The organism is Mycobacterium sp. (assembly GCF_004298145.1).
GTDB lineage: Bacteria > Actinomycetota > Actinomycetes > Mycobacteriales > Mycobacteriaceae > Mycobacterium.
Genome location: NZ_SCRH01000007.1, coordinates 1 through 115,343, shown reverse-complemented (window position 1 = coordinate 115,343; position 115,343 = coordinate 1). Strand labels below are relative to the sequence as shown.

The window sequence follows — 115,343 nt, the reverse complement described above, 5'->3', positions numbered from 1 at the left end:
TGCTCGTCGAGGATCGGGTCGGCGCCGAGCAGGTTGCGATACCACGGGCCGCTGACCTGGATGTCACGCACCGTGACCGCGACGTGGTTGAGTGCTGGAAAGGCCATGGCGTTGACTCTAGCCCCTGGGCGGCCCGGCGGTCCCGGCTTGCGCAAGATCGGTTGTCCCACAAGGAGATTCGATAACCGGACAGGCCCATCGGGGATCAATCGACCGGCCGGCCCGGCGGGAACAGTCGCCGCCCGAAGCGGCGCTGCTGACCGGGGGCCGCGGCGGGCGTCCGGTGTGAGACGCTGCCGAGGTGTTTGCGACGCACACCCGAGCGGCCGGCGTGCTGATCGGCTACCTGGCCGACCGCGCACTGGGTGACCCGCGGCGGGGTCATCCGGTCGCGGCGTTCGGTCAAGCCGCCGCCGCGCTGGAGGGCCTGACCTACCGCAATACCAGGATGGCCGGCGCGGTTCACGTCGGCGTGCTGATCGGGTCGTTGGGCTTGCTCGGCTTGGCGGTGCGACGAGTCGCCGATCGTGGCCGGCTGTGCTCGATCGCGGCGACCGGCGCGGCCACCTGGGTCTCGCTGGGGGGAACGTCGTTGGCGCGCACCGGCCTGGCCATGTCAGAGCTGCTCGAGCGCGGTGACCTCGAGGCCGCACGCGGGCTGCTGCCGTCGCTGTGCGGGCGCGATCCCGCGCCGCTGGACGTCGCGGGCCTGGCCCGGGCGGCGCTGGAATCGGTCGCCGAGAACACCTCCGACGCCCAAGTGGCGCCGCTGCTGTACGCGGCGGCCGGCGGGGTGCCCGCGGTGTTGGCCTATCGCGGCATCAACACCCTGGACTCGATGGTCGGCTACCGCTCGCCGCGCTATCTCCGATTCGGCTGGACCGCAGCGAAATTGGATGACGTCGCCAACTACCTCGCCGCGCGGGTGACCGCGTCGCTGACGGTCGCGCTGGCGCCCCTGGTCGGCGGCTCACCGTCCGGCGCGGTGCGTGCCTGGCGCCGCGATGCCGGCCGTCATCCCAGCCCCAACGCCGGCGTCGTCGAGGCGGCGTTCGCCGGGGCGCTGGGCGTGCGCCTGGGCGGGCCCACCCAATACCGCCACGAGCTGCAGATCCGGCCCACGCTCGGCGACGGCCGGGAGCCCGCGGTGCCCGACCTGCGCCGCGCGGTCACGCTGTCGTCGCTGGTGCAAGCCGGTGCCGCGGTAGCGGCCGGGCTGTTGTCGGGTTACCGGCGGCGACCGTAACGGTCGGCGAGTTTGGCCTCCACGGTCTGCGGCGCTTCTGGTGCGGATGTCGTCTCGGCGGTGGGGAAGGGCCGCTGCTGTTTTTCCTGGCGGCGGGCGCGGACCTCGGAGTACGCGAAGTAGCCCAGCCCGATCGGGGCGAGAATGCCGAACGCGATCCACTGGATGCCGTAGGACAGGAACGGCCCGGCGTCGAGCTGCGGCACGGCCACCACCCCGAGCCCCCCGGGCTGACCGTCGACCAACTGCAAATAAGACCCGGCGAGCGGGACCTTGGTCAGCACCGCGATCTGTTCGGGGTCGATCGAATACACCTGCTGCACACCGTCTCCCACGAACGGATCCTTGCCCGCGGCGGCGGGCTCGGAATTGCGCAGCCGTGCCGTGATGGTCACCGTCTCCGCGGGCGGTCGGGGGATCGGCGGAACACGGGACCCCTCCAAGGGCCGCACGTAGCCGCGGTCGACCAACACGGTGGGTCCGCCGTCGACGACGAAGGGCGCCAGCACCTCGAACGCCGGCTTCGCGTCGACCACCCGCAACCGGGCCAGCAGCTGGACGTCGGGCAGGTAATGCCCGGTCGCGGTGACCTGGCGCCACTGATCCGCGGGGGCCGCCGAGTTCTGCTGTGGCAGCAGGGTTTTCACCGGGACGGGCGGGGTGGTCAGCGAGTGCTCGATCTGGTGGTTCTCGTGCGAGGTCCTGTTGTGCTTCCCCAGCTGCCAGGGCGCGAGCACCGTGAAGCACAGATACGCGAACGCGATCGCCACCAGTGCCAGCGCGATCCAGCCCGGACGCAGCACACACGCCAAGCCCCGCGCCAATTTGCGCATCACGGCGATCCGTTCCGCGCGAGTCGTTCATCGACCCAGCCATGCAGGCCGGGCAGCGAAGCCTCGATGACGGTGTAAACGCGTTCGAAGTCGCCCGCGTCGCCGTAGTAGGGATCGTCGACGTCGGGGGTGTGCGCGCCGCTGCGCGGATCGAAAGACCGCAGCATCCGGACGCGGTCCTCGTCGGCTCCCAGGTGCCGAAGCATCCGGGCGTGGTTGCGATCCAGGGCCACCACCAGATCGGCCGCCAGATGGTCGGCGTCGACCTGGGCGGCGCGGTGGTCGCTCGGGTAGCCGTGGGCGCGCAGCACGCCGGCGGCCCGCTCGTCGGCGCACTCGCCGACGTGCCAGTTGCCGGTGCCGGCGCTGCTCACCCGCACCGAGTCCGCCAGACCCCGGCGGCGCAGTTGGTCGGCGAACATCTTCTCGGCCATCACCGACCGGCAGATGTTGCCCGTGCACACGAACGTGACGTGCAGCGGCTCGCGCTCAGACACCCAAGGCCCTCCGCAGCTCGTCGATGGTCGCGGCGTGTGTGACGCCGTCGGCCCCGGTGGCCGTGCGCCCGGCTCCCAGGTCGGGGAAGTCGGCCTTGCCGTAACCCCAGCCGACCACCACGGTGTCGATGCCGTGTGCGGCCGCGCCGTGCACGTCGTGGCTGCGATCACCGACCATCAACACCCGCTCGGGCAGCGGCTTCAGCTGCGAAAGCGCATGGGCCAGCACCTCGACCTTGCCTTTGCGGGAACCGTCGGGGCTCGCCCCGGCGATGACCTCGAAATGCTGGTCGAGCCCGAAATGGGCGAGGATGCGCCGCGCGGTCGGTTCCAGCTTGGAGGTGGCGACCGCCAGCCGGACACCGGCGGCGCGCAGATCGACGAGCAGCGCCTCGATCCCGTCGAAGAGCGCGTTCATCGCCCAGCCCCGGGCGCCGTACTCCGCGCGGAACACCGTGATCGCCTCCTCGGCCTCGTCGCCGAGCTCCATGGACCGGAACGTGTCGTCCATCGGCGGGCCCACGATCTGGGCGACGAGGTCGCCGGGGGGCACCGGGGCGCCGATGTGGTCGAGCGCATGCAGGAAGCTCGCCACGATGCCCTCAGCGGAGTCGGTCAGCGTGCCGTCGAGATCGAAGATCACCAGCTGCGCCCCGGGAGCGGTGCGGTCAGGGGCCCGGCGATCGGCTGATGTTGTGCCTGTCACCACACCATTGTCCTCGATGCGCGCGGCCGGGTGTGACGGTGTTGCCGGTGTTCGTTCGGGCGGCCCGCGCGGCGCACTAGTGTTTCACGGATGGCGAGTCTGAACCTGAGCCCGCCTGCGGCGCGCTATCACGGTGATCAGGCCGTCGCGCCCGGGATGCTGGATTTCGCCGTCAACGTCCGTCACGGCCAACCGCCGGAGTGGCTGCTGCAACGGCTGGCCGCGCGGCTGCCCGACCTGGCGCGCTACCCGAGCATCGACGACGTGCACGCGGCGCAGGACGCGGCCGCCCGGCGGCACTGCCGCGCCCGCGACGAGGTGCTGCCGCTGGCCGGGGCGGCCGAGGGATTCGCCCTGTTGGGCAACCTGCGCCCGGCGCTGGCGGCGATCGTCGCACCGGCGTTCACCGAGCCGGCCGCGGCGCTGACCGCCGCCGGGGTGCCGGTGCACCACGTGGTGCTGCAGCCGCCCTTCGGCCTCGCGGGTGCCGCCGTCCCCGAGGAGGCCGACCTTGTCGTCGTGGGCAATCCCACCAATCCCACCTCGGTGCTGCACAGCCGCGAGCGACTGCTGGCGTTGCGCCGGCCCGGCCGGATCCTGGTGGTCGACGAGGCGTTCGCCGACGCGATTCCCGGCGAGCCGGAATCGGTGGCCGGTGACGCGCTGGCGGACGTACTGGTGCTGCGCAGCTTGACCAAGACCTGGGCGCTGGCCGGATTGCGGGTCGGCTACGCGCTGGGTTCGCCCGAGCTGTTGGCGCGGCTGACCGCTCAGCGCGCGCACTGGGCCGTCGGGACGCTGCAGCTGACGGCCATCGCGGCGTGTTGCGGTCCGCAGGCGGTTGCCGACGCGGAGGCCGGGGCGACCCGACTGGGGCGGCTGCGCGCCGAGATGGTGGCCGGGCTGGCATCGGTGGGCGCCGACGTGGTCGACGGCCGGGCCCCGTTCGTGCTCTTTCGCACACCAGAGGCGGTTCAATTGCGAAAACGACTGCATGACAGGGGAATTGCCATCCGGCGCTGTGATACGTTCGCCGGCCTGGACGAGCAGTACCTCCGGGCCGCCGTGCGCCGGGAGTGGCCGCTGCTGGCGCAAGCCATCTCGGAAACGGCGGGACACCTCGGGAGGCGGCGGTGAGCGTCAAGGTGGCCGATGTCATCGCGGTGCTCGATGAGGCCTATCCGTCGCGGCTTGCCGAATCATGGGATTCGGTGGGCCTGGTGTGCGGCGACCCCGACGATGTGCTGAAGTCGGTGACCGTCGCGGTCGACGCGACGCCCGCGGTCGTCGACGAAGTTCCCGACGCAAGCCTGCTGCTGGCCCATCACCCGCTGTTGCTGCGCGGGGTGGACACCGTGGCCGCCAGCACACCCAAGGGCGCGCTGGTGCACCGGCTGATCCGGACCGGGCGTTCGCTGTTCACCGCGCACACCAACGCCGACTCGGCCCGCCCGGGCGTGTCCGATGCGCTGGCCGCGGCGCTCGGGCTCGGCGTCGAGGCCGTGCTCGAGCCGGCAACGGGCGCGTCCGACCTCGACAAGTGGGTCATCTACGTGCCCGGGGCGAACGCGGAAGCGGTGCAGGCGGCGGTGTTTGGGGCCGGGGCCGGCCACATCGGCGACTACTCGCAGTGCAGCTGGAGCGTTACCGGAATCGGGCAGTTCCTGCCGCACGAAGGGGCCTCGCCGGCGGTGGGCAGCGTCGGGAATGTCGAGCGGGTGGCCGAAGACCGGTTCGAGGTCGTGGCGCCCGCGCGGGCGCGGGCCGCGGTGCTGGCGGCCATGCGCGCCGCCCATCCCTACGAGGAGCCCGCGTTCGACATCTTCGCGATGGTGCCCCCGCCCAGCGATACGGGGCTGGGCCGCATCGGAACGCTGCCACGCCCGGAACCGTTGCGCCGCTTCGTCTCCCGCGTCAGCGCCGCATTGCCGCGTACATCCTGGGGAGTGCGGGCGGCCGGTGACCCCGACCTGCCGGTGTCGCGGGTCGCCGTCTGCGGCGGCGCCGGGGACTCGTTGCTGGCCGCCGCGGCCGGCGCCGGAGTGCAGGCCTACGTCACCGCCGATCTGCGGCACCACCCGGCCGACGAGCATCGCCGGGCCTCTGACGTGGCCCTGATCGATGTGGCACATTGGGCGAGTGAATTCCCATGGTGTGAACAGGCCGCCGACCTGCTGCGGTCGCGTTTCGGTGCGGAGCTTGCGGTGCGGGTGAGCTCGATTCGCACCGACCCTTGGAATGTCGAGCAATTTGCCAACAAGTCCGGGGAAGAAGAGTCATGAAATCCGCAGTGGCACAGCAACGTTCGCTCCTTGAGTTGTCGAAACTGGACGCCGAGCTGTCCCGTATCGAGCACCGGGCCGCGCATCTGCCGGAGCAAGAGGCCTGCCGGCGGATACAGGAGGAATACGACGCCGCCGGCGACCGGCAGGGCGCCGTACGTATCGCCCTGGAAGACATCGACGCCCACGTCAAGCGGCTCGAATCGGAGATCGATGCGGTGCGCCAGCGCGAAGATCGCGACCGCGCGCTGCTGCAGTCGGGAACGATCGACGCCAAGCAACTGGCGGACCTTCAGCACGAGCTGGAGACCCTGCAGCGCCGTCAAACCAGCCTGGAAGATTCCCTGCTGGAGGTGATGGAACGCCGTGAGGAGCTGCAGTCGCAACTGGACGGTGAGCAGCGGGCCGTCGAGGCTCTGGGGGCCGAGCTGGTCGCCGCGCGGCAGGCCCTCGACACCGCGCTCACCGAAATCACCGAAGCCCGCGACCTTCATTCGTCACGGCGCGACTCGCTGAGCGCCGCGCTGGACCCGGCCCTGTCCGCCCTGTACGAACGACAGCGTGCCGGCGGAGGGCCCGGCGCCGGGCAGCTGCTGGGAAAGCGGTGCGGGGCCTGCCGGCTCGAGATCGACCGCGGCGAACTCTCCCGCATCTCGGCCGCCGCCGAAGACGATGTGGTGCGATGCCCGGAATGCGGTGCGATTCTGCTGCGGGTCAAGGGGTTCGATCAGTGAAAGTTGTCATCGAGGCCGACGGCGGATCACGCGGCAACCCCGGGCCGGCCGGGTACGGCGCCGTGGTGTGGACCGAGGACCGCGCGACCGTCCTGGCCGAGAACAAGCAAGCCATCGGCCGGGCAACCAACAACGTTGCCGAATACCGCGGCCTGATAGCCGGTTTGGACGACGCCGTGAAGCTGGGCGCCAGCGAGGCCGCGGTGTATCTGGATTCCAAGCTGTTGGTGGAACAGATGTCCGGCCGGTGGAAAGTCAAGCACCCCGACCTGATCGAGCTGAATACCCAGGCCCGACGCCTGGCGGCGCGGTTCGACAAGATCAGCTACTCGTGGATTCCACGGGAGCGCAATTCGCACGCCGACCGGTTGGCCAACGAGGCGATGGACGCCGCGGCCGAGGCCAACGGTGCGGCGACAAAGTCCGAGCCCTCCGGCTCCGACACCGCGAAAACCGTTGCGGCTGCGGCACCGGCACCGGCACCGGCACCGGCACCGGCACCGACGGCGCCCGGCTGGACCGGCGCACGCGGTACCCCGACCCGGCTGCTGTTGCTGCGCCACGGGCAGACGGAGTTGTCGGTGCAGCGCCGTTATTCGGGGCGCGGCAACCCCGCGCTCACCGAGGTGGGACGGCGGCAGGCCGACGCGGCGGCCCGGTATCTGGCTGCGCGCGGCGGGATTTCGGCGGTTTTCGCCTCACCGCTGCAACGGGCCTACGACACCGCGGCGGCGGCCGCCAAGGCCCTGGGCCTGGACGTGAGCGTCGACGACGACTTGATCGAGACCGATTTCGGCTCCTGGGAGGGGTTGACGTTCGCCGAGGCGACCGAACGCGACGCCGAACTGCACGGTCGCTGGCTGCGTGACACCAGTACCGCCCCGCCGGCCGGTGAGAGCTTCGACGAGGTGACCGATCGGGTGGTGCGGGCCCGGGAACGGATCGTCGCCGCACACCAGGGCACGACGGTGCTGGTGGTGTCGCACGTGACACCGATCAAGATGTTGCTACGGGAGGCGCTGGACGCCGGGCCCGGCATCTTGTACCGGTTACACCTCGACCTGGCATCGTTGAGTATCGCCGAATTCTATTCCGACGGAGCATCTTCGGTGCGGCTGGTGAACCAGACGGCGTATCTGTAGTTTCAGCGTAACAGCGTGATGGCCCTCTCCGGGCAGTTTCGCTCGGCTGTGACGGCCTGCGCCTTGAGTTCGCCGGAGACCTCGTCGACGAGCACCACGGAGTGGCCGACCTCGTCGGCGTCGAAGACGTCGGACGCCAAGGTGTAGCAGCGCCCGTGCCCGGTGCACCGGTCGGCGTCGACGGTGATGTGTGTCATTGGCGCCGCCTCCTCATCGCTTCGCTCCGCATCGTCGACGGCCGGGCGAGTCATGGCGCCGGAAAGACCAGCGGCAGCGACTCCACCGACCGCAGCGCGGCGGTATAGGTGAGTTCGGTGCCGGGCATGATTTCGTAATCCGGTATGCGCCGGTGAAATTCGCGCAAGGCCACCCGCAATTCCATGCGGGCCAGGTGCGAGCCCAGACAGCGATGCGGGCCACCGCCGAACGCCCGGTGCCGGTTGGGGTTGCGGGTGAAGTCCACCAGCTCGGGATCGGGGAACTCGGCCGGATCGGTGTTGGCAGCGCCGAGCAGCGGGCTGACCCGTTCGCCCTTACTGATGGGGCAGCCGCCGACCTCGACGTCCCGCAGGGCGACCCGGGCGACACCGGGCACCGGTGTCTCCCAACGCAACAGCTCCTCGACGGCACTGGGCAGGACGTCAGGCTGCTCGACGAGTTGATGACGGTGCTCGGGGTGACGCGCCAGGTACACGAAGAAACAGTCGAGTGAGTCGGTGACCGTGTCCAGTCCGGCGATCAGGAAAAGGAAGCAGATGTCGAGCAGCTCCTCGCGCGATAGCGGTTGACCGGCCTCGTCTTTGAAGTTCGCCGCGATCATCGCGGACAGCACATCGTCGCGTGGGCTGGCAATATGTTCGTCGATGGCGCGGTCGAAGTATGCGTAAATCTGTTGCGCCACGGCCGCGGAGCTCTCGTGACGGCGGTCGAAACCCGAGTTGCCCTCCGGGCGGATCACGCCGTCCTTCCAGACCAGGAATTGGTCGAGGTCTTCCAGCGGCAGGCCGAGCAACTGCAGGAAGACCGTGCACGGCAGTGGCACCGCGAACTCGGCGTGAAAGTCGCACTCGCCGCGGTCGGCGAAGCGATCGATCATCTCGTTCACCAGCTCGGCGACCCGGGGTTCGCGCCGGGCCATCTCCCGGGGAGTGAACAGCGGGTCGAGGATGCGGCGGTACTTCGCGTGCTCGGGCGGGTCGATTTGCAGCGGAATCAGCGGGCGGATGTTGCCCAGATCGACCGCGTCCATGTTCGACGAGAACACCTCCGTGTGCTTGAGCGCCATCTCGATGTCGGCGAGGCGACTCAGAACCACCGCCTGCGGCGACCGGAACACCGGGCTGGATTCGCGCAGTGCCTTGTACATCGGTTGCGGCTCCGCGAGCCCCGCCACCGTCTGGTCGACGAAACTTTCGGCCTCTGTCATCTGGTCAGCCTGGCACCAACGTCCCCGCTGGGCAATGGTGCATGCTGAGCGATCGCCCAATCGCATCTCCGCCCTAATTGTGCAGGTGCAGCCGCTCGCCGTGCGGACCGAAGATCACAATGGCCTCCACCGGCCCATCCACCGCACCGAACCAGTGCGGCGTCCACGTCGAGAATTCGACGGCCTGGCCCGGGTCGATGGCGAAGTCGCGGTCGCCGAGGATGAGCCGCATCCGGCCGGAGAGCACGTACATCCAGTCCTGCCCCTCGTGCACCGGCAGATCGGCGGGCGGGTTGCGGCGCCGGGCGCTGACGCGAACCTTGAACGCGTGCAGGCCACCGGCGGGACCCTGGCGGGTCAGCGGCCAATAGGTGACACCGTGGTGGGTGCGCGCCGCGCCGCGTACCCGGGGGTCGGGCGTTTGCGAGGCCTGCAACAACTCGTCAGTGCTCACCGAGAGGGCCCGGGCCAGACGCGGCAGATGATCCAGTGCCAGCCGGCGCTTTCCGGACTCGAGGCGGCTGAGCGTCGAGATGTCGATACCGGCGCGCTCGCCGACCTCCTGCAGCGTCATGCCGCGCTGTACGCGCAGTTCCCGGAGTCGCCGCCGCACCACGAGGTCAATCGAATCGTTCGCAATGTTTGCCTGCATGGCAATTCAGCTTGGCAAACCGATGCGGAATGGGCAAGCTCGCGGTGTGGACAGTTCTTGCAAACCCGAAGATGCCCAGCAGTTCTGGGAAGATCGCTACCGCTCCGCGGAGCGAGTGTGGAGTGGACGGGTCAATCCGCGGCTGGCCGAACTGGCCGCCGAGTTGCCGCCGGGCAGGGCTCTCGACCTGGGCTGCGGTGAGGGCGCCGATGCGCTGTGGCTGGCGGAACGCGGCTGGGACGTCGTGGCCGTCGACGTCTCGGCCACCGCGTTGCAGCGGGCCAGCGGGGTCGCTTCGGAGCGGAAATTGCTCGGCCACATCGACTTTCAGCGACACAACCTCAACGATACCTTCCCGCAAGGGATGTTCGACCTGATCTCGGCCCAGTATCTGCACTCGCCCGCTCACCTCGACCGGGAAACCGTGCTGCGGCGTGCGGCAGACCGGGTCAATCCCGGTGGCGTCCTGTTGATCGTCGACCATGGAGCGGCCCCGCCATGGGCGCAGCATGACGGTCACCACTTTCCCGGTGTCGCTGAGGTTCTCGCGTCGTTGCAGTTGCGCGCGCCGCAGTGGGCACCGCCGCGGACCGAGACCGTCGATCGCGAAATGGTCGGGCCGAACGGGGAAGTCGGGACGATGATCGACAATGTGATGGTTTTGCGGCGAGCGGAATAGCCGAGCTCAGGCCGCGTCGTGGAAGATCAGTCCCATGGCGTAGCGCTGTCCGGAGCGAACCACGGACACGCCGTGGCGCACCGGTGCCGCGGACCAACCGCGGGCCGACCGCACCGGCCGCTCCCGGGTGGTGAAGAGGTAGCCATACCCCTGCGGCAATTGTGTTGCGGTGCCCCGCGATTGCGCCCGCGGTCGCTGCTCGACGAGCAGGAATTCGCCGCCGGTGTAGTCGGCCTCCGGCTCGCTGAGGTTGATCACCACCTGCAGCGGGAACACCAAGTCCCCGTAGAGGTCCTGATGCAGCGCATTCCAGTCGCCCGCACCGTATTTCAGCATCAGGGCGGTGGACCGGGTCTGGCCGGCGGCGTGGCAGGTCGCCAGCCAATCGTCGAGGCGATCCGGCCAGGGTGTGTCCCGGCCGAGCCTGCCCCACCAGTCGCGGGCGATCGGCAGCAGCCGGGGATACAGCGCCTGTTTGAGTTGCTCGACCGGTTGGGGGTAGGGCGCGTGGAAGTAGCGGTACTGCCCGGCGCCATAGCGTTTGGGCGCCATGTCGATGGTGGAACGGAACAGACCGTCGTCGGCGTAGAGCTTGCGCAACCGCGCCGCTTCGGCCGGCGTGACCAGTCGCGGCAGCGGCGCCCCGCCGTATTCGTCGACCGCGGCGGCGATGGCATCCCAATCGCCCGCGTCGACACGCCTTTTCCACTGGGACATCACGGCCTCCGGGTCTTGGGTGCCACTCCACCATAGATAGCGCCGGCCGGGCCCCCGGAACACGTTGCTGGCCCCGGCCCGGCGCAGCGGGTACCGTTTATCGTCGCGGACGAGTTGGCTGGGCGGCCGCGGGCCGTCGCAAGGCGGTTCGAGGAAAGTCCGGACTTCACAGAGCGGGGTGATTGCTAACGGCAATCCGAGGTGACTCGCGGGAAAGTGCCACAGAAAACAGACCGCCACCTCGCGGTGGTAAGGGTGAAACGGTGCGGTAAGAGCGCACCAGCATCCCGGGTGACCGGGGTGGCTAGGCAAACCCCACCCGAAGCAAGGCCAAGAAGGCCGCACCGCTGGTGCGGCCGCGCAGGCGTTCGAGGGCTGCTCGCCCGAGCTTGCGGGTAGGCCGCTCGAGGCACCCGGTGACGGTGTGTCCAGATGGATGGTCGCCGCCGCACCGCCGTTGCTCAGGCGCGGCGGTGGGGAACAGAATCCGGCTTACAGGCCAACTCGTCCGCCCCGGCCCTTGGTGAGTAGACGCAAGGGGCGCCCATTTTGAGCTCAAAATGGGCGCCTTTGCGTCTGCACGGCGGCTAGTGCCCCGCCTTGCGCACCGCTTTGGCGAGTTTGCGCAGGGTGCCGTCGAGTTGCCGGCGGCACCGCTGCGCCAAGTCGGCCTCCCGCTGATACAGCAGCCCGTAGGTGAAGGTGTCTTCACCGGCGGCGTGTGCGATTTCCGCCTCCTGGCGCAGGTGTTCCCGGCTGACCACGCTGTCTTGATGATCACCGAGCAGCGACTGGACGGCCTTGGCCTGCTCGGACACCTTGGCCGCACCGGTAGCCGCCGCGGTGTATCGAAGTCGCTTGGCGCGCTTGCGGATTCGGTGTATCGATTCGTCGCGATGGTGGTCGTCGTCGGGGTACTCCCGATCGACCTGGGCGGCGGCCTTGGCGGCCTTGCGGACTTTCTTGTAGGCGGTGTCGATGGTTACCGGCGCCTGTTCCTCGGTCGAGGCGGCGCCGGGAGCTTGGGCCGCAATCACGTCAAGGGAGTCAAGCAAACGGAAGTATCGCGGCGACCGCATGGCGATCAATGACCGGCGCAGCCCGGTCTGGTAGCGACGCCGGGCGCCCCCGACCAGACGTTCGCGCACCTGACCGCGCACCAATTCCGGTGCGAGCCCGTCTAAGTCACGCTCGTATCGCTCGGCGAGCACCTCGGCGTCGCGCGCCATGCCCAAGATCCCGGCGAGTTCACGCAGCTCGTCCAGAACCCACCCCCCGGCGGGCAACCCGAACGAATCCTGGTAATCACGCAGCAGGCTGCGCAGCTTGCGGGTGGTCACCCGCATCTGGTGGATGGAGTCATAGGCGTCGGCGCGCACGGCGCGATCCCACACCAGAAGCTCGCGGGCCTGCTCGGCTATGGCGCGCTGCAACGGGTCCCCGGACGCCTGCGCGCCGTTGGGCGGTGGCGTGGTGCCGAGCACCCGCGCCAGCTTGGAGCCGTGTCCGGCCGGTACGGCGCCGGCGTCCAGCAGCCGGTTACTCAACCGGTTCAGCAGCTCGGTGTCGGCCGCGCCATTGGATTGACCGCCCGCCTCGAGCAGCTCCAATTCCCACTCCCGCCACTCCTGCTGCATGGGCGGCGCGTCGGTGTCATCGGAGGCGGCTTCGGGGCTGTCGTCGGGGCGCCGCGTCGACCACGCGGTGACGTGGTCGTTGCTGAACTCGGCCAGCGCGGTGCCCGCGGCGTCGTACAACACCTGGCTTTCGCGCTCGGTGGTGATGCGCGCGACCGGCTGCAGTGGACGGTCACGGACGATCGCCAGCACGATATCCGCCAGCTCGCTGGGCACGGTGTTGTTCCCGCCGGGTCCGGATGCGTCCAGCGGTGTGCGGACCTCGGTTCGCGCGTCGGGCCCGGCCGGCAGCTTCAGGTGCCATCCCGCATCGGAGCCGCCGGTACGGCGGCGCAGGGTGATCTTGTTGCGCGCGAGGTCATGCGCGGACGTGTCAAAGTACGTCGCATCCAGGGTTTGCGTCGGCGACTTCTCGACGTGGGCAACCGCGGCGATCCCTTCGAACGACGGCGACACGGTGGACTCGCCGACGTCGAACTTGCGCTCTACCTCCAGATGACGCGAGGTCTGCGGCGTTTTTGCAGGCATCTTCGGCTCCGTTGACGGCGCGTCGCCGCGGCCTTGAACGTGGTGGACGGTGGGGGATGAGACCCATAGCCTGCCATACCCGCGGTGACCAGGTTATGGCGGCGGCGGAGCCGACGTGTCGTCCTCCGGCAGCGGCGCATACACGGCCGGCGGCGGCGCATAGCGTGCGATGTTGTCGGCGATATTGGTGCACCCGCTCACCGAGATGCGTCGGCCCGCGCCCACGCACACCGTCGCCTCCACCCGATCGGCAGACGGCACGGCGGTGAGTATTGCGGGAACGGCGGCCACGCCCGCGAACACCAGCAATGCGGCGAGCCCGCGGCGGCGATTCATCTGCAATCCCCTTTCAGCCATCGTCATTGCATTGTGCCGTCACCGTGCGGCGGGCGGGCCGAGATCTGAATATCGACACCGCCGCCGAGGCCGGTGGACCCGGAAAGGCTAGGCGGTGTGAATGTCCGGAGTGCGTATACGTTCGGGGCGAAGGCCTCGTCCGAATGCGATCGGCGCGATGAATTGCAGCGGGCCCCGACCCACGATCGCGGGTATCCGGATGGGTGACAGGTCGCCGTTCAAGTTGGGCGCGACCACCCTGTCCTGGGCGACTATCTGAATAGCCTGGATGACCCGGGTGGGCAGCTCTCGCCGGCGCTGCACCTTGGCGAGGTCGGCGTCACGCAGGTGGCCCTTGCGCAGCGGGGCGCTGAGAATGTTGGCCGCCGCCACCGCGTCGGCGACGGCGAGGTTGATCCCGACACCGCCGACCGGTGACATGGCATGGGCCGCATCACCGATGCAGAGCACGCCGCTCCGCCACCATGTCTCGAGCCGGTCCACCCGCACGTCGAGCTGACTGGTCTGGTCCCAGGAACGAAGGTCGTCGACGTGTTCGCGCAGCTTCGGTTGCGCCGCCACGATGCGCTCTTTGAACGCCTCCAGCGATCCGTCGCGGGGGTTCGACCCCTTCGGCATCAGATACGCGATCTGCCAGTAGTCGCCCCGATAGATCAGCGCCATCATGAAGCCCCTACGGGCCACTCCGTAGAGCTCCTGCGGATCGCCGGGCCGCCAGTTCAGCCGAAACCACAGCACGTCGATCGGCGAGTGCGCCTGGGCGACCTCGAGCCCGGCGGCGGCCCGTACCGCGGATTTGCGCCCGTCCGCGCCGACCACCAGGTCGGCGCGGACCTCGAGCTCGGGCGTGCGCGCCCCGATCACCCGATCGCCCGCATAGATCAGATCTTTGACCTCGGCGTTGCGGATCAACGTGAATTCGGGGTAGGCAGAAGCCTTTTCGGCGAGAAAGTCGAGGAAGTCCCACTGCGGCATCAATGCGATATACGGCTGTTTGAAGCCCAGCCGCTTGAGCACACCGAAGGTGCCCAAGGTGCGAATGGACCCGTCGGTGTCCAACGCGACACGGTCGACTTTGGTGTGCGGCAGACGCAGCAGCTCATCGACCAACCCGAGCTCGTCCATGATCCGCAGGGTGCTCGGATGCACAGTGTCGCCGCGGAAGTCACGCAGAAAGTCGTTGTGCTTCTCCAGGACAACAACCCGAACCCCGGCGCGGGCGAGCAAGAGCGCGTGAACAAGGCCGGCGGGGCCCCCGCCGACAACACAAACCTGGGTCTGCAGCACTTCCGTCACGGCCCGACCCTACCGTGGGCCCCGCAATTCTTTACCGCCTGATTCGCACATGCGCGGGGCCGAAACCCCTTATGGTTTGCGGTACGAATACCCGCCCGCCTCGCGGATGGTCGACGAAGGAGCGTTTCCATGGTGTGTCTTGTTCGCCCGGCAGCCCGCGCCGTTGCCGGCGGAATGGCGGCCTGCGTGGCCAGTGTGGCAATGCTTTTCGCGGCGGCCGGTTCGGCGGCCGCGGACTTGCCGGTGGACGATCCGGAGCCGGCGCCCGCGTCGCTGCCCAATTGCACGGCGGCCGACCTGGCCCAGGTCTCGGCCGGCGTGGCCTGGGCCACGTCGGCGTACCTGTTCACCCACCCGGACGTCAACGCCTACTTCACCAGCTTGAAGGGCCAGCCACGCAGTGAGATGCGTGATCAGTTGAAGCAGTACATGGATGCCAATCCGCAGACCCACGCCGACCTCGAGGGCATCCGCCAGCCGCTGACCGACTTCCAGGATCGGTGCCGCTGACGCATCCGGTCAGCCGGGGGACGGCGGTGGCTGCAGATGCATCGCCAGGTCGCTCAACTCGAGGATCGTTTGAATCTCGCTGTCGCGGAACGGCCGTCCGTCGGGACCTAGCAGGTCGTGAAACCATTCCTGCGGCATCGCCGGATCCGGGTTCAGGTGGTCCCAGGAGTCCCAGGGAAAGTACGTCTGGGTTTTGCCGGCGACCAATCCCCAGTTGAACGCGCCGACGTTGGCACGCTTTGCGATGGGCAGGATGTTTTGCACCGTGCTGCCCAGCGGCCGGGCCATGTACTCGGTGCACAGGATCGGGCGCCCCAGCGGGACGAGCTCGCCGATGCGCCTCTCGAACTCCGCCGGCTCGCCGTAGGAGTGAAAGGTGATGACGTCGGAGTTGTCGAGCTGAATGCCGCTGATGACGCTGCGGCGCGCCGGGTCGGCCCACTCGCCGTGCCAGACGCCGCTCGTCAAGGGTTGGCGGGGATCGACCAGGCGCGCCCACTCGAATACCTGGGGGAGCAGGTATTCGACCAGGTCTAGCTTGTCCTTCCGCTCGACCGAGGCGTAGGTGTCCGCGGGGTTGTCCGGCTCGTTCCACAGGTCCCAGCCCAAAACGCGGTCGTCATTGCGGAATTGTGTGAGGACTCCGGTGACGTAGGCGCGCAGGGTGCGGACGTAGCCGCGGTCATCGAGGCGCGCGGCACCCGGGCTCTGCACCCAACCCGAGTTGTGGATGCCGGGCCGGGGGTCGCGCTGCGGACCCGGCCGGGGGAACGGATCCCAACACGAATCGAACAGGACGAACAGGGGTTTGATGCCGTGGTGGGCCGCGATGTCGACGAACCGCGCGAGGCGGCCCTGGAACCCTCGGTGATCCTGTACCCAGAGCAGATCGTGCAGGAAAACCCGCACCGCGTTGAACCCGTTGGTTTGGGCCCAACCCAATTCGGTGTCGATGCGCCGGGGGTCGAAGGTTTCGGGCTGGAACATCTCCAGCTGGTTGATGGCGTTGGACGTGGTGTAGTTCGCGCCCACCGGCCAACCTTGCGCTTCGTACCAGCGGTTTGCCCGCTCGGGCGACCAGCGGCTCGCCTGCGGCGAGGTGCGCGGCGGCTGCGCGGATGCGTGCGGCGTGTGGGCCAATGCGATGCCTCCCAGCACTAGCAGCGGCAACTTCAATACCGCTCGACGGCGCACGAAGCCACCAGGATCCGCCCGGTTGATGTGGTCCACCCTTGCTCTTAGAGTCCGAATCTTCTCTGTAAAGCCATCGTACATCCCTGTCACACAACGTTTTTCAACAGTTTTGTGGTGACCGGGATAACGTCGTCAACCAGGCGGGACACTCGAGTCGAGAGCGCGGCACGGCGTGCCGGCTATGTCGGGGTTGCGCGACCGATCAGAAGCAGTGTTCGTCGGCGGGGAAAACCCCTTCGGCGACCTCTTGCGCATATTGCGTTGCGGCTCGGCGTAATTCCCCGCCGATGTCAGCGAAGCGTTTGACGAAGCGGGCCGCCTTGCCGCTGCTCATGCCCGCCATGTCCTGCCAAACCAGGACCTGCCCGTCGCAGTTCGGTCCGGCCCCGATCCCGATCGTCGGGATGGTCAGCTTGCCCGTGATCTGGGTGGCCAACTCGGCCGGCACCATCTCCATGACTACGGAGAACGCTCCGGCCTCGGCGACGGCGATCGCGTCCGCGACGGTCTGTTCCGCCGCGTCGCCGCGGCCCTGGACCCGGAAGCCGCCCAGGCTGTTCACGCTCTGCGGGGTAAACCCGATATGTGCCATCACCGGGATGCCCGCGGCCGTCAGGCAGGCGATCTGCTCGGCGACCCGCTCACCACCCTCGAGCTTCACCGCGTGTGCGCCGCCCTCTTTCATGAACCGCGTGGCGGCGGCCAGCGCGGCGGCGGGCCCCGCCTCGTAGCTGCCGAACGGCAGGTCCGCGACGACCATGGCGTGCTGGGCGCCCCGCACCACGCCACGGACCAACGGAATCAATTCGTCGATCGACACCGGCACGGTGGTGTCGTAGCCGTAGACGACGTTGGCCGCCGAGTCGCCGACCAGCAGGACCGGGATGCCGGCCTCGTCGAAGATGCGGGCGGTCGAATAGTCGTACGCCGTGAGCATGGCCCACCTGTGGCCTTCGGCCTTCATCTTCTGCAGGTGGTGGGTGCGGATCTTGGTCAGCGGCTGCGCGGGCGCAGACGAGTTGGCACCGTAAACGTTGTGCTCAGACATCATTGTCCCTAGTGGGTGGTCGGGTCGATCCTCGTGGCCCTGGCGGGTCCCCGGGTTCGTCTGACGGTGTCATTCTGCCATTTCTTTTGCGCGGTCGCACCGCCGCGACAGTGTGAGACAGACCATGTTCCGCGCGCGGCGGGCGTCCGGCGGCGCCGCTCATCGGGGTCTCAGGTTTCCTCTGGCAGCATATGTTGGCATGGGTTTGTCTCGCCGCGGCACGAGCGCGCGCACGTTGCTGGTCTGGACGTCGATCGCCGCCGTTGCACTGATGCTTTCGGGCTGCGAACGCGTGGTGGTGGGGCGCGCCGTCATGTCCGAGCCGAAGCTCGGCCAGGCGGTGGAGTGGACGCCGTGCCGGGCCGCGAACCCGAAGGTCAAACTCCCGGCCGGCGCGTTGTGCGGCAAGCTGGCGGTGCCGGTCGACTACGAGAACCTCGGCGGCGACACCGCGACGCTGGCGATGATCCGGTTTCCCGCGACCGGAGACAAGATCGGTTCGTTGGTGATCAACCCGGGTGGGCCGGGGGAGTCGGGGATCGAAGCGGCGTTGGGCGTCGTCCAGTCGTTGCCGAAGCGGGTCCGCGAACGGTTCGACCTGGTCGGCTTCGACCCCCGCGGGGTGGGGGCGTCGCGTCCGGCGGTCTGGTGTAACTCCGACGCCGACAACGACCGGCTGCGCACCGAGCCGAACGTCGACTACAGCCCGGCCGGCGTCGCGCACATCGAGGACGAGACCAAGCAGTTCGTCGGCCGCTGCGTCGACAAGATGGGCAAGGGCTTCCTGGCCAACATCGGCACGGTCAACGTCGCCAGGGATCTCGACGCCATCCGGGCGGCGCTGGGCGACGACAAGCTGACCTACCTCGGCTATTCCTATGGCACCCGGATCGGTTCGGCGTATGCCGAGGCCTACCCGAACAACGTGCGGGCGATGATCCTCGACGGCGCCGTCGACCCCAACGCCGATCCCATCGAAGCCGACCTGCGTCAGGCCAAGGGATTCCAGGACGCGTTCAACAACTATGCCGCCGACTGCGCGAAGCAACCGACCTGCCCGCTGGGCACCGACCCGGCCAAGGCCGTCGACGTCTACCACAGCCTGATCGACCCGATGGTCGACCCCGACAACCCGATGGTCGGCCGGCCGGTCCCGACGAACGACCCCCGCGGCCTGAGCTACAGCGACGCCATCGTCGGCACCATCATGGCGCTGTACACACCGAACCTGTGGCATCACCTGACCGACGGGCTGTCCCAACTCGTCGACCACCACGGCGACACCCTGCTCGCCCTGGCCGATATGTACATGCGCCGCGACGTGCACGGCCACTACACCAACGCCACCGACGCGCGGGTGGCAGTCAACTGCGTGGACCAGCCACCGATCACCGACCGGGCCAAGGTGATCGACGAAGACCGCCGCTCCCGGGAGATCGCGCCGTTCATGAGTTACGGGCAGTTCACCGGGAACGCGCCGCTGGGCACCTGCGCGTTCTGGCCGGTGCCGCCGACGAGCAAGCCGCACACCATCTCCGCGCCCGGCCTGGCGCCGACGGTGGTGGTGTCGACCACCCACGATCCGGCGACTCCCTACAAGGCCGGGGTCGACCTGGCCGACCAGCTGCGCAGCTCGCTGCTGACCTACGACGGAACCCAGCACACGGTCGTCTTCCAGGGCGACGGCTGCATCGACAACTACGTGACGGCCTACCTGGTCGGCGGCACCACGCCGCCGAGCGGCGCAAAGTGCTAGCCGGTACGGCTAGCGTCGAACGTGCAGTCGCTGCGAGGTTTTGAAGAATTTCTCGCTGTGGTTACACGCTCGGTGAGGACTCGAGCCGATTGAGGGCCGAGACCAAGGCGTAACCGTTTCGCGCTGCCACGGGTACCCGGGGCTGCGACGATGACAGCCATGTCGCGCCTGAGATCCTTGAGCTCGGCGCTGCTTTCATTCGGTCTCCTGCTCGGTGGTTCCTCCGTCGCCCCGCCGCCGGTCGCCGGCGCCACCCCCGAACCCGGTGCCGGGCAGACGCCGGCCCCGAATCCGCCGGCGGCCGCGGTGCCGCAGGGCTGGGGGAGCTGCGGCCAATTCGTCACGGACACAAGCGATATCCCCGCCGCGCAGTGCACCACCGTGTCCGTCCCGATCGACTACAACAACCCCGGCGGCGCCCAGGCCAAACTGGCGGTGATCCGCGTGCCCGCGACGGGTCAACGGATGGGATCACTGCTGGTCAATCCCGGCGGTCCCGGCGGCTCGGCGGTCGACATGGTGGCCGCGATGGCGCCGGACCTTCAGAGCTCGCCGATCCGGCGCAACCTCGACCTGGTCGGCTTCGATCCGCGCGGGGTGGGCCACTCGACACCTGCGCTGCGTTGCCGCACCGACGCCGAGTTCGACGCGTACCGGCGAGATCCGATGGTCGACTACAGCCCGGCCGGCGTCGCGCATATCGAGCAGCTCTACCGGCAGCTGGCCCAGCAATGCGTCAACCGGGTGGGCACCGCGTTTTTGGCCAACGCCGGCACCGCATCCGTCGCGCGTGACATGGACGCGGTGCGCCAGTCGCTGGGCGACGATCAGATCAACTACCTCGGGTACAGCTACGGCACCGAGTTGGGCACCGCCTACCTGGAGAAGTTCAGTAACCACGTGCGGGCGATGGTGCTCGACGGCGCCATCGACCCGACCGTCGGCCCCATCGACGAGAACGTCAGCCAAATGGCGGGATTCCAAACCGCTTTCAACGACTACGCCACCGACTGCGCCCGCTCGGCGGGCTGCCCGCTGGGCACCGACCCGACCCAGTTCGTCGCCCGCTACCACGCCCTGGTCGACCCGCTGGTCCACAAGCCCGGCCGCACCTCGGACCCACGCGGGCTGAGCTACGCCGACGCGACCACCGGCACCATCAACGCGCTCTACACGCCGGCGCATTGGAAATACCTGACCAGCGGCCTACTCGGGTTGGCGCGCGGCACCGACGCCGGCGATCTGCTGGCGCTCGCCGACGACTACCAGGGACGAGACCGCGACGGGCACTACTCCAACGACCAGGACGCGTTCAACGCGATCCGGTGCGTCGATGCCCCGAACCCCACGGACCAGGCCAGCTGGGTGACCGCCGATCAGCGGATCCGGCAGGCCGCGCCGTTCCTCAACTATGGCCCGTTCACCGGAAACGCGCCCCGGGATTTGTGCGCCTTGTGGCCGGTGCCCGCGACGTCGGCGCCCCACGCCGCACCGCCCATGGCGCCCGGCAAGGTCGTCGTCGTGTCCACCACGCACGACCCGGCCACCCCCTATCAGGCCGGGGTCAACCTGGCCCGCCAGCTGGGCGGTCCGCTGATCACCTACGACGGGACGCAGCACACCGCGGTGTTCAACGGCGACCAGTGCGTGGACAACGCCGTGGTGCGTTACCTCGTCGCCGGCACGCCGCCGGTGGCCTTGAACTGCCGGTCCTGACCAGTGTGAGGCGGCCCCGCACGCAACCATCGCAACCATTCTGAGCGGGCATCGGTAACACAGAATTAACAGCCGTTGCATACTGTTCGAGTTATGGATCGCCAGAAGGAATTCGTGCTGCGCACGCTCGAGGAACGAGACATCCGCTTCGTTCGGCTGTGGTTCACCGATGTGCTCGGTTTCCTCAAGTCGGTCGCCATCGCCCCGGCCGAACTCGAAGGCGCCTTCGAGGAGGGCATCGGCTTCGACGGATCCTCGATCGAAGGCTTCTCGCGGGTCTCGGAATCCGACACCGTCGCCAACCCGGACCCGTCCACCTTCCAGGTGCTGCCGTGGGCCTCACCCAGCGGCCACCACCACTCGGCGCGGATGTTCTGCGACATCACCATGCCGGACGGATCGCCGTCGTGGGCGGACCCGCGGCACGTGCTGCGTCGCCAGCTGCAGAAGGCCAACGACCTGGGTTTTTCCTGCTACGTGCACCCCGAGATCGAATTCTTCCTGCTCGAGGCCGGCCCCGACGACGGGACGCCGCCCGTCCCGGTCGACAACGCCGGCTACTTCGACCAGGCGATCCACGACTCCGCCTCGAACTTCCGCCGCCACGCGATCGAAGCGCTGGAGTTCATGGGCATCTCGGTGGAGTTCAGCCACCACGAGGGCGCGCCCGGCCAGCAGGAGATCGACCTGCGCTTCGCCGACGCCCTGTCGATGGCCGACAACGTGATGACCTTCCGCTACGTCATCAAAGAAGTCGCGATCGAGAACGGCGCCCGCGCGTCGTTCATGCCCAAGCCGTTCGGGCAGCACCCCGGCTCCGCGATGCACACGCACATGAGCCTGTTCGAGGGTGACGTCAACGCGTTCCACGGCCCCGACGACCCGCTGCAGCTCTCCGATGTGGGCAAGTCCTTCATCGCCGGGATACTCGAGCACGCCTCGGAGATCAGCGCGGTCACCAACCAATGGGTCAACTCCTACAAGCGGCTGGTGGGGGGCGGCGAGGCGCCGACCGCCGCGTCGTGGGGGGCGGCCAACCGTTCCGCGCTGGTGCGGGTGCCCATGTACACGCCGCACAAGACGTCGTCGCGCCGCGTCGAGGTCCGCAGCCCCGACTCGGCCTGCAACCCGTACCTGACGTTCGCCGTGCTGCTGGCCGCCGGACTGCGCGGGGTGGAGAAGGGCTACGTGCTGGGGCCGCAGGCCGAGGACAACGTGTGGGACCTGACCCCCGCAGAGCGCCAGGCGATGGGATACCGCGAGCTGCCAACCAGCCTGGACAGCGCGCTTCGTGCCATGGAGTCCTCCGAGCTGGTCGCGGAAACCTTGGGGGAGCACGTCTTTGACTTCTTCCTGCGCAACAAGCGCACCGAGTGGGCGAACTACCGCAGCCACGTCACCCCGTACGAACTGCGCACCTATCTGTCCCTCTAGCGCAGTTCCCGTTTCGGGATGCGCCGACCATGACTGAAGATCGGCTGGTTGCGCTACGGTCGTGATCGTGACCAAACCCGCGACGCAGCGCCCCCGGCTGCCCAGCGTCGGCCGGCTCGGGTTGGTCGATCCGCAAGCGGCCGAACGCATAGCGCAGCTGGGCTGGCACGACCATGACGACCAGGCCCACGTCGACCTGCTGTGGTCGCTGTCGCGTGCGGCGGACCCCGACGCCGCCCTGCTCGCCCTGGTTCGGCTGGCGGAGAACCCGGACGCCGGGTGGCCGGAGCTCAACGCCGCACTACTCGCCGAACGTCCCCTGCGCGGTCGGCTGTTCGGCGTGCTCGGGTCCTCGCTGGCCCTCGGGGACCACCTGATCGCCCAGCCGCGGTCCTGGAAACTCTTGCGCGGCAACGTCACTCTGCCCACCCACGAGCAGCTGTGCACGAAGTTCACCCAGTGCGTCGACGAGGCGTTGGCGGATCCCGGTTCGGCGCTGGTGCGCTTGCGCACCCGGTATCGCGATCAACTGCTGGTGCTGGCCGGACTCGACCTGGCCGCCACCGTCGAGGACGAACCGGTGGTGCCGTTCACCGTGGTGGCGGCCCACCTGTCGGACCTGGCGGACGCGGCGCTCGCCGCCGCGTTGCGGGTGGCCGAGAGCAGCGTGTGCGGCGATAAAACGCCGCCGCGGCTGGCGGTCATCGCGATGGGCAAATGCGGTGCCCGCGAACTGAACTACGTCAGCGACGTCGACGTCATCTTCGTCGCCGAGCATGCCGACACCCTCACCACCCGGGTGGCCAGCGAGATGATGCGGCTGGCCTCCGAGGCGTTCTTTCAGGTCGATGCCGGGCTGCGACCGGAGGGCCGCAGCGGTGAGCTGGTTCGCACCGTCGAATCGCACATCGCCTACTACCAGCGGTGGGCGAAAACCTGGGAGTTCCAGGCGCTGCTGAAAGCGCGCGCGGCGGTGGGTGACGCCGAGCTCGGGGCGCGGTACCTGGCCGCGCTGATGCCGATGGTGTGGGTCGCCTGCGAGCGTGAGGACTTCGTGGTCGAGGTGCAGGCGATGCGCCGGCGCGTCGAGCAGCTGGTTCCCGCCGAAGTCCGCGGCCGCGAGATCAAGCTCGGCAGCGGCGGCTTGCGTGACGTCGAATTCGCCGTGCAGCTCCTGCAGTTGGTGCACGGGCGCGGCGATGAGTCGCTGCACGTGGCGTCGACGGTGGACGCGCTGGCCGCGCTGGGCCACGGCGGCTACATCGGACGCGAGGACGCGGCGAACCTCACCGCCTCGTATGAGTTCCTCCGCCTGCTCGAGCACCGGTTGCAGCTGCAGCGGCTCAAGCGCACCCATCTGCTGCCCGAACCCGACGACGAGGAGGCGGTGCGCTGGCTGGCGCGGGCCGCCCATATCCGGCCCGACGGTCGCCACGATGCGGCCGGGGTGCTGCGCGAGGAGCTGCGGCACCAGAACCTGCGGGTGTCGCAGCTGCACGCCAAGCTCTTCTACCAACCGCTGCTGGAATCGATCGGCCCGGCCGGCCTGGAGATCGCGCACGGCATGACCTCCGAGGCCGCCGAGCGTCAGCTGGCCGCCCTCGGGTACGAGGGCCCGCAAACCGCGCTGAAGCACATGTCGGCGCTGGTCAACCAGAGCGGCCGGCGCGGCCGGGTGCAGTCGGTGCTGCTGCCCAGGCTGCTGAACTGGATGTCGTACACGCCCGACCCCGACGCCGGGCTGCTGGCCTACCGGCGACTGTCCGAGGCGCTGTCCGGGGAAAGCTGGTATTTGGCCACGCTGCGCGACCAGCCCGCCGTGGCCCGGCGGCTCATGCACGTGCTGGGCACCTCGGCGTACGTGCCGGACCTGCTGATGCGCGCGCCGCGGGTCATCCAGGATTACGGCGACGGGCCGACCGCCCCGCGACTGCTGGAGGCCGATCCCGCCGCGGTGGCCCGCGCGCTGGTCGCCTCGGCCGCGCGCTACTCCGACCCGGTGCGGGCGATCGCCGGGGCACGCACCCTGCGGCGTCGCGAGCTGGCCCGGGTGGCGTCGGCGGACCTGCTCGGCATGCTCGAGGTGGTCGACGTCTGCAAGGCGCTGACCTCGGTGTGGGTGGCGGTGCTGCAGGCCGCGCTGGACGCGATGATGCGGGCCAACCTCCCGGGGGACGTGCCGGCGCCGGCAGCCCTGGCCGTCATCGGCATGGGCAGGCTGGGTGGCGCCGAACTCGGCTACGGATCCGACGCCGACGTGATGTTCGTCTGCGAGCCGGCGCCCGGTGTCGAGGATTCGGTGGCCGTTCGCTGGGCGACGACGGTCGCCGAGCAGGTCCGCACGCTGCTGGGGACTCCCAGCGTCGACCCGCCGCTGGAGGTCGACGCCAACCTGCGGCCCGAGGGCCGCAACGGCCCGCTGGTGCGCACCCTGGCTTCCTACGCCGCCTACTACGAGCAGTGGGCGCAGCCGTGGGAGATCCAGGCGCTGCTGCGCGCCCACGCGGTCGCCGGGGACGCCGAGCTGGGGCAGCGGTTCCTGCTGATGGCCGACAAGACGCGCTATCCACCCGGTGGGATGTCGTCGGACGCGATGCGCGAGATCCGCCGTATCAAAGCCCGCGTGGAGGCCGAGCGGTTGCCCCGCGGCGCCGACCCGAACACGCACACCAAGCTGGGCCGCGGGGGACTGGCCGACATCGAATGGACCGTGCAGCTGCTGCAGCTGCGGCACGCCCACGAGATCCCCGCGCTGCACACCACGTCGACGCTGGAATGCCTGGATGCGATCGCCGCGGCCGAGCTGGTCGCGGTGGACGAGGTGGACCTGTTGCGGCAGGCCTGGCTGACCGCCACCCGGGCCCGCAACGCGCTGGTGCTGGTCCGCGGTAAGCCCACCGACCAGCTGCCGGGTCCCGGACGCCAGCTGAACGCGGTCGCGGTGGCCGCGGGCTGGCCGACCGACGAGGGCGGCGAATTCCTGGATAACTATTTGCGGGTGACACGACGCGCAAAAGCCGTCGTGCGCAAGGTGTTTGGAAGTTGAGTCAGGAGGCCGGCGCGTTGGACGCCATATTCGAGGTGCTCAGCGCGACGGAAGCCGATCGCGTCACCGCACTCTATGCCCCGTTGGCCGATGCGGTCCGGGAGCTCGTCGATGCGACCATCCGGACCGAGGTCGACGACGACGTCGTCGCCGAAGCGCGATCGGCGATCGAGGCCGTCACCGCGTCGTTGCGGCAACGGGCCCGCCCGATCGGGGTGAGCTACCGCGTCAACGGCCGCCCGCTGCCGTTGGGCAACGCCGCGATCGGCGTGTGCAACCCCTTCGCCCCGCCGATCGTCGTGCAGCACGAGGGCGACGGGCGCTGCTGGAGCGAGTTCGTCCTCGGCTCGGCCTACGAGGGTCCGCCCAAACTGGTGCACGGCGGCGTCAGCGCCCTGGTGCTCGACCACATGCTCGGCGAGGCGGCCAGCGAGGGGTTGTCGAAGGCGCGGTTCACCGGAACCATCACCGTGAGATATCTGCGCGGCACTCCGCTGGGGCCGCTTCGCTGCGAGGCGTGGGTCGACGGCAAGGAGGGGCGCAAAGCCTTTGCGCGCGGAACCATTTCGGATTCCGAAGGCGTCACCGTCGAGGCCGACGGCGTCTTCATCGCGCCGGCCTGGGCGGCGGAGGAACAGTGAAGTTCTACATCAGCAGCGCCTTCGGAAACACCCGGGAGATCATCGAGCTCGCCAAGGCGGCCGACGAACTCGGCTACGACGGGATCGGCATCCCGGACCACGTCGTCAACCTGGAGACGCTGGACACCCCGTACCCGTACACCAAGGATGGGGAACGACGCTGGCAGCCCTTCACCGACTGGCCCGATCCCTGGGTGCTCGTCGGCGCTCTCGCCCAGGTCACCACCCGGTTGCGGTTCGTCAACACCGTCTACATTCCCGCGATGCGCAACCCCTACTCGGCGGCGAAAGCCATTGGTACCGCGGCGGTTTTGGCGGCGGGCCGGGTGGAGCTGGGCATCGGCGTGGGCTGGTGCCGCGAGGAATTCGCGTTGATGGGCGAGCGATTCGAGGCCCGCGGCAAACGCACCGACGAAATGATCGAGCTGATGCGGGGGCTGTGGTCGCCGGGCTGGACGGAGTTCGAGGGCGAGTTCTATTCCGCGCCGCGGCTGGAGATGCAGCCCACCCCGCCGCCGATCCCGGTGTACGTCGGGGGGCTCAGCGACATCGCGCTGCGCCGCGCCGCCCGCAACGACGGCTGGATCGGCGATTTGATCAACACCGAGCGGGCCCTCGACGCGGTGGGCCGGCTGCGGGAGATGCGGATTGAAAACGGTTTATCCGCAGACGATTTCACCGTTCTCACGCCGCTGACCGACGCGTTCACCACCGCCGACTATCAACGCGCCGAGGCCGGCGGCATCCACGGCGTCATCACGATGCCGTGGATGTTCTACACCGGGCCCGACGCCGGCCTGGACGACAAGATCGATGGCATGCAGCGCTTCCGTAAGGATCTCGCGCTCGACGGATAGACGCCACGGGCTTGTGGCCGGTCGGTTTTCTGACTCGGCAGAGCTAGGCTGCCGGTGTGAATCTGGAGAAGGTGGTTTTTGGTTTCTTTGTGATGCTGGCGGCGACCTTGAACTTCGGCTTCTTCGTCGGTGACGTCGGGGACCCCACGCTGCACAACTCGTGGGAGCTCTTCCTTGCTCTTGTCGTCGCTCTGATCACCACGGTCCTGAAGTTCGGTGACCGTACCCAGCTGGGTGCGGTCCACCTCTCGGCCAGCCTCGTCGCGCTGCTCCAGCTTGTTGCCGCCGCGGCGATGTGGGTGTTCGCCACCCAGGTGTCGGTCGCCGGACTGGACCGGCATGCGACCGCGAGCGTGGTGTCCCTGTCGGGCGGGGCGCTGCTCGCCAACATCGTGTCCGTCACCCTGCTGGTGATCGAGACGGCGTCATTCCGGCGCCGGTAGTCGATGTCGAACTTGCTGTACCTGTTTCCGTTCCGGAGCCGACGGCGGGTGAAACCGCGGCGCAAGCCGATCAGCGTTCCGACGGCGGTGCCGACCACCGACGTGATCTTCCTCTTCCTGCGCCGAATGCGAGCGCCGCTGATCGTCGTGATCACGATTTTCAGCATCTGTACCGCCGGGCTGATGTTCATGCCGGGTGTCGACGCGCATGGAAACCCATACCGGTTGACCGTCTTCGATGCCTTCTACCAGATGACCATCACGTTGACGACGGTTGGCTACAGCGAGCTGCCCGGCGCCTTCAGCTACCCGCAGCGGATGTGGCTGTCGCTGTCCATTTACTTGGTCGTCGTCAGCTGGGCCTACGCCATCGGGGTCTTCTTCTCCGTGATCCAGGACGTCGCTTTCCGGGACGCGATCGCGGCCCAGCGGTTCCGTCGCCGCGTCCGGCGGATGGTTGAGCCCTTCTTCGTCGTCGCCGGTTATGGGGATGCCGGCCGGGCCGTCGGCTGCGAGCTGGACGAACAGCGGCGCCGGTTCGTCGTCATCGACAAGCAGGAGGCCAGGGTCCAGTCGGTGATATCCGAGCAGCTGAGTTTTGACGTCCCCGCGGTCGAGGGTGACTGCGCCATACCGGCGATGCTGGGCGCGGCCGGGCTGGCGCATCGCGACTGCGAGGGTGTTCTCGCGCTGACCAACGACGACGACGCAAACCTCGCCGTCGTGATGACGGTATCGCTGCTGCGGCCCGAAGTGCCCGTCCTCGCCCGCTGCAACGACCACCGAATCCAGGCTCGGATGGAGCATTTCTCCCCGACCGCGGTTATCAACCCCGACGATCGGTTCGGCGACTACCTCGCGCTGTCGATCCACCGGCCGGTCAATCATCAGCTGCTGCGCTGGCTGATGGACAACGACCAAGCAGAGTTGCCACCGGTGCGCGGCGGCCTCGCCGCCGGCCGTTGGGTCGTGTGCGCCGAGGCCGATTTCGGGCACGATCTCGTCGGTGATCTCGCTGCCATCGGGGTCACCGTGGACCTCACCGACCCGGCCGACGGCGAACCGGACGTCTCCCGTGCCGCCGGTTTTGTCGCGGGCAGCCGCAACGACACCGCCAACATCGCCATGGCCGAGCGGGCTCGGGTGGCAAACCCCGACGTCTACCTCGTCGTCCGCCAGCAGACGAGCGCTAACAAGGCCCTGCTCGACGCCTTGCAGATCGACTCGGTGTACATCGCGACCGAACTCGTCGCCCGTGAGGTGCTCGCCCGGATTCTCACCCCGGTGTTTTGGAGCTTCGTTGAACATGCCTTCGGGCGCGACGAGCGGTGGGCCACCGACGTGCTTGAGCACGTGCGGGATCGCTGCGGCCGGCGCACACCCGAGCGCGCCGCCGTCGCCCTCTCCGCTGCGGAGGCCCCGGCCATCGCGGACTGGTTACGGCGCGGGCACACCCTGACAATAGGAGACCTCATGCGCCGGCCCGATGACCGCGACGCCGGGCTGCCGCTGGCCGCGCTGGTCCTCGTCCGTGATGGCGAGCCGCGGTTCATGCCGGCCTCGGACACCACCCTCGCCCTCGACGACCAGGTGCTCCTCGTCGGTAAGCCTGACGGGTTGTCCCAGGCGCAAGAAATCTGCCACTATCCGGCCACCGTGGAGTACCTGGCCACCGGCCACGACGTCGCCTTGACGTGGGTGTGGGGGTGGCTCACCTCTCGGCGTCGCACCCGCACAACCTGAGCGGGATTTCAACAGCTCACAGCCGGATCGAAGCTACGGCGTACCCACCGCGTGCCGACCGACGAGACCTGTTTAGACGTCGTAGTAGAGCGCGAATTCGTAAGGGTGCGGCCGGATCTGGACCGGCAGGATCTCGTTCTCGCGCTTGAAGCTGATCCACGTCTCGATCAGGTCCGGCGTGAAAACGCCGCCCTCGGTGAGGTATTCGTGGTCTTCTTCCAGCCGGTCGATCACCGCGGACAGCTGCGTGGGTGCCTGCGGGATGTTGGCGGCCTCCTCGGGCGGCAGCTCGTAGAGGTCCTTGTCGACGGGCGCCTGCGGCTCGATCTTGTTCTTGATGCCGTCCAGGCCGGCCATCAGCATGGCCGAGAACGCCAGGTAGGGGTTGCCCGAGGAGTCGGGGCAACGGAATTCGAGCCGCTTGGCCTTCGGGTTGGTGCCGGTGATCGGGATCCGCACACAGGCCGAGCGGTTGCGCTGGCTGTAGACCAGGTTGATCGGGGCCTCATAGCCGGGCACCAGACGCTTGTAGGAGTTCACCGTGGGGTTGGTGAACGCCAGCAGTGACGGCGCGTGGTGCAGCAGGCCGCCAATGTAGTGGCGGGCGGTGTCCGACAGGCCGGCGTAGCCCGTCTCGTCGTACATCAGCGGGGTGCCGTCCTTCCACAGCGACTGGTGGCAGTGCATGCCGGAGCCGTTGTCACCGAACAGCGGCTTGGGCATGAACGTGACGGTCTTGCCGTTGGCCCACGCGGTGTTCTTGACGATGTACTTGTAGAGCATCATGTCGTCGGCCGCGTGCAGCAGGGTGTTGAACTTGTAGTTGATCTCGGCCTGGCCGCCGGTGCCCACCTCGTGGTGGCCCTTCTCCAGGCTGAAGCCGGCCTTGATCAGGTTGGACAGCATCTGGTCGCGCAGGTCGACGTAGTGGTCGACGGGGGCGACGGGGAAGTAGCCACCCTTGGGGCGGACCTTGTAGCCCCGGTTGGGGCTGCCGTCGAGCTCGTTGGGCGAGCCGGTGTTCCACCACCCCGAAATCGCGTCGACCTCGTAGAACGAGCCGTTAGTGCGCGAATCGAAGCTCACCGAGTCGAAGATGTAGAACTCGGCCTCGGCGCCGAAGTACGCGGTGTCGGCTACCCCGGTGCTGATCAGATAGTTCTCGGCCTTACGGGCGATATTGCGCGGGTCGCGCGAGTACGGCTCGAGGGTGAAGGGGTCGTGCACGAAGAAGTTCAGGTTCAGCGTCCTGGCTTCGCGGAAAAGATCGATCTGCGCCGTCGTCGGGTCGGGCAGGAGCAACATGTCGGATTCATGAATGGACTGGAATCCGCGAATCGACGAGCCGTCGAAGGCTATGCCATCCTCAAAAATGCTCTCGTCGAAAAACGAAATCGGAATTGTGAAGTGCTGCATGATGCCGGGCAGATCACAGAACCGGACGTCGACAAATTCGACGTTTTCGTCCTTGGCGAGTTTGAAGACGTCGTCGGGCGTCGTTTCCGTCACAGAATGCTCCTTTACTTTGTGAGATCCGCGGCCTGACGCTAGGGAGCAGATGTTGCCCGTCAGTCAACCCGATGTTGCGCGCACGTTACGTGACCATGCCACACGCAAAAAGTGGCCGCTTCGGCGGCGGGTTCTATTGTGGGGCCATGGATCGCAAGATCGTATCTTTTCCGGTGACCGAGCGCACCGTTAGCCCGCCCTATCGGACCCGGCCGGCGGGGCATTCGGCGCCCGGTCCGTGGCGATGATGCCGGAATCGCGATCCGCATATCCCGGCGAAAAGCTGGGATTGCCCCAAAGCGGCCCCGGCTCGTTGGCGCCAATGGGACGCCGGCTGGGCGCGCTGATGATCGACTGGCTGATCTCCTATGGCCTGGCGGCGCTGGCCATGCGGTTCGGCCTGTACTCCCAACCGGCGTTGTCCACGGCGGTGCTGGTGATCTGGTTCGTGCTGGGCGTGGTCTCGGTGCGATTGTTCGGCTTCACGCCCGGGCAGCTGGCGCTGCGTCTGCGGGTGGTGACGGTGGACGGGCGCGGGCCGGTCGGCACGGGCCGCGCGGTGGTGCGCGGCCTGCTCGTCGGGACGGTCGTCCCGGCGTTGTTCACCGACTGGGACGGCCGCGGGCTGCAGGACCGGCTGACCGCGACGGCCGTGGTACGGCGCTGAATCCGATGCCGGCGACCCGCTGGCGCTACTTGCGGCGCACCGTGCGCTGCACACCGCGCATCTTGCCGGCGTTGGGCAGCGGCCCCTTGGGCATGACGGCGGCCCCGGCCCGCGTCCCCAGCGCGGCCAGCCGCGACTCCAGCGTGTCCATCTGCTTGACGGTGATGTTGGCCGGCAGGCGGGTGAGATGGCGCTCCAGCTTGGCCAGGGGCACCTCATCGTCGCCGTTGCCGACGATGATGTCGTAGATCGGCACTTCCCCGATCAGGCGGGCGGTGCGCTTCTTCTCCTGCGCCAGCAGCGGGCGCACCCGGGTGGCCGACCCCTCACCGACCAGGATCACGCCGGGCCGGCCGATGACCCGGTGCACGGCGTCGAAGTGGCCGGTCGCGGCCACCCCCGGCGTCACCCGCCACTTACCGCGCAGGTTGTCCAATGCCCATGCCGCCGCCCCGGTTTGGCCCTCGGCCTTGCGGTAGACGGACTTCTGGGCGCGGCGCCCGAAGACGATGAAGGCGACCAGCGCGCCCAGCACCACGCCGAGCGGGATCAAGGTGATCATCGTCAGCCCGCCGCTCCACAGGCCGACGCCCACCGAGATGCCCACGATCAGCACGAAGGCGCCGATCATGTACGGCAGCAGGCGCTTGTCCTCCTGGCGCTGGAGATTGAACGCCTGCCACAACTGGGTGCGGCGCTCCCGCGCGGCGGCCTTGCGGGCAGCCTGCGCCTGCGCTCTGGCGACCTTGTTCTCAGCGGCAGTGCGGGATTTAGCCATAGTCAAAGAATACGTAGGGCCGCGGTGACTACCGCGCCGCGGCATCCCGGGCGCGGGCAGCGGCGGCTTGCTGGTAGAGCCGTCCCGCACGATACGACGAGCGCACCAGCGGTCCGGCCATCACCCCGGAGAAGCCGAGCTGCTCGGCGTGCTGCGCGAACTCGACGAATTCCTCCGGCTTCACCCAGCGCTCGACCGGGTGGTGACGTGCCGACGGGCGCAGGTACTGCGTGATGGTGATGAGCTCGCAGCCGGCGCTACGCAGGTCCGCCAGGGCGGTGCGCACCTCGTCGGGGGTTTCGCCCAGGCCGAGGATGAGGTTGCTCTTGGTGACCAGCCCGAAGTCGCGCGCCGCGGTGAGCACGTCCAGGCTGCGCTGGTAGGTGAAGGCGGGCCGGATGCGCTTGAAGATGCGTGGCACGGTTTCGACGTTGTGCGCCAACACTTCCGGGCGTGACTCGAACACCTCGGCAAGCCGGTCGGGCTCGCCGTTGAAGTCGGGGATCAACAGCTCGACACCGGTCGACGGGTTGAGCTCCTTGATGGCGCGCACCGTCTCCGCGTACAGCCAGGCGCCGCCGTCGGGCAGGTCGTCGCGGGCCACCCCGGTGACCGTGGCGTAGCGCAGCCCCATCGTGTGCACACTGTCGGCCACCCGCCGGGGCTCGTCGCGGTCCAGCATCGTGGGCTTTCCGGTGCCGATCTGGCAGAAGTCGCACCGGCGGGTGCACTGGTCGCCGCCGATCAGGAAGGTGGCCTCGCGGTCCTCCCAGCATTCGAAGATGTTGGGGCAGCCGGCCTCCTCGCAGACCGTGTGCAGCCCCTCGCGCCGGACCAGGCTCTTGAGCTTGGTGTATTCGGGCCCCATCCGGGCCTGCACCTTGATCCACGGCGGCTTGCGCTCGATCGGGGTCTCGGCATTGCGCACTTCCACGCGCAGCAGCTTGCGTCCCTCGGGTGCGACAGTCACATCGCTGATGTTACGCGCGCGACGGGGTGCTCGGCCCGGCGACGATGCCCGCCGGAACGGCGGGATCGGGAGCCTGGCAAGTCATTCGAACCGGCAGGATCCCGTCCAAGGCATCGCAGACGGCGTCGGCGACGGTGGTCCGAATGTCGTCCGTGCTCACAGGGCGGCGCAGCTCAGCCGACAACGACGTCACCCCGGCGTCGTTGATGCCGCACGGCACGATGGCGCTGAAGGCGTTGAGATCACAATCACAGTTGAGCGCGAACCCGTGCAGGGTGGTCGCGCGCGACACCCGCACGCCGATGGCCGCGACCTTGCGGTCGGGTCGGCCGTCGGTGCCCGGGACCCACACCCCGGACCGGCCCTGGACTCGGATCGTGTCCAGGCCCAGATCGGCGCAGACCTTGATCAGCGCTTCCTCCAGCCGCCGCACGTAGTTGACCACGTCGAGCGGTTCGACCAGGCCGATGATCGGATACCCGACCAGCTGGCCGGGACCGTGCCAGGTGATCTTGCCGCCGCGGTCGGTGTCTATGACATCTGCGTCGCCCGCGCCCCTTACCGGCCGCTCGTGCGGCTCGGTGCGTCGACCCGCGGTGAACACCGCCGGGTGCTCCAGCAACAGCAACGTGTCCCTGCCCCCGGCCACCCGGGCGTCGGCCAGGTCGCGCTGCTGCTGCCAGGCCAGGCGGTAGTCGACGGTTCCGAGCTGGCGGACATCGATCAAGGACCGGCTCGACCGGATGGAATCGATCACGTTCGCGACGGTACTCGACCTGCGAGCGCCGGGCCCAATCCGGTGCTGCGGTCGCCACGGGCCCGATGGTGGCGACCCGCTGCGCCCGGCTGCGCCGCGCTGGCGATCGCCACGGGCCCGATGGTGGCGACCCGCTGCGCCCGGCTGCGCCGCGCTGGCGATCGCCACGGGCCCGATGGTGGCGACCCGCTGCGCCCGGCTGCGCCGCGCTGGCGATCGCCACAGTCCCGAGGGTGGCGATCGCCACTAGTCGTGCTCGCGCCGGGCGGTGGCGTAGCCGAGCGCCTCGCCAATGGTGTTGTGGTGGAACACAAAACCGGCCCGCTCCAGCGCCGACGGGATGGCGCGCTGCCCCGTCAGCAGTCCTTGGTCGGCGAACTCCCCCAGCGCGGCCCGGACGGCGAAAGCGGGCAGCATCAACGGCGTCGGGCGGTTGACCGCGCGCCCGAACGCGGTGGTGAATTCGGCGTTGGTCACCGGCGCGGGCCCGGTCATGTTCACCGGGCCGGACAGCGCGGGGTTCGAAATCGCGAACAGCAGCGCTCGCACTTCGTCTTCCAGCGTGATCCACGACATGTATTGCCGCCCACTGCCCAGCCGCGCCCCGAGGCCCGTCCGGAACAGCGGCCGCATCCGCCCCAAGGCACCACCCGCGGGGGAGAGCACCAGTCCGGTGCGGGCCAGCACCACCCGGGCGCCGCCGTATTGGGCCGGCAGCGTGGCGGCTTCCCAGTCTTCACACAGCCGGGCCAGGAAACCGCTTCCGGCACGGTCGTTTTCGTCGACCACGCGGTCTTTGGTGTTTCCGTAGAAGCCCACCGCGCTGGCATTGATCAGGGTTCCCACGCCGGCGTCGGCGACCGCGTGCGCCAGGACTTCGGTGGGGGCGATGCGGCTGTCCCGCAGGCACTGCTTGAAGGCGCCCGACCACCGGTGCTGGCCGATGTTGACACCGCACAGGTTGATGACGGCGTCGACGTCGTTCAGCGTGTCGGGATCGAGATCGCCGGTCTCGGGATTCCAGTGCACCTCGTCGCCGTTCGCCGGTGCCCGGCGCACAATGCGCAGCACCCGATGATCGGCGGCACGCAGAGCCGCGGCGAGGGCGGATCCGATCAGGCCGGACGACCCCGCGATCGCGACGACAGACTTCTGACCAGAGCGAGCCACCTTTGCCGTCCTTCTCAGAGCCCGAGGTCGGCCTCGAACGCTCCCTCTTCGAGCCGGTGCTTGATGGTGGTCAGGAAGCGCCCGGCGTCCGCGCCATCGATGAGCCGGTGGTCATAGGTCAGCGGGAGGTAGCAAATCGAGCGGACACCGATCGATTCGTTGCCGAACTCGTCGACGATCACCCGGGGGCGTTTGACGATCGCGCCGGTGCCCAGCATGGCGGCCTGCGGCGGAACCAGGATCGGGGTGTCAAACAGCGCGCCCTGGCTGCCGATGTTGGTGATCGTGAAGGTGCCGCCGGACAGCTCGTCGGGCCTCAGGTTGCCCGACCGGGCGCGCGCGGCGATGTCGGCGATCGCCCTGGCCAGCCCGGCCAGCGACAGGTCGCCGGCGTTATGCACGACGGGGGAGAGCAGGCCCTGTTCGGTGTCGACCGCGATGCCGAGGTGCTCTGCGTCGTAGTAGGTGATCTCCTTGGTTTCCTCGTTGTAGCTCGCGTTCACGTTCGGGTGGATCTTGAGGGCGTCGATCACCGCCCGGGCGATGAACGGCAAGAAGGTCAGGTTCACGCCTTCCCGCTCGGCGAACGCCGCCTTGGCCCTGGCCCGCAACCCGACCAGCTTCGTCATGTCGACCTCGTGGGTCTGGGTGAGTTGGGCTGTGGCCTGCAGGGATTCGCGAGTCTTGTTGGCCGTGATCTGGCGGATCCGGCTGGCCCGCTGGGTGGTGCCCCGCAGGTTCGCCAGCGCCGGCGCCGGGGTGGGCGCGGGAGCCGCCTTGCGGCCCTCGGCGGCCGCGGGGGTCGGCGCGGCCGGGGGGGCCTTGTCGGCCTGCTGCTTGCGCTCGGCGGCGGCCAGCACGTCTTGCTTGCGGATGCGACCGCCCACCCCGGTGCCGGTGACCGAGGTCAGGTCAATGTTGTTCTCGGCGGCCAGTTTTCGCACCAGCGGCGTGACATAGGGCGTCCCGTCGGTGCTCGTGTCTGCCGCCTGGGTCGGCGCCGGTTGAGGTTGCGGCTCCGGTTGAGCCTTCGGCTGCGGTGCCAGGGTCGGGGTGGGTTCGGGCTTCGGCTGCGGCGCCGGTTCGGGTTTGGGTTCGGCTTTGGGCGCCGGCGGTGGCTGGGGGGCGGCCGGGGCGGGGGCGGCAGCCTCGGAACCGCTGCCGATGCGGGCCAACTCGCCGCCGACGGGCACGGTGGCGTCTTCCTCGGCGGTGATGCTGATCAGCACACCGGCCACCGGCGACGGGATCTCGGTGTCGACCTTGTCGGTGGACACCTCGACCAGCGCGTCGTCGACCTGGACCGAATCGCCGACCTTCTTGAGCCAGCGGGTCACCGTGCCCTCGGTGACCGACTCGCCGAGTTCGGGCATCACCACCGGGGTCGCGTCACCGCCACCGGAGCTCCGCTGGGCGGGCTGCGGCGCCGGCTGGGCCGCGGCGGGGGGCTGCGGCGCCGGCTCGGGCTGCGCCTGGGGCTGGGGCTGGGCGGGGGGCGCGGCCTGTGCCTGCGGCTCGGGCTCGCTGGGCGCCTGCGATCCGCCGCCCTCCGCAGCGTCGCCGATGACGGCCAGCTCGCCGCCCACCTCGACGGTGTCATCTTCCCGGGCGACGATCTTGGTCAGCACCCCCGCGGCCGGCGACGGGATTTCGGTGTCGACCTTGTCGGTCGACACCTCGACGAGCGGCTCGTCGAGTTCAACCGTGTCACCCTCCTGCTTGAGCCAGCGGGTGACCGTCCCCTCGGTGACGCTCTCACCGAGTGCCGGCATCTGGACGGAGAAGGCCATCGTTTTTGACTCCTCGATCGCTCGTGGGTCGGGGCGGGTGGTTCAGCGCGCTTTGCGGAAGGCGAAGCAGCAATCCAAAACTATCCTGTCACTGCGGCTTCGTCGGCACACATCCAGGGCAGATACCGCGCGCTGGCCGGGTGACCCCGATCACGCTTGCTACGGTGTGGCCACTGCAGCCAGAGCGGGGAGGTCCGATGCCGCCATCACAACAGTTACCCCAGCATTTCGTCGACAGCGCGGACGGCGCGCGCATCGCGGTCTATGAGGAGGGCAACCCGGAGGGCCCCGCGGTGGTGCTGGTGCACGGCTTTCCCGACTCCCACGTGCTGTGGGACGGGGTCGTTCCGCTGCTGGCCGAGCGGTTCCGGATCATCCGCTACGACAACCGCGGCGTCGGTGAGTCCTCGGTGCCCAAGCCGGTGTCGGCCTACAGCATGGACCGCTTCGCCGACGACTTCGCCGCGGTGACCGGCGAGCTGTGCCCGGGCCGGCCCGTGCACGTGCTGGCCCACGACTGGGGCTCGGTGGGCGTGTGGCACTATCTCAAGCGCCCCGGGGCCGACGACCGGGTCGCCACGTTCACATCGGTGTCCGGACCCAGTCAAGACCAGCTGGTCGACTATATCTTCAGCGGCCTGCGGGCACCCTGGCGTCCCCGCACCTTCGTCCGGGCGATCAGCCAGGCGCTGCGGTTCACCTACATGCTGCTGTTCTCGATCCCGGTGCTCGCCCCGTTGTTCCTGCGGCTGACCCTGTCGATCCCGGCGCTGCGGCGCAACGCGGTCGACAACATTCCGGTAGAGCAGATCCATCATTCCGACAAGCTCGCGAGAGACGCCGCCCAGTCGGTGAAAACCTATCCCGCCAACTACTTTCGCTCATTCTCCGGGCGCAAGCAGGGCGTCGCGGTCATCGACGTGCCGGTGCAGCTGATCGTGAACACCAAAGACAAGTATGTGCGGCCGTACGGCTACGACCACACCCCGCGGTTCGTGCCGCGGCTGTGGCGCCGCGACATCGCGGCCGGTCATTTCTCGCCGATGTCGCACCCGCAGGTGATGGCGGCGGCGGTGCACGACTTCGCCGACCTGGCCGAGGGCAAAGCGCCCAGCCGCGCGCTGCTGCGCGCGCAAGTGGGACGCCCCCGCGGGTCGTTCGGCGACACCCTGGTGTCGGTCACCGGCGCCGGCAGTGGGATCGGCCGCGAGACCGCGTTCGCGTTCGCGCGGGAAGGCGCCGAGCTGGTCATCAGCGATATCGACGAAGCGGCCGTCAAGGCCACCGCCGCCGAGATCGCCACCCGGGGCGGCGTCGCCCACGCCTATGTGCTCGACGTGTCGGATGCGCAGGCGGTGGAGGCGTTCGCCGAGCGGGTCAGCGCCGAGCACGGCGTGCCCGACATCGTCGTCAACAACGCCGGCATCGGGCAGGCGGGGGGATTCCTGGACACCCCGGCCGAGCAGTTCGACCGGGTGCTCGACGTCAACCTGGGCGGTGTGGTGAACGGATGCCGGTCGTTCGGGCGGCGGCTGGTGGAGCGCGGGGCCGGCGGCTACATCGTCAACGTGTCGTCGATGGCCGCCTACGCCCCGCTGCAGTCGCTGAACGCCTACTGCACGTCCAAGGCGGCGAGCTACATGTTCTCGGACTGCCTGCGTGCCGAACTCGACGCCGCCGGCGTGGGGCTGACCACGATCTGCCCCGGCGTCATCGACACGAACATCATCAACACCACCAGATTCGACGTGCCCGCGGGCAAGCAAGGCGACGCCGTCGACGGCCGCCGCGGGCAGCTGGGCAAGATGTTCGCGCTCCGGCGCTACGGTCCCGACAAGGTCGCCGACGCGATCCTGTCATCGGTCAAGAAGAAGAAACCGATTCGCCCGGTCGCGCCGGAAGCCTATGCGCTGTACGGACTTTCGCGTCTGGCACCCCAGGGATTGCGTAACGCCGCGCGGATGCGGGTGATCTGAGGCGGGCTAGGCGCCCGGCGCCGCCGACCCGCGGCGCCCCGTCAGCAACGTCGCGCCGATCGCGATGATCCCGAGGACGGCCAGCGGGATGGCCCATGCCCGCCGGCCACCCACCGAGGACTGGCACAGTGCGACATAGTCGGTGTGCGGAACGATCTGGTTGAGGATCGGGATGTTCGCCACGCTGCTGTTGTTCGCGCTTCTGGCCGCGGACAGATCGGTCGCCACCGCGTTCCCGCACCCGATCGAGTGACCATTGCCGTCCGACACCGACACCGGCGCCAGCAGACCGATGACCCCGGCCAGTAACAGCACGGCGCCCACGCCGATGATCAACCGCCGTGCCGTCATGTTTTCGCCTTTCGCCGCCGGGATTTCGACCGCTAGGGAGATTAGCCGCGGCACACTGCCGGTAAACGCAGACGGATACAGCGCCCGGTTCGCGGGTATCCCGCCCCGGTAGCCGAGCGGGAAAGGACCTGTGGTGATCACTGCGACGCGCGGGCCGCCGACGGGGTCACCGGCTGGCCGCGCCGCAAGGTGCGGCAGGCCGTGTTTTCGTTGCTGACAAAGTAGTTCGCGCGCATCGTCGGACGCAGAACGTAACTAGCCTTTTTCGGCGATGTCTTCCAGCACCGCGAACATGGTGCGGGTCGGTACGCCGGTGGCGCCCTTGGGCGAGTATCCCCACGGGCTGCCGGTGTTGTAGGCCGGGCCGGCCACGTCGATGTGCGCCCAGCTCACGCCGTCCGCGACGAACTCGCGCAGGAACACCCCCGCGACCAGCATGCCGGCGAAGCGCTGCCCGCTGATGTTCGACAGGTCGGCCACCGTGGACTTCAGGTCTTCCTTGAGTTCGTCGGGTAGCGGCATCGGCCAACCGTTCTCGCCGACCCGCTGCGAGATCGCGGCGACCCGGTCGCGGAAGTCGTCGGTGCCCATCACCCCCGGAATCCGGCTGCCCAGCGCCACCGTCTGCGCGCCGGTCAGCGTGGACGTCTCGATCAGGTAATCCGGGTTGTCCTCGCACGCGCGGACGATGGCGTCGGCCAGGATGAGCCGGCCCTCGGCGTCGGTGTTCTGCACCTCGACGGTGATGCCGCCGTATTGCGTCAGCACGTCGCCGGGGCGCTGCGCCGTCGCCGACGGCATGTTCTCGGCCATCGGCACGGTGGCGATCACGTCGATCGGCAACTTCAGCTGCGCGGCCAGTGCGACGGTCGCGATCACCGCGGCGGCCCCACCCATGTCCGAGGTCATGTGATGCATGGACGCCGCCGGCTTGATCGAGATGCCGCCGGTGTCGAACGTGACGCCCTTGCCGACCAGGGCCACCCGCTTGGCCTGCTTGGATCTCTTGGCCAGCTTCGAACCCCGGTGGGTCAACCGCACCAGCCGCGGCGGACGCGACGAGCCCTGGCCGACGCCGATGATCCCGCCGTAGCCGGCCTTCTGCAGCGCCTTGTCGTCGAGCACCTCGACCTCGAGGCCCACGGACTCACCCAAAGCCCTTGCGCGCGTGGCGAATTCATTGGGGAACAGGTGGCTCGGCGGGGTGTTGACGAGGTCGCGGGCGGTGGCGACCGCGGTCGCGACGGCCGCGCCGTGCGCGGCGTCCTTCTTGGCGTCCTTCGCGGTCGCGAGGACCGTGATCTTGTCCAGCCCTTTGTCTTTGGGTGCCGTCTTGGCGCTGCGGAAGTCGGTGAAGCGGTAGCTGCCCAGGATCAGGCCCTCGACGGCCGCGGAGGCGACGTCCTCACCGGGCAGCTCGGCCAGGGAGGTGATCACGCCCTCGGTGGTGCCGAGCGAGCGCGCCGCCACCCCGGCGGCGCGACGGATCGTGTCGGCCGGCCACTCGGGTCGCGGCTTGCCCAGACCGATCGTCAGCACGCTGGACACCGGCAGCGACGGCACCACCAGCCGGTGCACCTGGTCGACGCCGCCGGTGGCCTCCAGCGCGCGCAGGCCGGCTTCGATCTCGGCGATCGCATCCGAGGACAGGAACGGTTCGGCCGACACGACGGCAGCGCCGGGCTTGTCGTCGTCGCCGGTCGAGACGACGGGCACGATCAGCACGGTGGACGCCGCGGCGCGCCGGGGCAGCGAGGAGGCGACACTGACAGCGGGGGTGGCGTAACCGGGTTGTGTGCTCATCCGCATCACCCTAACGGGCCACGGGTCGCGGCTGATTAGGGTGAAGAGCCGTGAGCAACGAAGCCGATCTTCTGCACGGACCGTTAGAAGACCGTCACCGCGACTTGGGTGCCAGTTTCGCCGAGTTCGGCGGCTGGCTGATGCCGGTGTCGTATGCGGGCACGGTCAGCGAACATAACGCGACGCGCAACGCGGTCGGCCTGTTCGACGTCAGCCACCTGGGCAAGGCGCTGGTCCGCGGGCCGGGGGCGGCGCGGTTCGTCAACTCCGCGTTCACCAACGACCTGAACCGCATCGGGCCGGGCAAGGCGCAATACACCCTGTGCTGCACCGAATCCGGTGGCGTCGTCGACGACCTGATCGCCTACTACGTCGACGACGACGAGGTCTTTCTGGTGCCCAACGCCGCCAACACCGCCGCCGTCGTCGCGGCGCTGCAGGCCTTCCAGACCAGCGATGCCCCGTCCGGGCTGAGCATCACCAACCTGCATCGCTCCTATGCGGTGCTGGCCGTGCAGGGCCCGCGATCGGCCGACGTGCTCGGCGAGCTGGGCCTGCCCACCGACATGGATTACATGGCCTACGCCGACACCGAGTTCGCGCAAGTGCCGGTGCGGGTCTGCCGCACCGGCTACACCGGCGAGCACGGCTACGAACTGCTGCCGCCGTGGGAATCCGCCGGTGTGGTGTTCGACGCCCTGGCCGCGGCGGTCAGCGCGGCCGGCGGCGAGCCGGCCGGACTGGGCGCCCGCGACACGCTGCGCACCGAGATGGGCTATCCGTTGCACGGCCACGAACTGTCGCTCGACATTTCCCCGCTGCAGGCCCGCTGCGGCTGGGCTATCGGCTGGAAGAAGGATTCGTTCTTCGGCCGCGACGCCCTGTTGGCCGAGAAGGAGGCGGGCCCGCGGCGACTGCTGCGCGGGCTGCGGATGCTCGGCCGCGGCGTGCTGCGCGCGGGGCAGACGGTGCTCGCCGGCGACACCCCGGTCGGCGTGACCACCTCGGGCACCTTCTCCCCGACGCTGCAGGCCGGCATCGCGCTGGCGCTGATCGACACCGACGCCGGAGTCGAGGACGGCCAGGAAATCACCGTCGACGTCCGCGGTCGTCCCGCCGCCTGCGAAGTCGTGCGCCCGCCCTTCGTCTCAGTGAAAACCCGCTAGCCGCGCCGCTCGCGCGGGCGAAATCCGATTCGGCAGGCGGATATACAATCAGCGCATGACCAGTGGCTCCCTCGAGTTCACGGTTTCGCGCTCGACAAATCCGGCGACCGACACCGAACGCGAAACCATCCTGGCCGAGCCGGGTTTCGGCAGATACTTCACCGACCACATGGTGTCGGTCGATTACGACGAGACCGCCGCGGGTCAGGGCTGGCACGACGCGCGCGTCATCCCGTACGGCCCGATCGAGCTCGACCCGTCGGCGATCGTGCTGCACTACGCGCAGGAAATCTTCGAAGGGCTCAAGGCTTACCGCTGGGCCGACGGCTCCATCGTGTCGTTTCGCGCCGAGGCCAATGCCGCGCGGTTGCAGTCGTCCGCGCGGCGGCTGGCGATTCCGGAACTGCCCGAAGAGCTGTTCATGGAATCGCTGCGCCAGCTCATCGCGGTCGACAACGCGTGGGTCCCGGCCGCCGGCGGGGAAGAGGCGCTGTATCTGCGCCCGTTCGTCATCGCCACCGAGCCCGGACTGGGTGTGCGGCCCTCCAAGCGGTACCGCTACCTGCTGATCGCCTCCCCGGCCGGGGCGTATTTCAAGGGCGGCATCAGCCCCGTCACGGTCTGGGTGTCGACGGAGTACGTGCGGGCCAGCCCCGGCGGCACCGGCGCGGCGAAGTTCGGCGGCAACTACGCGGCCTCGCTGTCCGCCCAGGCCGAAGCCGCGGCCAACGATTGCGACCAGGTGGTGTGGCTGGACGCCGTCGAGCGACGCTTCGTCGAAGAGATGGGCGGGATGAACATTTTCTTCGTGTTCGGCAGCGGGGGATCGGCGCGGCTGGTCACCCCGGAGCTGTCCGGCTCGCTGCTGCCCGGGATCACGCGGAATTCCTTGCTGCAGTTGGCTATTGATGCCGGGTTCTCCGTCGAGGAACGCAAGATCGACATCGGCGAGTGGCAGAAGAAGGCCGCCGCCGGCGAGATCACCGAGGTGTTCGCCTGCGGCACCGCCGCGGTCATCACGCCGGTCTCGCACGTGAAGTACGGAGACAGCGAGTTCACCATCGCCGATGGCCAACCCGGCGAAGTGACGATGGCGTTGCGCGACACGCTGACCGGGATCCAGCGGGGCACCTTCGCCGACACCCACGGCTGGATGGCCCGGCTGGGCTGAGCGCGTCTTTGTCGTCAACGTGACGCTGCAGTCACGGTGGTCGGCGAACGTGACTGCACAGTCACGTTCGAGGCGCGCTAGAACCGAATTCGAGTCACGTTCGAGGCGCGCTAGAACCGAGCCAGACCCGCGAGCGCCACCGCACACACCGTCGTCGTCAGCTCGATCGCGGCGCCCAGCACGTCGCCGGTGATGCCGCCGAACCGACGCGCACAGTGCCGCACCAGCACCGCGCCACAACCCAGTCCCAGCAGCACGGCCACCGGACCCTGCCACGGCCGCGGGCCGGCGCCCAGCGAAATGCCGAGCAACACCACGACCCAGGCCGTCACCACCGCCGTCGGCTGACTTCCGGCGACCGCGGCGCCCAGGGCGCTGCCCTCGGCCGCGGGTACCGAGCGGCGAGCGGCCAGCACCGCGGCGACCCGGCCGGCGAAGACCGCCACGGCAATCCCGACGACGCCGTGCACCGCGGACCCCGCCGCCCCCGCGCCCAGCGCCGAGAACGCCAGCGCCTGCAGCATCACCACCACGACGACGGCGGCGACCCCGAACGGCCCGGTCGATCCCTGCCGCATCACCGCCAGCGCCCGCTGCCGCGAGCCGTAGCAGCCCAGGCCGTCGGCGGTATCGGCGACACCGTCGACGTGCAGGCCGCGCGTCACCAGCAGCAGCGCCGTGACCGCGAGCAGCCCGGGCAGCGGGCTGCACCGGCCGAGGGCCAGCTCCCCACCCCAGGTCACGGCCGCGGCCAACGCCCCCAGGGCGGCGCCCACCACTGGCAGCGCCGTCATGGCGCCGCGGCCCATCGGTGCGGTCCGGGTGCCCGGGACGGGCAGTACCGTCCCGAATGCGAAAGCCGTTGCCAGCGAACGGATCACAACGGGGGAAGGGGTTGGTCGGTGCGGTGGGACACGCCGGCCTGGGTGAAGGTCGCCATCGACGACAGGGCCGCCACCGCGGCACGCAGGACCGGCAGCGCCAACGCCGCTCCGGTTCCCTCACCCAGCCGCATGCGCAGGTCGAGAATCGGCTCCAAATCCAGCGCCGTCAGCGCCAGCCCATGACCCGGCTCGGTGGACCGGTGACCCGCCTGCCACCACATCCGGGCACCGGGAGCCAGGTGCTCAGCCACCAGCGCCGCCGCCGTCACCGCCATGCCGTCGAGCAGCAGCGGCGTGCGCCGGACCGCGGACTGCGCGCAAAAACCCGCCATCGCGGCCAGATCCGCGCCGCCGGCGCAGCGAAGCAGTGCGACCGGATCGGGCAGCACCTGCCGCGCGCGAAACAGGGCGTCGCGCACCGCGGCGGTCTTGCGTCCCCACCCGGCGTCATCGATCCCGGTCCCGAAGCCCACCACCACGACCGGCTCTGCATTCGTCAACGCCGCCACCAAAACCGCTGCGGCCGTGGTATTTCCGATGCCCATGTCGCCGGCGATCAGCAGGTCGGCGCCGGCATCGACCTCCTCGTCGGCGATGGCCGCGCCGGCGGCGAGCGCCCGCGCGGTCTCCTCGTCGCTCAACGCGTCCCCCACGGTGATGTCGCCGCTCCCGCGCCGCACCTTGTGGGCGCCGATCCGGTCGGTCAGCGGGTCGGCGTCGACGGCCAGATCCGCGACGCGCACGCCCGCCCCGGCGATGCCGGCCAGCGCGTTGATCGCGGCCCCGCCGGCGGCGAAGTTGGCGACCATCTGAGCGGTCACCTCCGGCGGGTAAGCCGACACCCCCGACCGGGCGACGCCGTGGTCACCGGCGAACACCACCACCCGGGCGCGCTCGAATTGTCGCGGCGGGCATTGCCCCTGGCACGACGCGATCCACACCGACAGGTCCTCGAGGCGGCCCAGCGCGCCCCGCGGCTTGGTGAGGGTGTCCTGGCGGGCGCGGGCGGCGGCCGCGACGCCCGCATCGGGCGGGGACACGGGGGCGAAATCCATCAGGCCCCCGACGGCTTGATCGGCACCGCCTGCCCGGCCACCACCAGCACCACCCGATCACACAACCGGGCCAGGCGCTGGTTGAGGCCGCCGAGCTCGTCGGCGAACCGGCGCCCGGAGGCGGTGGCCGGCACGACGGTCAACCCGACTTCCGGGCTGACGAGCACCAGCGTCGAGGTGAAGTCACCGACCGCGGCCAGCACGTCCTCAACCGGAGCCGCCACCGAGCCGCCCTCCCACGCGTTGTCGCGGTCCATGGCGCCGGTCAGCCAGGTGCCGAGATCGTCGACCAATGTGGGGGTGTCCGGGGATCGGCGCAATTGGGTTGCGATGTCTTCGGTTTCGATCGTCGACCAGTGCGCGGGCCGACGGTGGCGATGCGCGGCGACCCGATGCGCCCAGGCCGCGTCGTCGTGACCGGCCGGCCCGGGGGCCAGGTAATGAACCGGCCGGCCCGCCGGCAAGCCCGCGGCGATGGTTTTCTCCGCCCACCGTGACTTGCCCGACCTGATCCCGCCGAGCACCAGGGTGCGCACCGGCGTCAGCGGGCTTTCAGGCGAGAGCTATTCGACACTGGCGCCATGCTTGACCTGGGGCCGCGGCGCCCGCAGCCGCCGCATCTGGGAGGCCCGGCCGGCGGCGTAAAGTCCTAGTTTCCAACGGCTTTCGGTGTTCTTCGGGAACTTCGCGTCGACCAGCTTGCTGACTTTGCGGCCCAGGATGAGGCCGTCGACGCTCATCACGGCCATCAGCGCCAGCATCGCCGGAGACACCCAGAGCTGCAGCTGGGGGACGCCGAACATGGCAAACATCAAGAACAGGGTCGACGGCATGAACAGGCCCAGCAGATTGCGCCGGGAGTCCACCACATCGCGCACGTAGCGCCGGATGGGGCCCTGGTCGCGCGGCAGCAGGTAGCCATCTTCGCCGGCCATCATGCGCGACCGGCGATCCGACATGCGCGCGCGGTTGGCGGTCTTGTCGGCGCGGCGCTCCTCGCGGCTGAGCTTGGGGCCGGCCAGCGATTTGCGCCGGGCCCGCGCCTCGGAGGAGGTCATCGGTGCGGGTGCGATGGGGCCCTTCTTCGCGGTCCGCCGGGCCTCGTTGCGTTTGGGCGTGGGGCGGCCCTTGGGTCCGGTCCGGCGCATTGTGGCGTCCGCAGCAACATCGGATGCGGCCGACGCAGCCATGCTTTCGTCGAGGTCCTGGTCCTGGCCTTTCCTACGGCCCAACAGCTTCACAGTGGCCAGGTTACTTCGCGGATGTCCCGCGCCGGAATTCGCCTGGAATGCCTTGCTATTAGACCTGCGTTAGTAGCGCACTGGCCCTAGTCTTACACGTGATGAACGGCTGCCTTTGATGGACGGACGGGTCGATGGCCTCGGATGATGCTGCCCCCGGCCTGGCACCCGGCCGCCTTCAGCTACCGGCGATGCAAGTTCTGGTGGCCCCGGACTGCTACGCCGACAGCATGTCGGCCCTCGAGGCCTCCGCCGCCATCGCGACCGGTTGGACCCGGTCGCGCCCGGGGGACCGGTTCATCGTCGCGCCCCAGTCCGACGGTGGGCCCGGCTTCGTCGAGGTGCTGGCCAGCCGGCTGGGGGAGACGCGGCGACTGCGGGTGTCGGGGCCGCTAAAAGCCATGGTGGAAGCCGAATGGGTCTTCGACCGCGGTTCGGCGACCGCGTACCTGGAGTGCGCCCAGGCCTGTGGCCTGGCCCTGATCGGCGGTCCACCCACCCCGGAGACCGCCATGGCGTCTCACAGCAAGGGCGTGGGGCAGCTGATCGCCGAGGCGCTTCGGGTGGGGGCGACGCGGATCGTCGTCGGACTGGGCGGCAGTGCGTGCACCGACGGCGGGCAGGGCATGATCGCCGAGTTGGGCGGCCTGGACACCGCGCGCCGCCAACTGGGCAACGTGGAGCTGATCGCCGCCTCCGACACCGAATACCCCCTGTTGGGTCCGTGGGGAGCGGCCCGGGTGTTCGGGCCGCAGAAGGGCGCCGACACGGCCACCGTCGCGGCACTGGAGGTTCGGCTGCAGGCGTGGGCGCTCATCTTGGAAGCGGTCGCCGGACGCGACGTGAGCGCCGAGCCGGGCGCGGGGGCCGCCGGCGGCATCGGCGCCGGGCTGCTGGCGCTGGGCGGGCGGTGTGAGTCCGGAGCAGCGATCATCGCCGAACACACCCGGCTGTCCGACGACCTTGACACGGCGGAGTTGATCGTCACCGGTGAGGGCCGGTTCGACGAGCAATCCCTGCATGGCAAGGTGGTGGGCTTTCTGGCCGACGCGGCCCGACCCCGGGGGATCCCGGTGGTGGTGCTGGCCGGACAGGTCGATTTGGACAACGCGACGGTGCGTTCGTCGGGCATCATGGCCGCGTTATCCATTGCCGAGCACGCCGGATCGGTGCGGCTGGCGCAGGCCGACGCGGCCAATCAGCTGATGGGTCTCGCATCTGTGGTGGCGGCGCGACTCGGGAATAGCGGGCCCGCAAGGTACCGTTAACAGTGTGGACTTTCCGGCAGTCCCGGCCCCTTGGCGCAAGTCGGCGGTATCGGGGCTTGATCGGGCCCACCAACAATGAGCCATGTAGGAGAAGCAATGACGGTGCAAAACGAGTCGAACACCAAGACCCACAGCGTGATGTTGACTGAGGCCGCCGCCACCAAGGCAAAGTCGCTGCTGGACCAAGAGGGACGCGACGACCTGGCCCTGCGCATCGCGGTCCAGCCGGGTGGCTGCGCTGGGCTGCGCTACAACCTCTTCTTCGACGACCGGGTCCTGGATGGTGACCTGATCGCGGAGTTCGGGGGCGTGAGCCTCAGGGTGGACCGGATGAGCGCGCCCTACGTCGAAGGCGCGTCCATCGACTTCGTGGACTCCATCGAAAAGCAGGGTTTCACCATCGACAACCCCAACGCCGGCGGGTCTTGCGCCTGCGGCGACTCGTTCAACTGATTTCACCGCGAGACGGCAACTGGCGACGCATTCCCCGAGTAGGGCCGTCGGCAGTTGCAGTCTCGCGGAACGAGAAGCTCAGTACGAGCCCCCGGTGCGCAGCACGTACGAGCACACCATGATCTGGCCGCGCTGGAAAAGCAGCTGTGCGATGCCCTGCAGCTGCCCGCGCATCGGCCCCCCGCTCACCGGCGACACCCGCATGGTGAACAACGCCTGAGCCTGGTATTGCGACAGGTACACGATCTTGTCGATCGAGGTGAGTTCGACCTCGGAGAACTGTTTGCGGAATGCGTCGCTGCTGAGCTTCGCCAACGCCTGGTCGGCTCGCTTGTCCTGGACGGCGTCATAGAGGCCGCATAGCGCGTTGCGGGCGATCTCGTTGATGTCGCGGTGCTCGAGGGCGTCCAGGTACCCCTGAATCGCCGTCTTCGCCGCGCCCTCGGAGAACGTCGTGCCGGTATTGGCCCCGTTGGTGCGCACCCCGTAGACGATGGCCACGGTCATCACCGCGACAAGCACAATGGCCAGCGCGACGCCGACGATCAGCCGCCGCTTGGATCGTGGCGGCGGGTACGGCGCCGGTGGCGGCCCGGCATAATTGGCCGAAGGGGGTCCCGCCTGGGGAGCTGGGGTGAAGCCCAGGCCGCCGGCGTTGCGGTCGTCGGGGAACTCGAGTGGCTGGGATCCGCCTGGGGGCTCATGTCCGCTCGGTCCGCCGCTGCCGACAGCGTGGTTCGGCGAGTGCGGGCCTGCCATCGTGGTTCTCCTACGGTGGTAGACGGGACTGCAAGCGGGTTGTGGCCCGAGCATTGTGATCCCGGCGGCGTGGGTGAGTTCCCTAGGGAGGCTAGCGCAGACCGTGCCGCGACCGTGCACGCAGCGATGGTCGAGACGCGTGAGTAAGCTAGACGACCTTACTAACGAAGGATGGAGATTTCGTGACGATCGCGGTGACAGGTTCGATTGCGACCGACAATCTGATGCGGTTCCCCGGCCGGTTTTCCGAGCACCTGCTGGCCGAGCACCTGCAGAAGGTGTCCCTCAGCTTTCTGGTCGACGACCTGGTGATTCACCGCGGTGGCGTGGCGGGCAACATCGCCTTTGCCATCGGTGTGCTGGGCGGCGACGTGGCGCTGGTCGGCGCGGCCGGTGACGATTTCGGCGAGTACCGCGAATGGCTGGAGCGCCACGGCGTGAACTGCGACCACGTGCTGATCTCCAAGGCCGCGCACACCGCGCGTTTCGTGTGCACCACCGACCTGGACATGGCCCAGATCGCGTCCTTCTATCCCGGCGCCATGTCCGAGGCCCGCAACATCAAGCTCGCCGACGTCGCGTCGTCCGTGGGCAGGCCGGACCTGGTGATCATCGGGGCCAACGACCCGGACGCGATGGTGGTGCACACCGAGGAGTGCCGCAAGCTCGGCCTGCCGTTTGCCGCCGACCCGTCCCAGCAGCTGCCCCGCCTGTCCGGGGAAGAGATCGACAAGCTGGTCGACGGTGCGGCCTGCTTGTTCACCAACGACTACGAGTGGGAGCTGATGCTCTCCAAGACCGGGTGGTCAGAGGTCGATGTGCAGAAGAAGGTGGACCTGCGGGTGACGACGCTCGGCGCCAAAGGCGTCGACATCGTCGAGCGCGACGGGACCACCACGCACGTCGGCGTGGTACCCGAGACCAGCCAGACCGACCCCACCGGCGTCGGCGACGCCTTCCGGGCCGGATTCCTCACCGGGCGCAGCGCCGGGCTGAACCTCGAGCGTTCGGCTCAGCTGGGCTCACTGGTCGCCGTGCTGGTGCTGGAGTCGACCGGAACCCAGGAGTGGGCGTGGGACCACGAGGTCGCCAGGACCCGGTTGGCCGGCGCCTACGGCGACGAGGCGGCCGCCGAGATCGCGGCGGTGCTCGCCTGAGGTTTTTGCCCGCGAGCGTAACGGCACGGCGAAAGTCCGGGCGGAAAATCGCAGCCACGTTACGGTCGCGAGGGAACCGCTAGAGCTGCACCGGGTACTGCGGCTCGCTGATCTGCGGCACCACGCTGTGCTCGACGAAGATCGCGTGCCAGAGCATGAAGATCAGCAGCGTCCACAGCCGGCGGCTGTGATCGCCGGCGCCGTTGCGGTGCTCGTCGAGCATCCTGCGTATCGCGTTTTTGTCGACCAGCTGATCGGCCTGCGACGACGCCACCATCGCGTAGGCCCACTCCAGCAGCTCGCCCGCGCGTAGCCAATGCCGGATCGGCACCGGGAACCCGAGCTTGGGCCGGTGCAGCACGTGTGCGGGAACGATCGGCTCCAGCGCGCGGCGCAAGGCGTATTTCGTGGTCGTACGGGTGATCTTGGCCTCGACGGGCAACCGGGACGCCACGGCGAACACCTCGGGATCCAGGAACGGCACCCGTAGCTCCAGGGAGTTGGCCATGGTCATCTTGTCGGCCTTGACCAGGATGTCGCCGCGCAACCAGGTGAACAGGTCGATGTGCTGCATGCGGGCCACCGGGTCCCAGCCCGCCGATTCGGCGTACAGCGGCGCGGTCACGTCGGTGTGGGTCCACTCCGGGCGGAAGCCGGGCAGCACGTCGCGCAGCTGGGCGTCGGAAAAACTGCGGGCGTTGCCGTAGTAGCGCTCTTCGAGCGTCAGTGACCCGCGGTGGAGCAGGCTCTTGCCCCGCATCCCGTCCGGCAGCGGCCGCGACACCTTGCCCATCGATCGCCGCAGCGGCCGCGGCAGAAAATCGAAAGGCTTCAGCGACAAGGGTTCCCGGTAAATCGTGTAGCCGCCGAACAACTCGTCGGCGCCCTCGCCGGACAGCACCACCTTGACGTGCTTGCGGGCCTCGCGGGCCACGAAGAACAGCGGCACCAGCGCGGGGTCCGCAACCGGCTCGTCGAGGTACCAGACGATCTCGGGCAGGGCGGCGACGAACTCGTCCGGCTTGACCACCTTGGCGATGTGGCGGGCGCCGATCGCCTCCGCCGAGGCCACCGCGACGTCGATCTCGGAGAATCCCTCCCGCTCGAAACCGGTGGTGAACGTGATCAGCCGCGGGTTATGCCGGATCGCCAGCGCCGCGATGGCGGTGGAGTCGATTCCCCCGGAGAGGAACGCCCCGACCGTCACGTCGGCGCGCATGTGCTTGGCCACCGAGTCCTCGAGCACCGCGGTGATCTCGTCGTAGCGGGCCTGTTCGGTGCCGCGGGTGATCGCGGTGGCGGCGAACCGCGGCACGAAGTACCGGGTCACCTCCGGCTGCAGGCGGTCGGGACGGATCCGGGCGTAGCAGCCCGATTCCAGCCGGCGCACCCCGCGGTGCAACGTCTCGGGCTCGGGCACGTACTGCAAGACGGTGTAGTGTTGCACGGCCCGGTCATCGATTCGCGTGTCGAATCCGATCAACTCGGCCAAATCGAGCAGACACTTTTTCTCGCTGGCCACGGCCGTACCACCGGTACCGGTCGCCATGAACAGTGGCTTGATACCGAAAGGGTCTCGGGCGCAAAACAATTCGCGAGTAACGGTGTCCCACAACGCGAAGGCGAACATGCCGCGCAGCCGCGTCAAGACATCGGTACCCCAGTAGTGATAGCCGGCGACGACGGCCTCGCCGTCACCGTCGGTGGCGAAGACGGCGCCATGGCCGGTGGCCAGTTCGTCGCGCAGCTCCAGGTAGTTGTAGATCTCGCCGTTGAACACCAGCACGTAGCGATCGGGCGCCTCCGGCGGCCCCCAGCGCAGCGGCTGATGCGAATGCGCGATGTCGATGATGGAGAGCCGGTTGAAGCCGAAAACGACAGACCCGTCGGTATCCGGATCCACCCATGTGCCGGGCTCGTCCGGCCCGCGGTGGCGCATCGAATGCGATGCCCGCGCGATCGCATCGTCGGCCCGGGCGGCGGCCGCCTCCTCATCCCCAGCCTCCGGGGCCGCAACAAACGCCAGCAGACCACACACGGCGCCCCAGTATGCCGCACTTCGGGGGCGCCGGTGGACGTCGCACCCGGCACGTCGCGAAAGGTTGGGCGGACTGGCGGGCCGGGGTTTCGTCGCCCGGTCCGGGCGCGTGGTCTACGCTGCGTAGTATTCGATATCCGAGCAGGAGGCGCCAACGTGACCCCTCGCGAGCAGGACCGTTCGCAACCTTTGTCGCAGGGTAGGTTTCAGCGCCGTTCTGACGCCGCTACGGGCCCCGCGGGGCTTTCCCGTCGTCTCCGGCCGCTGGCGCTGGCCGTGACGCTGGGTGTGCTGGCGATCCTCCTGAGCGGATGCAGCAGCTGGGCCGATGCGCTGGCCCTGGGCTGGCCGAGGGGCATCACGCCTGAGGCGCAGCTCAATCGGGAGCTGTGGATCGGCGCGGTGATCGCCTCCCTGATCGTCGGGGCCATCGTGTACGGCCTGATCTTCTGGTCGTCGGCGTTCCACCGCAAAAAGGCGACCGACACCGAGCTGCCCCGTCAGTTCGGCTACAACATGCCGCTGGAACTGGCGCTCACGGTGACGCCGTTCCTCATCATCTCGGTGCTGTTCTACTTCACCGTGGTGGTGCAGGAGAAGATGCTGCACATCGCCAAGGATCCCGAAGTCGTGGTCGACGTCACGGCCTTCCAGTGGAACTGGAAGTTCGGATATCAGCGCGTCGCCTTCAAAGACGGCACGCTGACCTACGAAGGCGCGGACCCGGCGCGAAAGAAATCGATGGCATCCAAGCCGGAAGGTAAGGATGCCCACGGCGAAGAGCTCGTCGGGCCCATCCGCGGGCTCAACACGGCGGACCGTACCTACCTGAACTTCGACAAGGTCGAGACCCTGGGAACCAGCGACGAGATCCCGGTGCTGGTGCTGCCCGCCGGCAAGCGCATCGAATTCGATCTGGCGTCCGCGGACGTCGTCCACTCGTTCTGGGTCCCGGAGTTCCTGTTCAAACGCGACGTCATCCCGAACGCGGACGCGAACAACTCCGTGCACGTCTTCCAGGTCGAGGAGATCAAGACGCCGGGGGCGTTCGTGGGCCACTGCGCCGAGTTCTGCGGCACCTATCACTCGATGATGAATTTCGAGGTTCGCGTGGTGTCGCCCAACGACTTCAAGGCCTACCTGCAGCAGCGGATGGGCGGAAAGAGCAACGCCGCGGCATTGCAGGCGATCGGCCAATCTCCGGCCGCGGTGACCACGCACCCCTTCGATACCCGCCGCGGTCAGTTAAGCCAGTAGGTTAGGACACCAAATGCATATCGAAGCCAGGCTATTCGAGTTCATCGCCGGGTTTTTCTTTGTGGTTGCGCTGCTCTACGGGATCTTGACCGCGCTGTTCGCCACCGGCGGTGAGGAGTGGGTGGGTACCACCGCACTGGCGCTGACGGGTGGCCTGGCGCTGATCGTGGCCACCTTCTTCCGGTTCGTCGCGCGGCGGCTCGACACCCGGCCTGAGGACTACGAAGGCGCTGAGATCAGCGACGGAGCAGGGGAATTGGGCTTCTTCAGCCCGCACAGCTGGTGGCCGATCCTGATCGCGCTGTCGGGCGCGGTGGTGGCGGTGGGCATCGGGCTGTGGCTGCCGTGGCTGATTGTCGCCGGCGTGATGTTCGTCCTGACGTCGGTGGCCGGACTGGTCTTCGAGTACTACCTGGGTCCTGAGAAGCACTGATTCGCGGCATAAAGGTCACAATCAGATCACGTGATCGCTTGCGTCGTTCGCCACGACGGCATTGCCTGTTTTGGGTTCGGTAGTGTTTCGCCCAGGCAATGAGAAGTTTCCCAGCGCGCCCGGCAACGAGGTGGCCGCGGAGTCTTACGCGCAGGTGATGCAGTCGAACAGGGTAGGCAAAGGGCAGAGATGAGCGGGCCGAAACCCCCGGGATGGGAACCTGACGAACCCGATCCTGTCGACCCGATCAGCCACCAAGCGGAAGCCGGTGGCGAGCCTGCTGACGACGTGGAGCCCGCCGGCGACGACGATGTCGAGGGCGGGCCAGAACCCTTTGACGACCGTGCCGAATCGGCCGCGGGGGACCAGACGGACGCACATTCGCGTGCCTACTCGGCTCCGGAGTCCGAACATTTCACCAGCGGCCCCTACATGCCGCCCGATCTGCGGCTCTACGACTACGAGGACTACGAGGAGTCCGAGCAGGACGACGAACACAGCACCGCGCGCTGGCCGTGGGTGGTGGGGATCGCCGCGATCGTGGCCGCGATTGCGCTCGTCGTTTCGGTGTCGTTGCTGTTCGCGCGGACCGACACCACCAAGCTGGCCAACCCCAACCCCAACACCACCACCGTCCCGTCCACCCCACCGATGCAGGACGAGATCACGACCGCCAAACCGCCGCCGCCCCCGCCACCGACGACCGAACCGCCACCGCCCCCGACAGCAACGGAGACACAGACTGTGACGGTGACGCCTTCCCCGGCACCGCCGCCCCCGCCCGCACCCGCTCCGGCGCCGCCGGCGACCTCCACGGCGGCAGCGCCGCCGCCGCCGCCCACGACACCGGCCGGTCCGCGGCAAGTCACCTACTCGGTGACCGGCACCAAGGCCCCGGGCGACGTCATCTCGGTGACCTACGTCGACGCGTCCGGCCGGCGGCGCACTCAGCACAACGTGTACATCCCGTGGTCGATGACGGTCACCCCGATCTCGCAATCTGACGTGGGCTCGGTGGAGGCCTCCAGCCTGTTCCGGGTCAGCAGGCTCAATTGCTCGATCACGACAAGCGACGGAACCGTGCTGTCGTCGAACAGCAACGACTCGCCGCAGACGAGCTGCTGATGGTCAGCAAATATTCGGCATCTCGGCGCGGGTTGGGCGACGACACCATTTCGCCCGGGGTCATCGACCGCATTCTGGTCGGCGCGTGCGCCGCCATTTACCTGGTGTTGTTGGGTGTCAGCGTGGCCGCGGCCGTCGCGCTCACGGACCTGGGCAGGGGCTTTCACAAGACGGCCAGCAGCCCGCACACCACCTGGGTGTTGTACGCCGTCATCATCGTTTCCGCCCTGATCATCGCGGGCGCGATCCCAATACTGTTGCGGGCCCGCCGGATGTCTCAGTCCGAGCCGGCCGCCCAGGCGATGACCGCGCCGAACAGCCCCCCGGTGCGCCTCATGTCTCAGGCGCCGCGCACAACGGCGGAGCGGGCGCGGCAGGCGCCCGTGCAGGCGGCGGCGACACCGAAGTCGGACGCGGAGTGGTCGGGCGAGGCGGTAGACCGAGTCTGGTTGCGCGGCACGGTCATATTGACCAGCACGATGGGTGCGGCGCTGATCGCGGTCGCGACGGCGACCTACCTGATGGCGGTCGGTCACGACGGCGCGTCCTGGGTGGGGTACGGATTCGCCGGCGCCATCACCGCCGCGATGCCGGTGCTCGAGTGGCTGCATATCCGGCGGCTGCGCCGCGCGGTCGCCGAGCGCTAGCACGTGCTGCGGGTCCCGCAGCGGGCTTCGCGTCGCCGCCTCGGGTCGTCGTCGCCGTCGCATCGGTCTGTCGAGGAGCCGCGGCCGCGGCAGGTAAGCGACGTACACGACACACGTTGCGCTGGTTTATCTCTCGCGACGCGCGCCGGTGACGCCGACGTTAGGTCCGCCGCCGCGCGAGGCTCCGGAGGAGCCGCCGCGCCACGTCGGATAGCCGTGCCTAGTGCTCGCCGGCCTCGCCGTTGGGCGAACCCGCAATGCTGTCCTGGTGTTCGCGCAGTGCGGTCAGGGCACGCTGCTCGGAGCTGTGCGCCGCGTCCCGCAATGCCGCGTCCTCGGAGGCCGGATCGGCGAACATGAAGCTGCCGCTACCGGGCGAACCGGCCGAGCCCAGCTTGTTCATCTTCTTGGGCAGCGCCGCGCCCTGGTACTCGAGCGGCAGCGGGTGACCGTGGTCGTCGACCGGGCCCAGTGGCTGGTGCAGCTCGACGTAGGCGCCGTGCGGCAGCCGCTTGATGATGCCGGTCTCGATGCCGTGCTCGAGCACCGCGCGGTCGCTGCGCTGCAGTCCGATACACCACCGATAGGTGGCGAAGTAGACGATCGGCGGGAGGATCACCATGCCGATGCGCCCGATCCACGTCGTCGCGTTCAGCGAGATGTCGAACTTGAACGCGATGACGTCGTTCATCGCGCAGAGCGTCAGCAACATGTAGAACGAGATCGCCATGGCGCCGATCGACGTGCGCACCGGCACGTCGCGGGGACGCTGCAGCAGGTTGTGGTGCGCGTTGTCACCGCTGAACCGCTTCTCCAGGAACGGGTAGATGATCAGCAGGACGAAAATCGCGCCCATGATCAGCGCCACCCAGACCGCCGCCGGAATGGTGTGGTGCCAGAAGTAGAACTCCCATGGCGGCCAGATGCGGGCCAAACCCTCGGTCCACATCATGTAGAAGTCCGGCTGCGACCCCGCCGAGACGTGAGATGGCTTGTAGGGCCCCAGGTTCCAGATCGGGTTGATCTGCAGCAGACCACCCAGCAGGCCCAGCACGCCGACGATCGCGGCGAAGAACGCGCCGGACTTGACCGCGAACACCGGCATCACTCGCACGCCGACCACGTTGTGCTCGGTGCGACCCGGGCCGGGGAACTGGGTGTGCTTCTGGAACCACACCATGGCCAGGTGCAGCCCGATCAGCGCCAGGATGATCCCGGGCAGCAGCAGGATGTGCAGGGCGTACATGCGTGGGACGATGTAGCCCACCGCGTCACACTCATTGCCGACACCGCCGCAGGGGAAGTCGCCGCCGAACAACGCCCAGTGCAGCCAGGTGCCGATCACCGGCATGCCCAACGTGATCGACGACAGGGCGGCGCGCACCCCGATGCCCGACAACAGGTCGTCGGGCAGCGAGTAGCCGAAGTAGCCCTCGAACATGGCCAGGATGAGCAGCAGCGAACCGATGACCCAGTTGGCCTCGCGTGGCCGGCGGAACGCGCCGGTGAAGAAGATACGAGCCAGGTGGACCATGATCGCCGCCGAGAAGATCAGTGCGGCCCAGTGGTGGACCTGGCGGACGAACAGGCCGCCGCGCACCTCGAAGGAGATGTCGAGGGTCGACGCGAAGGCCTTCGACATGTCCACGCCGCGCAGCGGCTGGTACGCCCCGTTGTAGGTGACCTCGGCCATGGACGGGTCGAAGAACAGCGAAAGGTACACCCCGGTGAGCAGCAGCACGATGAAGCTGTACATCGCGATCTCGCCCAGCAGGAATGACCAGTGGGTGGGGAACACCTTGTTGAGCTGTCTGCGTACGGCAGCCGAGGGGTGATAGCGCGTGTCGATGTCCTCGCCCTGACGGGCCAGGACGTCGCCGATCTTCGGGGGACTCAATTTCGGACTCACGTTGTCGTCCTCTCCCAGAATGCCGGTCCGACGGGTTCGACGAAGTCGCCGTTGGCGACCAGGTACCCGTTGCTGTCGATGGTGATCGGCAGTTGCGCCAACGCGCGAGCCGCCGGCCCGAAGATCGGCTTGGCGAAGTGCAGCGCGTCGAACTGCGACTGGTGGCAGGGGCACAAGATTCGGTAGGACTGCTGCTCGTAAAGCGACGCGGGGCAACCCAGATGCGAGCAGACCTTCGTGTAGGCGAACAGCTCGCCGAAGTTGAAGCTCTCCTGGCCCTGCCGCTTGACCACGCGGTGCATGTCGGTGGGCCGAATTCGGACGAGCATCACCGGATTACGCACGCCCTGGTTGATCGCCCGTAGCTTTTCCTGCGATTCCGGGGTGGTGCCGTCACCGTCGGACTCCCGCCAGGGGAAGACGGTTTCCATGCCGCCGGCGTCGATGTCCCCGGGGCGCATCTTGACGAACGGCGACCCGGAGAAGCTGCCGGTGGCGCGCGCCAGATAGATGGTCTCGCCGTGGTAGCGCGGGGTCCAGCCCGAGGTCCACAGCACGGCCTTCTTGCCGTCGGCGGTGGGCACCACCGGCTTCCACGGGTTCTTGATCAGGCCACCAGCAAAGGCCACCAAGGTGGAGAGGCCGAACGCGCCCAGCCCCACGCCCAGCGACAGCCCGACCAGCTTGCGCCGCCCGATGGTGGAGCCGCTGTAGGCGTCCGCCAGGTTTGCCACGACCGTCTTGCGGTCGAGGTCGCGGGACGCGCCGTCATGGCGGTCCTGGATCGAAATCTCTTCGGGGATAAAGCGCTTCTGGTACAGGATGGTGCCGATGCCGATCGACAGGATCGACATCCCGAAGGTCAGGCCGTACAGCGGCGTGGCCAGCGTGTACAGCAGGCTCCCCGAGGCCTCCTTCGGCTTGTACTCCCACGGCCAGAACAGGAAGATCAGTAGCAGCGCCAGCGCGAAACCGCCGCCCAGCAAAAGCCAGAGGGCTACGCCACGCTCTGCGCGCTTTTCGGCTTTGGTGCCCTCGACCGGCCAGCGGTTTTCCTTGAACACGGTGTCGACGCCGTCGAGGTTGCCGCCCAGCGCCACCAGTTCCTGCTGCGACATCGCGGCCAGCGCCGCGTCGTCGGGCTCCTTCGTGCCGGCGCCTTGGGGGTTCCCGCCGGTGTCAGAGCCGCGAACGTGTCCCTGGTTCATTTTGCGCCGCTCCTCTCCCCCGCAAGCGGGAGGTGCCCCCACATCGCTTCGGCCCCCTCGCCGCTGCGCGGCTGGGAGGACCCCCACTGCATCGTCTCGGCGCGGTATACGGCGCCGCTCCTCCGCATCGCTGCGCTCTGCATCGTCTCGGGGCGGCTCATGCTCGTGCCCCAATCCACAGTGCCAGCCCGATGGCGGCGACCATCCCGATGATCCAGGCGGCCATACCCTCGGGTGCGGGCCCGAATCCGCCCAGCCCGTAGCCGCCCGGCTGACGCTCTTCGGTCACCGCCTTGACGTAACCGATGATGTCCTTCTTGGCTTCAAAAGACAGCTGACGGTCGGAGAACTTCGGCATGTTCTGCGGACCGGTCCGCATGGCCGCCAGGATTTGCTGCTCGTTGGCGGGTTCCAGGTTCGGCGCGTACTTACCGGACGACAGCGCGCCGCCCTTACCGGTGAAGTTGTGGCACGACGAGCAGTTCAGCCGGAACAGGTCACCGCCGCGGCCGAGGTCCTCGCCGCGCAGCGAGTGCATCGCCAGGCTGCCGTCGGGGTTGCGCACCGTCGTCGGGCCGCCGCCGTTGGCCTGCACGTAGGCGCCCAGCGCGTCGGTCTGCCCGTCGTCGAAGATGGGTTCCTTGCGGGGTGCCTGCGCCTCGCCGGTCATCGCCGGCATGCGGCCGGTGGACACCTGGAAGTAGACGGCTTCCTCGCCGACGCCGATCAGGCTCGGCCCGCGGTCCGGCACACCCTGCAGGTTGGCGCCGTGGCAGGACACGCACGACGTGTCGAACAGCTGCTTGCCGGTCCGCAGCAACGCCGAGTTGGACTCGTCCGCGACGGCCACCTGCGGGCGCGGGGTGAGCACGGCGGCCAGTCCGCCGGCGATGGTCAGCGCGATCAGCAGCAGCAGGCCGCCCGACAATCGGCGGCGCAGCCGCCGTCGCGAACGGTCACGCTGCCCTTGTCGCGGCTGAGGAAGCCGCGAACCGGATCGGATAGACCCCAGTTTCTTCAACCGAGCACTCCTGTTCGTCCAGCGCCTGCTCATCGGATGAAATAGATCACGGTGAACAGCGCGACCCACACGATGTCGACGAAATGCCAGTAGTACGAGACGACGATGCTGGCCGTAGCCTGCGCCGGGGTGAACTTACTCATCGCGGTGCGGGCCAGCAAGAAGATGAAGGCGATCAGGCCGCCGATCACGTGCAGACCGTGGAACCCGGTGGCCAGATAGAACACGCTGCCGTAGGCGCTGCCGGGGATGGTGGTCCCGTGACCCATCAGGTGGTAGTACTCGTAGCCCTGCCCGAGGACGAAGAACAGCCCCATCAGGAAGGTGATCACGTACCAGCGGCGCAGCCCGAACACGTCGCCGCGTTCGGCCGCGAACACCCCCATCTGGCAGGTGAACGACGACGCGATCAGCACCAATGTCACCGGGACGGCCTGGTACAGATTGAGCTCGGTCGGCGGCGGCGGCCACTTCCCGCCCGACTGGGCGCGGGCGGTGAAGTACATCGCGAACAGGCCGGCAAAGAACATCAGCTCGCTGGAAAGCCAGACGATGGTGCCGACACTGACCATGTTCGGTCGATTCAGCGAATGAACCCGTGACGTGATTGCAGTACCTGAAGTCCCGACAGCGCTGGTCACATCCGCAAGTATGACGCTTTGTAGTTGTTGAACTCCACCCGGGGCGGAAATTGATCTCCGGCGCGTCGCGCGCGCGTGCAGACCGGGCAGCTCGCAGCCGAGTTCGGTGGAGATTGGGGCTGGTTGGGACTGGTCTGGTCCTCGTGGGACCATCGGCTCGTGGCTTTGTCATCCGAGGCTTCGTCCGTTGGGGGGCCCTCCGGAGGTGCTCCGCAGGACGCGGGCGCGTCCGCGACCTCGTGGCCGCGCGTCCTGGCCCGGTTGACGGGCGGACAGGACCTGACCCGCGGGCAGGCCGCCTGGGCCATGGACCAGATCATGGCCGGCGAGGCGAGCGCCGCCCAGATCGCGGCCTTCGCGGTGGCGATGCAGGTGAAGGTCCCCACTTCGGCCGAAGTCATCGAGCTGGCCGAGGTCATGCTCAACCACGCGCTGCCGATGCCCGGCGGCGTCATCCGCCAAGACACCGTCGACATCGTCGGAACCGGCGGCGACGGCGTCAACACCGTGAACCTGTCCACGATGGCGGCGATCGTGACGGCCGCCGCGGGGGTGCCGGTGGTCAAACACGGCAACCGGGCGGCCTCGTCGTTGTCGGGCGGCGCCGACACGCTGGAGGCGCTCGGGATTCGCATCGACCTCGGCCCCGAGGAGGTGGCGCGCAGCCTCGCCGAGGTCGGCATCGGGTTCTGCTTCGCGCCGTTGTTCCACCCGTCGTATCGGCACACCTCCGCGGTGCGCCGCGAGATCGGCGTGCCGACGGTGTTCAATCTCCTTGGGCCGCTTACCAATCCGGCTAGACCGCGCGCCGGTTTGATTGGTTGCGCATTCGCCGACCTGGCCGAGGTGATGGCGGGGGTGTTCGCTGCCCGCCGGTCCAGCGTGCTGGTGGTGCACGGCGACGACGGGCTGGACGAGTTGACGACGACGACCACCAGCACCATCTGGCGGGTGCAGGCCGGCACCGTGGACAGGCTGACGCTCGACCCCGCCGGCTTCGGGTTTCCCCGGGCCGACCTCGACGATTTGTTGGGTGGGGACGCGCAGGCCAACGCGGCGGAGGTGCGTGCGGTGCTGGCCGGTGGCAAGGGTCCGGTGCGCGACGCCGTCATCCTCAACGCCGCCGGCGCGATCGTGGCCCACGCCGGGTTATCCAGTCGCGCCGAATGGTTGCCGGCGTGGGAGGACGGGCTGGCCCGCGCCGCTGCGGCCATCGATTCCGGCGCGGCCAAACAGCTGCTCGCGCGATGGGTGCGGTTCGGCCGGCACGTCTGAATCCTGGAGGGCTTGCGCCGTAACCTGTTCCGAGGCCAGGCGTGCCGAGCGTGCCACCTCCGCCCATGCCGCCCAGACGCCGGCTGATCGCAGCGGGGAAGCCCAGCCCGCGGCGTCGTGGGTGCCCTCGACCCGAACGATGCGCACGCCGGGGGCGCCGAGCCAGCGCGCGATCAGCGCGGTCTCCTCGACCAGCGCCCCGCCCAGCGGGGCCGGTGCGGGCAGAATCGCTTGTGCCCCAGCGGTAATCGCGTCGACGACCGGCATCGGCGGCACCCCCCGCCCGGCGTTGCCGGCGGCGGCGAGTTGGCCGTAACGGATGACGGCGAGGTGATAGCCGCCGTGGCCGTCGGGCGCGGCGGCGATCAGCTCGGGCAGCGCGGCCAGGGCGCGCAGCCGTTGACCGCGCCACAGCGTCTCGACCGCGGCCGCGGTGCGGTCGCGCAGTCGCGCGGCGCTCTCGAAGTGACGCCGCTCGGCCAGCGCGCTGACGTGGTCGATGGCGGCGGTCAGAGCGGTGTTGTCCGCGCCGTCGACCAACGCCGCGATCCGCGCGACGGCCGCCGCGTATTGAGTGGCCGTGGTGTCGCGCGCGGCCGGGCACGGCGAGACCTCCGCCTCGGCGCACAGGGGCCCGTGTAATGCCGAGCGGCCCAGCCGGTTGGTGCAGGTTCGTAGCCCGGTGAAGCGGGCCAGCAGGGTGGCCGTGTCGGTGGCGTCGGCGCGGGCCCGGAACGGGCCGATGGCGCGATCGTGCCGCGGCGCGCGCACCACCGCCAGGCGCGGGAACGCCTCGTCGGTCAGTGCCACCCACCACCAGCGCTGCGGGAACCTGGACCGCCGGTTGTACGGCGGGGCATGCGCGGCCAGCAGCCGCAGCTCACGCACACCGGCCTCCAGCGCGTGGGCGCACTCGACGTGGTCGACCGCGCCGGCCAGCGTGACCATCTCCTTCATGCGGCCGCGGGGATCGGCGCCGGTGAAGTACTGGCCGACCCGGCGCCGCAGGTCGACGGTCGTGCCGATGTAGAGCACCTCGCCCGACGGCCCGCGGAACAGATACACCCCCGGCCGGTGCGGCAGCCCCTCGGCGAGCACCCGTTTGCGGCGCTGCGTCGGTGTCACGTCGGGCAGGTAGGAGCGCAGGTCGGCGTAGGTGTGTACGCCCTGGTTGCCCACCCGCTCGATGAGGGCGTGCAGGACGTCAACGGTGGCCCGCGCGTCGTCGAGGGCGCGGTGGGTGGGTTGGGTGGCGACGGCGAACAGCCGCGCCAAGGCGGCCAGCCGCACGCTGGGGGCTTCCTCGCGGCTGAGCACCCGGCGGGCCAGCCGGACGGTGCACAGCACCTGCGGCCGTGGCCAGGCGATATCGCACTGTTGCGCGGCGGCGCGCAGGAAGCCCATGTCGAAGCCGGCGTTGTGCGCCACCAGCACGGCGTTCCCGGCGAACTCCAAAAACATCGGTAGCACGGCGTCGATGGTCGGCGCGTCGGACACCATCGCCGTGGTGATGCCGGTCAGCTGCACGATCTGGGGTGGGATGGTGCGCTGCGGATCAATCAGGGTGGCGAGCTCGCCGAGCACCACGCCGCCGCGCACCTTGACCGCGCCGATTTCGGTGATGGCGTCCGGCAGTGTTCCCTCGGCGCCTTTGGTGCGTCCGCCGGTGGTCTCCAGGTCCACCACGACGAAGGTGGTGTCGCGTAATGAGAGCTCGTCAGTCGTGAAGGGCGACCCCACGTCGGCGAAGCTCAGCTGAGTCGCGCCACGTGCACCCACGGGGGTGACGTTAAGCACGACGACCGACACCCGGGCCGGGGGATCACGGCCAGGGATAGATGTCGGTGCCCGTGGTTACCGTTCGGGCAGTGCGGCGTGATGTTCGCCCACCCGGCTCGCAGAGCCAGACCGAGAGGACCGACCCGATGGCACCAAGAACTGGACCGACCGATGTCGCCACGCCGCCGCCAGACCCGGGGGCGCCGGTGGTCATCGACTGTGACGACTGCGCGGCGCGCGGCCCCGGCTGCCGCGACTGTGTGGTCAGCGTGATACTCGGGGTCCCGGATACTTTATTGCAGGATGAACGGGCGGCATTGGAAGTTCTCGCCGAGGTTGGCTTGGCGCCGCGACTTCGTCTGGTCCCGATTCGTCGGGGTCTCGGATCTGGTGTAGCCTAAATGCCTTGTCCGCCAAAGGTCCTCGCGCCACGCGAAACGATTCACATAGAAATGACAGAATTCTTTCTAATTTCTTAACCGCTCGCTTTGGACAAACGCAGATATCGTTTCGTAACCTGTTTGAGACCTAAACCCGCTCGACGACCATGATTCGTCGATGGCCGTTTAAGGAAGCAAATCTTGAGGCTTGACTCTAGGTACCCGGTTGCGCGTGTCCTGACACGTTCGGCCATGGGGACGCTAGCTGGCTTCGCGATCTTGTGCGGTGTGGTGACCGCCCCCTCGTCGGCGGACCCGGCCGAAGACGCCATGGCGAAACTCAACGAGCTGTCCCGCCAGGCCGAGCAGACCACCGAGGCGATGCACAGCGCCCAGCTCGACCTGAAGGACAAGCTGGCCGCAGAGCGCGCGGCCGACAAGAAGCACACGGACGACCAGGCCACCGTGGACGCGGCGAAGGCCCATTTGGCGTCGTACCAGACCTCCGTCAACAACCTGGCCGCGGCGACCTACATGGGCGGTCACGTCGACGGCATGGAAGCCATCTTGACGGCCGGTTCGCCGCAGGGGCTGATCGACAAACTCGCGGTGCAGCGGGTGATGGCGACGCAAATGGCGAGCCAGATGAAGAGCTACCGGATCGCGGGAGAGCAGGCCGCCAAAGCCGAGCGGGAGTCCGCGAAGTCCGCCGCGGACGCCAAGAGCGCGGCCGAGCAGGCCGCCGCGGTTCGAGCGAGCTTGCAGTCCAAGCAAAGTCAGCTGCAGGTGCAGATCGCGGTGGTCAAGTCGCAATACCTGTCTTTGACCGCCGACCAGCGCACCGCGCTCGCCGACCCCGGCGCGGCGGTCCCCGCGGCAGCGCCGGGCCCCGGTGCTCCGGCGCCGGACGCAGCACCCCCCGGCGCACCTCCGGCAGCCGGGCAGGCGCCGGGTGAGGCGCCGCTTCCCGGTGGAATGCCCGGTATGGCTCCCGGCGGGGTCGGCGGCGGTGACCGCGCCACCGTCGTGCAGGCCGCGCTGACCCAAGTCGGTTCGTCTTACGTCTGGGGTGGCGCCGCGCCGGGCGGATTCGACTGCTCCGGCCTGGTGATGTGGGCGTTCCAGCAAGCCGGCATCTCGTTGCCGCACTCCAGCCAGGCGATGGCCCACGGCGGTCAACCCGTTTCGCTGTCGGACCTGCAGCCCGGAGACGTGCTGACCTTCTACTCCGACGCCTCGCACGCGGGCCTCTACATCGGTGACGGCATGATGATCCATTCCTCGACCTACGGTGTGCCGGTACGGGTGGTGCCGATGAACTCCTCCGGCCCGATCTACGACGCTCGCCGTTACTAGACACCCCGCGCCGCGGCGCCGGCGGCTTCCAATGCTGCTGACGTGGGTATTCGTCGTCGAGCTGATCGTGACCGCGGCCGCGCCGTTCGACGCGGAACGGAACAACAGGATCCGGCCCCCACAGCTGATTACGCCCACCCACAGCCAGGTCAACGCCTCGGCGAAGTCGATCGTCGTCGGCGACCGCACCGTCCGACTGCTGGGCCTCGGCGGCCCATCGAGTGAGCGTTTGTTGTTCCGGGTGGCCGCGGGCATGGGCGCCGCGATCAGCGCCGTGGAGGCATTCTGGGGCGTCGACTGGACACGCGAAATCTCGGTGGTTGCGGCCGGCACGGACGAGGAATTTCGCGCCGACGCCGGCGGGGGACCGGCGTCACAGTGGGCCGATATCGCGGCCGCGACCGTCTCCGACCGGGTCGATCCCGTTCGCCGGATCGCCCTTGGCCAACGGATCGTGTTCGCGCCGGGTGCTGCCAACATGAGCGCGGCGTCACTGCGAATCGTGTTGGCCCACGAGCTTTTTCACTACGCCGCACGCGCGGACACCGTCGCGGACGCGCCCCGCTGGCTCACCGAAGGGGTCGCCGACTTCGTCGGTCGCCCACCGACGCCGGTGCCCACCGATGGGTTGCTGCCCATGACGCTGCCATCGGACAGCGACCTGGACGTGCCGGGGGCGCAGCGCTCGCTGGCCTACGACCACGCCTGGTGGTTCGCCCGTTTCGTCGCCGACACCTACGGAACGCCGAAGCTGCACGATCTGTACCTGGCGACCTGCGGCATCAGGCGCGCCGACCTGACTACCGCCGCCCAGGACGTGCTGGGCACCAGCCCGACGGGCCTGCTCACCGGCTGGCGCCAATGGCTGACCCACTAGGGGTGCATCGCGGGGCTCAGGCCGTGTGCACGGACCGCGTCGCCGCCACGCTAGCCTGACGCACGTGAGTCGGGTCCTGCTGGTAACCAACGACTTTCCGCCCCGCCCGGGTGGCATCCAGTCGTACCTCGGCGAGTTCGTCGGTCGGCTGGTGGCGGCCCAGTCGCATTCGGTGACGGTGTACGCGCCGCAATGGAAGGGCGCCGAGGCCTACGACGAGGCCGCCGGCTACCGCGTGGTGCGTCACCCGGGCACCTTGATGCTGCCCGGCCCGGCGGTCGATGCCCGGATGCGACGGTTGATCGTCGAGCACGGCATCGAGACCGTCTGGTTCGGGGCGGCCGCACCGTTGGCGCTGCTGGCCCGGCGTGCTCGTGCGGCGGGGGCGAGTCGAGTGCTGGCCAGCACGCACGGCCACGAAGTGGGGTGGTCGATGCTGCCGGTCGCGCGCTCGGTGTTGCGCCGCATCGGCGAGGACACCGACGTCGTCACGTTCGTCAGCCGCTATACGCGGTCACGCTTCGCGCCGGCCTTCGGGCCCAACGCGTCCCTGGAATACCTGCCCTCCGGCGTGGACACCGACCGGTTTCAGCCCGATCCGGCCGGCCGTGCCGAGTTGCGTCAACGCTACGGGTTGGGCGAGCGGCCCACCGTGGTGTGCGTGTCTCGGCTGGTGCCACGCAAAGGCCAGGACATGCTCATCAAAGCGTTGCCCTCGATCCGGCAGCGCGTCGAGGGAGCCGCCCTGGTCATCGTCGGCGGCGGCCCCTATCTGGAATCGCTGCAGACGCTGGCCCGCGACTGCGGGGTGGCCGACGAGGTGATTTTCACCGGCGGAGTACCGGCCGCCGAATTGCCCACGCATCACGCGCTGGCTGACGTATTCGCGATGCCCTGCCGCACCCGCGGTGCCGGCCTGGACGTCGAAGGACTGGGCATCGTCTTCCTGGAGGCCTCGGCGAGCGGCGTGCCCGTCGTCGCGGGCAGATCCGGGGGAGCCCCAGAAACGGTGCGGCACAACGAAACCGGCCTCGTCATCGATGGTTGCTCGGTGACCGAAATCGCCGACGCCGTCACCGGGCTGCTGACCGACCGGGACCGGGCCGCCGCGATGGGCGCGGCCGGGCGCGACTGGGTGACGGCCCAGTGGCGCTGGGACACCCTGGCGGCACGGCTGGCCGCGCTGCTCGGCTAGTGGTGCCGAGCGCTCGCGGTCAGTCCTTTTCGTAGATGGCCTCGATGTCGGAGGCGAACTTCTCGGCCACCACGTTGCGCTTGACCTTCATCGTCGGCGTCAATTCCCCGGTGTCCTCGGTGAAATCGACGGGCAGGATGCGGAACTTGCGGATCGACTCGGCGTGCGACACCGCCTGATTGGCGTCCTTGACGGCCGCATCCACCTCGGCGACGAGGTCGGGGTCGGTGGCCAGATCGGCCACCGAGGTGCCGGCCCCCTTCTGGTTGCGCTGCTTCCAGCCGTCGAATGCCTCGGGATCGATGGTGATCAACGCGCCGATGAACGGCTTGTTGTCGCCCACCACCATGGCCTGACTGATCAGCGGATGCGCCCGCAGCCGGTCCTCCAAGGTGGCGGGGGCGACATTCTTGCCGCCCGCGGTGACGATGATTTCCTTTTTCCGCCCGGTGATCCTCAAAAAGCCGTCCTCGTCGAGCACGCCCAGGTCTCCGGTCTTGAACCAGCCGTCGGTGAAGGCGTCGTCGGTGGCCCGCTCGTTGCGCCAGTAGCCGCTGAACACCACGCCGCCGCGCACCAGCAGTTCGCCGTCGTCGGCGATGCGCATGCTGTTGCCGGGCAACAACGTTCCGACGGTGCCGACCTTTACGTTGCCGACCTGGTTGACGGTGATCGCCGAGCTGGTCTCGGTCAGGCCGTAGCCCTCATGGATGGTCAGCCCCACGCCGCGGTAGAAGTGCCCGAGTCGCGACCCCAGCGGCGCGCCACCCGACACGGACGCATGGCAGTCGCCGCCGAGCGCCGCGCGCAGCTTGGCGTACACCAGCCGGTCGAACAGCGCATGCTTGGCGCGCAGCACGGGCCCCGGCCGGCCGCGGTCCTGGGCCTCGCTCCAGCCGACGGCGGTCTGCACGGCCATGGCGAAGATCCGGCCCTTGCCGTCGTTCGCGGCGTTTTGCGCGGCCGTGTTGTAAACCTTTTCGAACACCCGCGGAACCGACACCACCACGGTCGGTTTGAACACGGCGAACATCGGCAGCAGGTTCTTGATGTCGCTGGTGAATCCGACGGTCACCTTGTTGGCGAACGCGGACAAGGTGAGCGAGCGCGCCAGCACGTGGGCCAGCGGCAGGAAGATCAGCAGCCGCTGCCCCTCGTGCAACAGCGTCGGCAGGCTCTCCTTGGCGCCGCGGGTCTCATAGAGCAGGTTGGAATGCGTCAGCTGGCAGCCCTTGGGCCGCCCGGTGGTGCCCGAGGTGTAGATGAGTGTCGCGGGATCCACGGCCCGCAGCGCCACGAGGCGCGCGGTCAGCTCGGCCGCGTCGACCGACTTGCCGGCCTCGACGAGCTGGTCGAGCGCATTGGGGCCCGAACCGTCGATGTGCAGCACCCGGCGCAGGGCGGGCAGTTCGGCGGTCAGCTCGGTGACCATCGCCGCGTGTTCGTCGGTTTCGGCGAACACCAGCACCGCCTCGGAGTCCGCCAGCACCCAGCGCACCTGTTCGGCCGACGACGTCTCGTAGATCGGCACGGTGACCCCGCCGACCGCCAAGATCGCCAGGTCGAGGATCGCCCATTCGTAGCGGGTGGCCGAGAAGATCGACACCCGGTCGCCGGCCTCTATTCCCAGGGAAATCAAACCCAGTGCGGCGGAGCGGATCTGATCAGCCGCCTCGGCACAGGTGACGTCCGTCCACTCCCCGTCGACTTGACGTTGGTAGATGACAAAGTTCGGATCGTCGCGCTCGTGCTCGAAGACCATCGCCGCGATGTTGTCGTCTTCGGCGACCGAAAAGCGGGCGGGGACGCTGTACTCACGCACTCTTATGACCTCAATTGACCTCGTGACGTTTCCCGGCAGCCGGGTTCCTGTTGACCAGCCTAATCCGAGCATCGATCCAGCACGGCCGTAGTCGGTGCGGCCGGTACCACGATTGCCTGCCGCGGCGCCCGGCACGCCCTCGGCGGGACACCGCGGGCGGGTGTGTGAAGCTGTGGTCATGAACAGCATCCAGATCGCGGATGAGACGTTTGTGGCCGCCGACGGCGCACGGGTGGGCGCCGCGGTCGCAGATCAGTCGAGCTGGCGCCGCTGGTGGCCGGACCTGCGGTTGCAGGTCGTCGAGGACCGCGCGGACAAAGGCGTCCGGTGGTCGGTCACCGGCGCGTTGACCGGGACCATGGAGGTCTGGCTGGAACCGTCGCTGGACGGGGTCGTGTTGCACTACTTCCTGCACGCCGAGCCCACCGGGGTGGCGGCCTGGCAGCTGGCCAAGCTGAACCTGGCGAAAATGACGCACCGCCGCCGAGTGGCGGGCAAAAAAATGGCCTTTGAGGTCAAGACGACACTGGAACGGTCACGTCCGGTCGGAGTTTCTCCGGTAGTTTAACCGGGTCGGGTTCGCGCAGAGAGTACCGTGTCGGACCGAGACCCGCGGGGGTTCCTGCACGGCAGGCCCAGGAAGCCGGGTCGGTCCGCCGGCGGGAGAGAGGGCAGCAACCAGGTGGCGGAGAAGACGACGCAAACCATCTACATCGAAGCCGACCCGGGCACCGTGATGCAGGTGATCGCGGATATCGATTCCTATCCGCAATGGATCTCGGAATACAAGGAAGCCGAGGTGCAGGAGAAGGACGCCGACGGCTACCCGAAAGTGGCGCGGATCGTCATGGACGCCACCGTCCTCAAAGACACCATGGTCATGTCCTACCGATGGCCCAAAGATCGCCAATCGGTCAGCTGGACGCTGGTCTCGAGTTCGCTGCTGCGCTCCCTCGAAGGCTCATACCGGTTGGCGCCCAAAGGATCCGGCACCGAAGTCACCTACGAACTCTCCGTCGACCTGGTCATGCCGATGATCGGCCTGCTCAAGCGCAAGGCCGAGCGGCGTTTGACCGACACCGCGTTGAAGGATCTGAAGAAACGAGTCGAGGCTGAGTGAAACGGCTGAGCCCACCCCGGCCCGGATCAGTCTCTTCGTTGGCAAAGGCGGGGTAGGGAAATCCACCCTGGCCTGCGCCACCGCGGTCAGTGCCGCAAGCGCGGGGCTGCGGGTGCTGGTGGTGTCCACCGACCAGGCGCACTCGCTGGGTGACGTGCTGGGCATCCCCGTCCCGCCCAGCCAGGGCGAGCTGGTGCGGGTGCTCGCCGATGACGCGGAGGCCGGCGGCGGGTTTCTCGATGCGCTGGCCTTGGACACCCTGGCCCTGCTCGAGGTCCGGTGGCGGGACGTCGTCGCCACATTGGACCGGCGGTTCCCCGACTCCGAACTGGGCGCCATTGCGCCCGAAGAGCTTTCGGCGCTACCCGGTGTTCAGGAGGTGCTCGGGCTGTACGCGGTCGGTGAGCTGGCCGGCTCCGGGCGGTGGGACCGCGTGGTGGTCGACTGCGCGTCGACCGCGGATGCCCTGCGGATGTTGACGTTGCCCGCCACCTTCGGCCTGTACGTCGAGCGGGCGTGGCCGCGGCATCGCCGGTTGTCCGTCACCGCCGACGACACCCGGTCGGCGGCGGTGGTGGGGCTGCTCGAGCGCATCAGCGCCAGCGTGGAGGCGCTCAGCGCGTTGCTCACCGACGGTGAGTTGGTCAGTGCGCATCTGGTGTTGACCCCCGAACGGGTGGTCGCCGCGGAAGCGGCTCGGACGCTGGGGTCGCTGGCCTTGATGGGCGTGCGCGTCCAAGAGCTGATCGTGAACCAGGTTCTGCGGCAAGACGAGTCGTACGAGTACCGCAACCTGCCCGAACACCCGGCCTTCTACTGGTACACCGAACGCATCGCCGAACAGCAGAGTGTGCTCGACGAACTCGACGCCACCATCGGTGAGGTGGCCCTCGTGATGACCCCGCACCTGTCCGGCGAACCGATCGGCACCAAGGCGCTGGGGGCACTGCTCGATGCCGCCCGACGGCGGGGCGGTATGGCGCCGCCGGGCCCGTTGCGGCCCACCGTCGACCTGGAATCCGGGACGGGACTTGGGTCCATCTACCGGATGCGGTTAGCGTTGCCGCAACTCGATCCGTCGGCGCTGACATTGGGGCGGGTCGATGACGACCTGATCATCAGCGCCGGCGGATTGCGGCGCAGGGTGAGATTGGCGTCCGTGCTTCGGCGCTGCACGGTGCTGGACGCCCGCCTGCGGGGCAGCGAGCTGACAGTGCGTTTTCGACCAGACCCGGAGGTGTGGCCTAGGTGAGCGGGGCTCATCCCGAAATCGGTCCGGAGCTACGCAGGCTCGCCCAGTCGATCCTGGACGGAATCGACCCCGCGGTGCGCGCCGCGGCGGCGCTGACGGCGGGCGCGGGACCCGGAACCGGTAAATGCCAGCAGGTGTGGTGCCCGGTGTGCGCGCTGGCGGCGTTGGCGACCGGCGACCAACACCCCTTGCTCACCGCGATCGCCGACCACAGCATGGCCTTGCTCCAGGTGATCCGCGACATCGTCGACGACATCGACCGGGCGTCCAAACCGACGCCGGAACCGCCGCCCGATGGTCCGCCCGGCGGTGCGGCCGACGCCGGCGATGCCGCCTCGCGGACCCGTTATCAGCCCATCCCGGTCACCGTGGACGAGTGAGGAGGCTGCGCCGCGGGTGGTCCCTTCGTGTGGGGATGGGTACAGTTGGCGCAGAACATCGACGGGTGTAGCCGAGAGGGAGAGCCATGTGGTATTGGCTAGTCAAGTACGTGCTCCTAGGCCCGTTGCTGTCGCTGCTGGGACGGCCGAAAGTTGAAGGCCTAGAACACATTCCGAGTTCCGGACCGGCGATACTGGCGAGTAATCATCTGGCCGTGATGGACAGTTTCTATCTGCCGCTGGTGGTGCGGCGCCGAATCACGTTCCTGGCGAAGGCGGAATATTTCACCGGCACCGGTTTCAAGGGGTGGTTCCAGCGGTGGTTCTTCACCGCCGTCGGGCAGGTGCCGATCGACCGTACCGACGCCGACAGCGCCCGGGCCGCGCTGAGGACCGCGCAACAGGTGCTGGCGCAGGGCAAGCTGCTGGGCATGTACCCCGAAGGCACGCGGTCGCCGGACGGCCGGCTGTACAAGGGCAAGACGGGGTTGGCGCGGCTGGCCCTGGAGACCGGGGTCCCGGTGATCCCGGTCGCGATGATCGGCACCAACGTCGTCAACCCGCCCGGGACGAACATGTTGCGGTTCGGCCGGATCACCGTTCGCTTCGGCGAGCCGATGGACTTCTCGCGGTTCGACGGGCTGGCCGGTAACCGCTTCATCGAGCGGGCCGTCACCGACGAAGTGATCTACGAGCTGATGGGGTTGTCCGGCCAGGAATACGTCGACATTTACGCGGCCAGCCTGAAAAAAGGCGACACCGGTGAGGCGGCCGACGGCGAGGCCGTGCGGATTCCCGAGACCGCTGCCGGTTAGCCGACGGCGGTAACCGGCGCCGCCAACTGCGGCGGGGCGGTGTCCCGCGAAATTCCACGGGCGGTGACGGTGATGCCGGCCGCGACGATGACCGCCAGCGCCCACCACACGTAGGACATCCCGGCAAGTTGGCGCCACCAGACCGCGCTCGCCTCGTGATGCTTGGGGAGCAGATCGATCGGCGTCCACCTCATCAGCGCCACCCCGATGGCACTGATGACCATCAGCAGCGCGTTGCGGCGGCGCCAGGCCACGATTCCCGTCACCAGCACCGCCGGCAGCACCCACACCCAGTGGTGTGACCACGACACCGGCGATACCACCAGCCCGAACAACGCGACGCAGACGAGCGCGAGCGTGGGCTCGTCGGCGCGCAGCACCCGCCGCATCGCCCAGACCGTCACCGCCAGCACCAGCAGCGACGCCGCCACCCACAGCAGGAAGCGTTCCTGCTGGGACAGCCCCAGCCGCGCGAGGCCGCCGGCGATGTTCTGGTCGGTGTTCAGCGTCGCGGCGCCGATCCGATCGGTGTGATGCAGGGTGTGCGTCCAGTACTCCCACGAGTCGTTCCACGCCAGGACGAAACCCAGCAGCGTCGCCCCCACGAACGACGCGAGCGCCGTCAGCGCCGCACGGTAATCGCGGCGCAGCAGGAAATAGAGCAGAAACACCGCCGGCGTCAGCTTCAGCGCCATGCCCAGCCCCAGCAGCAGCCCCCGCGGCCACGGCGTGCGGCGTGGCACGCAGTCGGCGATCACCAGCGTCATCAGCACCACATTGATCTGACCGAAGGCGAAGTTCGAGCTGATCGGTTCCAGCCAGATCGTCGCCGCCGCAGCGGCGACGATGGCCAGCCACCACCGGCGCAGCCAGGCCGGGCCGGGCAACACCGTGGAGGTGCTCCAGACGTCTAGCCGGGTCAGCACGATCACCGTCGACACGACCAGCAGCACCAACGTCAGGGCGGTGATCGCGACACTCGCGGCCGGCATGTGCATCCAGGCGAACGGGCAGAACACGATGGCGGCCAGCGGCGGATAGGTGAACGGCAGATCCACGATCGGGGTGTGGAACATCACATCTCCGCGGTACAGCGGATGCCCGTCCATCCAGGCCCGGGCGCCCATCTGATAGACGTCGATGTCGATGCGATAGGGCGTGTGCCCGAACAACTGCCACGCCGTGTAACTCAGCCCCGCCGCGGCCAGCAGCCAAGCCAGGCCCCACCACAGCGCCCACCCGGGTCGATTGCCCACGCCGGGCGCCTGCCGTGTACTCATGTCGCACAACAGCGTAATGGGTGCCCGGGCCCGGACACCCCTGGTGCAGCGCGGCTCCCACGACCTCGGCGCGCCGAGGCGTAGGTTTCAAGAGTGCTCCACTCGTTCGTGGACGAGATGTCCCGATGGTTCGAACATGACATTCACGACCGGGGCCACCTGCCACTGTTGTGCTGCCTGGTGGCCTTCATCCTGACGTTTTTCGTCACGCGGACGTTCGTGCGCTTCATCCGTCACGGCGTCGACAACGGCCGGCCCACCAGGTGGTGGCACCCGCGCAACGTCCACGTCGGGGGAGTGCACATCCACCACGTGACGTTCGGGGTGGTCCTTACCCTGCTGTCCGGGCTGACGCTGGTCACCCTGTCCATCGACGGGCACGAGCCCCAGTTCATGGTGGCCGCCACCTTTTTCGGGATCGGGGCCGCCCTGGTCCTCGACGAGTACGCGCTGATCCTGCACCTGTCCGACGTCTACTGGTCCGAGGACGGCCGCACGTCGGTCGATGCGGTCTTTGCCGCCGTGGCGGTGGCCGGGCTGTTGATCATGGGCCTGCACCCGCTGATGTTCTTCCTGCCGATCTGGCATGACGCCAATTCGGTGGCGCTGCGGGCCGTGGTGGGCGGCGCCATGGCGTTGACGCTGCCGCTGGCCGTCGTGGTGGTGCTCAAGGGCAAGGTCTGGACCGGCCTGCTCGGCATGTTCCTCGTCGTCCTGCTGGTCATCGGTGCGATCCGGCTGTCGCGCCCGCACGCTCCCTGGGCCCGCTGGCGGTACTCCACGCATCCGGAGAAGATGCGTCGCGCGCTGCAGCGCGAAAGGCGGCTGCGCCGCCCGGTGGTGCGGGCCAAGCTGTATTTGCAGTGCGCCATCGCCGGCACGCCACGGTTTCCGGACCCACACGCGGTCGATGCCAGGCTGGACGACGAGATTCATCCCGCCCCGGCTCCCACCGGTCCCATCCTGATCGGCAGATAACCCGCAGCCCCGCTCGCCGCTGCTTGATTGACCGGCTCCTTCTTCGTGCCGTGCCGGCACTCGTCGTCACCGGTCTAGGCTTCTTCCGGTGCGGTACTTCTACGACACCGAATTCATCGAGGACGGCCGCACCATCGAACTGATCTCGATCGGGGTGGCCGCCGAAGACGGCCGCGAATACTACGCGGTGTCCACGGAATTCGATCCCGAGCGCGCCGGGCCGTGGGTGCGCGCCAACGTGCTGCCCAAGTTGCCGCCCCCGGCGTCGCAGTTGTGGCGCTCACGCAGGCGGATCCGCGAGGACCTGGCCGAATTCTTCGGCCTAAATTCAGGCAACGCGGCCGCTGAGCCGATCGAACTGTGGGCGTGGGTGGCGGCCTACGACCACGTGGCCTTGTGCCAGCTGTGGGGCCCGATGCCCGACCTGCCGCGCGACATACCCCGTTTCACCCGGGAGCTGCGGCAACTGTGGGAAGACCGGGGCAGCCCGCGGATGCCGCCGCGGTCGCCCGATGCCCACGACGCGCTGGTCGACGCCCGCGATCAGCTCCGCCGATTCCGGTTGATCACATCCGCAGACTGAACCGTAGAGCCCGGATGAACGGCGTTCGCGCTGATCAGCCGGGACCAACGGCGCCCGCGCCCCGGTTACGATGGACCGATGAACTGGACCGTCGACATACCGATCGATCAGCTGCCGCCGCTGCCGCCGCTGCCGACCGATCTGCGGGCGCGGTTGGACGCGGCTCTGTCCAAGCCGGCCGCCCAGCAGCCCAGCTGGCCGGCCGATCAGGCGTCGGCGATGCGCACGGTCCTGGAGAGCGTGCCGCCGGTGACGGTGCCGTCGGAAATCGTCCGGCTGCAAGAGCAGCTGGCCCAGGTGGCCAGGGGTGAGGCGTTCCTGCTGCAGGGCGGCGACTGTGCGGAGACGTTCACCGAGAACACCGAACCCCATATCCGCGGCAATGTGCGCACCCTGCTGCAGATGGCGGTCGTGCTGACCTACGGCTCGAGCATGCCGGTGGTCAAGGTGGCCCGCATCGCGGGGCAGTACGCGAAACCGCGATCGGCCGACGTCGACGCGCTGGGGCTGAAGTCCTACCGCGGCGACATGATCAACGGCTTCGCCCCGGACGCCGCGGTGCGCGAGCATGACCCGTCAAGGTTGGTGCGCGCCTACGCCAATGCCAGCGCGGCGATGAATTTGGTTCGGGCGCTGACGTCTTCGGGATTGGCCTCGCTGCATCTGGTCCACGACTGGAACCGCGAATTCGTCCGGACCTCGCCGGCCGGCGCCCGCTATGAGGCGCTGGCCACCGAGATCGACCGCGGTCTGCGTTTCATGAGCGCCTGCGGTGTGGCGGATCGCAACCTGCAGACCGCCGAAATCTACGCCAGCCATGAGGCTTTGGTGCTCGACTACGAGCGGTCGATGCTGCGCCTGTCCGAGAGCGAGGGCGGCGAACCTCAGCTGTATGACCTGTCGGCGCACACCGTGTGGATCGGTGAGCGGACCCGCCAGCTCGACGGCGCGCACGTCGCCTTCGCGGAGGTGATCGCCAACCCGATCGGCGTCAAGGTCGGCCCGACGATCACCCCGGAGCTGGCCGTCGAATACGTCGAGCGGCTCGACCCGCACAACAAGCCCGGCCGGCTGACATTGGTGAGCAGGATGGGCAACAACAAGGTGCGCGACCTGCTGCCACCGATCGTGGAGAAGGTCCAGGCCGCCGGCCACCAGGTGATCTGGCAGTGCGATCCCATGCACGGCAACACCCACGAGTCATCCAACGGCTACAAGACTCGGCACTTCGACCGGGTTGTCGACGAAGTGCAGGGTTTCTTCGAGGTGCACCGCGCGCTGGGCACCCATCCCGGTGGCATCCACGTCGAGATCACCGGGGAGAACGTCACCGAGTGTCTTGGTGGGGCGCAAGACATCTCGGACACCGACTTGGTTGGCCGCTACGAGACCGCGTGCGACCCGCGGCTGAACACCCAGCAGTCGCTGGAGTTGGCCTTCCTCGTCGCCGAGATGCTGCGCGACTAGGCTTCACCCTCCGGCGAGCGTGCGTGTTGGTACGACGACACGCCGTCGCCGACGTACAAATGTGAAGGCTCGCGGAAAGAAAGACCTACAGCAGTCCGTTGAGGTTGCTTCCGATGGTCCACGCCGCGGTCGCGACCAACCCGGTGAGCGCCAGCACCAGCGCCACCCACACCAGCACCATCCGCCGGTTGTGCTGGCGGGTCCACACGAATTCACTGATCGGGATACCGGCGAATTCGCCTGTGACGGGCCCATATTCGTAGTCACCGTCATCGTCGTCGCCGTCGTCGGGTTCGGCGTCGACCGACACCGGACGCTGCGGCTCCGGCCAATCCTCGGGGCCCCGGGTCAGTTGGCGGGTGGGGTGGCGCACCGGGGGCGGCCCGGGTTGTTGCGCGGTGGGCGGGCGCTGGCTCGTCCGGCTGTGGTGGAGCGCGGCCGACCGGTGCTGCGCGGAGTTGCGCGGCGCCGGCACCCGAAAGTCCGGCAGCGCAAGCTCGTCGGCGATCGCGTCGAGATTGGCGGCCATCTCGGTGGCGTCGGCGTACCGCTCGTCCGGGTCGCGGGCCGTCGCGCGCTCCACGAACTGATCGAACTGCGCGGGCACACCGTCGATGACCGCACCGGGTGCCGGCACGTCGGTGTCCAGCCGCTGGTAGGCGATTGACAACGCCGAGTCACCGGTGAAGGGGGTGCGCCCGGTCAGCATCTCGTAGGCGAGGATGCCCGCGGAGTAGACGTCGCTGCGCGGGCTGGCGTCGCCGTCGCGCACCTGTTCGGGTGACAGATACGCGGCGGTGCCCAAAATGACGCTGGTAGAGGTGATTCCGGCGGCCGCCACCGCGCGCACCAACCCGAAGTCGGCGATCTTCACCTCGCCGTCGTCGGAGATCAGCACGTTCTCCGGCTTGACGTCGCGATGCACCAGGCCGGCGCGGTGCGCGGCGGCCAAGCCGCCGAGCACCGGACGCAGCACCGCCGCCACGGCATAAGGCGGCATGGGTCCACGCTCGCCCAGCAACTCGCGCAGGGTCCCGCCCTCGACGAGCTCCATCACCAGAAACGGATGCCGCGCGTCGGAGCCCTGGTCGTAGACCGCCACCAGCCCGGGATCTTTGAGCCGGGCAACGGTGCGGGCCTCGCGTTGGAACCGGATCAGGAACTGTTCGTCGCCGGCATAGCGAGAATCCATCACCTTCACGGCGACGGGACGGTCGAGCCGGGTGTCGAGACCGCGGTACACCGTTGAGGTGCCGCCGCTGGCGATCTTCGACTGGATCAGGTAGCGGCCGTCGAGCAATGTGTTGTCCAACGGGTCCACTGTCCCGGCTTCGGCCCGCTGCCGACGCGGGCCGGCCCGGCCGGGTGGATGAGCTTGGGCCACGGGGCCATCGTAGGTGCGACGGTGTGATTGGGCGGAAGAACACGGGTTCAAGGCGCGTATCAAGGCTTACACTTGCGCGGATGAGCAGTATTCCTGCCGGCGACGATGTGCTAGATCCCGACGAGCCGATCTATGACCTGCCGCGGGTCGCCGAATTGCTCGGGGTCTCGGTTACCAAGGTGCACCAACAACTCCGGGAGGGCCATCTGGTTGCGGTCCGGCGCGGTGAGGGTGTGGTGGTGCCGCAGGTGTTCTTCACCCAATCCGGCGAGGTGGTCAAAAGCCTGCCGGGATTGTTGACGATCCTGCACGACGGCGGCTATCACGACACCGAGATCGTGCGCTGGTTGTTCACCCGGGACCCGTCGCTGACGGTCACGCGCGACGGCAGCCGGGATGCCATCAGCAATGCGCGTCCCGTCGATGCGCTGCATGCCCACCAGGCCCGGGAAGTGGTGCGCCGGGCACAGGCGATGGCCTGCTGAACCCCGCCGCCTATCCGGCGGTGACCTCGGCCCGCTCGGCAGGTGGCCCAGGAACCCGGCGCAGCGTGTGCCACGCGATCAACGCGCAGACGGTGGCGAGCGAGAAATGTAGCCACGAGTACATGCCATGCGAGCCATCGGGTTTGAAGATCACCATCACCCAGGTCGACACGCCGCCGATGATCGCCACCGCCCGTCGTGACTGGGCCAGGGGGGCCACGACCGCCAGCGGCCACGAGTAGTACCAGGGCAAAGCGGCCGGGACGAACAGCACCACGATCAGCATCGAGTACGCGATGCCGGTGAGCGCGCCCTTGTCGTCACGACGGAACCGCCACCACAACACCGGCAGCGAGACCGCGATGATCGCGATGCCGAGCAGCCGGGTGATTCGAAGGATCGGATAGAAGCTCACCGGAAACAACCCGCTGCCGATCGCGTGGATAAGGTTGGCCGCCGCGGTCGGCACGGTCAGCCAGTTGATGATCTTCACCGATCCGGCCAGCGCGGTCAGCCACCCCAGGCCCACGCCGGCCACCGCGGACAGGATCGCGAATACCACCGCGAAGACCAGCAGCGACGTCGCCGTGGCCGCGAGAAGCGCTCGCGCGGGCCGATATCCCCGTCGGTCGCGCAGGTCTCGTGCCCACCCCCACACCAGAAAGGGCAGCGCGATGCCGGCGGTGGCTTTGACCGCGATGGCGACGGTGATCAGCGCGGTGCCCGTGACGTGGCGGCCGCCGAACGCCAGCGCGATACCGGCGGCCATCAGACCCACCATCAGCATCTCGTTGTGCACCCCGCCCATCAGATGGATGAGCACCAGCGGGTTGAGCACACAGATCCACAGCGCCGTCGAGGGGTCAGCGCCCAGATGACGCGCCAATCGAGGGGTCGCCCAGATCAACAGCGCCAGACCGGGCAGCATGCATAACCGGAGCAACATCGTGCCCGCCACCACGTTGTTGCCGACGATGACGGTGATGAGCTTTGCGACCAGAATGAACGCCGGGCCATAGGGTGCGGTCGTGATCGACCAGATGGGACTGACGTTGTCCAGCAGGATGTTTGGATTGGCGACCGGGCCCACCGCGTAGGGATCCAGGCCGTCGCGCAGCAAGGCGCCCTGCGCCAGATACGAATAGGTGTCCCGGCTGAAGACGGGTACCGAGATCAGCAGCGGCGCCAGCCAGAAGCCGGTGGTGGCCTTCATGATGAACTCGGTGGCCTCGCCGGCCAGCACGCGGCGGCCCAGGCCCAGCCAGGCGATCAGCATGAGACCGACGCCGGTCCACAACACGATTGACGACAGCACCAGGCCGTGACCAAACCGCAGCCAGGACATGTGAATTGACTCGAGCAGCGGGTCGTGCTGGCGGGTGCTGCCCGCTCCCAGCCCGCCCAGGGTGATCAGCACCGAGCCCAGTAAGCCGAGTTTCGCCGGGCGGGATTCGCCCGCGGCCACGAATACCCTCAGTCGCGAAAGCCATTCGCCGTGATCGGGTTTGGCTGTCGGCGAGTCGTCGGCCGGGGTGTCGGTCGGAGTCGTCATCGGTTCAGGCGGACCGGTTCGTGGCCAGCTTGGCCAATTCGGACAGCCCCGCTTTGGCCGCGGTGTTGATGGGTGCGGCGGCCAGCGTGGCAAGCGCCCGCCCCGTCAGCGTGGCGATCCGTTGTTCGGCTGCGGCCAGGGCGCCCACCGACTCGATGACGTCGCGCAGCTGATCCACTTGGGTGTCGGTCAGCTGGGCTCCGATCGAGCTCCGTAACAGGTTGGCCGCCACCGGGTCTGACTTCTCCGCCAGCTCAACGGCCTCGGCCAGCAGCACGGTGCGCTTGCCGGATCGCAGGTCATCCCCGGACGGCTTACCGGTCACCGCGGGGTCACCGAAGACGCCCAGGACGTCGTCGCGTAGCTGAAACGCCACCCCGAGATCCGTCCCGAACTGGCTGAAGGAATCGTGGACGTCGGGTCTGTCGGCGGCGGCGGCCACCCCGAGTTGCAGCGGCCGCGCCACGGTGTAGCAGGCGGTTTTGAAGGTGTCGACGTTCATCGCCGACGCGATCGACGCGGCGGCGCTGGCCTCGGCGACGATGTCGAGGTACTGCCCGCCGAGCACCTCGGTGCGGATGTCGGCCCACACCCGGCGGACCCGCCGCTGGGCCTGCGGAGCCAAGTCGACGCCGAAGACGATGTCGTCGGCCCAGGCCAGGGCGAGGTCACCGAGCAGGATGGCGGCCGACATGCCGAACCGTTCCGGTGAGCCTTGCCAGCTCCGGTCGCGGTGCAGCGTCGCGAACTGGACGTGAGTGGTCGGCCGGCCCCGCCGGGTGGAGGAGTCGTCGATCACGTCGTCGTGCACCAGCGCGCAGGCATGTAGCAGCTCGAGCGCGGAAAACAGCAGCAGCACTTGGTCATCGGGAGCGTCGGTGGCCACCGCACGCCAGCCCCAATAGGCGAAGGCGGGCCGTAGCCGCTTGCCGCCGCCCAGCACGAAATCTTCCAGCGCGGCGACCAGGCCGCTGTAGTCGTCACCGATGTAGGCGGTCTCGGCGCGCCGCGCCTGTAGATACCGCCGCAATTGTTCGGTGATGGCGCCGGTCAACTCGACGGTTGCCGCTGCTGCTGTGGCTCCTGAGCTCAGCGCGGCGCCCCTTTCTGCTCGGCTGGCTGGGTGTTCCAGGCCCGACCAGTGTATTCGTCGCGCCGCCCGGGGTGCGTTCCGCGTGGCGTCGCGGCGTGCACCCAGTTGCTTCGACTGCCTCACTAACCCGCCCCTATGCTTGCGGGTGCGCTGGGGATCGCGCGGATACTGCGCGGCCACAAGACGCCCCAGGCCAATAGCCGTTGGACGGAGAGAAGCCGCGTGACCCTCAACACCATTGCGCTCGAGCTGGTGCCGCCCAACGCCGACGAAGGTCGGGAGCGGGCACTCGAAGAGGCGCAGAAAGTGGTGCGGCATTCGGCCGAGTCCGGTCTGGACGGCCTGATCCGGCACGTGATGATCCCCGGGATCATCGCCGAGGACGACGACCGGCCGGTCCCGATGAAACCCAAGCTGGATGTGCTCGACTTCTGGTCGGTCGTCAAGCCGGAACTGACCGGGATCAAGGGCTTGTGCACGCAGGTCACCGCCTTCATGGACGAGCCGTCGCTGCGCGCGCGGCTGACCGAGTTGTCCACGGCCGGAATGGAAGGCGTGGTGTTCGTCGGCGTGCCGCGCACGATGAACGACGGCGAGGGCTCGGGCGTCGCGCCGACAGACGCCCTGTCGATCTATCGCGAGCTGGTGACCAACCGCGGCGTGATCCTGATTCCGACCCGGGACGGCGAACAGGGCCGGTTCAACTTCAAGTGCGACCGGGGCGCCACCTACGGCATGACTCAGCTGTTGTATTCCGACGCGATCGTGGGTTTCCTGCGTGAGTTCGCCCGGGAAACCGATCACCGGCCCGAGATCCTGCTGTCCTTCGGCTTCGTGCCGAAGATGGAAGGCCGGGTCGGGCTGATCAACTGGCTCATCCAGGACCCGGGCAATGCCGCGGTGGCCGGCGAGCAGGAGTTCGTCCAAAACCTCGCTGCCAGCGAGCCGGCGCAGAAGCGCCAGCTGATGGTCGACCTTTACAAGCGCGTCATCGACGGGGTGGCCGACCTCGGCTTCCCGCTGAGCATCCACCTCGAGGCGACCTACGGGATTTCGGGTCCGGCGTTCCAGACCTTCGCGGAGATGCTCGCGTACTGGTCACCCGCCCGGCAGGGCTAGACGATGCGCGGCTAGGTGGGCGGCGGTTGGTCGCGCGGTGCGGTGAGCCGCGGTGACCGGTCCCGGCCGGCCCAGGCCAACAGCCCCACCACGGCGGCGGCGGCGAAGGACGCGATGCCCAGCCACACCACGGCGCCGGTGAAGGAACGGGTGTTGGGGTCGGTGTAGCGGGCCTGGGCGGTCATGGCGCTCACCACACCCGGCTTGAGCTTCCACGACACCACCTCGGGCTCGACCCGGTCGCCGTTGGTGGAGGTCACTACGCCCGGAAAGGCGACCGTCAGCTCGACGTCCGCCTCGGAATCGGTGAGCGACGTCAAATCCGCCCGGCCCTCCAGGATCACCAGGTTGCCGTTGCGCCGCAGCGACAGGTTGACCCCGGAGGCGTCGGAGTTCATGTTGGCCAGCTGGGGCAGCTCGGCGAACGTCAGATCGGAGAACACCGCCTGGGAGCCGACGTAACCGTCGCTGTCGTAGGTCGACACCGCCACCTTCTGGCTGAACGGCAGGTTGTTGCTGTCCAGCTGCGGGCCGGTGTCCTTGGGGGTCTTGGGTTTCGCGGCGGCGACGATCTCTCCGGACACCAGGTCGTCGGGGGAGATGGTGAGCGACGCCCGTACCCGCAGGCATCCGGTGGCCAGCGGCACCAGCAGCAGCAACATGGCGATGGCCACCAGGCGGCGCCGCCGGGTCCCGGGGGCTCGAAAGGCTCGGCCGGCGGACGGGGGAGAGCTGGCGCGCACCAGGTCATCGTGCCAGATCCGATGTGCCACTCAAATAAGTGACACGTCGGAGCGGGGTCGTCCGATGTGCGCCGAGTTCCGCGGTGTCACAGCGGTAATTCGCGGCCCAGGATCGCAAACGCCCGCGGGTCGCCGGCGAAGTGGTAGCTGCGGATGACGTCGGTGAAGCCCAGGCGCCGGTACAGTCGCCAGGCGCGGTTGGGCTCGCCATTGATTTCCGGCGTCGACAGCAGCACATTCTTTTCGGCGCGACCCGCCAGCAGGCGCCGAGCCAACGCCTCGCCGAGACCGCGGCCCTGGGCGCGGGGATGGATGTGCAGTTCGGTCAACTCGAAATAGCTGTTCATCAGCCGGGCGATCTCCTGGGGCGGCGAGCCGCCACGCTGCATGCCCAGCACGACCTGCTGCTGCCACCACTGCCCGGGCGCGCCGGGGTAGCCGTAGGCGACGCCGAGCAGCGGGGCGCTGGTCAAATGTTCCGGCGAGGGCATCTGTGCGCCGTCGTCGTCGGCTACCTCGATTTCGACGACGCCGGCCCCTTGCCAGCCACGTCGACGGACGTGTTCCAGCCACATCGCGGCCCGCTGGTGCTCGGTGCCCCGCGGGTAGCGCATCGCATCGACATACACCGTCAGGGCGTCGGTGAGGCGACGCTCCATATCGTGGGGGAGCAGATCGATGAGGAATATCGCCAATTCGCGGTTCCTCCTCATCCGGTAATCAGACTCATGCGGTGTTTCGGCGTTCTGTGGTCCGCGGGGACCAGGCTGCTTTTCACCATTATCGGACCCCCACGCGGCGAAGCGACGAGCGGTCGTGGCACCGAACGGACGGACCGGCCCGGTTCGGGAAGCCGGTTGTAGCGCACGGGCGTTCCGGTCTGGCGCGATGCCGGGATTAAGCCGGGATAGAATCGGCGCTGAACCAGTGGTATGGGGCAGATTGACCTCGTATCATTCAATTAGTTGCCCGCGCAAAGGGCATCCGCGTGTACCGATAGTCACGTGCCAAACCGTCGGCAAGGAGGGACGAATGCCACTCTCCGATCATGAGCAGCGGATGCTCGATCAGATCGAGAGCGCTCTCTACGCCGAAGATCCGAAATTCGCGTCAAGCGTCCGGGGCGGAGGGTTTCGCGCCCCTACGGCCCGTCGGCGTCTGCAGGGCGTGGCGCTGTTCGTTGTCGGTCTGGCGATGCTGGTTTCGGGAGTGGCCTTCAAGGCCACCTGGATCGGTGGCAGTGTCCCCATTCTCAGCATTTTCGGGTTCATCGTCATGTTTGGCGGGGTGGTGTTCGGTATCACCGGTCCGCGGTTGTCGGGCAGGCCAGACCATTCCGGATCGGCACCCGGCTCGCCGCGCCAGCGCCGCAACAAAGGTGGCGGTTCGTTCACCAGTCGCATGGAGGATCGGTTCCGCCGCCGCTTCGACAACTAGCGCCGACCTACACGCGCGGGGTAGCCAACGGGCTGCCCCGTTTTGCTTTCCTCGCTCGGCTCCAGGCCTCCCGGGCCCGCACGGCTGTCGTCGTCGCAGGCCCAGCCATCTGGCTGAGGCGAGCGCAACCGTCGATGCCGTTCTGCGGCTCAATCGAGCCCTAATCGAGGCGTAGGGCGACAGCTAAGCCCCACTGGGCCCCACCCGATTGCCCCACTACGCCCCACGGGCGGTGTTTTCCCTGATAGATGCGCTGGTTCGGCGGCCCTGGATGACGCCCAGAAAAGAGCCCGACACGCCTCTCGTGCGGCGTTGACGGCCGTGTGACGACGGATAACCCGGGAAACACCACGGCGACGTTCAATAAATGGGGCAGAGTGGGGGGTTGTGGGGTATGGTGGCTGCAGTGTTTGGGTGACCTCGAACAGGAGGTGAGCTGGTGTTTCTTGGCACCTACACGCCCAAACTCGACGACAAGGGGCGGCTGACGTTGCCCGCCAAGTTCCGTGACGCGCTGGCAGGGGGGTTGATGGTCACCAAAAGTCAGGACCACAGCCTCGCCGTCTACCCGCGGGCCGAATTCGAACAACTGGCCCGCCGGGCCAGCAAGGCCTCGCGGAGCAACCCTGACGCCAGGGCTTTCCTGCGCAACCTCGCCGCCGGCACCGACGAGCAGCATCCTGACGCCCAGGGGCGCATCACGTTGTCGGCCGACCACCGTCGTTACGCCAGCCTGTCCAAGGACTGCGTGGTGATCGGTGCGGTCGACTACCTCGAGATCTGGGATGCGCACGCCTGGCAGGACTACCAGCAGACACACGAAGAGAACTTCTCCGCGGCCAGCGATGAAGCACTCGGCGACATCATCTGAGGCGCATGCCCGTGCAGCGTGGCCTCTGCCCGAACCGACCCTGGCGTACTTCCCCAACGCCAGGTTCGTGCCATCGGGCAGGGACCTCGATGCAGGGGCACCACACCGGTCCGGCCCGAACGGTCCGGGAACGGTTCCGCGCCGGCACGCTCGGGCGGTACAGACCCGCAGCGGCGCGCGGGCCGCTCTCGTGGGGGCCCTCGCGGCCGGCGGGCACCGGCAGATCCGGGGAGGCGTTGCGGTGGCTGACAATTCGGATTTCGGGCACGTGCCCGTCCTGCTGGAGCGCTGCGTCGCGCTGCTCACGCCCGCACTGACCCGCCACCATCCGGACGGGAGGGGGGCGACCCTGGTCGATGCGACCGTCGGCGCGGGAGGGCACGCGGAGCGGTTCTTGACCGAACTGCCGGGTCTGCGGCTGATCGGGCTCGACCGCGATCCCAGCGCCCTGGACATCACCCGAACGCGGTTGGCGCGATTTTCCGACCGGGTCACACTGGTGCACACCCGCTACGACGGCCTCGCCGCGGCGCTGGCCGAATCCGGGTATGCCGCAACCGAATCGGTCGACGGAATGCTGTTCGACCTCGGTGTGTCGTCCATGCAGCTGGATCGCGCCGAACGGGGTTTCGCCTACGCCCAGGACGCACCGCTGGACATGCGGATGGATCCCGAAGCACCGCTGACCGCGGCCGACATCCTCAACACCTACGACGAGGCGGAGCTGGCGAACATCTTGCACCGCTACGGCGAGGAGCGGTTCGCGCGGCGCATCGCCGCGCACGTGGTGCGCCGGCGTGCCCGGGAGCCGTTCACGTCGACCACGGACTTGGTGGCCCTGCTCTACGAAGCGATTCCGGCCGCGGCCCGGCGCACCGGCGGACATCCGGCCAAGCGCACCTTCCAGGCGCTGCGGGTCGCGGTCAACGACGAACTGGATTCGCTGCGCGCCGCACTTCCGGACGCGTTGGACGCGCTTGCCGTCGGCGGGCGCATCGTGGTGCTGGCCTACCAATCGCTGGAAGACCGGATCGTCAAGCGGCTGTTCGCCCAGGCGGTCGCTTCCCGCACCCCGATGGATCTGCCGGTCGAACTCCCCGGCCACCAGCCGCGATTCCGGGCTCTGACGCAGGGTGCCGGACGCGCCGACGCTACCGAGATCGAACGCAACCCGCGCAGCGCCGCGGTGCGATTACGGGCTCTGCAACGAATGGAATCACAGCAGGCTACCGGGAAAGGCGATTGATGAAGGCGGACCGCGAGGCGTCGGAACGACGCGGGGGCACCGACCGCCGGGGCGCGCGCGACGGTTCCGCCCGACGGAGCAGGCGCCCGGCGCCGGACTCCGGCGCGCCGCGGCGCGGCCGCGGCGCCAGGACCTCGGCGCCCACCCGCGAAACCCGCGCGCCCAAGGCCGGACCGCAGACCAGCCCCGTCGCCCGGCCGGCCGAGCGGTCGGCCCGGCCCAAGAACACCAGCCAGGCCAAGGCGCGAGCCAAGGCCCGGAAAGCCAAAGCGCCCAAGGTTGTTCGCCCTCGGCTGACCGAGCGTCTGGCCGCCCGACTGGCATCGATCGACCTGCGCCCGCGGACCCTCGCGAGCAAGGTCCCATTCGTCGTGTTGGTCATCGGTGCGCTGGGCGTGGGGCTCGGGCTCACGCTGTGGTTGTCCACCGATTCCGCCGAGCGGTCCTACAAGTTGAGCCACGCCCGGGAGCGGACCCGGTTGCTGCAGCAACAGAAGGAAGCGCTGGAGCGCGATGTACGCCAGGCCGAAGCCGCGCCGGCGCTGGCGGAGGCCGCCCGCAAGCAGGGCATGATCCCCACCAGGGATACCGCGCACCTGGTCCAGGACCCGTCCGGGAGCTGGGTGGTCGTCGGCACCCCCAAGCCGGCTGACGGTGTTCCGCCCCCACCGCTGAACAACAAGCTCCCCGACGAGGCGCCGCAGCCCCCGAAGCCGGCGGCACCCGCCGCGGAGGTCCCGATGCGGATCGAACCGGTCCCCGGCGGCCCCGCCCCGGCCAGGTCCGGGCCCGAAGCGCTGCTGCGCGCACCCGACGGTGCCTCGACGGTGGGCGGTCAGCACTTCCCGCCGGCAGTTCCCCCGGTGCCCGGCGCGCCTGGGGCGCCCGGGGTGCCCGCTGCCGGTACGCTGCCCGGCATGCCAGGCGGGCCCGTTACCGGTGTGCTGCCCGGCATGCCCGGTGGGCCGGCGACCGGTGCGCTGCCGACGCCGGGCCTGCCGATACCGGCGAGACCGGCCGCCCCTCCGGTACCCGCCGAGGTCCCGATTCCCTTGGGCGGCCTGCCCATTCCGGCCCCTGCTCAAATGCCCGCGCCCCTGCCGCCGGAGGTTCCGGTCCCGCTGCAGCTGGGCCGCCCGGCCGCCCGGCCGATCGTCCCCGCCGCTCCGGCGCCCGCCCCGATACCGCAACCGGGTACCGGCGCCCTGCCCGGGCCCGCCGCTGCGCCGCCAGGTACTCCGAGGTGAGCCGCGGTGACTCCCCGCGGACACGCCGGTCGCAGGCGGCACGCCCGACGCGTGGTCCCCGTAAGGATTTGGAGGGCAACGGTGTTCGGCAATCCAAGCGCCGCGTCAAGCCTCCAGTCGAACAGGGTCACGACGTTCGGGAACCGAAGCGATTCCGGAAAGCCAAGCAGCCCAAGGATGTCCGCATAGCACAGCGGCCCGAGCCGGTGGGATCCGGTCACTCGACACGGGAGCGGCGCACCCGTCAGGTTGCGCAATTGGCCAGCCGCGGCGGGTCGTTCGTTTTCCGGCATCGCGCCGGCAACGTGGTCATCCTGGTGATGATGCTGGTGGCCGCCGCCCAGCTGTTCGTCCTGCAGGTGACCAAGGCCCCGACGCTGCGCGCCCAGGCCGCCGGGCAACTCAAGGTCACCGATGTGGAAAAGGCGGTGCGCGGTAGCATCATCGACCGCCGCAAGGATCAACTGGCCTTCACCATCGAATCGCGTGCGCTGACGTTTCAGCCGAAACGTATTCACAAGCAGCTGGAGGAGGCCAGGGCCAAGAATTCGGCGGCCCCTGACCCGCAGCAGCGGTTGCGGGATATCGCCAAGGATGTCTCGGGCCGCCTGGGCAACAAGCCCGACTCGGCGACCCTTTTGAAGAAGCTGCAAAGCGACGAGAATTTCGTCTATCTGGCTCGCGCCGTCGATCCCGCTGTCGCCAGCGCGATCTCGGACAAATTCCCCGAGGTCGGTTCCGAACGCCAAGATCTGCGCCAATATCCGGGCGGATCGTTGGCCGCCAACATCGTGGGCGGCATCGACTGGGACGGTCACGGGCTGCTGGGGCTGGAAGAGGCCATGGACTCGGTGCTGTCCGGAACCGACGGCTCGCTCACCTATGACCGCGGATCCGACGGTGTGGTCATCCCCGGCAGTTACCGCAACCGGCATCGGGCGGTCAACGGCTCGATGGTGCAGCTGACCCTCGATGACGACATCCAGTTCTATGTGCAGCAGCAGGTTCAGCAGGCCAAGAACGTGTCTGGCGCGCATAACGTTTCGGCCGTGGTGCTCGATGCGAAGACCGGCGAAGTGCTGGCCATGGCCAATGACAACACCTTTGACCCCGCCCAGGACATCGGCCGTCAGGGCGACAAACAGCTGGGCAACCTGGCGGTGTCCTCGCCGTTCGAGCCCGGCTCGGTGAACAAGGTGATCACCGCGTCCTCGGTCATCGAGTACGGCCTGTCCAATCCCGACGAGGTGCTGCAGGTCCCCGGTTCGATCCAGATGGGTGGGGTCTCCATCCACGACGCGTGGGACCACGGCGTGATGCCCTATACCACCACGGGCGTCTTCGGAAAGTCCTCCAACGTCGGCACTTTGATGCTCGCGCAGCGGGTTGGCCCGGAACGTTTCTACGACATGGTCCGCAAATTCGGCCTCGGGCAACGCACCAACGTGGGCCTGCCCGGTGAGAGCGCCGGGCTGGTACCGCCGATTGACCAATGGTCGGGCAGCACCTTCTCCAATCTACCTATCGGCCAAGGCCTTTCGATGACGCTGCTGCAGATGACCGGCATGTACCAGGCGATCGCCAACGACGGGGTGCGGATCCCGCCGCGGATCCTCAAGGCCACAATCGCGCCCGACGGCACCCGCACCGAAGAACCGCGCCCGGACGGCGTGCGGGTGGTTTCGGCGCAGACGGCTCAGACCGTGCGCAACATGCTGCGTGCCGTCGTGCAACACGACCCGATGGGCTACCAGCAGGGCACCGGTCCCGCCGCCGCGGTGACTGGCTACCAGATGGCCGGCAAGACCGGTACCGCGCAGCAGATCAACCCCGCCTGCGGCTGCTACTTCGACAACGTCTACTGGATCACGTTCGCCGGCATGGCCACCGTCGACAACCCCCGCTATGTCATCGGCATCATGATGGACAACCCGGAGCGCAACGCGGACGGCACGCCGGGCCACTCGGCGGCCCCGCTGTTCCACAACATCGCCGGCTGGCTCATGCAGCGCGAGAACGTGCCGCTGTCGCCGGACCCGGGCCCGCCGCTGACGCTGCAGGCCACCTAGCGGGTCGCCGCCAGACAGGCAGAGCAGCGCCGAACCCCGTCGCGTCGATCGCCACCTGCCGCGGCGCGCGGATCGCCTCATGGCCGGGCGCGGCTCGGTAGGGTGTCATGGCCGATCATGAGGATCATGCGGTGCCGGAGGGAGGTGTGACGGAAGTGGTGTCGATGCCCACCGGGTTGCGCCCCAGCGCCGCCGCGGGCGCGCGCCTGCCCGCCCTGGCCGCCCAGGCGGGGGCAGCGCTGGCCGGCGCTGCGGGCCAGCGCTCCGATGTCCCCGACGTGCCGGTCACCGGCGTGACGCTGCGGGCCCAGGACGTAATGCCCGGTGATTTGTTCGCCGCACTGGCCGGTTCGACCACCCACGGGGCCCGGTACGCCGCCCAGGCGATCGAGGGCGGCGCGGTCGCCGTCCTCACCGATGCCGCCGGGGTTGCCGAGATGGAGGCTCTGGCCCGGACCGTGCCGACGCTGGTGCACCCCGACCCCCGCGGCGCGCTCGGCGGGCTGGCCGCCACGGTGTACGGAAATCCGTCGGAGCGGGTGACGGTCGTGGGAATCACCGGCACGTCCGGCAAGACCACCACGACCTATCTGGTCGAGTCCGCTCTGCGCGCCGCCGGCCGCACGGCCGGGCTGATCGGCACGATCGGCATCCGCATCGACGGCGCGGACATTCCCAGCGCGCTGACCACCCCGGAGGCCCCCGCCCTGCAGGCGATGCTGGCGGCGATGGCCGAGCAAGGGGTGGACACCGTCGTCATGGAGGTCTCCAGCCACGCGCTGGCACTGGGCCGCGTGGACGGAACCGGATTCGCCGTCGCCGGTTTCACCAACCTGTCCCGCGACCACCTCGACTTTCACCCGACGATGGCCGACTACTTCGAGGCCAAGGCGTTGCTCTTCGACCCGGATTCCCCGCTGCGGGCCCGCCGCGTCGTGGTCTGCGTCGACGACGAGGCCGGTCGCGCGATGGCGACCCGGGCCGGCGACGCGATCACCGTCAGCGCCGAGGGCCAACCCGCGCACTGGCGCGCCATTGACGTGGCCCCGATGGGCGCCGGGGGACAACGATTCACCGTCGTGGACCCCACCGGTGCGCGACACCAGCTCGGCGTTGGGCTGCCCGGCCATTACAACGTCGCCAATTGCCTTGTGGCACTGGCTGTCCTGGATGCAGTGGGGGTGTCTCCGGACCAGGCGTCGGCGGGTCTGCTGCAGGCCCGTGTGCCGGGGCGGATGGAGGAAATCGACGCCGGCCAGGATTTTCTGGCGCTGGTCGACTACGCGCACAAACCCGGCGCGTTGCGCGCGGTGCTGACCACCCTGGCGCGTCCGGATCGCCGGCTGGCGGTGGTGTTCGGCGCCGGCGGCGAGCGCGACCCGGGCAAGCGGGCACCGATGGGCGCGACCGCGGCCGAGCTGGCCGATCTGGTCGTCGTCACCGACGACAATCCGCGCGGTGAGAACCCGGCGTCGATTCGCCGCAAAATCCTGGACGGGGCGGCCGAAAGTGGCTGTGCGGCAGACATTGTCGAAATCGCCGACCGGCGCGACGCGATCAGGCACGCCGTCGCCTGGGCGGGCCCGGACGACGTGGTGCTGATCGCCGGCAAGGGTCATGAAACCGGCCAGCGCGCCGGCGGGCACACCCGCCCCTTCGACGACCGGGTGGAGCTGGCCCAGGCGCTGCGCGAGGCCATGCGGCCGCGAGGGACGCAGCGATGATCGACCTGACCGTCGCCCAGATCGCCGACATCGTCGGTGGCACCCTGTCCGACATCTCTGCGCAGGACGCCGCGCAACGCCACGTCACCGGGACGGTGGAATTCGACTCGCGCGCCGTCGGACCCGGCGGGCTGTTCCTGGCGCTGCCCGGAGCGCGCACCGATGGGCACGACCATGCGGGCGCCGCGCTGGCCGCCGGTGCGGCCGCCGTCCTGGCGGCGCGGCCGGTGGGGGTGCCCGCCATCGTGGTCCCCCCGCAACCGCCGGCGGCGCACCTCGACCGCGGGTTGGCCGGGGTGCTCGAGCACGACACCGACGGGTCCGGGGCGGCGGTGCTCGCGGCGCTGGCCAAACTGGCCAAGGCGGTGGCCGCCGAACTGGTGGCGGGCGGGCTGAGGATCGTCGGGATCACCGGGTCATCCGGGAAGACCTCGACCAAGGATCTGGTGGCCGCCGTGCTGGACCCGCTGGGCGAGGTCGTGGCCCCGCCCGGGTCGTTCAACAACGAGCTGGGGCATCCGTGGACGGTGCTGCGCGCGACGCCGGACACCGACTACCTGGTCCTCGAGATGTCGGCGCGCCACCCCGGCAATATCGCGGCGCTGGCCGACATCGCCCCGCCGGCGATCGGGGTGGTCCTCAACGTCGGCACCGCGCACCTGGGCGAATTCGGCTCGCGTGACGCCATCGCACAAACGAAATCCGAGCTGCCACAATCTGTTCCAACCTCCGGGGTGGTGATCCTCAACGTCGACGACCCGGCGGTGGCGGCAATGGCCGACGTGACCACGGCCCGGGTGGTGCGGGTCAGCCGCGCCGAGAACACCGACGCGGGCGCCAGCCGGCTGTGGGCCGGGCCGGTGTCGCTCGACGAGTTGGCCAGGCCGTGCTTCACGCTGCATCACCGCGACGCCTCCGGGACCAGGCAGGCGCAGGTGCGGCTCGGCGTCTACGGCGATCACCAGGTCGCCAACGCGCTGTGTGCCGCCGCGGTCGCGCTGGAATGCGGCGCCGACATCGAACAGGTGGCGACCGCACTCGCCGGCGCCGCCCCGGTGTCGCGGCACCGGATGCAGGTCACCACCCGCGCCGACGGCGTCACCGTGATCGACGACGCCTACAACGCCAACCCCGATTCCATGCGAGCCGGGCTGCAGGCCCTGGCCTGGATCGCCCACGGCGGCGGCGAATCGGGCACGCAACCCCGGCGCAGCTGGGCGGTGCTCGGCGAGATGGCCGAACTCGGTGAGGACGCGATAGCCGAGCATGATCGCATCGGCCGGCTGGCCGTGCGCTTAGATGTGTCTCGACTCGTTGTCGTGGGAAGTGGGAGGTCGATGAGCGCCATGCACCACGGAGCGGTCATGGAGGGATCGTGGGGCTCGGCCGATAAGGGGGCCCTCAACGTGGCGGACCGCGACGCCGCCCTGGCGTTGCTGCGGGCCGAGGTGCAGCCCGGCGACGTGGTCCTGGTCAAGGCTTCCAACGCGGCCGGCCTGGGCGTGCTGGCCGACGCGCTGGCCTCGGAAGACTCAGCGGCCGCAGAGGACGGCGGGGCCCGCCCATGAGACAGATCCTCATCGCAGTCGCCGTCGCACTGACCGTGTCGATCCTGTTGACCCCGGCGCTGATTCGGTTGTTCACCAGGCAGGGATTCGGCCACCACACCCGCGACGACGGCCCGCCGACCCACCACGCCAAACGCGGCACGCCGTCGATGGGCGGCGTGGCGATCCTGGCCGGGATCTGGGCCGGGTATCTGGGGACACACCTGGCCGGACTGGCCTTCGACGGTGAGGGCGCCTCCGCGTCGGGTCTGCTGGTGCTCGGCTTGGCCACCGTGCTCGGTGGCGTCGGCTTTCTCGATGACGTGATCAAGATCCGCAGGTCGCGCAATCTCGGGCTGAACAAGACCGCCAAGATGGTCGGGCAGGTCACCGCCGCGGTGCTGTTCGGTGTGCTGGTGCTGCAGTTCCGCAACGCCAACGGCCTCACGCCGGCCAGCGCGGACCTGTCCTACGTGCGGGAGATCGCCACCGTCGCCCTGGCTCCGGCACTGTTCGTGTTGTTCTGCGTGGTCGTCGTCAGCGCCTGGTCCAACGCGGTCAACTTCACCGACGGCCTGGACGGGCTCGCCGCGGGCAGCATGGCGATGGTCACGGCGGCCTACGTGCTGATCACGTTCTGGCAGTACCGCAACGCGTGCGTCACCGCGCCCGGGCTGGGCTGCTACAACGTGCGCGATCCGCTGGACCTGGCGATCGTCGCCGCCGCCACCGCGGGCGCCTGCATCGGCTTTTTGTGGTGGAACGCCGCGCCCGCCAAGATTTTCATGGGCGACACCGGATCGCTGGCGTTGGGCGGCATCATCGCGGGCATCTCGGTCACCAGCCGCACCGAGATCCTCGCCGTTGTGCTGGGGTCGCTGTTCGTCGCCGAGGTCAGCTCAGTTGTGTTGCAAATCTTGACTTTTCGTACCACCGGGCGCCGGGTGTTCCGGATGGCGCCCTTCCATCACCACTTCGAATTGGCCGGCTGGGCCGAGACCACGGTCATCATCCGTTTCTGGTTGCTCACCGCGATCGCCTGCGGCCTGGGGGTGGCCCTTTTCTACGGTGAGTGGCTGGCCGCGATCGGTGCCTGATGAGCGGTCTTGACCCCTTGGCGCTGGGCGCATCGGTGCTGGTGGCCGGCGGGGGGGTGACCGGCAAAGCGGTGCTGGCGGCCCTGACCCGATTCGGCGCGGTGCCGACCCTGTGCGACGACGACCCGGCCACCTTGCGCGGATACGCCGAGGCGGGGACGGCGACGGCGCCGACATCGACGGCCGCCGAGCAGATTTCGCGCTACGCCCTGGTGGTGACCAGTCCGGGCTTCTCGCCGGCCACGCCGCTGCTTCGCGCCGCGTCGGCCGCGGGCGTGCCCGTCTGGGGTGACGTGGAGCTGGCCTGGCGGCTGGACGCCGCGGGTCACTATGGACCGGCGCACCGCTGGCTGGTGGTGACCGGGACGAACGGCAAGACGACGACGACGTCGATGCTGCACGCCATGCTGAGGGCCGCGGGCCGGCGAAGCCTGTTGTGCGGCAACATCGGCAGCCCGGTGCTCGACGTGCTCGGCGAACCCGCCGAGCTGCTGGCCGTCGAGCTGTCCAGCTTCCAGTTGCACTGGGCGCCCTCGCTGCGGCCCGAGGGCGGCGCGGTGCTCAACATCGCCGAAGACCACCTCGACTGGCACGGCACTCTGGCCGACTACGCCGCGGCCAAGGCGCGGGTGCTCGACGGCCGGGTGGCGGTGGTCGGGCTGGACGACCGCCGGGCCGCGGCGCTGCTGACCACCGCGCAGGCGCCGGTGCAGGTGGGCTTTCGGCTGGGCGAGCCGGCTGCCGGGGAGCTCGGCGTGCGCGACGGCCATCTGATCGACCGCGCCTTCGCCGACGACCTGACGCTGCTACCGGTCGAATCGATACCGGTGCCCGGCCCCGTCGGCGTGCTCGACGCCCTGGCCGCCGCGGCGCTGGCGCGCAGCGTCGAGGTGCCGGCCGAGGCGATCGCGTCCGCGATCGCGGCCTTCCAGGTGGGCCGGCACCGGGCCGAGGTCGTGGCCGTCGCCGGCGGCGTCACCTACGTCGACGACTCCAAGGCCACCAATCCCCACGCCGCCGAGGCGTCCGTGCTGGCCTACCCCCGGGTCGTCTGGATCGCCGGCGGTCTGCTGAAGGGCGCATCGGTCGACGCCGAGGTCGCCAGGATCGCATCCCGGCTGGTCGGGGTGGTGCTCATCGGCCGAGATCGGCACAAGGTTGCAGAGGCGTTATCGCGACACGCACCGGATGTCCCCGTCGTGCATGTTGTGACAGGCGAGGATGCTGGTATGGATGCGACTGCTGTGGTTTCTGGTGCGGATGTGACAGAAGTGAAACATTTGGCCGGGGATCTCGGCACTGCGGTCATGAACGCGGCGTTGGCCGCGGCTCGTGGCCTGGCCAAGGCCGGTGACACGGTCCTGCTGGCACCGGCGGGCGCATCGTTCGACCAATTCGCCGGTTACGCCGACCGTGGCGACGCGTTCGCGGCCGCCGTGCGCGCGACGATCCGTTAGCGCGGGCGTGGTTAACGCACTGACCCGGCTCCTGGGCCGGGGTAAAGCGACCGCAGAGGCCACTGAGGCCCCCGCGACCGAGCACGGGCCCGCCCAGGACGCCGGTTCGGCGGCGACCGACACCGACGCGGCCCCGACGGACGACACCGGCAAGGCCCCCGGGGCCGACAAGGCGCCAAAGGCGCCAAAGGACAAGGCCGCCGGCAACGACGGCGGTTCGCACAACCGGTTCGGTGCCTGGCTGAGCCGGCCGATGACCTCGTTTCACCTGATCATCGCCATAGCCGGCTTGCTGACGACGCTCGGCCTGATCATGGTGCTCTCGGCGTCGGGTGTGCGGTCCTACGACGCCGACGGGTCGGCCTGGATCATCTTCGGCAAGCAGGTCTTGTGGACGGTGATCGGGCTCATCGCCTGCTACACCTCGTTGCGGATGTCGGTGCGCTTCATCCGTCGCGTCGCCTTCACCGGCTACGTCGTCACGGTCATCCTGCTGGTCTTGGTGCTCGTCCCCGGCATCGGCAACCTGGCCAACGGATCCCGGAAGTGGTTCGTGGTGGCGGGCTTTTCGATGCAGCCCTCCGAGCTGGCCAAGATCGCCTTCGCCATCTGGGGTGCGCACATGCTGGCGGCCCGCCGCCTGGAGCGCGCCAGCCTGCGCGAATTGCTGATTCCGCTGGTGCCGGCGGCCGTGATCGCGCTGGCGCTGATCGTGGCGCAGCCCGACCTCGGGCAGACGGTGTCGCTGGGCATCATCCTGCTCGCATTGCTCTGGTACGCCGGCCTGCCGCTGCGCGTCTTCGGCACCTCGCTGCTGGCGGTCTTCATGGCCGGCGCGATCCTGGCGATGTCGGCCGGGTACCGGTCCGACCGGGTGCGGTCCTGGATGAACCCCGAAAACGACCCGCAGGACACCGGCTACCAGGCCCGACAGGCGAAATTCGCGCTGGCCCACGGTGGCATCTTCGGCGACGGCCTGGGGCAGGGCACGGCCAAATGGAACTATCTGCCCAACGCCCACAACGACTTCATCTTCGCGATCATCGGCGAGGAGCTCGGTTTCATCGGCGCGTTCGGGCTGCTGGTCCTGTTCGGGCTGTTCGCCTACACCGGGATGCGGATCGCCCGCCGGTCGGCCGACCCGTTCCTGCGGCTGCTGACCGCCACCACGACGATGTGGGTGTTGGGTCAGGCGTTCATCAACATCGGCTACGTGATCGGGATTCTCCCGGTGACAGGCATTCAGCTGCCGCTCATTTCCGCGGGTGGAACATCCACCGCGGCAACGCTTTTCATGATCGGGATCATGGCCAACGCGGCCCGTCACGAACCCGAGGCGGTAGTCGCGCTGCGCACCGGCCGCGACGACAAGGTGAACCGGCTGCTGCGGCTGCCGCTGCCCGAGCCCTATTCGCCGACCCGGCTGGAGGCGTTCCGCGACCGCAACCGGTCTCGCCCGCAGTCGGTCGACGCGAAACGCAAGGGCGCGGGGTCGCCCGGGCGCAAGGCGCCCCGCAACGCCGACGCGCCGCTGCGACAGGCGCCCCCGCGCGCGGCCGGCCGCCCGGCTCGTCAGTCTGCGGGAGGCGCCCGCTCGCGGGCGAGGCATCATGGATCTGGCCAGCGGTATGCGAACCTTGGAGCCAATTCCGGCGCCGGCCAGGGCGCCGGCCGGCGTCAGCAACGGCGCACACGCGCATTGGAAGGTCAGCGTTACGGGTGAACGACACGGTCAACAAGCCGACCGGCGGGCGGGGGGCAGACCCTCTGCCCGCCGGTGCCGCGTTGTCGGCCTTTGGTCCGGTGTCGGTCGTGCTGGCCGGCGGGGGGACGGCCGGCCACGTCGAGCCGGCGATGGCCGTCGCCGACGCGCTGAGTGCGCTCGACCCGCAGGTCCGGATCACGGCGTTGGGCACCGCGCGGGGGCTGGAGACCAGGCTGGTGCCCGAGCGCGGGTATGCCCTCGAGCTGATCACCCCGGTGCCCCTGCCGCGCAAGCCCAGCGGCGACCTGGCCCGCCTGCCACGGCGGGTATGGCGGGCCGTCCGGGAAACCCGCGCCGTGCTGACCGCGGTCGAGGCCGACGTGGTGATCGGCTTCGGCGGGTATGTGGCGCTCCCGGCCTATCTGGCCGCCCGCGGCCTCCCCGGCGTGCACCCACGGAAGCGCCGCGTTCCGGTGGTGATCCATGAAGCCAACGCCAGCGCCGGGCTGGCCAACCGGGTCGGCGCCCGCAGCGCCGAGCGGGTGCTCTCCGCGGTGCCCGATTGCGGGCTGCCGGGCGCCCAGGTGGTCGGAGTGCCGGTGCGCGAGGCCATCACCTCGTTGGATCGCGCGGCACTGCGCGCCGAAGCGCGCCGACACTTCGGTTTCGCCGAGGACGCCCCGGTGCTGCTGGTGTTCGGCGGCTCGCAGGGCGCGGCCTCCCTGAACCGGGCCGTGTCCGGGGCGGCCGCCGGGCTGGCCGACGCGGGCGTGGCCGTGTTGCATGCGCACGGCCCCAAGAACGTGCTCGACCTGCGCGAACCCCGCCCGGGCGATCCGCCGTACGTGGCCGTGCCCTACCTCGACCGGATGGATCTGGCCTATGCGGCCGCCGACCTGGTGATCTGCCGGTCTGGGGCGATGACGGTCGCCGAGGTCTCGGCGGTGGGTTTGCCGGCGATCTACGTGCCCCTGCCGATCGGCAATGGCGAGCAGCGGCTCAACGCGCTGCCCGTGGTCAACGCCGGCGGCGGCATGGTGGTCGCCGATGCTGACCTGACGCCCGAGTTGGTCGCTCGGGAGGTGGCGACCCTGGTGGGCGACCCGTCGCGGCTGGCGGCGATGACGACGGCCGCCGCGCGCGTGGGACATCCCGACGCGGCGCGCCAAGTGGCCCAGGCGGCGCTGGACATTGCCAGGAAGGCGCGGCTCGGCCGCTTGGGCGGCCGGTGGTCCGGGGGAACCCCGTGAACACCGAACAGCTGCCGCCCGAGTTGCAGCGGGTACACATGGTCGGCATCGGGGGAGCCGGCATGTCGGGCATCGCCCGCATCCTGCTCGACCGCGGCGGGCTGGTCTCCGGCTCGGATGCCAAGGAGTCGCGCGGCATCCACGCGCTGCGCGCCCGGGGTGCGCAGATCCGCATCGGTCACGACGCGTCCTCGCTGGATCTGTTGCCCGGCGGCGCCACCGCGGTCATCACCACCCACGCCGCCATCCCGAAAACCAACCCCGAGCTCGTCGAGGCGCGGCGTCGCGGCATTCCGGTGATCCTGCGGCCGGCCGTGCTGGCCAGGCTGATGGATGGGCGCACCACGCTGATGGTCACCGGCACGCACGGCAAGACGACGACGACGTCGATGCTGATCGTGGCGCTGCAGCACTGCGGGCGCGACCCGTCGTTCGCGGTCGGCGGCGAGATGGGAGAGGCCGGGACCAACGCCCACCACGGCAGCGGCGACTGCTTCGTCGCCGAGGCCGACGAAAGCGACGGGTCGCTGCTCGAGTACACGCCCAACGTCGCGGTCGTCACCAACATCGAGACCGATCACCTGGACTTCTACGGCAGTGCCGCCGCCTACGTCGACGTGTTCGACTCCTTCGTGGAGCGGCTTGCCCCGGGCGGGGCGCTGGTGGTGTGCGTCGATGACCCGGGGGCGGCTGCGCTGGCCCGGCGCACGGCCGAACTGGGCATACGGGTGCTGCGATACGGATCCGGTTCGGGGACCCCGCGATCGGGTGAACCGCTGGCCGCCGACTTGCTGTCGTGGCAACAGCAGGGCACCGAAGCGGTCGCCCAGATCCAGCTGGCCCCCGAACTGGACCCGGAGCAGCACCCGCGGGTGATGCGGCTGTCGGTGCCCGGGCGCCACATGGCGCTCAACGCGATGGGCGCGCTGCTGGCGGCCCTCGTGATCGGCGCCCCGGTCGACGCGGTGCTGGACGGGCTGGCCGGCTTCGAGGGGGTGCGCCGCCGATTCGAGCTGGTCGGCACCGCGGGCAACGGGCAGGCGCCGAACTCCCTGGTGCGGGTGTTCGACGACTATGCCCACCACCCCACGGAGATCGTCGCCACGCTGGCGGCGGTCCGAACTCTGCTCGAGCAGAGCGGCGACGGCCGCAGCATAGCCGTGTTCCAGCCCCATTTGTATTCGCGGACAAAGGCTTTCGCTGAGGAGTTCGGTCACGCGCTGGACGGCGCGGACGAGGTCTTCGTTCTCGACGTCTATGGCGCACGCGAACAACCGCTGGCCGGTGTCAGCGGTGCCAGCGTCGCCGAGCACGTCAGCGTTCCGGTGCGCTACCTGCCGAACTTCTCCGCCGCCGCCGAGCAGGTGGCCGCGGTGGCCGGGCCCGGCGATGTCATCGTCACCATGGGAGCCGGCGACGTGACGCTGCTGGGGCCCGAGATCGTCACGGCCCTGCGGGTGCGGGCCAACCGCGGCGCACCGGGGGCGTTGCGATGACCCCGCCGGACGCGGAACCGACCGGCGCCACCCCGACCGACCGCCCGGCGACGATGCGGGCTGCGGAGCGGCCCGCTGAGCAGCCGGGCGAACCGGGTGTCGGCGACGGGGCCGGCAACCCGGTCCCCGATGACGCGGTCACCGAACCGCTCTTCACCGGGACGGGCGCCGACCAGGCGGACGCCGATCAACAGGCCGATCGGAAAACCGAGCCGGCGGAGGTCGAGGGGCCGCGCCGGCGGGCCCGCCGCGAACGCGCCGAACGCCGAGCCGCCCAGGCCCGCGCCACCGCGATCGAAGAGGCGCGCCGTGAAGCCAAGCGCAGGGTCACCGGCCGGCCGGTCAGCGAGTCCACACCTGTTGCGCGGGGCGTTGTTCAAGGGCTCAAGATGCTGTTGGTGACCGTCCTGCTGGTGATCGTCGGTATCGGGCTGGCATTGGTCCTCTATTTCACGCCGGCGATGTCGGCCCGCAACATCGTCGTCGTCGGCACCGGCGTGGTGACCCGTGACGAGGTCCTGGATGCGGCGCAGGTGCGGCTCGGGACGCCGCTGCTGCAGATCAACACCAGCCAGGTCGCCGACCGGGTGGCGGCGATCCGCCGGGTGGCCAGCGCGCGCGTGCAGCGCCAGTACCCGTCCGCGTTGCGGATCACCATTGTCGAGCGAGTCCCGGTGGCGGTCAAAGACTTTCCCGACGGGCCCCACCTTTTTGACCGGGACGGCGTGGACTTTGCGACCGGGCCGCCGCCTCCGGCGCTGCCCTACCTCGATGTCGCCGACCCGGGCCCGAACGACCCGGCCACCAAGGCCGCCCTTGCGGTGCTGACCGCGCTGCGTCCCGAGGTCGAGGATCAGGTCGGGCGGATCGCGGCGCCCTCGGTGGCCTCGATCACCCTGACGCTGGGCGACGGCCGGGTGGTGATCTGGGGGACCACCGATCGCACCGACGAGAAGGCCGAGAAGCTGTCCGCGCTGTTGACCCAGCCCGGCAAGACCTACGACGTGTCGAGCCCCGACCTGCCGACGGTCAAGTAGCGATCTTCGTCACTCGCGCGGTCCCCTCCACCGCGAGGGTGCGTGTTTGTCCGCGAAACGCCGGGAACTGTCGGCATTATGCGCACCTTCGCGAAGAAAAAATTTGCGCGCCGGCGTCGGCGCGCCTGCGAGGTTAGCGCGCGCCGTGCCCATACCGTTCTGGTTGCGCGGAACTACTTGACATAACTCTAACTCTATGGTTGAGGTTGAGAGTTTGCCAGACGGGACCGCCAACGTCCGGAGGAGCCCACCGCCGGGAGAGCCGAGCCCATCAGGGAGGAAGACGAATGATGACCCCCCCGCACAACTACCTGGCCGTGATCAAGGTCGTGGGTATCGGTGGCGGCGGCGTCAACGCCGTCAACCGAATGATCGAACAGGGCCTCAAAGGCGTCGAGTTCATCGCGATCAACACCGACGCGCAGGCGCTGTTGATGAGCGATGCCGACGTCAAGCTCGACGTCGGGCGCGACTCCACCCGCGGGCTGGGCGCCGGCGCCGACCCGGAGGTCGGGCGCCGGGCCGCCGACGACGCCAAGGACGAGATCGAAGAGCTGCTGCGCGGGGCGGACATGGTGTTCGTCACCGCGGGTGAAGGCGGCGGAACCGGCACCGGCGGGGCTCCCGTCGTCGCCAGCATCGCCCGCAAGCTGGGCGCGCTGACCGTGGGTGTGGTCACCCGGCCGTTCTCGTTCGAGGGCAAGCGGCGCGGCAACCAGGCCGAAACCGGCATCGCGTCGCTGCGGGAGAGCTGCGACACCCTGATCGTGATCCCCAACGACCGGCTGCTGCAGATGGGCGACGCCGCGGTGTCGCTGATGGACGCCTTCCGCAGCGCCGACGAGGTGCTGCTCAACGGTGTTCAGGGCATCACCGACCTGATCACCACCCCGGGGCTGATCAACGTCGACTTCGCCGACGTCAAGGGCATCATGTCCGGCGCCGGAACCGCGCTGATGGGCATCGGCTCGGCCCGCGGCGAGGGCCGTTCGCTCAAAGCCGCCGAGATCGCCATCAACTCGCCGCTGCTGGAAGCGTCGATGGAGGGGGCACAGGGCGTGCTGATGTCGATCGCCGGCGGCAGTGACCTGGGGCTGTTCGAGATCAACGAGGCGGCCTCGCTGGTGCAGGACGCCGCGCACCAAGACGCCAACATCATCTTCGGTACCGTCATCGACGACTCGCTGGGCGACGAGGTGCGTGTCACCGTCATCGCGGCGGGCTTCGACGCCACCGGCCCCGGCCGCAAACCCGTCATCGGCGGTAACGCCGATAAAGGTGAGAAGACCGGCGCGCACCGCATCGAGTCGGCGAAGGCCGGCAAGCTCACCTCGACGTTGTTCGAACCGGTCGACGCGGTCAGCGTGCCGGTGCACACGAACGGTTCGACCCTGAATATTGGCGGCGATGACGATGACGTCGATGTGCCGCCGTTCATGCGCCGCTGAGGTCTCAATTTGCTTGCCACTGCGCGACAAACCGGCCGCGGCCGGACGTCGATGCAGCCTGGCGGGCAACAGCTTCGGAGATACTGGTCATGTGAGTGTTCGCATCCGGCGGGTGACCACCACCCGCGCCGGTGGTGTCTCGAAGCCACCCTTCGACACCTTCAACCTGGGCGACCACGTCGGTGATGACCCGGCGGCGGTCGCCGAGAACCGGGCGCGCCTGGCCGCCGCCGTCGGCCTGCGTGCCGGCCGCGTGGTGTGGATGAACCAGGTGCACGGGGATCGGGTCGAGGTGGTCGACGGGCCGCAGAGTGCCGCCGTCGGCGCCGAGGTGGGCACCGATGCGTTGGTGACACGCACGGCGCGACTCGCGCTGGCGGTGGTGACCGCCGACTGCGTCCCGGTGCTGCTGGCCGATGCGCGTGCCGGTGTGGCCGCGGCGGTACACGCCGGCCGGGTCGGGGCTCAGCGCGGTGTGGTGGCGCGGACGGTGGAGGCGATGCTGGAGCTGGGTGCGCGGCCCGACGACATTTCTGCCCTGCTGGGCCCGGCGGTCAGCGGCCACAACTACGAGGTCCCGGAGGCGATGGCCGACGAGGTCGATGCGGCGCTGCCGGGCAGCCGTACCACCACCGCGGCCGGAACTCCAGGACTCGATCTGCGGGTCGGAATCGCTTGCCAATTAAAGGATTTGGGTATCGCGGCGATCGATATCGATCCGCGGTGCACGGTGGCCGACCCGACATTGTTCAGTCATCGCCGGGATGCGCCCACCGGTCGGCTGGCCTCGATGGTCTGGATGGAGTGACCGCGATGGCGGTAAGAGCATCAGATCCAGAAAGCGGCAGTGACCGCGAATCGGAATTAACCCACGCATTGGCGGCGGTGCGCTCACGCCTTGCCGCGGCGGCAGAAGCGGCGGGCCGCAATGTCGGGGAAATCGAAGTTTTACCGATTACCAAATTCTTCCCAGCAACCGATGTTGTGACTTTGTCCCGATTGGGTTGCCGGGCCGTTGGCGAATCGCGAGACCAGGAAGCGACGGCGAAGGTGGCCGAAGTCACTCGGCTGTTGGCCGCTTGTGAGCGGGCGAATGTGGGCAGCCCGCGCTGGCACATGGTGGGTCATATCCAGCGGAACAAGGCCCGATCGGTGGCCTGTTGGGCCCACACCGCCCACTCGGTCGACACCGTGCACCTGGTGACCGCGCTCGACCGGGGAGTGGCGGCGGCGCTGGCCGAGGGGCACCGCACCGACCCGATGCGGATCTACGTCCAGGTCAGCCTGGACGGCGACAAGTCTCGCGGCGGCGTGGACGTTTCCCGGCCCGGTGCCGTCGACCGGGTGTGCGCGCAGGTCGAGGAGGCGACCAATCTGGACCTCGCCGGGTTGATGGCCATCCCGCCGCTGAACTCGGATCCCGATGAGGCCTTTGACCGGCTCCAATCGGAGCATCGGCGGGTGCTGGAAACGCATCCGAACGCGGTCGGCCTGTCCGCCGGCATGTCCGACGACTTCGAAATTGCCGTCAAACACGGTTCGACGTGTGTGCGTGTCGGTACCGCGCTATTGGGCCGTCGACCGTTACCGTCACCGTAAGTAGTCACTGCAGTAACAGCTTTATCACTAACACCAGGAATCCCAGGGGCTAGAAGGGTCAACGCAATGAGCACACTGCACAAAGTCAAGGCCTATTTCGGTATGGCCCCAATGGACGACTACGAAGACGAGTATTACGACGATCGCGCGCCGTCCCGCGGTTTCCCGCGCCCGCGATTTGACGAGGCCTTCCAGGGGTACGGCCGCTACGACGGCGATGACTACGACGACCCGCGCCGCGAGCCCGCCGACTACCCGCCGCCCGGCGGCTACCGCGGCGGCTACAGCGAGGAAGCGCGCTACAGTCCCGTCCACCCCCGCGACTTCGACCGGCCCGAGATGAACCGGCCGCGCTTCGGGTCGTGGTTGCGCAACTCCACCCGCGGTGCGCTGGCGATGGACCCGCGCCGGATGGCGATGATGTTCGAAGAGGGCCACCCGCTGTCGAAGATCACCACGTTGCGGCCCAAGGATTACAGCGAGGCCCGCACCATCGGCGAGCGGTTCCGCGACGGCACCCCGGTCATCATGGACCTGGTGTCGATGGACAACGCCGACGCAAAGCGGCTGGTCGATTTCGCGGCCGGCCTGGCCTTCGCGCTGCGCGGCTCCTTCGACAAGGTGGCGACCAAGGTGTTCCTGCTGTCGCCCGCCGACGTGGACGTGTCCCCGGAGGAACGCCGCCGGATCGCCGAAACCGGTTTCTACGCTTACCAATAGCCGCACGCCGCACGCTTGTCGGCGGGGGTTGAGCGCGCGCTCGAACGGTTGAGCGACTTCTGGGGCCACGTGACGTGGGGTCGGTAACCCGGAGTCGGTAGGCTGACAGGCGCCGCGCACGTCCGCGGCGCTTGGCATCGCTTGGCATCTCATCGGTAAGGTCGGGGCACTTCAGTTGGTGTTGTTCTTTCAGATCCTTGGGTTTGCGCTGTTCATCTTCTGGCTGCTGCTCATCGCTCGGGTCGTCGTCGAGTTCATCCGCTCGTTCAGCCGGGACTGGCATCCCACCGGGATCACCGTGGTGGTGCTGGAGATCATCATGTCGATCACCGATCCGCCGGTGAAACTGCTCCGGCGGCTGATCCCCCAACTCACCATCGGAGCGGTGCGCTTCGACCTGTCGATCATGGTGCTGTTGCTGGTGGCGTTCATTGGCATGCAGTTGGCGTTCGGCGCCGCGGCGTGAGTCTTTCCCGGCCCGCGATGTGAGCCCGTCCCGGCCCGGAGACGGATCGGCCACGCTTTAGCGTCGGTTTGGTTTCCGCGATTTAAAATTTCTAAGGTTTCGGATTTTATTGGCCTTAGTGTTTGAAATTGGGTCTTATTTATTGGGCTAATCAGCAACCGTCGCGCCTGGTGTGACAGGATGGACGGCAGTTGCGCTACGGCTACCACTGCGTTCTACACTTTCCAGAACGTTTGATAGGAACTTGAGGGGACGAAACAATGCCGCTTACACCAGCCGACGTCCACAATGTGGCGTTCAGTAAGCCACCGATCGGCAAGCGGGGCTACAACGAAGACGAGGTGGATGCCTTCCTCGATCTGGTGGAAGGCGAGCTGACGCGACTCATCGAAGAGAACAGCGATCTGCGCCAGCGGATTGACGAGCTGGACCAGGAGCTGGCGTCCGGTGGCGGTGCCGCCGCCCCGGCCGCTGCCGCCGCGCCCACCCAGGCCATTCCCGTCCGCGAGCCCGAGCCGGAGCCCGTCAAGGCGGCGCCCACCCCGGCCGCCCCGGTCAACAACGAGGAACAGGCCATGAAGGCCGCTCGGGTGCTGAGCCTGGCCCAAGACACCGCCGACCGGCTCACCAGCACCGCGCAGGCCGAGTCGGAGAAGATGCTGTCCGACGCCCGCACCAACGCCGACCAGATTCTCAGTGAGGCCCGCAGCACCGCCGAGACCACGGTCACCGAGGCCCGGCAGCGCGCCGACGCGATGTTGGCGGACGCGCAGACCCGCTCGGAGACCCAGTTGCGCCAGGCCCAGGAGAAGGCCGACGCCCTGCAGGCCGACGCCGAACGTAAGCATTCCGAGATCATGGGCACCATCAACCAGCAGCGCACGGTTCTGGAAGGCCGCCTCGAGCAGCTCCGCACCTTCGAACGTGAATACCGCACCCGGCTCAAGACCTACCTGGAATCTCAGCTGGAGGAACTCGGCCAGCGCGGATCGGCGGCACCCGTGGACTCCAGTGCGGATGCGGGTGGGTTCGACCAATTCAACCGGGGCAACAACTAGCCTTTCAGCTGTGCCGGATGCTCGCCGAGCTTCGGGGTTGGCACACTAGGTCTTGAACACCGCAGTCCCGCTCGTCGCCTGGAGGATGCCCGATGCTCGTCATTGCGCTGGTCTTAGCCCTGATCGGGCTCGTCGCGTTGGTGTTCGCCGTCGTCACCAGTAACGAGCTGGTCGCCTGGGTGTGCATCGCCGCCAGCGTGGTGGGCGTGGTGCTGTTGGTCCTCGACGCCCTGCGGGAGCGCCAGCAGCGTGACCTGGGTGGTGACGAAGGCCAGGATGCGGGCGAGGCCACTCCCGACGAACTCGACTACGTCGACTACCTCGAGGAAGTCCCCGCTGAGGGAGAACCGGAGGCCGTCACCGGCGTGCAGGCGGAGGAGCCGGAGCAATCCAGGGTCGCGGCCGAGGGCCGCAGCGACGAGCCCACCAAGTAGCGTTCGCGCGTTCAGCCGGTCGGCGTGGTGAGCAGTTCGCGCACCTCGTCGTCACTGATTTGATGAAAGTCGTCGTAGACCTGCCCGACCGCTTCGAATCCGGGCGGCATCGTCACGCACACCACGTCATCGGCCTCCCGCGCGAGCTCGCGGCAGGTCGACTCCGGTCCCACCGGGACCGCGACCGTGATCGATTTCGGCCCTGCGGCTCGCACCGCCCGCACGGCGGCCAGCATGCTGGCGCCGGTGGCGATCCCGTCGTCGGCCAGGATCACGATCCGGTCGCGCAGGTCGGCGACCGGGCGGCCACCCCGGTAGGCGTGTTCACGCCGGAGCAGTTCGGCCGTCTCGCTGTCGATCGCCTCGCGCACCTGCTCGTCGGTGACGCGCAAGCTGGCGACGACGTCGTCGTTCATCACCAGACCGCCACCGCTGGCCAGCGCTCCCATCGCCAGCTCCGACCAGTTCGGCACCCCGAGCTTGCGCACCAGGAACACGTCCAGCGGGGCATGCAGTGCCGCGGCGATCTCCCAGGCCACCGGCACGCCGCCGCGTGCCAGCCCGAACACCAGCACGTCGTCGCGGCCTGCGTAGGACATCAGCTGCTCGGCCACCGCGCGACCGGCCTCGCGGCGGTCACGAAAACTGCGTGTCGCCGTTCGCCGGAGAAAGCCGTCCCGTCGGTTCATGGGTCGCACACCAGCCTACGTCTGAACGACTACGTGCGGACCGTGTTCCGGGCCGCCGGCCCCCGCAAGCGCAATGATGCTGCGCGGGAAGGTGATTGGATGTTGCGAGCGACGTTGAATCCCACGGCGCCATCGGCGCGGGTGTGCGGCCGCCGGATGTGTGATCGCGGCTTCGCCGCTCAACACACTCCATCGGCTCGGAAATGAATGCAAGCGTTCATTTCGCTCGCCTCAGTCGTGTGTCCGAGGGGGGACTTGGCCACTTGCGACACGAGTCGAGACTTTCCAGCTGAGTTGTTGACCAGCGTCTCATGACTGGAAGGACGCTTTCGTGTCTGGCGGGGACCTTGAATGGTTCGGCCAGGGGCCGGCGCGGTAGTGCCGGGTTGTGTTCATTCCTTGCAGTCCAGCATCGTTCATCCGGGTAGCTACGCGCGTGAGTTGTCGCCGTTTCCCGTCGACCGGACGGTAGAGCTCCACGCGTACAGGCCGTCCACGCGCGTCCAATCGCGGCGCCATGTGTCGAACATCATATTGCTTATCGCCCCAGATTCTGCATTGAGCTTTGGTAATATTGATGAGCTGGACTGAGCCTGGCAGGAATGCCAGGTCTGGCACTGACCATTTTGGTGGTGGCTGTACTTCTCAACATTGTTCCGACGTTGGTGTCTCGCGCGCGAGGCTGGATGCGTAGGGAGGTGGTGAGTATGAACAGTGAAGTGCTGTCTGTAACTGCATCTGTCGGCTCCGATTTTTTGGTGGGTGTCGCCGCCACTGCAGTGCCAGGCTGAGTTCAGCACCGCGGCGTTGTTCTGCCTCTGGGTGCGTGTTCGGTGAAGCCGACGTAGTACGACGACAAGACGTTGTGATTGTGGTCCGGTTCGCGGTTGTCTCACCACGCCTTGCGGCGCGCCGTCAAAAATAGATGCGCTGCCTCGTGTCGAGTGTTAGCGCGAGCGCCAAGATACGGCGCGACGCCGGCGAGCACCTCTAGCGTCGCTCCTAGTGCCGCGGGCAATCCGCCAGAGAAGGAACCAATTACGAGGCCGCCCAGCCCGAGACCTCCGGGCGCCGCCATCTGCCACCAGCGGTCCGATATCGACGATCTCTCCAAGCGGTGCGAGGTTGCCTCCAGCTGATGAGCCAGCGTCGTTAATGCGTCAGCTTGTTCGCCAGCAGTGCGCGCTGTTACCAGCGAGGCTCTTACAAGTCGCCGAAGGTCGTCAACGGCTTCCTCGTTTTGAATTACTTTGACTAGGTCGGGCGCCGAGAGACTTGGGAGCCGTGGCACGTCGGCCCACATAGCGGCCTGAGCGGCTGTGTTGCCGCCACTGCGCCCTCGTCGGTTGAGGAGCCGCGCCTCGAACATTGATGCCGATACGTAGTCGGAGCCGTAGACGTCGGCTGTGACGAGTCGCTTGGCCGTGCGTTGCACGTAGAAGCTGATTGCGGAGTCTGATGCCTGTCTGATCCAAGGGTTGTAGTCGTGTTCGGGGTCATAGGGTTGGAGCATGCGGGTTGTGAATCGTCCGTCACCCGCGCTCAGGGAGTCAGGGTCCATGTGACTGTAGAGCCAAAATTTGTCGGCGTGCTTGGACAGATCGTCTTTGGCTCGCACGAATAGGGCTTCCCTTGCCGTCGGGCCTTCGAGGATCAGTTGGTCCCGAACCCAGGAGACGAGAGCGGCATCTTCTAAGTCGCGGTTGGTGAGCTTGATAGATGCTGCACCGCTCAGGGCCATCGCTGGTCCGATCGGCACGGGGATTACTAGCCCTGCACTGAGGAGTTTGCTCAGCTTAAGCTCGTTTTCTGCTGCTCTCCGCAGGGATTTGTCTTGTGGACCCTCCAAAAGCGCCTTGAAGACCCGATCTGGCATAACCACGTGGTCTGCCAGTAGCAGGGTGCGGCCCAAGAACTTTGCAGGATCGAGCTCTTGATTCCAGAGCATCGACGGTTTCGGAGTTGTCTGAGCGAGAGCGCTTATCGTCCGGATCGATTGCGCTGCCAGGAGGAGAATTCCGTGCTTGATCTCGTCGCTTGGCTCCGAATCATCGGTACTGAGTGATGCCAGTCGGCTCAGGACTTCGACCCGAAGTCGCCCCAGATCGGACGGGGACAACACTTGCCCAGCAGATGCGGCGACTTCAATGAGGTGCGCGTCCCAGTTGGTGTATTCGACCGCTCTGGCGGCCAGTTCAGTCTCGGCGAACCTGAAGGGTGCCCCACCTTCGGGGATGGTGATCGCATCGGTTGCCATGTTCACGGTGGGACTCAAGAAAACGCTGCCCTCTCGGTCGGGCGGCAGCGGTGCGCCTGGCTGCGAGCCGGGGCGGTGATCGCCATGGCAGCGCTTGTATTTCGCGCCGGATCCACACCAGCACTCTTCATTGCGACCCAGCGGGGCCAATGGATCCACGATCGTCACCCTCTCTTATTGATCACTTGGCCGACCGCTCGACTCAATCTCTGCGTCAGTAGCGAAATTCTGGGGGTTGTTCCATAGCCTGCGCATCGATTCCAGCTCGTCATCGTCAAAAGGTCTCTCACCGAAGTGTGCGAATAAGGTTGTGTCCCAAGGATGAACCTTGTCATAGCGCGGAGTCAGCATCGCTGCCACCGTCGTCGCGTCACTTCGTCGGTCGGGTTCTAGGTCCGTGATCCATTCGTGGTGGCGCAGCATGCCCCACTGTTTGAACGCGTCCCTATGTCGGTCGGTGAAGTGGTTGCACACTGCGTATGCCAGATGGAGATCGGTCTCACCGAGTAGATAGCGTCGGAAATCCCAACGGGTGGTGCCGATGTCCACTCGGGGTGCTTTGCTCATGTTGGTTAACAGCAGTCGGCCAACAACGGCGCGCTCGGCTACGTAGAGCTTGTCGAGCAGGTGCAGTACGAATAAGCGGTCTGCCTCGTCGCCGTTCCGCCGGCATTCCGCAATGTCTTCGAGGATCTGGCGATACATGCGTGCCCCGTATTCGTCTGCTGCGCTTGCCGGTTCAAGTGGCAGTGTCGGTCGTGAGGTGCGAAGCTCGGGATCGTTGAGGGAGGCCTGGATGCCAGATCTTTCAAAGTCCGGTGGTGTGCGTTCGTCGGCAAGCGCCAACTCGTAGTAATGAGTGGCGTGCTTGCCAGGCGCTACGCGATGCCCGGCGATGCGATGGAGGTAGTCCACGACGGCGGTTGTCGAACGCAGCTGATCGAACAGAAAATCCCATTCTCTCCTCAGGATGACAACGTAGGGGATCGGCACAGTTTCTGAATAGGCGGACACGTTGTCTGAGGGCGTGTCGTGGTCGATGATCACCACGCCGACCCACTGAATCGCATTACCGTCGACGGTGATTGACCGTCCGCGTGCGTTTGTATGCGCAACGGGTCCGCGCTGAACTGTCCTGACGGATCCGCTTGCCTGCCGCGCTCCTTCCTTGGCCTTCTTGGCAATCCATGCACGCTCCCGATCGTCTGTTGTGGTCGCGTTGGTCCTCGCCTTCACTTGAACGGCCAGCCCGCGATCACCGCAGATGACGGTGCTGTCGCCGACTTCTCTTGTGGCACTGCCACGTTGGACGGTTTCGGGGTCAAAGACGAAATCCGGAAGACCCCACTGGGCGGCTGAGTCACGACTCGCATCCTCGGCCGCTGCACCACGATTTGCGGCCGGATCGAGATCGCCGGCCATCGGGACAATTCGTCCATAGACACCGTCGGGGCGTTGAACCAGCATGATGAGGTCGTCTCCTGAACGATAGGTTGCGAGACCGATGTCAGATCCAGCAAGGCCTGCCTCGACGTCAGGGTTATCGCTGGTGTCTACTCGCGCCCACAGGGGATCGTCTTCGGCTGGGATAAGCCGAAAGTGACCATCGTTGAGCGGTGCCCGGAGTCCCACTGAACGCTCGAAGGCCACGATGAGCTCCTCGATCGCCCGTAGGAGTTGGCGGCATTGGACGCTCATGTTGTCGTCTGGACCCTCCGGCCAGGGCTCTGTATTGAGGATGGGATCAATGGCGATATTGGGGGTGTACTGCGGCGAGGTACCCGGAGGCACATGGAACGTGGCGACCAGATGCCAATCGACGAGAACCCCATCGGGGTAGGTCTGCAACTGAGTGACTACCGCTGGTGGATCTGCTTCCAAGGCTGGGAGCGCGGACTGCACCCAGAAGGCCACTAGGGGGCGGGCTTCCCGTTGTATGGGCGTCGCGAGGCCGAACAGGCGCATCACGACTGCGCCGAATCGTTGATGAGCTGGCTTGATGGCATCAGCCCAGTAGTAGGGCTGGAACTGTTCGATCAATTGGATCTGGTCAGGTCGCAGCCCTGACAATGCCCCCGATTCGACGAACGCAAGAAATTCAGACTCTGCACCGAAAAGCGGGAGGTTCTCGACCTGGGGTGGACCCAACGGGCCCGAGACAATCTTCTCAGTGGCACGAAGTGCTTCGCGTGCGGTCGTCATCAGCGCATCGATGAACGCGCGGGCGTGCAGCTCCAAGTCTTCAAGCTGGTGACCCTCATATTCATCAATTTGGACGTCGACACGTCCATTTCCGTCGTCATCGACGTGAACGTTAGTTCTGAACAGATCCGGAGCGACTAGATCGTTCCACGTGCTCGCCATGCGGTCTGCCGCACGCGTCGCGTCGTCGAACGCCGACCATGCTGACTCGAATTGGGTACTGCGGGCCTCTGGCGCCGTGTCATCGGCATCCATATGTGTCTCCTACCGCATACCCCCGACGAGCGCGCACTTGTCTGCATAACCCGTGTGCAGACTTCTCGGCGAAATTATCGGGTTTGGTTGGGGAACAGCTGTGTTCCGGCGGGGGCTAAGCAGTGTTTTTTCGAAGAGCCGGGCTGGGAAAAAGTGCTTACAAGTAGAGAAACCGTCCCAACTTTTGGTGGGTGTCGAATATGAGTCCGTAGGAGCGCTCGGCCCCGATCTGCGCGGACTTCCCTCCCATATATGCGAAGAGTTGCGTCGCAACATCGTCCATGTTCATTCCAATTGGACTGATCGCGAAGAAAAAGGCCGGACGCTCCCACGTGCTGTCAAACGAGAAGGCCCCATGGTGTTCGTCGCCGTCGTCCTCAGTGCGGCGGCCAAGTTCAGCGATCATGTCGAGGAGTTGTTGTTGCGCCTCGCCCGCCAAGGACAAGAGGTCGGCGCCGCAGCGCAGCCACCCTGGTTGGCGTAAGGCGGTAATCGCGTCAACGAGCTCCAGCATCGCTGGGACAGCATTGAACGACGGCTTCTCGGGTAATTCGGTCCCCTCATGTTCGTGCCGATCCATCCACTTGTTGAGCTCGACGCAATGGTCGTCGACCATGCTGATGGCATCTTCGTCATCATCATCGACCCAGAGATCTCCCTGGAGAAAAATCATGTACAGGTCGAGCTCGTCGAGTGCCCAGAAGTGAGTGGTGACTGGGCTGTCGGTTCGAACTCTGAGGTAGTGGAGGAACTCTGCGGGTCGATCACAAACTGCGGCGATGGTAGTGAGGTCGTGCAGCGAGGTGATCCACGGTGGTTTGGCCTCGCTGACAATGCCGGCCTGCTGAAGTCGACCGATCGCGGTACCTAGAGGGCCGACATCGTCTAGGAGTGCCGCCACGCAACGGACCTCGCGGATTTGCGACAAATCTAGCCAGCTTTTATCGGTAAGCCAGATGCCCCGGTTGGTTTCAATGAGACGTTCGATCCGTTTAGCCTGTTCACAGGCATCGCCAATGGTCGCGGCGAGATCGCGCGAAAGCCGTGTGACGTCTCCTCGTCGCGACTGCTCGGCCATCGACTTGCCTTTTGTCTCCACGACGATCACAACGTCATCGATGATGAAAAGGCCGTCGCCTTCGACTTGCTTGCCCACTGCGGCGGGGTCCGCACACCCGGATCCAAGCTGACCGATTTCGTCTTCGTTTTCCGGCGCAAAGTACTTGAATGCAGCGTGCGACGGTGGGGTGTCAAGGATCGACGCAAGCCCGTTAAGCGCAATCTGCTCGCTCATCGCAACGCGGACTTTTTGGTCGTATGAGGTGAAGTCCTTGCTGTTCGAAGTGAGCGCCCTCTCGAAGATCCTCCGCAACGAGTCGTTTCCCACTTCAGTCGACGTCGATACAAAGTGGGCGGCACCGTCTGATACCAGCGGCGTGCTCAGGAACGGATTCGTCCCGACCAGCATGTCGTAGACACGGTCAGTCGCAGATATCGCTGAGTCGAAGAACTGTGAGAACGACGTCAGCACAGCAAGCGCCGTCTCATCGCTCACACCGGCCGAGGAAGCCACGTCGCTCACGGAAATCGTGGCCCGATCTCCCGGCAAGAACATCAGAGCAACCATTTGCGACATCACTTCCTCCGCTTCGGCTGCTGGTATCTGGTCCGGCGGAGCGCCCTGGTTGCGCAGCATGATGTCCGCGGTTCCATCCCGGAGCTCAGTCATCCGTTGCGCTGACACCTCACGGATGGCTTTGCGAACTGCGACGACCTGCGGGTAGGTGTATCCCAAGTGTTTTTGCATCAGGCTAGCCGCTCGCTCATTGTCGAAGAGCTGAGCTTCGTGCGCATCTCGAACGCTGCTGTACTGCAAGTTGCGGATGCCCATGACGGTCCCTTGATACTCGGCGGCAAGCATGGCGAGAGGATCGCCGTTCAAGGCCGCCTCGGTGAGTTGACGCGCCTGCGCGAGCCGCAGCAAGCGCAAGGCGCACTGATGCAACTCGTTGACGGCCATGTGGGGCCCGGTCTCTTCGCGGAGCAGCGGGCTCGGCTTCCGAGATCCCCGAGAAAGCAGCACGGCGGCCACGATCTCGATGGCGAGTGCGCTGCCACCGGGTGCAGCTTGGCGAACCACACCAAGTTCACGCAGTCGCATCAGCTCAATGACGTCGAACGCATCGGCGTCTTGCACCAGAGCGGCCATCGCCTCGACTTCAAGCTGGATCTGTTCGCGCAAAATGGTCCGCGCAGCGGCAATTGAGTCACAACCGGCGAAAAGGCTTATATCGTCGACCATATCGGCGAGATCGATTTCTGGACCGTCTTCGAAACTGGCTGGACCGCCGTCTCGCCTGAGACCAAGTGGATCAACCCGCCGTTGACGAGGAGCGCCTTTGCGCCGCTTGTTCTTGCATCGCTTCCGCACTTGACTCCAATCCCCGTGATCCGACCGACTGGCCGTGTCGTGTAGACGACCAGGTGACTAAACGCCGTGCGTGCATCAACGTACTAGCGGTATCCGACACCTTGGGACGAGGCGAACACGAGGGCCGCGCAAATAAGTATGTGGTTGAGCTGGATTCCGCAGAGGGCCGTTTCCACGTTCAGGGATTCCACGCATTGCCCGGTTTCCGCAGTGCTTCGGCAGTGTCGGCTCCGGTTGAATCCTGAGCAGCCTGCTCCGGTTGAAAAGTGAGCAGGTTTACGTACTTGAGTCTGCCTGACGATCGGCTTCCACGGAGGGCAGCGACTCGATTGCGGTGTGTTT

At 68.3% G+C, this 115,343-nt stretch carries 102 protein-coding genes, 1 other RNA gene and 2 pseudogenes (1 of these 105 running past the window's edge); 62 read left to right on the top strand and 43 right to left on the bottom strand.

The features are described from left to right. Positions 1 to 107: the 5' portion of a VOC family protein gene (locus tag EPN51_RS02980; protein WP_293036215.1), read on the bottom strand. The gene continues 289 nt to the left of window position 1, outside the view; the window shows 107 of its 396 coding nt (coding positions 1-107); the start codon lies at positions 105 to 107; the stop codon falls past the left edge of the window. Between the two features lie 194 nt (positions 108 to 301). Between EPN51_RS02980 and EPN51_RS02975 the strand changes: the two genes are divergently transcribed. Beyond that, positions 302 to 1,246 carry a cobalamin biosynthesis protein gene (locus EPN51_RS02975; protein ID WP_293036212.1) on the top strand — a complete coding sequence of 315 codons (945 nt, stop codon included), beginning with the start codon at positions 302 to 304 and terminating at the stop codon, positions 1,244 to 1,246. Here the strand turns inward: EPN51_RS02975 and EPN51_RS02970 are convergent. The 3 genes from EPN51_RS02970 to EPN51_RS02960 are packed head-to-tail and all read right to left on the bottom strand — an operon-like array spanning position 1,228 to position 3,282. Further along, positions 1,228 to 2,079, bottom strand: a complete 852-nt coding sequence (locus EPN51_RS02970; RefSeq protein ID WP_293036209.1) for an SURF1 family protein — start codon at positions 2,077 to 2,079, stop codon at positions 1,228 to 1,230. The genes EPN51_RS02975 and EPN51_RS02970 overlap by 19 nt on opposite strands. Beyond that, the gene (locus EPN51_RS02965; protein WP_293036206.1) at positions 2,079 to 2,576 is read right to left on the bottom strand and encodes a low molecular weight protein-tyrosine-phosphatase; all 498 of its coding nucleotides are present in this window, start codon (positions 2,574 to 2,576) and stop codon (positions 2,079 to 2,081) included. The genes EPN51_RS02970 and EPN51_RS02965 overlap by 1 nt, the downstream gene beginning before the upstream one ends. After that, positions 2,569 to 3,282: an HAD-IA family hydrolase gene (locus tag EPN51_RS02960; RefSeq protein WP_293036204.1), complete on the bottom strand. Its 714-nt coding sequence runs from the start codon at positions 3,280 to 3,282 to the stop codon at positions 2,569 to 2,571. The genes EPN51_RS02965 and EPN51_RS02960 overlap by 8 nt, the downstream gene beginning before the upstream one ends. Positions 3,283 to 3,372: 90 nt before the next feature. On the opposite strand from EPN51_RS02960, the gene cobC reads away from it, so the two are divergent. Genes cobC through EPN51_RS02940 form a run of 4 tightly spaced genes read left to right on the top strand, consistent with a single transcriptional unit; the run spans position 3,373 to position 7,440 of the window. Beyond that, positions 3,373 to 4,419, top strand: coding sequence for an Rv2231c family pyridoxal phosphate-dependent protein CobC (gene cobC / locus EPN51_RS02955; RefSeq protein WP_293036201.1), 1,047 nt, complete (start codon positions 3,373 to 3,375; stop codon positions 4,417 to 4,419). Next, entirely contained in the window at positions 4,416 to 5,564 is a 1,149-nt protein-coding gene (locus EPN51_RS02950; protein WP_293036198.1) for a Nif3-like dinuclear metal center hexameric protein, read from the top strand. Before cobC ends, EPN51_RS02950 begins: the two co-directional genes overlap by 4 nt. After that, entirely contained in the window at positions 5,561 to 6,298 is a 738-nt protein-coding gene (locus tag EPN51_RS02945) for a zinc ribbon domain-containing protein (RefSeq protein WP_293036195.1), read from the top strand. Before EPN51_RS02950 ends, EPN51_RS02945 begins: the two co-directional genes overlap by 4 nt. Then, positions 6,295 to 7,440 (top strand): bifunctional RNase H/acid phosphatase, encoded by a 1,146-nt coding sequence (locus tag EPN51_RS02940; protein ID WP_293036193.1) that lies wholly within the window; start codon positions 6,295 to 6,297, stop codon positions 7,438 to 7,440. Before EPN51_RS02945 ends, EPN51_RS02940 begins: the two co-directional genes overlap by 4 nt. 2 nt (positions 7,441 to 7,442) lie before the next feature. On the opposite strand, the gene EPN51_RS02935 is transcribed toward EPN51_RS02940, so the two are convergent. The 3 genes from EPN51_RS02935 to EPN51_RS02925 all read right to left on the bottom strand — a co-directional run bounded on the left by EPN51_RS02935 (position 7,443) and on the right by EPN51_RS02925 (position 9,518). Further along, positions 7,443 to 7,637: a ferredoxin gene (locus tag EPN51_RS02935; RefSeq protein WP_293036190.1), complete on the bottom strand. Its 195-nt coding sequence runs from the start codon at positions 7,635 to 7,637 to the stop codon at positions 7,443 to 7,445. 50 nt (positions 7,638 to 7,687) lie between these two features. Then, a complete protein-coding gene (locus tag EPN51_RS02930) occupies positions 7,688 to 8,866 on the bottom strand; it encodes a cytochrome P450 (RefSeq protein WP_293036187.1) in 1,179 nt (392 codons plus the stop codon). 73 nt (positions 8,867 to 8,939) lie between these two features. Then, a complete protein-coding gene (locus EPN51_RS02925) occupies positions 8,940 to 9,518 on the bottom strand; it encodes an XRE family transcriptional regulator (protein WP_293036184.1) in 579 nt (192 codons plus the stop codon). Between the two features lie 46 nt (positions 9,519 to 9,564). Between EPN51_RS02925 and EPN51_RS02920 the strand changes: the two genes are divergently transcribed. Continuing rightward, positions 9,565 to 10,197 (top strand): class I SAM-dependent methyltransferase, encoded by a 633-nt coding sequence (locus EPN51_RS02920; RefSeq protein WP_293036181.1) that lies wholly within the window; start codon positions 9,565 to 9,567, stop codon positions 10,195 to 10,197. Between the two features lie 6 nt (positions 10,198 to 10,203). Here EPN51_RS02920 and EPN51_RS02915 read toward each other — a convergent pair whose 3' ends face one another. Beyond that, positions 10,204 to 10,914, bottom strand: coding sequence for a 2OG-Fe(II) oxygenase (locus EPN51_RS02915; protein ID WP_293036178.1), 711 nt, complete (start codon positions 10,912 to 10,914; stop codon positions 10,204 to 10,206). Between the two features lie 110 nt (positions 10,915 to 11,024). On the opposite strand from EPN51_RS02915, the gene rnpB reads away from it, so the two are divergent. After that, positions 11,025 to 11,425, top strand: an RNA gene (rnpB, locus tag EPN51_RS02910) — RNase P RNA component class A. Between the two features lie 76 nt (positions 11,426 to 11,501). On the opposite strand, the gene EPN51_RS02905 is transcribed toward rnpB, so the two are convergent. The 3 genes from EPN51_RS02905 to EPN51_RS02895 all read right to left on the bottom strand — a co-directional run bounded on the left by EPN51_RS02905 (position 11,502) and on the right by EPN51_RS02895 (position 14,732). After that, on the bottom strand, positions 11,502 to 13,079 hold the full coding sequence (locus tag EPN51_RS02905) for a CYTH and CHAD domain-containing protein (protein ID WP_293036176.1): 1,578 nt from the start codon (positions 13,077 to 13,079) through the stop codon (positions 11,502 to 11,504). 93 nt (positions 13,080 to 13,172) lie between these two features. Further along, positions 13,173 to 13,415, bottom strand: coding sequence for a hypothetical protein (locus tag EPN51_RS02900; RefSeq protein ID WP_293036174.1), 243 nt, complete (start codon positions 13,413 to 13,415; stop codon positions 13,173 to 13,175). Between the two features lie 108 nt (positions 13,416 to 13,523). Then, positions 13,524 to 14,732 (bottom strand): FAD-dependent oxidoreductase, encoded by a 1,209-nt coding sequence (locus tag EPN51_RS02895; protein WP_293036171.1) that lies wholly within the window; start codon positions 14,730 to 14,732, stop codon positions 13,524 to 13,526. 174 nt (positions 14,733 to 14,906) lie between these two features. On the opposite strand from EPN51_RS02895, the gene EPN51_RS02890 reads away from it, so the two are divergent. Beyond that, positions 14,907 to 15,242, top strand: coding sequence for a heme-binding protein (locus EPN51_RS02890; RefSeq protein ID WP_293036289.1), 336 nt, complete (start codon positions 14,907 to 14,909; stop codon positions 15,240 to 15,242). Positions 15,243 to 15,251: 9 nt separating this feature from the next. On the opposite strand, the gene EPN51_RS02885 is transcribed toward EPN51_RS02890, so the two are convergent. Beyond that, complete coding sequence (locus EPN51_RS02885) at positions 15,252 to 16,382, bottom strand: 1,4-beta-xylanase (RefSeq protein WP_293036286.1); 1,131 nt, start codon at positions 16,380 to 16,382, stop codon at positions 15,252 to 15,254. A gap of 256 nt (positions 16,383 to 16,638) precedes the next feature. After that, positions 16,639 to 17,484 carry a 3-methyl-2-oxobutanoate hydroxymethyltransferase gene (gene panB, locus EPN51_RS02880; RefSeq protein ID WP_293036169.1) on the bottom strand — a complete coding sequence of 282 codons (846 nt, stop codon included), beginning with the start codon at positions 17,482 to 17,484 and terminating at the stop codon, positions 16,639 to 16,641. A gap of 199 nt (positions 17,485 to 17,683) precedes the next feature. Here panB and EPN51_RS02875 point away from each other — a divergent pair, with 199 nt between their 5' ends. The 8 genes from EPN51_RS02875 to EPN51_RS02840 all read left to right on the top strand — a co-directional run bounded on the left by EPN51_RS02875 (position 17,684) and on the right by EPN51_RS02840 (position 29,120). Continuing rightward, on the top strand, positions 17,684 to 19,240 hold the full coding sequence (locus EPN51_RS02875) for an alpha/beta hydrolase (protein WP_293036166.1): 1,557 nt from the start codon (positions 17,684 to 17,686) through the stop codon (positions 19,238 to 19,240). A 150-nt stretch (positions 19,241 to 19,390) separates the two neighbouring features. After that, complete coding sequence (locus tag EPN51_RS02870; RefSeq protein ID WP_293036164.1) at positions 19,391 to 20,956, top strand: alpha/beta hydrolase; 1,566 nt, start codon at positions 19,391 to 19,393, stop codon at positions 20,954 to 20,956. A 93-nt stretch (positions 20,957 to 21,049) separates the two neighbouring features. Further along, a complete protein-coding gene (glnA, locus tag EPN51_RS02865) occupies positions 21,050 to 22,390 on the top strand; it encodes a type I glutamate--ammonia ligase (RefSeq protein WP_293036161.1) in 1,341 nt (446 codons plus the stop codon). 61 nt (positions 22,391 to 22,451) lie between these two features. After that, the gene (locus tag EPN51_RS02860; RefSeq protein ID WP_293036159.1) at positions 22,452 to 25,436 is read left to right on the top strand and encodes a bifunctional [glutamine synthetase] adenylyltransferase/[glutamine synthetase]-adenylyl-L-tyrosine phosphorylase; all 2,985 of its coding nucleotides are present in this window, start codon (positions 22,452 to 22,454) and stop codon (positions 25,434 to 25,436) included. Beyond that, positions 25,433 to 26,077, top strand: a complete 645-nt coding sequence (locus tag EPN51_RS02855; RefSeq protein WP_293036156.1) for a PaaI family thioesterase — start codon at positions 25,433 to 25,435, stop codon at positions 26,075 to 26,077. The genes EPN51_RS02860 and EPN51_RS02855 overlap by 4 nt, the downstream gene beginning before the upstream one ends. Continuing rightward, positions 26,074 to 26,934, top strand: coding sequence for a TIGR03619 family F420-dependent LLM class oxidoreductase (locus EPN51_RS02850; protein WP_293036154.1), 861 nt, complete (start codon positions 26,074 to 26,076; stop codon positions 26,932 to 26,934). Before EPN51_RS02855 ends, EPN51_RS02850 begins: the two co-directional genes overlap by 4 nt. A 56-nt stretch (positions 26,935 to 26,990) precedes the next feature. Continuing rightward, positions 26,991 to 27,377 (top strand): DUF6394 family protein, encoded by a 387-nt coding sequence (locus EPN51_RS02845; RefSeq protein WP_293036151.1) that lies wholly within the window; start codon positions 26,991 to 26,993, stop codon positions 27,375 to 27,377. A gap of 3 nt (positions 27,378 to 27,380) precedes the next feature. Beyond that, positions 27,381 to 29,120 (top strand): potassium channel protein, encoded by a 1,740-nt coding sequence (locus EPN51_RS02840; RefSeq protein ID WP_293036148.1) that lies wholly within the window; start codon positions 27,381 to 27,383, stop codon positions 29,118 to 29,120. Positions 29,121 to 29,192: 72 nt separating this feature from the next. Here EPN51_RS02840 and glnA (EPN51_RS02835) read toward each other — a convergent pair whose 3' ends face one another. After that, positions 29,193 to 30,629 carry a type I glutamate--ammonia ligase gene (gene glnA, locus EPN51_RS02835; RefSeq protein ID WP_293036145.1) on the bottom strand — a complete coding sequence of 479 codons (1,437 nt, stop codon included), beginning with the start codon at positions 30,627 to 30,629 and terminating at the stop codon, positions 29,193 to 29,195. Between the two features lie 244 nt (positions 30,630 to 30,873). On the opposite strand from glnA (EPN51_RS02835), the gene EPN51_RS02830 reads away from it, so the two are divergent. Beyond that, complete coding sequence (locus tag EPN51_RS02830) at positions 30,874 to 31,296, top strand: RDD family protein (RefSeq protein WP_293036283.1); 423 nt, start codon at positions 30,874 to 30,876, stop codon at positions 31,294 to 31,296. Positions 31,297 to 31,321: 25 nt separating this feature from the next. Here EPN51_RS02830 and EPN51_RS02825 read toward each other — a convergent pair whose 3' ends face one another. The 5 genes from EPN51_RS02825 to sucB form a co-directional block, all read right to left on the bottom strand. Then, on the bottom strand, positions 31,322 to 32,074 hold the full coding sequence (locus EPN51_RS02825) for a DUF4191 domain-containing protein (RefSeq protein WP_293036142.1): 753 nt from the start codon (positions 32,072 to 32,074) through the stop codon (positions 31,322 to 31,324). A 28-nt stretch (positions 32,075 to 32,102) separates the two neighbouring features. Continuing rightward, positions 32,103 to 33,044, bottom strand: coding sequence for a lipoyl synthase (gene lipA / locus EPN51_RS02820; protein ID WP_293036139.1), 942 nt, complete (start codon positions 33,042 to 33,044; stop codon positions 32,103 to 32,105). Positions 33,045 to 33,054: 10 nt separating this feature from the next. Beyond that, a complete protein-coding gene (gene lipB, locus EPN51_RS02815; protein ID WP_293036137.1) occupies positions 33,055 to 33,801 on the bottom strand; it encodes a lipoyl(octanoyl) transferase LipB in 747 nt (248 codons plus the stop codon). 246 nt (positions 33,802 to 34,047) lie between these two features. After that, positions 34,048 to 34,971 carry a TIGR01777 family oxidoreductase gene (locus EPN51_RS02810; RefSeq protein ID WP_293036134.1) on the bottom strand — a complete coding sequence of 308 codons (924 nt, stop codon included), beginning with the start codon at positions 34,969 to 34,971 and terminating at the stop codon, positions 34,048 to 34,050. Between the two features lie 14 nt (positions 34,972 to 34,985). Next, entirely contained in the window at positions 34,986 to 36,761 is a 1,776-nt protein-coding gene (gene sucB, locus EPN51_RS02805; protein WP_293036131.1) for a 2-oxoglutarate dehydrogenase, E2 component, dihydrolipoamide succinyltransferase, read from the bottom strand. Between the two features lie 197 nt (positions 36,762 to 36,958). On the opposite strand from sucB, the gene EPN51_RS02800 reads away from it, so the two are divergent. Further along, positions 36,959 to 38,737 carry an SDR family oxidoreductase gene (locus EPN51_RS02800; RefSeq protein WP_293036128.1) on the top strand — a complete coding sequence of 593 codons (1,779 nt, stop codon included), beginning with the start codon at positions 36,959 to 36,961 and terminating at the stop codon, positions 38,735 to 38,737. A 6-nt stretch (positions 38,738 to 38,743) separates the two neighbouring features. On the opposite strand, the gene EPN51_RS02795 is transcribed toward EPN51_RS02800, so the two are convergent. Both EPN51_RS02795 and EPN51_RS02790 read right to left on the bottom strand, forming a co-directional pair. Beyond that, positions 38,744 to 39,088, bottom strand: coding sequence for an aminopeptidase (locus tag EPN51_RS02795; RefSeq protein WP_293036126.1), 345 nt, complete (start codon positions 39,086 to 39,088; stop codon positions 38,744 to 38,746). A gap of 255 nt (positions 39,089 to 39,343) precedes the next feature. Then, positions 39,344 to 40,891, bottom strand: coding sequence for a leucyl aminopeptidase (locus EPN51_RS02790; protein ID WP_293036124.1), 1,548 nt, complete (start codon positions 40,889 to 40,891; stop codon positions 39,344 to 39,346). Positions 40,892 to 40,941: 50 nt separating this feature from the next. Between EPN51_RS02790 and gcvT the strand changes: the two genes are divergently transcribed. Both gcvT and EPN51_RS02780 read left to right on the top strand, forming a co-directional pair. After that, positions 40,942 to 42,057 carry a glycine cleavage system aminomethyltransferase GcvT gene (gcvT, locus tag EPN51_RS02785; protein WP_293036121.1) on the top strand — a complete coding sequence of 372 codons (1,116 nt, stop codon included), beginning with the start codon at positions 40,942 to 40,944 and terminating at the stop codon, positions 42,055 to 42,057. A gap of 55 nt (positions 42,058 to 42,112) precedes the next feature. Then, the gene (locus tag EPN51_RS02780; RefSeq protein WP_293036118.1) at positions 42,113 to 43,228 is read left to right on the top strand and encodes a branched-chain amino acid aminotransferase; all 1,116 of its coding nucleotides are present in this window, start codon (positions 42,113 to 42,115) and stop codon (positions 43,226 to 43,228) included. 110 nt (positions 43,229 to 43,338) lie between these two features. Here the strand turns inward: EPN51_RS02780 and EPN51_RS02775 are convergent, their stop codons facing one another. From EPN51_RS02775 to EPN51_RS02760, 4 genes are read right to left on the bottom strand one after another with little or no spacing between them, the layout of a single operon-like run. Next, positions 43,339 to 44,109 (bottom strand): adenosylcobinamide-GDP ribazoletransferase, encoded by a 771-nt coding sequence (locus EPN51_RS02775; RefSeq protein ID WP_293036115.1) that lies wholly within the window; start codon positions 44,107 to 44,109, stop codon positions 43,339 to 43,341. After that, a complete protein-coding gene (gene cobT / locus EPN51_RS02770; protein ID WP_293036280.1) occupies positions 44,106 to 45,170 on the bottom strand; it encodes a nicotinate-nucleotide--dimethylbenzimidazole phosphoribosyltransferase in 1,065 nt (354 codons plus the stop codon). Before cobT ends, EPN51_RS02775 begins: the two co-directional genes overlap by 4 nt. Further along, a complete protein-coding gene (locus tag EPN51_RS02765; protein WP_293036112.1) occupies positions 45,167 to 45,703 on the bottom strand; it encodes a bifunctional adenosylcobinamide kinase/adenosylcobinamide-phosphate guanylyltransferase in 537 nt (178 codons plus the stop codon). The genes cobT and EPN51_RS02765 overlap by 4 nt, the downstream gene beginning before the upstream one ends. Before the next feature lie 27 nt (positions 45,704 to 45,730). Then, a complete protein-coding gene (locus EPN51_RS02760) occupies positions 45,731 to 46,357 on the bottom strand; it encodes a DUF3043 domain-containing protein (RefSeq protein ID WP_293036277.1) in 627 nt (208 codons plus the stop codon). Positions 46,358 to 46,599: 242 nt separating this feature from the next. Here EPN51_RS02760 and EPN51_RS02755 point away from each other — a divergent pair, with 242 nt between their 5' ends. Further along, positions 46,600 to 47,676, top strand: a complete 1,077-nt coding sequence (locus tag EPN51_RS02755; protein ID WP_293036275.1) for a glycerate kinase — start codon at positions 46,600 to 46,602, stop codon at positions 47,674 to 47,676. Between the two features lie 96 nt (positions 47,677 to 47,772). Beyond that, positions 47,773 to 48,129, top strand: coding sequence for an iron-sulfur cluster assembly accessory protein (locus EPN51_RS02750; protein ID WP_293036109.1), 357 nt, complete (start codon positions 47,773 to 47,775; stop codon positions 48,127 to 48,129). A gap of 78 nt (positions 48,130 to 48,207) precedes the next feature. Here the strand turns inward: EPN51_RS02750 and EPN51_RS02745 are convergent, their stop codons facing one another. Continuing rightward, positions 48,208 to 48,888 carry a hypothetical protein gene (locus EPN51_RS02745; protein WP_293036106.1) on the bottom strand — a complete coding sequence of 227 codons (681 nt, stop codon included), beginning with the start codon at positions 48,886 to 48,888 and terminating at the stop codon, positions 48,208 to 48,210. Positions 48,889 to 49,070: 182 nt separating this feature from the next. Between EPN51_RS02745 and EPN51_RS02740 the strand changes: the two genes are divergently transcribed. Further along, positions 49,071 to 50,045, top strand: coding sequence for a carbohydrate kinase family protein (locus EPN51_RS02740; RefSeq protein WP_293036104.1), 975 nt, complete (start codon positions 49,071 to 49,073; stop codon positions 50,043 to 50,045). A gap of 79 nt (positions 50,046 to 50,124) precedes the next feature. Here EPN51_RS02740 and asnB read toward each other — a convergent pair whose 3' ends face one another. Next, positions 50,125 to 52,083 (bottom strand): asparagine synthase (glutamine-hydrolyzing), encoded by a 1,959-nt coding sequence (asnB, locus tag EPN51_RS02735; protein WP_293036101.1) that lies wholly within the window; start codon positions 52,081 to 52,083, stop codon positions 50,125 to 50,127. Positions 52,084 to 52,239: 156 nt separating this feature from the next. Here asnB and EPN51_RS02730 point away from each other — a divergent pair, with 156 nt between their 5' ends. From EPN51_RS02730 to EPN51_RS02715, 4 genes are all read left to right on the top strand, one after another. Continuing rightward, a complete protein-coding gene (locus EPN51_RS02730; protein ID WP_293036098.1) occupies positions 52,240 to 53,340 on the top strand; it encodes a cytochrome c oxidase subunit II in 1,101 nt (366 codons plus the stop codon). Positions 53,341 to 53,353: 13 nt separating this feature from the next. Next, entirely contained in the window at positions 53,354 to 53,773 is a 420-nt protein-coding gene (locus EPN51_RS02725) for a cytochrome c oxidase subunit 4 (RefSeq protein WP_293036096.1), read from the top strand. A gap of 189 nt (positions 53,774 to 53,962) precedes the next feature. Next, positions 53,963 to 54,898, top strand: a complete 936-nt coding sequence (locus EPN51_RS02720) for an MmpS family transport accessory protein (protein ID WP_293036094.1) — start codon at positions 53,963 to 53,965, stop codon at positions 54,896 to 54,898. Continuing rightward, on the top strand, positions 54,898 to 55,545 hold the full coding sequence (locus EPN51_RS02715; protein WP_293036092.1) for a DUF2561 family protein: 648 nt from the start codon (positions 54,898 to 54,900) through the stop codon (positions 55,543 to 55,545). The genes EPN51_RS02720 and EPN51_RS02715 overlap by 1 nt, the downstream gene beginning before the upstream one ends. 220 nt (positions 55,546 to 55,765) lie before the next feature. On the opposite strand, the gene EPN51_RS02710 is transcribed toward EPN51_RS02715, so the two are convergent. The 4 genes from EPN51_RS02710 to EPN51_RS02695 all read right to left on the bottom strand — a co-directional run bounded on the left by EPN51_RS02710 (position 55,766) and on the right by EPN51_RS02695 (position 60,324). After that, positions 55,766 to 57,454 carry a cytochrome bc complex cytochrome b subunit gene (locus EPN51_RS02710; RefSeq protein WP_293036090.1) on the bottom strand — a complete coding sequence of 563 codons (1,689 nt, stop codon included), beginning with the start codon at positions 57,452 to 57,454 and terminating at the stop codon, positions 55,766 to 55,768. Continuing rightward, positions 57,451 to 58,662, bottom strand: a complete 1,212-nt coding sequence (locus EPN51_RS02705) for a ubiquinol-cytochrome c reductase iron-sulfur subunit (protein WP_293036088.1) — start codon at positions 58,660 to 58,662, stop codon at positions 57,451 to 57,453. Before EPN51_RS02705 ends, EPN51_RS02710 begins: the two co-directional genes overlap by 4 nt. 157 nt (positions 58,663 to 58,819) lie before the next feature. Next, entirely contained in the window at positions 58,820 to 59,683 is an 864-nt protein-coding gene (locus tag EPN51_RS02700; RefSeq protein WP_293036085.1) for a cytochrome c, read from the bottom strand. 29 nt (positions 59,684 to 59,712) lie between these two features. Beyond that, entirely contained in the window at positions 59,713 to 60,324 is a 612-nt protein-coding gene (locus EPN51_RS02695) for a heme-copper oxidase subunit III (RefSeq protein ID WP_293036082.1), read from the bottom strand. A gap of 159 nt (positions 60,325 to 60,483) precedes the next feature. Here EPN51_RS02695 and trpD point away from each other — a divergent pair, with 159 nt between their 5' ends. Then, complete coding sequence (gene trpD / locus EPN51_RS02690) at positions 60,484 to 61,599, top strand: anthranilate phosphoribosyltransferase (protein WP_293036080.1); 1,116 nt, start codon at positions 60,484 to 60,486, stop codon at positions 61,597 to 61,599. Here trpD and EPN51_RS02685 read toward each other — a convergent pair. Continuing rightward, positions 61,537 to 63,378: pseudogene (locus EPN51_RS02685) on the bottom strand (DEDD exonuclease domain-containing protein); the annotation flags it as partial. The gene trpD and the pseudogene EPN51_RS02685 overlap by 63 nt on opposite strands. Before the next feature lie 146 nt (positions 63,379 to 63,524). Between EPN51_RS02685 and EPN51_RS02680 the strand changes: the two are divergent. From EPN51_RS02680 to pimB, 4 genes are all read left to right on the top strand, one after another. Beyond that, complete coding sequence (locus tag EPN51_RS02680; RefSeq protein WP_366509367.1) at positions 63,525 to 63,779, top strand: hypothetical protein; 255 nt, start codon at positions 63,525 to 63,527, stop codon at positions 63,777 to 63,779. A gap of 180 nt (positions 63,780 to 63,959) precedes the next feature. Next, on the top strand, positions 63,960 to 65,114 hold the full coding sequence (gene ripC, locus EPN51_RS02675; protein ID WP_293036078.1) for a peptidoglycan hydrolase RipC: 1,155 nt from the start codon (positions 63,960 to 63,962) through the stop codon (positions 65,112 to 65,114). Between the two features lie 31 nt (positions 65,115 to 65,145). Then, positions 65,146 to 65,991 carry a DUF4157 domain-containing protein gene (locus EPN51_RS02670; RefSeq protein WP_293036076.1) on the top strand — a complete coding sequence of 282 codons (846 nt, stop codon included), beginning with the start codon at positions 65,146 to 65,148 and terminating at the stop codon, positions 65,989 to 65,991. Between the two features lie 64 nt (positions 65,992 to 66,055). Next, the gene (pimB, locus tag EPN51_RS02665) at positions 66,056 to 67,186 is read left to right on the top strand and encodes a GDP-mannose-dependent alpha-(1-6)-phosphatidylinositol monomannoside mannosyltransferase (protein ID WP_293036073.1); all 1,131 of its coding nucleotides are present in this window, start codon (positions 66,056 to 66,058) and stop codon (positions 67,184 to 67,186) included. 19 nt (positions 67,187 to 67,205) lie between these two features. Here pimB and EPN51_RS02660 read toward each other — a convergent pair whose 3' ends face one another. Next, positions 67,206 to 69,008, bottom strand: coding sequence for a long-chain fatty acid--CoA ligase (locus EPN51_RS02660; RefSeq protein ID WP_293036071.1), 1,803 nt, complete (start codon positions 69,006 to 69,008; stop codon positions 67,206 to 67,208). A gap of 178 nt (positions 69,009 to 69,186) precedes the next feature. On the opposite strand from EPN51_RS02660, the gene EPN51_RS02655 reads away from it, so the two are divergent. The 5 genes from EPN51_RS02655 to EPN51_RS02635 all read left to right on the top strand — a co-directional run bounded on the left by EPN51_RS02655 (position 69,187) and on the right by EPN51_RS02635 (position 72,575). Continuing rightward, complete coding sequence (locus tag EPN51_RS02655) at positions 69,187 to 69,576, top strand: polyketide cyclase / dehydrase and lipid transport (RefSeq protein ID WP_293036068.1); 390 nt, start codon at positions 69,187 to 69,189, stop codon at positions 69,574 to 69,576. A gap of 114 nt (positions 69,577 to 69,690) precedes the next feature. After that, entirely contained in the window at positions 69,691 to 70,128 is a 438-nt protein-coding gene (locus tag EPN51_RS02650; RefSeq protein WP_293036066.1) for an SRPBCC family protein, read from the top strand. Further along, complete coding sequence (locus EPN51_RS02645) at positions 70,121 to 71,380, top strand: ArsA family ATPase (RefSeq protein ID WP_293036269.1); 1,260 nt, start codon at positions 70,121 to 70,123, stop codon at positions 71,378 to 71,380. Before EPN51_RS02650 ends, EPN51_RS02645 begins: the two co-directional genes overlap by 8 nt. Beyond that, positions 71,377 to 71,760, top strand: coding sequence for a hypothetical protein (locus EPN51_RS02640; RefSeq protein WP_293036064.1), 384 nt, complete (start codon positions 71,377 to 71,379; stop codon positions 71,758 to 71,760). Before EPN51_RS02645 ends, EPN51_RS02640 begins: the two co-directional genes overlap by 4 nt. 86 nt (positions 71,761 to 71,846) lie before the next feature. Next, entirely contained in the window at positions 71,847 to 72,575 is a 729-nt protein-coding gene (locus EPN51_RS02635) for a lysophospholipid acyltransferase family protein (protein ID WP_293036061.1), read from the top strand. Here the strand turns inward: EPN51_RS02635 and EPN51_RS02630 are convergent. Further along, entirely contained in the window at positions 72,572 to 73,855 is a 1,284-nt protein-coding gene (locus EPN51_RS02630) for a glycosyltransferase 87 family protein (RefSeq protein ID WP_293036059.1), read from the bottom strand. The genes EPN51_RS02635 and EPN51_RS02630 overlap by 4 nt on opposite strands. A gap of 117 nt (positions 73,856 to 73,972) precedes the next feature. Between EPN51_RS02630 and EPN51_RS02625 the strand changes: the two genes are divergently transcribed. The 3 genes from EPN51_RS02625 (at position 73,973) to EPN51_RS02615 (ending at position 76,883) form a co-directional block, all read left to right on the top strand. Further along, complete coding sequence (locus EPN51_RS02625; protein WP_293036266.1) at positions 73,973 to 74,833, top strand: hypothetical protein; 861 nt, start codon at positions 73,973 to 73,975, stop codon at positions 74,831 to 74,833. 88 nt (positions 74,834 to 74,921) lie between these two features. After that, positions 74,922 to 75,416, top strand: coding sequence for a polyadenylate-specific 3'-exoribonuclease AS (locus EPN51_RS02620; RefSeq protein WP_293036056.1), 495 nt, complete (start codon positions 74,922 to 74,924; stop codon positions 75,414 to 75,416). Positions 75,417 to 75,494: 78 nt separating this feature from the next. Beyond that, the gene (locus tag EPN51_RS02615) at positions 75,495 to 76,883 is read left to right on the top strand and encodes a class II 3-deoxy-7-phosphoheptulonate synthase (RefSeq protein WP_293036054.1); all 1,389 of its coding nucleotides are present in this window, start codon (positions 75,495 to 75,497) and stop codon (positions 76,881 to 76,883) included. Between the two features lie 85 nt (positions 76,884 to 76,968). Here EPN51_RS02615 and EPN51_RS02610 read toward each other — a convergent pair whose 3' ends face one another. Continuing rightward, entirely contained in the window at positions 76,969 to 78,267 is a 1,299-nt protein-coding gene (locus EPN51_RS02610) for a protein kinase (RefSeq protein WP_293036052.1), read from the bottom strand. 80 nt (positions 78,268 to 78,347) lie between these two features. Between EPN51_RS02610 and EPN51_RS02605 the strand changes: the two genes are divergently transcribed. Then, positions 78,348 to 78,752: an Rv2175c family DNA-binding protein gene (locus EPN51_RS02605; protein ID WP_293036049.1), complete on the top strand. Its 405-nt coding sequence runs from the start codon at positions 78,348 to 78,350 to the stop codon at positions 78,750 to 78,752. A 10-nt stretch (positions 78,753 to 78,762) separates the two neighbouring features. Here EPN51_RS02605 and EPN51_RS02600 read toward each other — a convergent pair whose 3' ends face one another. Then, positions 78,763 to 80,304, bottom strand: coding sequence for an alpha-(1->6)-mannopyranosyltransferase A (locus EPN51_RS02600; protein WP_293036047.1), 1,542 nt, complete (start codon positions 80,302 to 80,304; stop codon positions 78,763 to 78,765). 4 nt (positions 80,305 to 80,308) lie between these two features. Further along, positions 80,309 to 81,358: a bifunctional (2E,6E)-farnesyl/geranyl diphosphate synthase gene (gene idsA2 / locus EPN51_RS02595; RefSeq protein WP_293036044.1), complete on the bottom strand. Its 1,050-nt coding sequence runs from the start codon at positions 81,356 to 81,358 to the stop codon at positions 80,309 to 80,311. Between the two features lie 261 nt (positions 81,359 to 81,619). Between idsA2 and EPN51_RS02590 the strand changes: the two genes are divergently transcribed. Then, positions 81,620 to 82,516 (top strand): mycobacterial-type methylenetetrahydrofolate reductase, encoded by an 897-nt coding sequence (locus EPN51_RS02590; protein ID WP_293036041.1) that lies wholly within the window; start codon positions 81,620 to 81,622, stop codon positions 82,514 to 82,516. 11 nt (positions 82,517 to 82,527) lie between these two features. On the opposite strand, the gene EPN51_RS02585 is transcribed toward EPN51_RS02590, so the two are convergent. Both EPN51_RS02585 and EPN51_RS02580 read right to left on the bottom strand, forming a co-directional pair. Next, positions 82,528 to 83,178 carry a DUF3153 domain-containing protein gene (locus EPN51_RS02585; RefSeq protein WP_293036263.1) on the bottom strand — a complete coding sequence of 217 codons (651 nt, stop codon included), beginning with the start codon at positions 83,176 to 83,178 and terminating at the stop codon, positions 82,528 to 82,530. Between the two features lie 167 nt (positions 83,179 to 83,345). Next, positions 83,346 to 83,954 carry an N-acetyltransferase gene (locus EPN51_RS02580; protein WP_293036261.1) on the bottom strand — a complete coding sequence of 203 codons (609 nt, stop codon included), beginning with the start codon at positions 83,952 to 83,954 and terminating at the stop codon, positions 83,346 to 83,348. A gap of 337 nt (positions 83,955 to 84,291) precedes the next feature. Here EPN51_RS02580 and EPN51_RS02575 point away from each other — a divergent pair, with 337 nt between their 5' ends. The 20 genes from EPN51_RS02575 (at position 84,292) to EPN51_RS02480 (ending at position 107,167) form a co-directional block, all read left to right on the top strand. Then, entirely contained in the window at positions 84,292 to 84,696 is a 405-nt protein-coding gene (locus EPN51_RS02575; RefSeq protein WP_293036039.1) for a DUF3040 domain-containing protein, read from the top strand. A gap of 439 nt (positions 84,697 to 85,135) precedes the next feature. Beyond that, positions 85,136 to 85,567: a division/cell wall cluster transcriptional repressor MraZ gene (gene mraZ / locus EPN51_RS02570; protein WP_293036037.1), complete on the top strand. Its 432-nt coding sequence runs from the start codon at positions 85,136 to 85,138 to the stop codon at positions 85,565 to 85,567. After that, on the top strand, positions 85,542 to 86,813 hold the full coding sequence (gene rsmH / locus EPN51_RS02565; protein ID WP_293036035.1) for a 16S rRNA (cytosine(1402)-N(4))-methyltransferase RsmH: 1,272 nt from the start codon (positions 85,542 to 85,544) through the stop codon (positions 86,811 to 86,813). The genes mraZ and rsmH overlap by 26 nt, the downstream gene beginning before the upstream one ends. Next, on the top strand, positions 86,813 to 88,060 hold the full coding sequence (locus EPN51_RS02560) for a hypothetical protein (protein ID WP_293036033.1): 1,248 nt from the start codon (positions 86,813 to 86,815) through the stop codon (positions 88,058 to 88,060). Before rsmH ends, EPN51_RS02560 begins: the two co-directional genes overlap by 1 nt. A 185-nt stretch (positions 88,061 to 88,245) precedes the next feature. Continuing rightward, the gene (locus tag EPN51_RS02555; RefSeq protein WP_293036258.1) at positions 88,246 to 90,129 is read left to right on the top strand and encodes a penicillin-binding protein 2; all 1,884 of its coding nucleotides are present in this window, start codon (positions 88,246 to 88,248) and stop codon (positions 90,127 to 90,129) included. Between the two features lie 107 nt (positions 90,130 to 90,236). Continuing rightward, the gene (locus EPN51_RS02550; RefSeq protein ID WP_293036031.1) at positions 90,237 to 91,853 is read left to right on the top strand and encodes a UDP-N-acetylmuramoyl-L-alanyl-D-glutamate--2,6-diaminopimelate ligase; all 1,617 of its coding nucleotides are present in this window, start codon (positions 90,237 to 90,239) and stop codon (positions 91,851 to 91,853) included. Then, on the top strand, positions 91,850 to 93,421 hold the full coding sequence (gene murF / locus EPN51_RS02545) for a UDP-N-acetylmuramoyl-tripeptide--D-alanyl-D-alanine ligase (protein ID WP_293036029.1): 1,572 nt from the start codon (positions 91,850 to 91,852) through the stop codon (positions 93,419 to 93,421). Before EPN51_RS02550 ends, murF begins: the two co-directional genes overlap by 4 nt. After that, a complete protein-coding gene (gene mraY, locus EPN51_RS02540; RefSeq protein WP_293036027.1) occupies positions 93,418 to 94,497 on the top strand; it encodes a phospho-N-acetylmuramoyl-pentapeptide-transferase in 1,080 nt (359 codons plus the stop codon). Before murF ends, mraY begins: the two co-directional genes overlap by 4 nt. Continuing rightward, entirely contained in the window at positions 94,497 to 95,954 is a 1,458-nt protein-coding gene (murD, locus tag EPN51_RS02535) for a UDP-N-acetylmuramoyl-L-alanine--D-glutamate ligase (protein ID WP_293036025.1), read from the top strand. The genes mraY and murD overlap by 1 nt, the downstream gene beginning before the upstream one ends. Positions 95,955 to 95,961: 7 nt before the next feature. After that, a complete protein-coding gene (gene ftsW / locus EPN51_RS02530; RefSeq protein WP_293036023.1) occupies positions 95,962 to 97,677 on the top strand; it encodes a putative lipid II flippase FtsW in 1,716 nt (571 codons plus the stop codon). Next, entirely contained in the window at positions 97,674 to 98,909 is a 1,236-nt protein-coding gene (murG, locus tag EPN51_RS02525; protein WP_293036021.1) for an undecaprenyldiphospho-muramoylpentapeptide beta-N-acetylglucosaminyltransferase, read from the top strand. Before ftsW ends, murG begins: the two co-directional genes overlap by 4 nt. Then, the gene (gene murC / locus EPN51_RS02520) at positions 98,906 to 100,405 is read left to right on the top strand and encodes a UDP-N-acetylmuramate--L-alanine ligase (RefSeq protein ID WP_293036019.1); all 1,500 of its coding nucleotides are present in this window, start codon (positions 98,906 to 98,908) and stop codon (positions 100,403 to 100,405) included. Before murG ends, murC begins: the two co-directional genes overlap by 4 nt. Further along, on the top strand, positions 100,402 to 101,442 hold the full coding sequence (locus EPN51_RS02515; protein ID WP_293036017.1) for a cell division protein FtsQ/DivIB: 1,041 nt from the start codon (positions 100,402 to 100,404) through the stop codon (positions 101,440 to 101,442). Before murC ends, EPN51_RS02515 begins: the two co-directional genes overlap by 4 nt. Before the next feature lie 290 nt (positions 101,443 to 101,732). Then, positions 101,733 to 102,890, top strand: coding sequence for a cell division protein FtsZ (ftsZ, locus tag EPN51_RS02510; protein WP_293036016.1), 1,158 nt, complete (start codon positions 101,733 to 101,735; stop codon positions 102,888 to 102,890). Positions 102,891 to 102,981: 91 nt separating this feature from the next. Next, on the top strand, positions 102,982 to 103,698 hold the full coding sequence (pgeF, locus tag EPN51_RS02505) for a peptidoglycan editing factor PgeF (RefSeq protein WP_293036014.1): 717 nt from the start codon (positions 102,982 to 102,984) through the stop codon (positions 103,696 to 103,698). Positions 103,699 to 103,703: 5 nt separating this feature from the next. Then, positions 103,704 to 104,489: a YggS family pyridoxal phosphate-dependent enzyme gene (locus tag EPN51_RS02500; RefSeq protein ID WP_293036012.1), complete on the top strand. Its 786-nt coding sequence runs from the start codon at positions 103,704 to 103,706 to the stop codon at positions 104,487 to 104,489. Positions 104,490 to 104,555: 66 nt separating this feature from the next. Next, the gene (locus EPN51_RS02495) at positions 104,556 to 105,209 is read left to right on the top strand and encodes a cell division protein SepF (protein WP_293036010.1); all 654 of its coding nucleotides are present in this window, start codon (positions 104,556 to 104,558) and stop codon (positions 105,207 to 105,209) included. 175 nt (positions 105,210 to 105,384) lie between these two features. Further along, the gene (locus tag EPN51_RS02490) at positions 105,385 to 105,675 is read left to right on the top strand and encodes a YggT family protein (protein ID WP_003878110.1); all 291 of its coding nucleotides are present in this window, start codon (positions 105,385 to 105,387) and stop codon (positions 105,673 to 105,675) included. 260 nt (positions 105,676 to 105,935) lie between these two features. Then, complete coding sequence (locus EPN51_RS02485; RefSeq protein WP_293035841.1) at positions 105,936 to 106,733, top strand: DivIVA domain-containing protein; 798 nt, start codon at positions 105,936 to 105,938, stop codon at positions 106,731 to 106,733. Positions 106,734 to 106,825: 92 nt separating this feature from the next. Continuing rightward, positions 106,826 to 107,167: a hypothetical protein gene (locus EPN51_RS02480; protein ID WP_293035838.1), complete on the top strand. Its 342-nt coding sequence runs from the start codon at positions 106,826 to 106,828 to the stop codon at positions 107,165 to 107,167. A gap of 11 nt (positions 107,168 to 107,178) precedes the next feature. On the opposite strand, the pseudogene EPN51_RS02475 reads toward EPN51_RS02480, so the two are convergent. The 4 genes and pseudogenes from EPN51_RS02475 to EPN51_RS02460 all read right to left on the bottom strand — a co-directional run. Then, positions 107,179 to 107,865: pseudogene (locus EPN51_RS02475) on the bottom strand (phosphoribosyltransferase); the annotation flags it as partial. Positions 107,866 to 108,748: 883 nt separating this feature from the next. Next, the gene (locus tag EPN51_RS02470; protein ID WP_293035836.1) at positions 108,749 to 110,272 is read right to left on the bottom strand and encodes an SEC-C domain-containing protein; all 1,524 of its coding nucleotides are present in this window, start codon (positions 110,270 to 110,272) and stop codon (positions 108,749 to 108,751) included. Between the two features lie 15 nt (positions 110,273 to 110,287). Continuing rightward, positions 110,288 to 112,570 carry a hypothetical protein gene (locus EPN51_RS02465; protein WP_293035833.1) on the bottom strand — a complete coding sequence of 761 codons (2,283 nt, stop codon included), beginning with the start codon at positions 112,568 to 112,570 and terminating at the stop codon, positions 110,288 to 110,290. Positions 112,571 to 112,727: 157 nt separating this feature from the next. After that, the gene (locus tag EPN51_RS02460) at positions 112,728 to 115,001 is read right to left on the bottom strand and encodes a hypothetical protein (protein ID WP_293035831.1); all 2,274 of its coding nucleotides are present in this window, start codon (positions 114,999 to 115,001) and stop codon (positions 112,728 to 112,730) included. Positions 115,002 to 115,343 lie beyond the last annotated feature (342 nt).

What these genes read in the sequence shown, in the direction of transcription:
- EPN51_RS02970 (WP_293036209.1), bottom strand. Translation starts at nt 2,079, where the DNA reads ATGCGCAAATTGGCGCGGGGCTTGGCGTGTGTGCTGCGTCCGGGCTGG.
- cobC (WP_293036201.1), top strand. Translation starts at nt 3,373, where the DNA reads ATGGCGAGTCTGAACCTGAGCCCGCCTGCGGCGCGCTATCACGGTGAT.
- EPN51_RS02945 (WP_293036195.1), top strand. Translation starts at nt 5,561, where the DNA reads ATGAAATCCGCAGTGGCACAGCAACGTTCGCTCCTTGAGTTGTCGAAA.
- EPN51_RS02935 (WP_293036190.1), bottom strand. Translation starts at nt 7,637, where the DNA reads ATGACACACATCACCGTCGACGCCGACCGGTGCACCGGGCACGGGCGC.
- EPN51_RS02930 (WP_293036187.1), bottom strand. Translation starts at nt 8,866, where the DNA reads ATGACAGAGGCCGAAAGTTTCGTCGACCAGACGGTGGCGGGGCTCGCG.
- EPN51_RS02925 (WP_293036184.1), bottom strand. Translation starts at nt 9,518, where the DNA reads ATGCAGGCAAACATTGCGAACGATTCGATTGACCTCGTGGTGCGGCGG.
- EPN51_RS02915 (WP_293036178.1), bottom strand. Translation starts at nt 10,914, where the DNA reads ATGTCCCAGTGGAAAAGGCGTGTCGACGCGGGCGATTGGGATGCCATC.
- EPN51_RS02905 (WP_293036176.1), bottom strand. Translation starts at nt 13,079, where the DNA reads ATGCCTGCAAAAACGCCGCAGACCTCGCGTCATCTGGAGGTAGAGCGC.
- EPN51_RS02900 (WP_293036174.1), bottom strand. Translation starts at nt 13,415, where the DNA reads ATGAATCGCCGCCGCGGGCTCGCCGCATTGCTGGTGTTCGCGGGCGTG.
- EPN51_RS02890 (WP_293036289.1), top strand. Translation starts at nt 14,907, where the DNA reads ATGGCGGCCTGCGTGGCCAGTGTGGCAATGCTTTTCGCGGCGGCCGGT.
- panB (WP_293036169.1), bottom strand. Translation starts at nt 17,484, where the DNA reads ATGTCTGAGCACAACGTTTACGGTGCCAACTCGTCTGCGCCCGCGCAG.
- EPN51_RS02875 (WP_293036166.1), top strand. Translation starts at nt 17,684, where the DNA reads ATGGGTTTGTCTCGCCGCGGCACGAGCGCGCGCACGTTGCTGGTCTGG.
- EPN51_RS02870 (WP_293036164.1), top strand. Translation starts at nt 19,391, where the DNA reads ATGACAGCCATGTCGCGCCTGAGATCCTTGAGCTCGGCGCTGCTTTCA.
- glnA (WP_293036161.1), top strand. Translation starts at nt 21,050, where the DNA reads ATGGATCGCCAGAAGGAATTCGTGCTGCGCACGCTCGAGGAACGAGAC.
- EPN51_RS02840 (WP_293036148.1), top strand. Translation starts at nt 27,381, where the DNA reads ATGTCGAACTTGCTGTACCTGTTTCCGTTCCGGAGCCGACGGCGGGTG.
- EPN51_RS02830 (WP_293036283.1), top strand. Translation starts at nt 30,874, where the DNA reads ATGATGCCGGAATCGCGATCCGCATATCCCGGCGAAAAGCTGGGATTG.
- EPN51_RS02825 (WP_293036142.1), bottom strand. Translation starts at nt 32,074, where the DNA reads ATGGCTAAATCCCGCACTGCCGCTGAGAACAAGGTCGCCAGAGCGCAG.
- sucB (WP_293036131.1), bottom strand. Translation starts at nt 36,761, where the DNA reads ATGGCCTTCTCCGTCCAGATGCCGGCACTCGGTGAGAGCGTCACCGAG.
- EPN51_RS02800 (WP_293036128.1), top strand. Translation starts at nt 36,959, where the DNA reads ATGCCGCCATCACAACAGTTACCCCAGCATTTCGTCGACAGCGCGGAC.
- EPN51_RS02795 (WP_293036126.1), bottom strand. Translation starts at nt 39,088, where the DNA reads ATGACGGCACGGCGGTTGATCATCGGCGTGGGCGCCGTGCTGTTACTG.
- EPN51_RS02790 (WP_293036124.1), bottom strand. Translation starts at nt 40,891, where the DNA reads ATGAGCACACAACCCGGTTACGCCACCCCCGCTGTCAGTGTCGCCTCC.
- EPN51_RS02780 (WP_293036118.1), top strand. Translation starts at nt 42,113, where the DNA reads ATGACCAGTGGCTCCCTCGAGTTCACGGTTTCGCGCTCGACAAATCCG.
- EPN51_RS02760 (WP_293036277.1), bottom strand. Translation starts at nt 46,357, where the DNA reads ATGGCTGCGTCGGCCGCATCCGATGTTGCTGCGGACGCCACAATGCGC.
- EPN51_RS02755 (WP_293036275.1), top strand. Translation starts at nt 46,600, where the DNA reads ATGCAAGTTCTGGTGGCCCCGGACTGCTACGCCGACAGCATGTCGGCC.
- EPN51_RS02750 (WP_293036109.1), top strand. Translation starts at nt 47,773, where the DNA reads ATGACGGTGCAAAACGAGTCGAACACCAAGACCCACAGCGTGATGTTG.
- EPN51_RS02745 (WP_293036106.1), bottom strand. Translation starts at nt 48,888, where the DNA reads ATGGCAGGCCCGCACTCGCCGAACCACGCTGTCGGCAGCGGCGGACCG.
- EPN51_RS02725 (WP_293036096.1), top strand. Translation starts at nt 53,354, where the DNA reads ATGCATATCGAAGCCAGGCTATTCGAGTTCATCGCCGGGTTTTTCTTT.
- EPN51_RS02720 (WP_293036094.1), top strand. Translation starts at nt 53,963, where the DNA reads ATGAGCGGGCCGAAACCCCCGGGATGGGAACCTGACGAACCCGATCCT.
- EPN51_RS02715 (WP_293036092.1), top strand. Translation starts at nt 54,898, where the DNA reads ATGGTCAGCAAATATTCGGCATCTCGGCGCGGGTTGGGCGACGACACC.
- EPN51_RS02705 (WP_293036088.1), bottom strand. Translation starts at nt 58,662, where the DNA reads ATGAACCAGGGACACGTTCGCGGCTCTGACACCGGCGGGAACCCCCAA.
- EPN51_RS02680 (WP_366509367.1), top strand. Translation starts at nt 63,525, where the DNA reads ATGGCACCAAGAACTGGACCGACCGATGTCGCCACGCCGCCGCCAGAC.
- EPN51_RS02670 (WP_293036076.1), top strand. Translation starts at nt 65,146, where the DNA reads ATGCTGCTGACGTGGGTATTCGTCGTCGAGCTGATCGTGACCGCGGCC.
- EPN51_RS02655 (WP_293036068.1), top strand. Translation starts at nt 69,187, where the DNA reads ATGAACAGCATCCAGATCGCGGATGAGACGTTTGTGGCCGCCGACGGC.
- EPN51_RS02635 (WP_293036061.1), top strand. Translation starts at nt 71,847, where the DNA reads ATGTGGTATTGGCTAGTCAAGTACGTGCTCCTAGGCCCGTTGCTGTCG.
- EPN51_RS02630 (WP_293036059.1), bottom strand. Translation starts at nt 73,855, where the DNA reads ATGAGTACACGGCAGGCGCCCGGCGTGGGCAATCGACCCGGGTGGGCG.
- EPN51_RS02625 (WP_293036266.1), top strand. Translation starts at nt 73,973, where the DNA reads ATGTCCCGATGGTTCGAACATGACATTCACGACCGGGGCCACCTGCCA.
- EPN51_RS02615 (WP_293036054.1), top strand. Translation starts at nt 75,495, where the DNA reads ATGAACTGGACCGTCGACATACCGATCGATCAGCTGCCGCCGCTGCCG.
- EPN51_RS02605 (WP_293036049.1), top strand. Translation starts at nt 78,348, where the DNA reads ATGAGCAGTATTCCTGCCGGCGACGATGTGCTAGATCCCGACGAGCCG.
- EPN51_RS02600 (WP_293036047.1), bottom strand. Translation starts at nt 80,304, where the DNA reads ATGACGACTCCGACCGACACCCCGGCCGACGACTCGCCGACAGCCAAA.
- EPN51_RS02585 (WP_293036263.1), bottom strand. Translation starts at nt 83,178, where the DNA reads ATGTTGCTGCTGCTGGTGCCGCTGGCCACCGGATGCCTGCGGGTACGG.
- EPN51_RS02575 (WP_293036039.1), top strand. Translation starts at nt 84,292, where the DNA reads ATGCCACTCTCCGATCATGAGCAGCGGATGCTCGATCAGATCGAGAGC.
- rsmH (WP_293036035.1), top strand. Translation starts at nt 85,542, where the DNA reads ATGAAGCACTCGGCGACATCATCTGAGGCGCATGCCCGTGCAGCGTGG.
- EPN51_RS02560 (WP_293036033.1), top strand. Translation starts at nt 86,813, where the DNA reads ATGAAGGCGGACCGCGAGGCGTCGGAACGACGCGGGGGCACCGACCGC.
- EPN51_RS02550 (WP_293036031.1), top strand. Translation starts at nt 90,237, where the DNA reads ATGGCCGATCATGAGGATCATGCGGTGCCGGAGGGAGGTGTGACGGAA.
- murF (WP_293036029.1), top strand. Translation starts at nt 91,850, where the DNA reads ATGATCGACCTGACCGTCGCCCAGATCGCCGACATCGTCGGTGGCACC.
- mraY (WP_293036027.1), top strand. Translation starts at nt 93,418, where the DNA reads ATGAGACAGATCCTCATCGCAGTCGCCGTCGCACTGACCGTGTCGATC.
- murD (WP_293036025.1), top strand. Translation starts at nt 94,497, where the DNA reads ATGAGCGGTCTTGACCCCTTGGCGCTGGGCGCATCGGTGCTGGTGGCC.
- EPN51_RS02515 (WP_293036017.1), top strand. Translation starts at nt 100,402, where the DNA reads ATGACCCCGCCGGACGCGGAACCGACCGGCGCCACCCCGACCGACCGC.
- ftsZ (WP_293036016.1), top strand. Translation starts at nt 101,733, where the DNA reads ATGACCCCCCCGCACAACTACCTGGCCGTGATCAAGGTCGTGGGTATC.
- EPN51_RS02500 (WP_293036012.1), top strand. Translation starts at nt 103,704, where the DNA reads ATGGCGGTAAGAGCATCAGATCCAGAAAGCGGCAGTGACCGCGAATCG.
- EPN51_RS02495 (WP_293036010.1), top strand. Translation starts at nt 104,556, where the DNA reads ATGAGCACACTGCACAAAGTCAAGGCCTATTTCGGTATGGCCCCAATG.
- EPN51_RS02485 (WP_293035841.1), top strand. Translation starts at nt 105,936, where the DNA reads ATGCCGCTTACACCAGCCGACGTCCACAATGTGGCGTTCAGTAAGCCA.
- EPN51_RS02480 (WP_293035838.1), top strand. Translation starts at nt 106,826, where the DNA reads ATGCTCGTCATTGCGCTGGTCTTAGCCCTGATCGGGCTCGTCGCGTTG.
- EPN51_RS02465 (WP_293035833.1), bottom strand. Translation starts at nt 112,570, where the DNA reads ATGGATGCCGATGACACGGCGCCAGAGGCCCGCAGTACCCAATTCGAG.